At 67.1% G+C, this 114,660-nt stretch carries 103 protein-coding genes and 1 tRNA gene (1 of these 104 running past the window's edge); 53 read left to right on the forward strand and 51 right to left on the reverse strand.

The annotated features are described in order from the left end of the window. Positions 1-333, reverse strand: the 5' portion of a protein-coding gene (locus C4F17_RS26875; protein WP_159053735.1) for a hypothetical protein. 144 nt of this gene lie to the left of the window's left edge; the window shows 333 of its 477 coding nt (coding positions 1-333); its start codon is at positions 331-333; the stop codon falls past the left edge of the window. Between the two features lie 117 nt (positions 334-450). Here C4F17_RS26875 and C4F17_RS26880 point away from each other — a divergent pair, with 117 nt between their 5' ends. From C4F17_RS26880 to C4F17_RS26905, 6 genes are all read left to right on the forward strand, one after another. Continuing rightward, a complete protein-coding gene (locus C4F17_RS26880) occupies positions 451-735 on the forward strand; it encodes a hypothetical protein (protein WP_106937282.1) in 285 nt (94 codons plus the stop codon). 52 nt (positions 736-787) lie between these two features. Next, positions 788-863: transfer RNA gene (locus tag C4F17_RS26885), tRNA-Met, on the forward strand. 128 nt (positions 864-991) lie between these two features. Continuing rightward, positions 992-1,576 carry a hypothetical protein gene (locus C4F17_RS26890; protein WP_106937283.1) on the forward strand — a complete coding sequence of 195 codons (585 nt, stop codon included), beginning with the start codon at positions 992-994 and terminating at the stop codon, positions 1,574-1,576. A 53-nt stretch (positions 1,577-1,629) separates the two neighbouring features. Next, positions 1,630-2,592, forward strand: coding sequence for a terminase small subunit (locus C4F17_RS26895; protein ID WP_106937284.1), 963 nt, complete (start codon positions 1,630-1,632; stop codon positions 2,590-2,592). A 2-nt stretch (positions 2,593-2,594) separates the two neighbouring features. Further along, positions 2,595-4,202, forward strand: coding sequence for a terminase (locus C4F17_RS26900; protein WP_234382418.1), 1,608 nt, complete (start codon positions 2,595-2,597; stop codon positions 4,200-4,202). Positions 4,203-4,215: 13 nt separating this feature from the next. Then, positions 4,216-6,558, forward strand: coding sequence for a portal protein (locus tag C4F17_RS26905; RefSeq protein ID WP_234382420.1), 2,343 nt, complete (start codon positions 4,216-4,218; stop codon positions 6,556-6,558). Here the strand turns inward: C4F17_RS26905 and C4F17_RS26910 are convergent. Continuing rightward, on the reverse strand, positions 6,555-7,385 hold the full coding sequence (locus tag C4F17_RS26910) for a hypothetical protein (protein ID WP_106937285.1): 831 nt from the start codon (positions 7,383-7,385) through the stop codon (positions 6,555-6,557). The genes C4F17_RS26905 and C4F17_RS26910 overlap by 4 nt on opposite strands. A gap of 226 nt (positions 7,386-7,611) precedes the next feature. On the opposite strand from C4F17_RS26910, the gene C4F17_RS26915 reads away from it, so the two are divergent. The 26 genes from C4F17_RS26915 to C4F17_RS27040 all read left to right on the forward strand — a co-directional run bounded on the left by C4F17_RS26915 (position 7,612) and on the right by C4F17_RS27040 (position 39,902). After that, complete coding sequence (locus C4F17_RS26915; RefSeq protein WP_159053736.1) at positions 7,612-8,424, forward strand: DUF2971 domain-containing protein; 813 nt, start codon at positions 7,612-7,614, stop codon at positions 8,422-8,424. A 189-nt stretch (positions 8,425-8,613) separates the two neighbouring features. Next, positions 8,614-9,720: a hypothetical protein gene (locus C4F17_RS26920; RefSeq protein WP_106937287.1), complete on the forward strand. Its 1,107-nt coding sequence runs from the start codon at positions 8,614-8,616 to the stop codon at positions 9,718-9,720. Positions 9,721-9,761: 41 nt separating this feature from the next. Beyond that, entirely contained in the window at positions 9,762-11,051 is a 1,290-nt protein-coding gene (locus C4F17_RS26925) for a phage capsid family protein (RefSeq protein WP_106937288.1), read from the forward strand. A gap of 62 nt (positions 11,052-11,113) precedes the next feature. Further along, the gene (locus C4F17_RS26930) at positions 11,114-11,593 is read left to right on the forward strand and encodes a hypothetical protein (RefSeq protein WP_106937289.1); all 480 of its coding nucleotides are present in this window, start codon (positions 11,114-11,116) and stop codon (positions 11,591-11,593) included. A gap of 58 nt (positions 11,594-11,651) precedes the next feature. Further along, positions 11,652-12,089: a hypothetical protein gene (locus tag C4F17_RS26935; protein WP_106937290.1), complete on the forward strand. Its 438-nt coding sequence runs from the start codon at positions 11,652-11,654 to the stop codon at positions 12,087-12,089. A 3-nt stretch (positions 12,090-12,092) separates the two neighbouring features. Further along, the gene (locus tag C4F17_RS26940; RefSeq protein WP_106937291.1) at positions 12,093-12,770 is read left to right on the forward strand and encodes a phage adaptor protein; all 678 of its coding nucleotides are present in this window, start codon (positions 12,093-12,095) and stop codon (positions 12,768-12,770) included. Beyond that, complete coding sequence (locus C4F17_RS26945; protein WP_106937292.1) at positions 12,767-13,003, forward strand: hypothetical protein; 237 nt, start codon at positions 12,767-12,769, stop codon at positions 13,001-13,003. Before C4F17_RS26940 ends, C4F17_RS26945 begins: the two co-directional genes overlap by 4 nt. Next, complete coding sequence (locus C4F17_RS26950; RefSeq protein WP_093303776.1) at positions 12,984-13,391, forward strand: hypothetical protein; 408 nt, start codon at positions 12,984-12,986, stop codon at positions 13,389-13,391. Before C4F17_RS26945 ends, C4F17_RS26950 begins: the two co-directional genes overlap by 20 nt. 17 nt (positions 13,392-13,408) lie before the next feature. Then, positions 13,409-13,744, forward strand: coding sequence for a hypothetical protein (locus C4F17_RS26955; protein ID WP_106937293.1), 336 nt, complete (start codon positions 13,409-13,411; stop codon positions 13,742-13,744). A 3-nt stretch (positions 13,745-13,747) separates the two neighbouring features. Beyond that, positions 13,748-14,752 (forward strand): hypothetical protein, encoded by a 1,005-nt coding sequence (locus C4F17_RS26960; protein ID WP_159053737.1) that lies wholly within the window; start codon positions 13,748-13,750, stop codon positions 14,750-14,752. Positions 14,753-14,755: 3 nt separating this feature from the next. Then, on the forward strand, positions 14,756-15,094 hold the full coding sequence (locus tag C4F17_RS26965) for a hypothetical protein (RefSeq protein ID WP_106937295.1): 339 nt from the start codon (positions 14,756-14,758) through the stop codon (positions 15,092-15,094). 9 nt (positions 15,095-15,103) lie between these two features. Continuing rightward, positions 15,104-15,763, forward strand: a complete 660-nt coding sequence (locus C4F17_RS26970; RefSeq protein ID WP_106937296.1) for a discoidin domain-containing protein — start codon at positions 15,104-15,106, stop codon at positions 15,761-15,763. 3 nt (positions 15,764-15,766) lie between these two features. Further along, entirely contained in the window at positions 15,767-16,144 is a 378-nt protein-coding gene (locus tag C4F17_RS26975) for a hypothetical protein (RefSeq protein ID WP_159053738.1), read from the forward strand. 11 nt (positions 16,145-16,155) lie between these two features. Beyond that, on the forward strand, positions 16,156-19,065 hold the full coding sequence (locus C4F17_RS26980) for a hypothetical protein (RefSeq protein ID WP_159053739.1): 2,910 nt from the start codon (positions 16,156-16,158) through the stop codon (positions 19,063-19,065). Next, positions 19,065-20,255 (forward strand): hypothetical protein, encoded by a 1,191-nt coding sequence (locus tag C4F17_RS26985; protein ID WP_106937299.1) that lies wholly within the window; start codon positions 19,065-19,067, stop codon positions 20,253-20,255. Before C4F17_RS26980 ends, C4F17_RS26985 begins: the two co-directional genes overlap by 1 nt. Before the next feature lie 72 nt (positions 20,256-20,327). Then, entirely contained in the window at positions 20,328-20,903 is a 576-nt protein-coding gene (locus C4F17_RS26990) for a hypothetical protein (RefSeq protein ID WP_106937300.1), read from the forward strand. Between the two features lie 2 nt (positions 20,904-20,905). After that, positions 20,906-23,506, forward strand: coding sequence for a hypothetical protein (locus C4F17_RS26995; protein WP_106937301.1), 2,601 nt, complete (start codon positions 20,906-20,908; stop codon positions 23,504-23,506). Continuing rightward, entirely contained in the window at positions 23,499-24,650 is a 1,152-nt protein-coding gene (locus C4F17_RS33200) for a hypothetical protein (protein WP_199851902.1), read from the forward strand. Before C4F17_RS26995 ends, C4F17_RS33200 begins: the two co-directional genes overlap by 8 nt. Beyond that, a complete protein-coding gene (locus C4F17_RS27005; RefSeq protein WP_106937729.1) occupies positions 24,650-26,542 on the forward strand; it encodes a hypothetical protein in 1,893 nt (630 codons plus the stop codon). Before C4F17_RS33200 ends, C4F17_RS27005 begins: the two co-directional genes overlap by 1 nt. Before the next feature lie 91 nt (positions 26,543-26,633). Then, positions 26,634-28,172: a hypothetical protein gene (locus C4F17_RS33205; RefSeq protein ID WP_199851903.1), complete on the forward strand. Its 1,539-nt coding sequence runs from the start codon at positions 26,634-26,636 to the stop codon at positions 28,170-28,172. Between the two features lie 9 nt (positions 28,173-28,181). Then, entirely contained in the window at positions 28,182-37,979 is a 9,798-nt protein-coding gene (locus C4F17_RS33210) for a PLxRFG domain-containing protein (protein ID WP_106937302.1), read from the forward strand. A gap of 40 nt (positions 37,980-38,019) precedes the next feature. After that, entirely contained in the window at positions 38,020-38,334 is a 315-nt protein-coding gene (locus C4F17_RS27020; protein WP_234382422.1) for a hypothetical protein, read from the forward strand. After that, positions 38,331-38,867, forward strand: coding sequence for a lysozyme (locus tag C4F17_RS27025; protein WP_106937303.1), 537 nt, complete (start codon positions 38,331-38,333; stop codon positions 38,865-38,867). The genes C4F17_RS27020 and C4F17_RS27025 overlap by 4 nt, the downstream gene beginning before the upstream one ends. Further along, the gene (locus C4F17_RS27030; protein ID WP_106937304.1) at positions 38,864-39,229 is read left to right on the forward strand and encodes a hypothetical protein; all 366 of its coding nucleotides are present in this window, start codon (positions 38,864-38,866) and stop codon (positions 39,227-39,229) included. The genes C4F17_RS27025 and C4F17_RS27030 overlap by 4 nt, the downstream gene beginning before the upstream one ends. Continuing rightward, positions 39,226-39,525, forward strand: coding sequence for a hypothetical protein (locus C4F17_RS27035; protein ID WP_106937305.1), 300 nt, complete (start codon positions 39,226-39,228; stop codon positions 39,523-39,525). Before C4F17_RS27030 ends, C4F17_RS27035 begins: the two co-directional genes overlap by 4 nt. An 8-nt stretch (positions 39,526-39,533) precedes the next feature. Next, a complete protein-coding gene (locus C4F17_RS27040) occupies positions 39,534-39,902 on the forward strand; it encodes a hypothetical protein (protein WP_159053740.1) in 369 nt (122 codons plus the stop codon). Here the strand turns inward: C4F17_RS27040 and C4F17_RS27045 are convergent. The 9 genes from C4F17_RS27045 to C4F17_RS27080 all read right to left on the reverse strand — a co-directional run bounded on the left by C4F17_RS27045 (position 39,899) and on the right by C4F17_RS27080 (position 48,415). Next, positions 39,899-40,624 carry an SOS response-associated peptidase gene (locus C4F17_RS27045; protein WP_159053741.1) on the reverse strand — a complete coding sequence of 242 codons (726 nt, stop codon included), beginning with the start codon at positions 40,622-40,624 and terminating at the stop codon, positions 39,899-39,901. The genes C4F17_RS27040 and C4F17_RS27045 overlap by 4 nt on opposite strands. A gap of 34 nt (positions 40,625-40,658) precedes the next feature. Next, positions 40,659-41,165, reverse strand: a complete 507-nt coding sequence (locus C4F17_RS27050; RefSeq protein ID WP_234382424.1) for a nucleoside 2-deoxyribosyltransferase — start codon at positions 41,163-41,165, stop codon at positions 40,659-40,661. Positions 41,166-41,278: 113 nt separating this feature from the next. After that, the gene (locus tag C4F17_RS27055; protein ID WP_106937309.1) at positions 41,279-42,136 is read right to left on the reverse strand and encodes a DUF3037 domain-containing protein; all 858 of its coding nucleotides are present in this window, start codon (positions 42,134-42,136) and stop codon (positions 41,279-41,281) included. Beyond that, the gene (locus tag C4F17_RS32965; protein WP_159053742.1) at positions 42,133-42,873 is read right to left on the reverse strand and encodes a hypothetical protein; all 741 of its coding nucleotides are present in this window, start codon (positions 42,871-42,873) and stop codon (positions 42,133-42,135) included. Before C4F17_RS32965 ends, C4F17_RS27055 begins: the two co-directional genes overlap by 4 nt. Positions 42,874-43,016: 143 nt before the next feature. Next, positions 43,017-44,258, reverse strand: a complete 1,242-nt coding sequence (locus C4F17_RS27060) for a tyrosine-type recombinase/integrase (protein WP_106937310.1) — start codon at positions 44,256-44,258, stop codon at positions 43,017-43,019. Positions 44,259-44,546: 288 nt separating this feature from the next. Then, positions 44,547-45,713 carry a mandelate racemase/muconate lactonizing enzyme family protein gene (locus C4F17_RS27065; protein ID WP_106937311.1) on the reverse strand — a complete coding sequence of 389 codons (1,167 nt, stop codon included), beginning with the start codon at positions 45,711-45,713 and terminating at the stop codon, positions 44,547-44,549. Positions 45,714-45,748: 35 nt separating this feature from the next. Beyond that, on the reverse strand, positions 45,749-46,456 hold the full coding sequence (locus C4F17_RS27070; protein WP_106937312.1) for an SDR family NAD(P)-dependent oxidoreductase: 708 nt from the start codon (positions 46,454-46,456) through the stop codon (positions 45,749-45,751). After that, a complete protein-coding gene (locus C4F17_RS27075; RefSeq protein ID WP_106937313.1) occupies positions 46,446-47,417 on the reverse strand; it encodes a Bug family tripartite tricarboxylate transporter substrate binding protein in 972 nt (323 codons plus the stop codon). Before C4F17_RS27075 ends, C4F17_RS27070 begins: the two co-directional genes overlap by 11 nt. A gap of 59 nt (positions 47,418-47,476) precedes the next feature. Beyond that, positions 47,477-48,415, reverse strand: coding sequence for a dihydrodipicolinate synthase family protein (locus C4F17_RS27080; RefSeq protein WP_007829002.1), 939 nt, complete (start codon positions 48,413-48,415; stop codon positions 47,477-47,479). A gap of 108 nt (positions 48,416-48,523) precedes the next feature. Here C4F17_RS27080 and C4F17_RS27085 point away from each other — a divergent pair, with 108 nt between their 5' ends. After that, positions 48,524-49,459 (forward strand): LysR family transcriptional regulator, encoded by a 936-nt coding sequence (locus tag C4F17_RS27085; protein WP_081271322.1) that lies wholly within the window; start codon positions 48,524-48,526, stop codon positions 49,457-49,459. 5 nt (positions 49,460-49,464) lie between these two features. Here C4F17_RS27085 and C4F17_RS27090 read toward each other — a convergent pair whose 3' ends face one another. After that, positions 49,465-50,136, reverse strand: a complete 672-nt coding sequence (locus C4F17_RS27090; protein WP_106937314.1) for an RraA family protein — start codon at positions 50,134-50,136, stop codon at positions 49,465-49,467. 30 nt (positions 50,137-50,166) lie between these two features. After that, on the reverse strand, positions 50,167-51,381 hold the full coding sequence (locus C4F17_RS27095) for an aspartate transaminase (protein WP_106937315.1): 1,215 nt from the start codon (positions 51,379-51,381) through the stop codon (positions 50,167-50,169). 143 nt (positions 51,382-51,524) lie between these two features. Here C4F17_RS27095 and nac point away from each other — a divergent pair, with 143 nt between their 5' ends. From nac to C4F17_RS27155, 12 genes are all read left to right on the forward strand, one after another. Next, positions 51,525-52,463: a nitrogen assimilation transcriptional regulator NAC gene (nac, locus tag C4F17_RS27100; protein ID WP_234382427.1), complete on the forward strand. Its 939-nt coding sequence runs from the start codon at positions 51,525-51,527 to the stop codon at positions 52,461-52,463. A gap of 128 nt (positions 52,464-52,591) precedes the next feature. After that, positions 52,592-53,035 (forward strand): acetyl-CoA carboxylase biotin carboxyl carrier protein, encoded by a 444-nt coding sequence (locus C4F17_RS27105; protein ID WP_106937731.1) that lies wholly within the window; start codon positions 52,592-52,594, stop codon positions 53,033-53,035. 13 nt (positions 53,036-53,048) lie between these two features. Continuing rightward, positions 53,049-54,401 carry an acetyl-CoA carboxylase biotin carboxylase subunit gene (accC, locus tag C4F17_RS27110; RefSeq protein WP_106937316.1) on the forward strand — a complete coding sequence of 451 codons (1,353 nt, stop codon included), beginning with the start codon at positions 53,049-53,051 and terminating at the stop codon, positions 54,399-54,401. Further along, positions 54,398-55,069 carry a 5-oxoprolinase subunit PxpB gene (gene pxpB, locus C4F17_RS27115; RefSeq protein WP_106937317.1) on the forward strand — a complete coding sequence of 224 codons (672 nt, stop codon included), beginning with the start codon at positions 54,398-54,400 and terminating at the stop codon, positions 55,067-55,069. The genes accC and pxpB overlap by 4 nt, the downstream gene beginning before the upstream one ends. Continuing rightward, the gene (locus C4F17_RS27120; RefSeq protein ID WP_106937318.1) at positions 55,066-56,049 is read left to right on the forward strand and encodes a biotin-dependent carboxyltransferase family protein; all 984 of its coding nucleotides are present in this window, start codon (positions 55,066-55,068) and stop codon (positions 56,047-56,049) included. The genes pxpB and C4F17_RS27120 overlap by 4 nt, the downstream gene beginning before the upstream one ends. A gap of 295 nt (positions 56,050-56,344) precedes the next feature. Further along, positions 56,345-56,740, forward strand: coding sequence for an acetyl-CoA carboxylase biotin carboxyl carrier protein (locus C4F17_RS27125; protein ID WP_106937319.1), 396 nt, complete (start codon positions 56,345-56,347; stop codon positions 56,738-56,740). 21 nt (positions 56,741-56,761) lie between these two features. Further along, positions 56,762-57,526: a LamB/YcsF family protein gene (locus C4F17_RS27130; protein ID WP_106937320.1), complete on the forward strand. Its 765-nt coding sequence runs from the start codon at positions 56,762-56,764 to the stop codon at positions 57,524-57,526. 166 nt (positions 57,527-57,692) lie between these two features. After that, on the forward strand, positions 57,693-58,445 hold the full coding sequence (locus C4F17_RS27135) for an SDR family oxidoreductase (protein WP_106937321.1): 753 nt from the start codon (positions 57,693-57,695) through the stop codon (positions 58,443-58,445). Positions 58,446-58,485: 40 nt separating this feature from the next. Further along, a complete protein-coding gene (locus C4F17_RS27140; RefSeq protein ID WP_106937322.1) occupies positions 58,486-59,187 on the forward strand; it encodes an amino acid ABC transporter permease in 702 nt (233 codons plus the stop codon). Positions 59,188-59,199: 12 nt separating this feature from the next. Beyond that, positions 59,200-59,958 carry an amino acid ABC transporter permease gene (locus C4F17_RS27145; RefSeq protein WP_106937323.1) on the forward strand — a complete coding sequence of 253 codons (759 nt, stop codon included), beginning with the start codon at positions 59,200-59,202 and terminating at the stop codon, positions 59,956-59,958. 53 nt (positions 59,959-60,011) lie between these two features. After that, entirely contained in the window at positions 60,012-60,746 is a 735-nt protein-coding gene (locus C4F17_RS27150) for an amino acid ABC transporter ATP-binding protein (RefSeq protein WP_106937732.1), read from the forward strand. Between the two features lie 47 nt (positions 60,747-60,793). Continuing rightward, positions 60,794-61,636: an ABC transporter substrate-binding protein gene (locus tag C4F17_RS27155; protein ID WP_106937324.1), complete on the forward strand. Its 843-nt coding sequence runs from the start codon at positions 60,794-60,796 to the stop codon at positions 61,634-61,636. Positions 61,637-62,519: 883 nt separating this feature from the next. On the opposite strand, the gene C4F17_RS27165 is transcribed toward C4F17_RS27155, so the two are convergent. Genes C4F17_RS27165 through C4F17_RS27175 form a run of 3 tightly spaced genes read right to left on the reverse strand, consistent with a single transcriptional unit; the run spans position 62,520 to position 66,411 of the window. Next, positions 62,520-64,913, reverse strand: a complete 2,394-nt coding sequence (locus C4F17_RS27165) for an LPS-assembly protein LptD (RefSeq protein ID WP_106937325.1) — start codon at positions 64,911-64,913, stop codon at positions 62,520-62,522. A gap of 33 nt (positions 64,914-64,946) precedes the next feature. Continuing rightward, positions 64,947-65,636, reverse strand: a complete 690-nt coding sequence (locus C4F17_RS27170; RefSeq protein WP_081271335.1) for a response regulator transcription factor — start codon at positions 65,634-65,636, stop codon at positions 64,947-64,949. A gap of 4 nt (positions 65,637-65,640) precedes the next feature. Continuing rightward, on the reverse strand, positions 65,641-66,411 hold the full coding sequence (locus C4F17_RS27175) for a nuclease-related domain-containing protein (RefSeq protein ID WP_106937326.1): 771 nt from the start codon (positions 66,409-66,411) through the stop codon (positions 65,641-65,643). Positions 66,412-66,676: 265 nt separating this feature from the next. Between C4F17_RS27175 and C4F17_RS27180 the strand changes: the two genes are divergently transcribed. Beyond that, positions 66,677-67,837 carry a porin gene (locus C4F17_RS27180; protein ID WP_106937007.1) on the forward strand — a complete coding sequence of 387 codons (1,161 nt, stop codon included), beginning with the start codon at positions 66,677-66,679 and terminating at the stop codon, positions 67,835-67,837. A 57-nt stretch (positions 67,838-67,894) separates the two neighbouring features. On the opposite strand, the gene C4F17_RS33675 is transcribed toward C4F17_RS27180, so the two are convergent. After that, positions 67,895-70,159 (reverse strand): ATP-binding protein, encoded by a 2,265-nt coding sequence (locus tag C4F17_RS33675; RefSeq protein ID WP_106937327.1) that lies wholly within the window; start codon positions 70,157-70,159, stop codon positions 67,895-67,897. Positions 70,160-70,341: 182 nt separating this feature from the next. Here C4F17_RS33675 and C4F17_RS27190 point away from each other — a divergent pair, with 182 nt between their 5' ends. Continuing rightward, positions 70,342-71,124, forward strand: a complete 783-nt coding sequence (locus C4F17_RS27190; RefSeq protein ID WP_081271723.1) for a response regulator — start codon at positions 70,342-70,344, stop codon at positions 71,122-71,124. Positions 71,125-71,374: 250 nt separating this feature from the next. On the opposite strand, the gene C4F17_RS27195 is transcribed toward C4F17_RS27190, so the two are convergent. From C4F17_RS27195 to tssB, 26 genes are all read right to left on the reverse strand, one after another. Further along, complete coding sequence (locus C4F17_RS27195) at positions 71,375-72,055, reverse strand: response regulator transcription factor (RefSeq protein ID WP_106937328.1); 681 nt, start codon at positions 72,053-72,055, stop codon at positions 71,375-71,377. A gap of 11 nt (positions 72,056-72,066) precedes the next feature. Next, positions 72,067-72,369, reverse strand: coding sequence for a hypothetical protein (locus C4F17_RS27200; protein ID WP_159053744.1), 303 nt, complete (start codon positions 72,367-72,369; stop codon positions 72,067-72,069). Between the two features lie 171 nt (positions 72,370-72,540). Continuing rightward, positions 72,541-72,954: a hypothetical protein gene (locus C4F17_RS27205; RefSeq protein ID WP_159053745.1), complete on the reverse strand. Its 414-nt coding sequence runs from the start codon at positions 72,952-72,954 to the stop codon at positions 72,541-72,543. A 9-nt stretch (positions 72,955-72,963) separates the two neighbouring features. Beyond that, positions 72,964-75,078 (reverse strand): TonB-dependent siderophore receptor, encoded by a 2,115-nt coding sequence (locus C4F17_RS27210; protein ID WP_106937331.1) that lies wholly within the window; start codon positions 75,076-75,078, stop codon positions 72,964-72,966. 153 nt (positions 75,079-75,231) lie between these two features. Beyond that, a complete protein-coding gene (locus tag C4F17_RS27215) occupies positions 75,232-75,504 on the reverse strand; it encodes a hypothetical protein (RefSeq protein WP_081271728.1) in 273 nt (90 codons plus the stop codon). A gap of 80 nt (positions 75,505-75,584) precedes the next feature. Next, positions 75,585-76,967, reverse strand: coding sequence for a hypothetical protein (locus C4F17_RS27220; RefSeq protein ID WP_159053746.1), 1,383 nt, complete (start codon positions 76,965-76,967; stop codon positions 75,585-75,587). 54 nt (positions 76,968-77,021) lie between these two features. Then, entirely contained in the window at positions 77,022-78,260 is a 1,239-nt protein-coding gene (gene tssA, locus C4F17_RS27225; RefSeq protein WP_159053747.1) for a type VI secretion system protein TssA, read from the reverse strand. Beyond that, positions 78,260-82,345 (reverse strand): type VI secretion system protein, encoded by a 4,086-nt coding sequence (locus C4F17_RS27230; protein WP_106937334.1) that lies wholly within the window; start codon positions 82,343-82,345, stop codon positions 78,260-78,262. The genes tssA and C4F17_RS27230 overlap by 1 nt, the downstream gene beginning before the upstream one ends. Before the next feature lie 40 nt (positions 82,346-82,385). Next, entirely contained in the window at positions 82,386-83,147 is a 762-nt protein-coding gene (locus C4F17_RS27235) for a DotU family type IV/VI secretion system protein (protein WP_081271732.1), read from the reverse strand. Positions 83,148-83,152: 5 nt separating this feature from the next. Continuing rightward, positions 83,153-84,481, reverse strand: coding sequence for a type VI secretion system baseplate subunit TssK (gene tssK / locus C4F17_RS27240; RefSeq protein ID WP_267898702.1), 1,329 nt, complete (start codon positions 84,479-84,481; stop codon positions 83,153-83,155). A gap of 20 nt (positions 84,482-84,501) precedes the next feature. After that, positions 84,502-84,975: a hypothetical protein gene (locus C4F17_RS27245; protein WP_081271733.1), complete on the reverse strand. Its 474-nt coding sequence runs from the start codon at positions 84,973-84,975 to the stop codon at positions 84,502-84,504. Next, positions 84,972-86,456 (reverse strand): dicarboxylate/amino acid:cation symporter, encoded by a 1,485-nt coding sequence (locus C4F17_RS27250; protein WP_234382433.1) that lies wholly within the window; start codon positions 86,454-86,456, stop codon positions 84,972-84,974. The genes C4F17_RS27245 and C4F17_RS27250 overlap by 4 nt, the downstream gene beginning before the upstream one ends. Further along, on the reverse strand, positions 86,429-87,163 hold the full coding sequence (locus tag C4F17_RS27255; protein WP_106937335.1) for an aspartate/glutamate racemase family protein: 735 nt from the start codon (positions 87,161-87,163) through the stop codon (positions 86,429-86,431). Before C4F17_RS27255 ends, C4F17_RS27250 begins: the two co-directional genes overlap by 28 nt. Before the next feature lie 13 nt (positions 87,164-87,176). Beyond that, positions 87,177-88,451: a dicarboxylate/amino acid:cation symporter gene (locus tag C4F17_RS27260; protein WP_081271735.1), complete on the reverse strand. Its 1,275-nt coding sequence runs from the start codon at positions 88,449-88,451 to the stop codon at positions 87,177-87,179. A gap of 26 nt (positions 88,452-88,477) precedes the next feature. Continuing rightward, a complete protein-coding gene (locus tag C4F17_RS27265) occupies positions 88,478-89,497 on the reverse strand; it encodes an ABC transporter substrate-binding protein (RefSeq protein ID WP_234382434.1) in 1,020 nt (339 codons plus the stop codon). Further along, positions 89,494-89,694, reverse strand: coding sequence for a hypothetical protein (locus tag C4F17_RS27270; protein WP_234382435.1), 201 nt, complete (start codon positions 89,692-89,694; stop codon positions 89,494-89,496). Before C4F17_RS27270 ends, C4F17_RS27265 begins: the two co-directional genes overlap by 4 nt. Positions 89,695-89,744: 50 nt before the next feature. Next, positions 89,745-90,134 carry a DUF4280 domain-containing protein gene (locus C4F17_RS27275; protein WP_106937336.1) on the reverse strand — a complete coding sequence of 130 codons (390 nt, stop codon included), beginning with the start codon at positions 90,132-90,134 and terminating at the stop codon, positions 89,745-89,747. Positions 90,135-90,137: 3 nt separating this feature from the next. Next, positions 90,138-90,857 carry a toxin-antitoxin system YwqK family antitoxin gene (locus C4F17_RS27280; RefSeq protein ID WP_106937337.1) on the reverse strand — a complete coding sequence of 240 codons (720 nt, stop codon included), beginning with the start codon at positions 90,855-90,857 and terminating at the stop codon, positions 90,138-90,140. A 5-nt stretch (positions 90,858-90,862) separates the two neighbouring features. Next, entirely contained in the window at positions 90,863-92,809 is a 1,947-nt protein-coding gene (locus tag C4F17_RS27285; RefSeq protein WP_325001526.1) for a type VI secretion system Vgr family protein, read from the reverse strand. A 3-nt stretch (positions 92,810-92,812) separates the two neighbouring features. Further along, on the reverse strand, positions 92,813-95,545 hold the full coding sequence (tssH, locus tag C4F17_RS27290; protein WP_106937338.1) for a type VI secretion system ATPase TssH: 2,733 nt from the start codon (positions 95,543-95,545) through the stop codon (positions 92,813-92,815). Between the two features lie 14 nt (positions 95,546-95,559). After that, the gene (gene tssG / locus C4F17_RS27295) at positions 95,560-96,564 is read right to left on the reverse strand and encodes a type VI secretion system baseplate subunit TssG (RefSeq protein WP_234382440.1); all 1,005 of its coding nucleotides are present in this window, start codon (positions 96,562-96,564) and stop codon (positions 95,560-95,562) included. Next, positions 96,561-98,351, reverse strand: coding sequence for a type VI secretion system baseplate subunit TssF (gene tssF, locus C4F17_RS27300; RefSeq protein ID WP_106937736.1), 1,791 nt, complete (start codon positions 98,349-98,351; stop codon positions 96,561-96,563). Before tssF ends, tssG begins: the two co-directional genes overlap by 4 nt. Before the next feature lie 10 nt (positions 98,352-98,361). After that, the gene (gene tssE, locus C4F17_RS27305) at positions 98,362-98,820 is read right to left on the reverse strand and encodes a type VI secretion system baseplate subunit TssE (protein ID WP_106937340.1); all 459 of its coding nucleotides are present in this window, start codon (positions 98,818-98,820) and stop codon (positions 98,362-98,364) included. Between the two features lie 29 nt (positions 98,821-98,849). Then, the gene (locus C4F17_RS27310; RefSeq protein WP_081270798.1) at positions 98,850-99,332 is read right to left on the reverse strand and encodes an Hcp family type VI secretion system effector; all 483 of its coding nucleotides are present in this window, start codon (positions 99,330-99,332) and stop codon (positions 98,850-98,852) included. Positions 99,333-99,381: 49 nt separating this feature from the next. Beyond that, complete coding sequence (gene tssC, locus C4F17_RS27315) at positions 99,382-100,881, reverse strand: type VI secretion system contractile sheath large subunit (RefSeq protein ID WP_106937737.1); 1,500 nt, start codon at positions 100,879-100,881, stop codon at positions 99,382-99,384. 60 nt (positions 100,882-100,941) lie between these two features. After that, a complete protein-coding gene (gene tssB / locus C4F17_RS27320) occupies positions 100,942-101,514 on the reverse strand; it encodes a type VI secretion system contractile sheath small subunit (protein ID WP_081270796.1) in 573 nt (190 codons plus the stop codon). A 516-nt stretch (positions 101,515-102,030) separates the two neighbouring features. Here tssB and gdhA point away from each other — a divergent pair. Continuing rightward, complete coding sequence (gene gdhA, locus C4F17_RS27325) at positions 102,031-103,374, forward strand: NADP-specific glutamate dehydrogenase (RefSeq protein ID WP_106937341.1); 1,344 nt, start codon at positions 102,031-102,033, stop codon at positions 103,372-103,374. A gap of 33 nt (positions 103,375-103,407) precedes the next feature. Here gdhA and C4F17_RS27330 read toward each other — a convergent pair whose 3' ends face one another. The 6 genes from C4F17_RS27330 to C4F17_RS27355 form a co-directional block, all read right to left on the reverse strand. Beyond that, positions 103,408-103,647 carry a hypothetical protein gene (locus tag C4F17_RS27330; protein ID WP_007829428.1) on the reverse strand — a complete coding sequence of 80 codons (240 nt, stop codon included), beginning with the start codon at positions 103,645-103,647 and terminating at the stop codon, positions 103,408-103,410. A 167-nt stretch (positions 103,648-103,814) separates the two neighbouring features. Then, positions 103,815-104,936 carry a phosphatidate phosphatase App1 family protein gene (locus tag C4F17_RS27335; RefSeq protein ID WP_106937342.1) on the reverse strand — a complete coding sequence of 374 codons (1,122 nt, stop codon included), beginning with the start codon at positions 104,934-104,936 and terminating at the stop codon, positions 103,815-103,817. Then, the gene (locus C4F17_RS27340) at positions 104,933-105,454 is read right to left on the reverse strand and encodes a dihydrofolate reductase (RefSeq protein WP_106937738.1); all 522 of its coding nucleotides are present in this window, start codon (positions 105,452-105,454) and stop codon (positions 104,933-104,935) included. Before C4F17_RS27340 ends, C4F17_RS27335 begins: the two co-directional genes overlap by 4 nt. 5 nt (positions 105,455-105,459) lie before the next feature. Then, on the reverse strand, positions 105,460-106,302 hold the full coding sequence (locus tag C4F17_RS27345; protein ID WP_106937343.1) for a thymidylate synthase: 843 nt from the start codon (positions 106,300-106,302) through the stop codon (positions 105,460-105,462). Between the two features lie 66 nt (positions 106,303-106,368). After that, positions 106,369-107,796, reverse strand: coding sequence for an FAD-binding oxidoreductase (locus C4F17_RS27350; protein WP_106937344.1), 1,428 nt, complete (start codon positions 107,794-107,796; stop codon positions 106,369-106,371). Further along, a complete protein-coding gene (locus tag C4F17_RS27355) occupies positions 107,793-108,212 on the reverse strand; it encodes a DUF2069 domain-containing protein (RefSeq protein WP_106937345.1) in 420 nt (139 codons plus the stop codon). The genes C4F17_RS27350 and C4F17_RS27355 overlap by 4 nt, the downstream gene beginning before the upstream one ends. Before the next feature lie 109 nt (positions 108,213-108,321). Here C4F17_RS27355 and C4F17_RS27365 point away from each other — a divergent pair, with 109 nt between their 5' ends. Continuing rightward, positions 108,322-109,533, forward strand: coding sequence for a YihY family inner membrane protein (locus C4F17_RS27365; protein WP_081270258.1), 1,212 nt, complete (start codon positions 108,322-108,324; stop codon positions 109,531-109,533). A gap of 5 nt (positions 109,534-109,538) precedes the next feature. Here the strand turns inward: C4F17_RS27365 and C4F17_RS27370 are convergent, their stop codons facing one another. Further along, positions 109,539-109,877: an Mpo1-like protein gene (locus tag C4F17_RS27370; RefSeq protein WP_081270259.1), complete on the reverse strand. Its 339-nt coding sequence runs from the start codon at positions 109,875-109,877 to the stop codon at positions 109,539-109,541. Positions 109,878-109,990: 113 nt separating this feature from the next. Here C4F17_RS27370 and C4F17_RS27375 point away from each other — a divergent pair, with 113 nt between their 5' ends. Continuing rightward, complete coding sequence (locus tag C4F17_RS27375; protein WP_081270260.1) at positions 109,991-110,374, forward strand: thioredoxin family protein; 384 nt, start codon at positions 109,991-109,993, stop codon at positions 110,372-110,374. A gap of 14 nt (positions 110,375-110,388) precedes the next feature. Beyond that, positions 110,389-111,051, forward strand: a complete 663-nt coding sequence (locus C4F17_RS27380) for an NAD-dependent epimerase/dehydratase family protein (RefSeq protein WP_081270261.1) — start codon at positions 110,389-110,391, stop codon at positions 111,049-111,051. Between the two features lie 6 nt (positions 111,052-111,057). On the opposite strand, the gene C4F17_RS27385 is transcribed toward C4F17_RS27380, so the two are convergent. Continuing rightward, on the reverse strand, positions 111,058-112,008 hold the full coding sequence (locus tag C4F17_RS27385; RefSeq protein WP_106937346.1) for a LysR family transcriptional regulator: 951 nt from the start codon (positions 112,006-112,008) through the stop codon (positions 111,058-111,060). A gap of 116 nt (positions 112,009-112,124) precedes the next feature. Between C4F17_RS27385 and C4F17_RS27390 the strand changes: the two genes are divergently transcribed. Further along, entirely contained in the window at positions 112,125-113,555 is a 1,431-nt protein-coding gene (locus tag C4F17_RS27390; protein WP_106937347.1) for a M20 family metallopeptidase, read from the forward strand. A gap of 8 nt (positions 113,556-113,563) precedes the next feature. Beyond that, positions 113,564-114,553, forward strand: a complete 990-nt coding sequence (locus C4F17_RS27395) for a Bug family tripartite tricarboxylate transporter substrate binding protein (RefSeq protein ID WP_106937348.1) — start codon at positions 113,564-113,566, stop codon at positions 114,551-114,553. Positions 114,554-114,660 lie beyond the last annotated feature (107 nt).

Below are 114,660 nucleotides of genomic sequence, written 5' to 3' on the forward strand. Positions count from 1 at the left end.
TTCCAGGCCTGTCGGCAGGTATTCCAACTCGGGATCTTGCTGCTGCTGAGCAAGTTTGCTCAGCTCTTCGATGACAACGATCTCAGCTTGCTGCTTCGCCTCGTTGATCATGTACTTCTCGTCAATGGACAGCTCATCCTGTACTTCGGCCGGGAAAGTCGTCGGATCGATGTCCACCTGGCCGCAGAAGACATGTTCGTCCGGCCGCCTCGTCAGGATGTAGTACTCGGCGCGCCAGGAAGTCGGGGTCGGGCGCCAGACGGAGACCACTAGGTAGGCGTCGCGAAAAAAGGGCCGAGGCAGGCCGTTGATAGAAAAAATGGAATGGCTCATATGTCTCCGTTCTAAGTTGGTCTTTCCGACAGCAGCGGCTACCCCCTGTAGGGATTGGGATGCGGGCCGGGTACCCAAGAAGATTAGGGCTCCTTCAATCCACTTCAAGGCCCCTCCATGGCAACCATCCGCTCCCGCTTCATCATCCTCGGCCTGGCCGCCGCCGCGCTCGTCAGCAGCACCATCAGCGTCGGCTACGACCGGGTGGCAGCCGCTTGCACTGCCGTCTACTGCTTCGCCCGCGATTTCGTTGCCGGCGTGCCCGCGGTATTCGAACAGCCGCGCCTGGTCGCGCTCCCGCATCCGGCGGAGCTGGTCCAGGCCTGTGCCCACGCCCTGGGCCTCGCGAAGCGCGAGCGCCCGCATGTGCGCAGCCAGTGGCGCATGTGCCCTTCGGTCTGAACCCCCTGTAGGGTTCGTCCACTCACTCGATCCCAGGAATCATCAATCCCATCGCAGGGTAGATCAGGCGGTAGATCACCGGGCCCATAACCCGGTTGTCGGCGGTTCGAATCCGCCCCCTGCAACCAGCAGTTGTCTCCACGTTTGCCTCATTGCGAACGCTTCGCCCGCCGGGTTCGCCCGAGCGGGCTTTTTTCGTTCTCGCCGTAGACTTGATGGATCTCCACCCGATAGCTGGTAGCGAAAGGCAAGCCTGATGAACTTCGACCGAGAGCCCCTGGACCTTCTCAAGACGGACGGCACACGCATCAGCATTCGAGGAACCGTCGGTAGTTCGACCGGCATCTACATCGGAGGAAAGAATCATCGCGTTGACCCTGGGGACCTGATCATCCGAACCATCGCGACGGGCGCGGAGGAAACCTACCAAGTGATCGATCCGGTGTTCTACGACACTGGAATGATCGGACCGCATTACCAGCTGCAGGTCAAGAAGCTGGGCCTTCCGGAGGCGAAAGCTGCAGTGCAGCACATCACGTACAACTTGACCGGCAACAATGCCCGCGTCAACGTCAACTCGGTGGACAACTCGACCAACGTGGTGCACATCCAATCCGATGTTGCGGAGCAGATCGACACGATCATGGCTGCCATCCGCACGGCCGATCTGTCGGAAAACGAGAAGGCAGAAGCGCTTGAGGCGGTCGAAGAGGTGAAGAGCCAGTTCGCGTCGGGTGCGCCAAAGCGGTCGGTGGTTCGCTCGTTGTTGAATGGATTGCCCAAGGCCTTGGAGGTGGCGGCATCCATTGCCACGATCATGGGCGCCATCGCTAGCGCGTAGGCGCCACCCTGTAGGGTTCGACGCAACCCCCCACGCCCGGAACACTGCCGGGCATGGCAAAACCCCCGGCGGGAAAGAAGCCCGCGCCCCGCAAGATCCCATCGAAGCCCGCAGTCAAGAAGAAGACTGTGGGCGTAGTTGCGCCTGCACGCAAGAAGGCACCCGCCAAGGCGAAGGCTCCGGTGAAGCCTGCCCCGCGCAAGCGTGCGTCCAAGCCCGAGGCGCCTGCTGTCGTACCCGTGGTTCCGCTCACCGAGAAGCAGCAGCGCTTCGTGGACGAGTACCTGGTGGACTTGAACGCCACGCAGGCAGCAATCCGGGCCGGGTATAGCGCCGCCACCGCCAACGAGCAGGGCGCGCAGCTCTTAGCAAAACTTAGTATTCAGACGGCCGTGGCCGCTGGCCGGAAGGCGCAGCAGGAGCGAACCCAGATCAGCGCCGACCGCGTGGTCACGGAAGCTTGGAACATCGTGACGGCCGACCCCCGCGAACTGGTCGAGGTGAAAGTCGGTTGCTGCCGGCATTGCTGGGGCGAAGGTCACAAGTACCAGCGCACACTCGCGGAATACAACCGGGAGCGTGAGCTGCATCGCGCCGAAGGCAAGCCCGACGAAGAGTGGGAAGAGAAGGGCGGCATCGGCTTCGACCCGCTGAAGGACCCGCACCCCAGCTGCCCGGACTGCAGCGGCGACGGTCACGCACGCACGACGCTGAAGGACACGCGCTACCTCTCGCCCCAGGCGCTTGCGCTGTACGCCGGCGCCAAGCAGGGCAAGTACGGCATCGAGGTCCTGATGCACGACAAGGGCGTGTTCGCCGAGAAGCTGTTCAAGCACCTGGGCCTGTACGAGAAGGACAACCAGCAGAAGACCGACCCCTTGGCCGCACTGCTGCACGCCATCGCCAAGGGCAGTGGCAATGCCTTCAAGCCGGTGGCCGAGGATCCGGAGCGCACCGCAGCGTCCGCGGCGCCGAGCGCGTTCATGCCGCGCGCCGACGACCCGGAAGAGGACTGATCGTGGCCGGCCGCACGCGGATTGCCCACGACACCCCGCTGCGTCCTCTGCCCACGAACGCGGAGGAACTGCAGCGCTGCCTGGCCGACCCTGAGTGGCGCCTGTTCAGCGGGTGCCTCTACAAGATCATGGTGAAGGGCGACGACGCGGAAGAGGGCGAGCCGGCCGAATCGTTCGTGCTGCCGTTCAAACCCAACGGCGCACAGCGGCGGTTCCTCAAGCGCCTGTGGCATCGGAACCTGATCCTCAAGGCACGCCAGCTCGGCTTCACCACGCTCATCGCCATCCTGTGGCTGGACCACGCGCTGTTCAACGCCGACCAGCGCTGCGGCATCATCGCGCAGGACCGCGAGGCGGCCGAGGCGATCTTCCGCGACAAGGTGAAGTTCGCCTACGACAACCTGCCCGAGGAAATCCGGCAGCGTTTCCCGCTGGCGCGAGACAGCGCGGTGGAGCTGCTGTTCGCGCACAACAACAGCAGCGTGCGCGTCGCAACGTCGATGCGCTCCGGCACCATCCACCGGCTGCACATCAGCGAGTTCGGCAAGATCTGCGCAAAGTACCCGGAGAAGGCGCAGGAGGTTGTCACCGGCTCCATCCCGGCCGTGCCGAAGAACGGCATCTTGGTGATCGAGAGCACCGCCGAAGGCCAGGAAGGCGAGTTTTACGACATTGCCAAGCGCGCCCAGGCGCTGCACTTCGGGCACCGCCGCCTGACGGAGCGGGACTACCGCTTCCACTTCTATGCGTGGTGGCAGGAGCCGAACTACACGATGGACCCGGGCCTGGTGCCCATCACGGTAGAGCAGCACGAATACTTCGAGCGCATCGAAGAAGAGATGGGCTGCAAGATCGACATGGGCCAGCGGGCCTGGTATGTCGCGACGCAGCTGGCGGACTTCCCGGGCAAGGAAGAGCGGATGTGGCAGGAGTACCCCTCCACGCCCGACGAAGCGTTCCAGGTCAGCACCGAGGGCAACTACTACGCGAAGGACATGACGAAGCTGCGCCAGCGTGGCGGCATCACGCTGGTGCCCGTGCTCGACCTGCCCGTCTACACCTTCTGGGACATCGGCAACAGCGATGGCTGCGCGATCTGGTTCATGCAGGAGCTGCGCGGCGAGGCGCGCTTCATCGGCTACTACGAAGAGCACAACGAGGACCTGCGCCACTACGCCACGCACCTGCAGACCACCGGCTACTTGTTCGGCGCGCACTTCCTCCCGCACGACGCCGACCACAAGCGCCTCGGCGACTACAACAAGAGCACCCGCGAGCAGCTGCAGACGTTGCTGCCCGGGCAGACCTTCTTCATCGTGCCGCGCATCACAGAACTGATCGCCGGCATCAACATGACCCGCAAGCACCTGAAGGGCGCCTACTTCGACCAGGACCGCTGTGCCGAGGGAGTGAAGCGGCTCCAGGGCTACAAGAAGAAGTTCAGCCGTTCCGAAAACCGCTACCTGGACCAGCCAGACAAGAGCAACGGATGCAGCGAAGGCGCCGACGCGCTGCGCCAGTGGGCGCAAGCCAAAGAGAACGGCCTGCTTGCCTCGATGACCGAAGCCAACGCATATCAAGAAGCACCCGCGCCGGACTGGCGCGTGTAGGAGCACCGTACCCATGACCCCCAACACCGACACCATCCCTGAAGAGGGCACCGCAGATGACTTCGAAGCCGAGGGCGCGCTTTCGCTGGCGGAGTACCGGCAGTTCCTGTGCGAGATCGAGGAACAGCCCGCCTGGCGCGCGGTGGCCGACAAGGAGCTGGACTATGCCGACGGCAACCAGCTCGACACCGAGCTACTGGCGGCCCAACGCGAACTCGGCATCCCGCCGGCGAAGGAAGACCTGATCGGCCCGGCACTGCTGGCGATCCAGGGCTATGAGGCCACGGTGCGCACGGACTGGCGCGTAACGCCGAACGGGCAGCCGGACGGTCAGGACGTGGCGGATGCCTTGAACTTCCGCCTCAATGAAGCCGAGCGCCACGCGAAGGCGGACCGCGCATGCTCGGATGCGTTCCGGCCCCAGACGGCGGTAGGCCTGGGCTGGGTGGAGGTGTCGCGCGAGTCCGACCCCTTCAAGTATGCGTATCGCTGCAGCGCCGTGCACCGCAATGAGATCCACTGGGACTTCTACGCCACGGAGGACGACCTGAGCGATGCGCGCTTCCTGCGTCGCAAGCGGTGGCTGCACCCCAGCCGGCTCGTGAAGGTGTTTCCGAAGCACAAGGATCTCATCCGCGAATGCGGCAAGCACGGCCAGTCTTGGTGGGTCAACTACTCGCCGGACACGTTCGACGGTGGCACCTCAACAGGCCTCACGTCAGGCGCATGGGACGCCGCGCGCGCCTGGACCGTAGCCGAGCATCACTGGTACGACCCGGTGAGCAAGGACGTGTGCCTGGCCGAGCTGTGGTATCGCCGTTGGGTGAACGTGGTGGTGCTGCGCGCGCCCGACGGCCGCGTGGTGGAGTACGACGAAGCGAACGAGACGCACAACTATGCGCTGGCCCGCGGACTGGTGCGCCCGCAGCGCTCCGTAATCGCTCGCGTGCGTCGCAGCTTCTGGCTCGGCCCGCACTGCCTGCACGACGGACCGAGCCCTTACACGCACCGGCACTTCCCTTATGTGCCCTTCTGGGGATTCCGCGAAGACAACACGCGCGTCCCGTACGGCATCGTGCGTGGCATGATCTTCCAGCAGGACCGACTCAACAGCGGCACCGCCGCGATGACCTGGGGCATGACGGCCTACCGCGTAGAGCGCACAAAGGGTGCGACAGACATGACCGATGAGCAGGTGCGTCGCCAGGTGGGCCGGCGCAATGCCGACATCGTGCTCAACGCCGCTCACATGGCCCAGCCTGGCGCACGCTTCGAAGTGAAGCGCGACGTGCAGCTGACCGACCAGCAGCTGCAGATGCTGGCCGACGCCCGTATGGCGCTGGAGCGCGTGTCGCCGGCGGCCGCTGGCGCTTTCTCCGGTCGGCGCGGCACCGCGACCAGTGGCCTGCAGGAGCAGACGCAGGTGGAGCAGGCGAACCAGAGCCTGGCGCGCCTCATGGACAACTTCAAGGCCGCACGCACGCAGGTCGGCGAGCTGCTGCTGGCGATGATCGTGGAGGACATGGGGCGCGAGCCGCATACCGTGGTGATCGAAGGTGATGCCATCACGCCTGACCGCACGGTGTTCCTCAACAAGCCGGAAACGGATCCGGCGACTGGCACGGCCTACCTCAGCAACGACCTGCAGCGCACCCGCCTGAAGGTTGCGCTCGAAGACGTGCCGAGCACCTCCAGCTATCGCGGCCAGCAGCTGAACGCGATGAGCGAGGCGGTGAAGAGCCTGCCGCCGCAGTACCAGGCCGCGGCGATGCCGTTCCTCGCGAGCCTCATGGACGTGCCGTTCAAGCGCGACCTGGTGGCGGCGCTGCGCGCGGCCGGCCAACAGCCGACGCCGGAAGAGATCGACCAGCGCATCAACGATGCCGTGAAGCAGGCGCTGGCGCAGGCGGGCAACGAGCTGAAGGCGCGCGAGCTGGACATGAAGGAGGCGCGCAACGACGCCGAGATCAAGAAGATCATGGCCCAGGCCGTACAGATCGGAGTGCAGGCCGCGTTCTCCGCGATGCAGGGCGGCGCCCAGGTGGCCACGATGCCGATGATCGCTCCCATCGCGGACCGCATCATGCAGGGCGCGGGCTACAAGCAGCCGAGCCCGGGTGGCGATGATCCGAACTTCCCCGTGCCGGGAGAGACCGCTGCGGTGCAGATGAAGGATCCCTACATCCAGGGCCAGGGCCGGCCAGCACTGGCCGCGGAAGAGGCTGATGGAGCACCGGTGCGGGAGAACACGAGCCCTGGTTTCCCGCCGGTTCCGCAGCAACCCCAACGTGGGATGCACGGAATCGAAACTGCGCGTACCGCGGACAACTTGGAGCGCGCCCCGGCCCAGGTCTAAGGGGTTTTCGGTGCAGCTGTCGGGGTTGTGCCGAACTCGCTGAGTGCGCGTGCGGCATAGAACAGCAGCGAGACGGCGCGGAGGCTGTTGGCCTCCGTGCCATAGTCGAACGACTCGCCGTGGAGCACCATATGGCGATTCAACTTCGAAAAGCCTGGCGCCCTCTGCTTCTCACTGAGCATAACGGCGTGAGGCTCCAGGAACGGCGCCAACATCGCCTGCGAGAGGGCGTTGTCGGCGATCTGATCGACATATGGTGCGACGCCTGTTCTCGTTTCGCCCCGACCCTTCATGAAGAGGTGGTGGGTTGAGATATCCATGCACACGCCGTCGATCTGCGTGAACAGCGTAGGCACTGATACGAAGTACAGCCCCTGACGGTGGGCTTCAAACGCTTGCCTCAGGATCGCAGTGCGAGCCGGGAACTGCTGAATAAGGGCATCCTCAATGCCCGGGAGCCGTGCCCTGAAGTGCGCCAGCAACTGGTTCTCGGCCTCCTGGTGACGACCGTCTGAGTAGGCGCGTGCAATTCTGGCCGGTTCGTCAAACGCCATCTCGTCCGGGTCGAGATACCAGCCTTCGTTCGCAACGACCATCAACGCGTCGCGGTACTCGCCCGGCATCTTGTCCCAAGCCACTATCAGGTCGGCAAGCGACGGCGCCATCTTCACCCACGAGTCGCGGAGATATTCCAACTCAGGACGGAGGGTTTCGAGGGTGTTCCTTACGGCGTTCAGCAGTCCCTGAAGAGCAGCCTTGTTGGCCTGGACGGCGGCGTGGATCCTGTCGGGCACGAGCTTGTCGGGAGGTGGCTGGTTCTGGTCCATGCAGCAATTCTGCGGCATGCGAAGCCACCTAGCGAATCGGCGTGGCAAGCAGAGGCAGGCAGCGCGTACATTCAGGGCCTTCAAAAATCCTGGTGGGCCTATGACAGACCAGCTACCCGCAGCCAATGCTCGCCCCGCGCCTCCGCGGAGCTTGTTCAAGTATTTTTCACCCTCCGGAACTAGATTCTTCGGTAACTGGCATGTTCGGTTCAGCCAACCGGGTGCGATGAATGACCCCTTTGAATTCAGCCCGCACGTTGCCGGTTGGGGAACGGCGGAAGAAGAGGAAGCGCAGGCAGGCAAGGTGTGGGAAGAGAGGATGGTCGAGGCCTACGCCAAGCAACGGCCTGGGTTTCGAGCCCGTGTCAGCCAAGACCAATTTCTCACGAAGCTTCGGCTATCGAAGGCAGCGGACGTCGAACAGGAGTTGAAGGCGATCCGGGGAAAGGCGTATCCCGAGATGGCGAGCGGAGTCACCGACATGGCGAATGCTGGCATCGGAGTGTTCTGCCTGACCGAAGATCCGGCCAATCTCCTGATGTGGTCGCACTACGGCGAGAGCCACACAGGCTTCGTAGTGGAATTCGACACAGCGCACGAGTTTTTTCAGAGCAAGGTCCCGCCCGCCCACGCGAACGCAGACGCGCAGGAGGCCGCGGAATTTGCCGCCGAGTATGGATTCCTTCGTCCGGTGAGCTACTCAGATTCCCGCCCCGCCGTCGTCCTCACGCAAATGAGTTTCGGAATTTTCGAGGTGAAGGGCACTTGCTGGAGCTACGAGCGTGAATGGCGCATGTTCATGCCCCTTAGCTACAGCCAAACTCAATACAGAGGACCTTATCGGTTCCCCCTGCACCTATGGCCAATACCGAAGGCCGCGGTGCGCAGGGTCATTGGTGGCGCCAATGCCACGATGGCTGTTGTCGAGAGCATTCGTCGGCTCGCATCCGACCCAGAGGCGCAGCACATCCAGCTGCAGTCTGCGCAAGTTGATCGAGAGCACTTCAGCATGTCGTTCATCGACCTACCCGCGGCGTAACGCCCCCCTGTAGGGTTTCGTCTTTTAAGCCTGTCTTCCCACACTGCCCCCAAGCAACCGCGCGCGAGTGCAGTTGCGAAGGTCACGACCGAAAGGGCGTGAGTCTCCATAGCAGATGGAGCAGGGCCGTTCAGGTTCTGCACCGGATTGCTGGCCCTTGCGGCCACGGCGATATGTGGCGGGACAGGCATGACGACATCAACCAACGACTTTTTCCAGAACACCGAGATCAACGGCGCACTGACGCCGGAGCAGGCCGCGCAGCTCCTGGAGCTGGGCGAAACGGGCGACACCAGCACCACGCTGGACAACGGTGGCGCGCCCACGACCACCCCCGCATCCGACGCAGCCACCACGACCGTGGTGGACAAGTCCACCGAAGTGACGAACGGCGCAGCAACGACCCCGGCCGTCGCACCCGCTCCAGCACCTGCGCCCGCCGCGGCGCCTGCAGCAGCTCCCGCGACCGAGCACGATGCGTCCAACGCTGTCGTGCTCGCGAAGGATGGAAAGCACACCATCCCCTACGAGAAGCTGGTGCAGGCCCGCGAGGGTGAGCAGCACTGGAAGGCGCAGGCCGAGACCGCGCAGCGCCAGCTCGCTGACCTGCAGGCCCAGGCACAGCAGCGTGCCGATGCCGGCCAGGCGCCCACGAAGACCGACAACCAAGTGGCCGCCGCACAGGCAGCCATCGAACAGGGTGTCGATCCGGGGATCTTCGGAGACTTCTCCGAAGAGGCGCTCGCAAAGGGCATCGGCACGCTGGTGGCCCAGCAGGTGCAGGCCCAGGTGCAAGCGCAAGTCGGAAAGGCGCTTGCGCCGATTCAGCAGCGCCAGCAGCAGACCGCCCAGGAAGCCCACTACTCGGCGATCTACGGCAAGCACCCCGACGCGGACTCCATTGTGGAGAGCGCCGAGCTGCAGGCCTGGATCGGCCAGCACCCCAGCTACATGCAGCCCACGCTGCGTGCCGTACTGGAGAAGGGTTCGACCGAGCAGGTCATCGAGCTGTTCGACAACTTCAAGAAGGGCGGAGCCAGCGCACCCGCACCGGCGCCGGCCCCGGCCTCTGGAAAGAGTCAGACCGCCGCGACCGATCCCAAGGCGGCGGCGCAGGCCGCCATCGCAGCTGCAGCTCCGGCCGTACCCGCATCCCTCTCGGACATTCCGGGCGGTCGTGCGGACGCGCTGTCGCCGCACGAGCGCTTGGCTGCCATGGAAGGCGTCTCGATGGCGGAGGCCATGCAGGGCATGTCGCCCGAGCAGATCGAGGCGTTTCTGAACCGTCAACTGTGAGCCGCGAGGCGCACGAAGAACCACATCACAAGGAGGTCTAGATGACCGCGACCAAAACGCAGATGCAGTATGGCGACCCGAAGGCAATGATCCAGCAAGCCGCTGGTGTCTTCGCCGTCTGCCAGCAGCGCAACACCACGCTCAACCGCCTCACGGGCAAGATGCGCAAGCTCGAAGGCGCCATCGCGACGATCAAGAAGCAGTCGAGCAACCACATGCCCATCGTGCAGGCGCAGGACCTGGGCAAGGGCAAGGGCGACGAGGTGGTCTTCAACCTCATCAACCCCAGCGGCGGCTACCCCATCATGGGCAGCGAGATTGCCCAGGGCAAGGGTGTCGGCGTGAAGCTGTCCGAAGACCGCCTGCGCGTGAACCAGGCCCGCTTCCCCATCGACATGGGCGATGTGATGAGCCAGATCCGCAGCCCTGTGGACCTGCGCCGCGTGGGCCGCCCGCTCGCGCAGCAGAAGATGAACGACTACATCGACCAGTCGATCCTCGTTCACATGGGTGGTGCCCGCGGTTTCCACGACAACATCGAATGGCGGGTTCCGGTTGAGACGCACCCCGGCTTCAAGAAGATCATGGTCAACCGCGTGAAGGCGCCGACCAAGAACCGCCACTTCATGGCAAAGGCCGGCGGCATCGACCAACTCAAGGTCAACGCTGGCGAGGTGGACATCGCTTCGACCGACCTGCTGAAGATGGGAACCGTGGATGCCGTGCGCGCCTACATCGACCAGATCGCGCTGCCGCCGCCCCCGGTGCAGTTCGATGGTGACCAAGCCGCAACCGACAGCCCGCTGCGCGTAATGCTGCTGTCGCCAGCGCAGTACAGCGGCTTCGCGACCGACCCGGCATTCCGCAACTTCCAGGCGGCCGCCAGCGCTCGCGCTCGCCTCGCCAAGGACCACCCGCTGTTCCTCGGCGATGCCGGCCTGTGGCAAGGCATCCTGCTGGTGAAGATGCCGAAGCCAATCCGCTTCTATGCGGGTGACGTTCTGCGCTACTGCGCGGCCTACGACTCGGAAGTGGAGACCGACGCCCTGGTGCCGGCCGCATTTGCCGACAAGTTCGCCATCGACCGAGCCATCCTGCTCGGCGGCCAGGCGCTGGCGCAGGCCTTCGCAGCTTCCGAGCACAGCGGCATGCCGTTCTTCTGGAGCGAAGAGCCCGGTGACCACGGCGACAAGCTGGAACTGCTGATCGGCGCGATCCTGGGCATGTCGAAGATCCGCTTCGCCGTGGACCACGGCGACGAGGTGCAGTTCACCGACCACGGCGTCACGGTGCTCGATACCGCTGTGCCGATCATCAAGCCGCGCGGCTGATGTCCTGGGCCGGGGCAACCCGGCCCGTCTTCCCTCACATCCCAAATTCATAGGAGCCTCACATGGCCACCATCAAACTCAAGGGACTGGGCATCAACCAGTTCGGCGGCATGGCCCCCTACGGCAACGTCACCACGCTGCGCGGCACCCTCGAAACCAACGCTGCCGGCGCTGCCGTGCGCTCGAATTCGGACGCGCCGCTCGGCGTGGGCGACAAGGTGTATCTGCAGACTCTGCCGGCGGGCTTCCGTCTGGAAGATTCGCAGGTCATTGTGTCCACCGCGCTGACTGCGGCCGTCACCGGTTCGCTCGGCTTCGAGTACATCGACGGCGTGGACAGCCCCGAGGTGCCGCAGGACGCAGCGTACTTCGGCGCCGGCCTGGTGCTCAACGCCACGGGCCGCCTCCGCAACGCAGTCGCCAAGGCCCCGGTGACGCTCGCCAAGGAAGCGTTCCTGGTGCTGACCATCGCCGGCGCGGCCAATGCCAAGGCCGGCCGCGTGGACGTGATCGTGCACGGCGAGCGCCTGGGCGCGCAGTAAACCGGATGGGGGAGGGCGGCAACGCCTTCCCCCGATGGCAACCCCCCGAGGACACCACATGACCACTTCGAACCCTGGCGTGCCCGTGAAGTACACCGGCCGCGAAACGCCGTTCATCGACCGCCTGTACGGCTCCAGCTTGCCCTTCAATCCGGGCCAGACCCGTGTGGTCACCGACCTCGAACTGGCCGCCAAGCTGCTGCGCCACGAGGATGTGTTCACGCGCGGCGAGGACAGCGCGCCGGCACCCGAGCCGACGAAGCCCGAGGGCGACGACACCGCCGCTCTTCTGAAGGACGCGGACAAGAACAAGAAGGCGCTGCAGGAGACGGAGAACCGTCGCATGGATCTGGTGGAATCGCTGAACGCGATGGACAAGGACGCCCTGCAGGCGTTCGCGCTGGAGAAGTTCAGCCAGAAGGTGCCCAAGAACCTGAGCGTGGACAACATGCGCGCGAAGGTGGTGGAGCTGCTCGACCAATTCGGCGCGCCCTGATCCATGACGCTTCAGCAGCTCATCCGCCGTTTCCGTGTGCTTGCTCGCGACACCGTTGCGCCCTACCTGTGGGCTGATGAGGACGTGCGCGACTGGTTCAACGATGCGCAGGCCCAGGCCGCGGTGCGCGCGCGGCTGCTGCTCGAAGACTCGCTTCCGGCGGTGTGCCAGATCGTGATGGAGGCTGGCCGCCACACCTACCCGCTGCACGCCAGCCTCTACGAGCTGACGAACCTGCATTTGGTGGACGCGGTGCCAGAGCCTGTGGAGCTGAAGCTGGTGTCGCGTGGCTGGCTAGACCGCGAGGCACCGGGCTGGCGTGTGGGCGAAGGGGTGCCGGCTGGAGAGCTGCGCTACGCCCTGCAAGGCGACACCACGTTGCGACTGGTGAACACGCCGACCGCGGCCGGTACGCTGTTCATCGAGGGTTACCGCCTCCCGCTCGCCACGATGACGGCGAACGACGATGTGCCCGAGATCCACAAGGCGCACCACGAGAAGCTGATTCAGTGGCCGCTGCATCGCGCATTCAGCATCCCGGACTCGCAGGCATTCGACCCCAACCGAGCTGCGATTGCCGAGGGCGAATTCACCGCCTACTTCGGCCCCATGCCTGACGCCGACATGCGGCGCATCACCCGCGAGGACACCGACCAGACGACGGTGGTGTACCCACTATGAACCAGCCCAAGAAGCTGCACATCGAATTGCGCGTGGGGGAGACCTTCACGATCAACGGCGCCACGGTCACGCTCGCCGAAAAGTCCGGCCAGCGCGCTCGCCTTGTGGTGCTGGCCGACGCCAGCGTGGCTATCGACCGACCGGGCCGCAAGGCCCAAACCCAACCCAGCGCGCAGGAGTGCGCTTCTTTGCCCATTGCGAAGGAGCACACCCATGGCAAACACGCTCTATGACGCTGCGCGTCAGCGTTTCCTCGAAGGCCAGTTCAACTGGCTGACCGACACCATCAAGATCATCTTGGTGGACACCGGCGCGTACACGCCGCAGACGGCCATCCACCAGTATCTGTCCGACATCCCGACCTCGGCGCGCATCGCCGGGCCGGTGACGCTGACGGCGAAGACCACTACGGGTGGCGCGGCCGACGGCGCGGACGTGACCTTCACTGCGGTGTCGGGCGCCAGCATCGAGGCCATCGTGATCTATCGCGACACCGGCACCGAGTCCACCTCGCCGCTGATCGCCTACATCGACACGGCCACCGGCCTGCCCATCACGCCCAACGGCGGCGACATCATCGTCACCTGGGACAACGGCACCAACAAGATCTTCAAGGTCTGAAGACCGGGAGCGCAGGAGTGCAAGACACGCAATTTGCCGCGGCCGAGCCGCAGAAGCCGGCGCCGCAGCGCGTCGGCGTGGAGGGCATCGCCCCAAAGCCCATTGAGCTCACGCCGGCGTCGCCCGTCGCTATCGACTGGCGCAAGGTCGGCGCGCTGCCGCCGTTCCAGATGTTCGTGCACGAGCTGGCACCTTGCCCGCCAAACCGCGACACCCAGCAATGGGCCATCGACTACGCGCTGCGCTACGCGGGCCAGCGTGGCAACGATGCGCTTTTGCGTGAGTACACCGACTGGCACACCGCGAAGGGCTACTGGGCCAATGAAACGCCCTTTGGCGAATTGAAGGAATAGAAGATGGGAACCGCTCGAAACAGCGTGCGAGCACGCGATGCGATCTTCGGCTCGCTGGACTCTATTGCGTTGGCGCACAACACGGTGCACAACACCATCGTCGCCTCCGGGATGCAGCAGGTGCCTGCTGCGAGCTTCGCGGGGCAGGCTGGAACCTTCGTCGCTGGCGCACCTGCTGCTGGCGAAACTGCAGTGACCTCCGCGACAGTGAGCGGCTTCAACGCGGATGGCTACAAGCTCTACAAGCACCCGTCACTGGAACTGTACCTTCAAGTTTTCTTCCGGCAGGCCCAAGTGAGTACGTCAAGCCGCCATGCGTACTGGCATTGCCGAATTGGAATGGAGCTGTTGGGTGGGGTTCTTACATCAAACAAGCTGAGCGAGAGCATTCTCAGCGCTACCCAACAGACAACCTACCAGTGGTCGGCAAACATCGTTCCCATCACCGAGACACCGATTTCCGCGAGCTGCGGCGCAGACCATTTTTGGATTCACCATTCAAAGAGCTACCTGACGGCTTTATCCGGAAACCAGGCCACCTACCCGGACAGCGGATCGCTGTTCACCCTTGGCATCTTTCGCAGCGATGTTGCGAACAATGTGTTCTTGGTTGCCACTTCCCCCGAAACGATAGCGAGTTCATCGGTCTATGGGGTTTCGCTGGCGGACACAAGCTTGATTGGTACGAGGTACTGGACTTGCGCTGCTGGTATTTGGGCAACCCAGTTGCAGACCAGCGCGGGGTTTGTCTTCGACCCTCAGGCGAGCACCACCAGCGAAGGCGTTCGCATTGTCCGAGCCTCGAAGATTCTCGATGGGAAGCGGCACCGCTTCAATCTTGGGTTCATGGTGCGCAATGGTGGCGTGGATGACACGCTGATTACGTTCGATCTCGATGGCGGCGGGCAGCGGGTTTTCCGAACCTGTTTCGGCTTAGGTCCATGCAGCCCGTGCTATTACCGGATGCCTGCGGATTCGTATTCCGTGCCGCTGTTGCCGTGGGGTTAAGCCATGCCATACGTGATCGACGCGATGGAAGAAGCCCGCTTCGGGTGGAAGCGCGAATACGTGCCCTTCATGCTGCCGAGCGTGGGCGCGGGCTATCTGGCGGGCGAGGCGCCGGGCGGCACTACGACCGTCGATGGAGTGCCAAAAAGTGCAACCGTTCGCGTGCTGTATAGGCCCGCCGCAGGGACTGATGGCGACGGTGCAGTGGTTGCCGAGGTTGTGTCTGCCGCCGATGGCACTTGGCGCGTGGATGGCCTCAATCCGGGCTTGAAATTCGATGTCGTTGGGCGCAAGAACGGGCACAACGACGTGATCGTTGCGAATGTCTCGCCGAGCACCTAGGAGCCAAGCATGGCGACAGCTTTCAAGTTCTACAGGCTGAAGTTCACGAAGAACTCAAGCGCCGATCTGCGCTACTACTGCGTGGCGGATTGGTCGATGTTCGAGGCAGCTGACGCAACCGGACTGGACGTGATGCGCAGCGGCACCATGTCCTCGAACGGGATCTACCAGTCCTTCGTGCCGGCCAACGCCAATGACGGCAATGCGGCCACCTATTGGGAATCGGACAACCGCGTGGTGGCGGGCACTCCGTCGCTGCTGACCGTGGAGCTGCCTGCTCCCGTGGTCGTGCGGTCCCTGCGTCTCGTTTCGACCGCGCAGCCGTTGGAATATCCGCGCGACTTCGAGTTGCAAGGCTCGAACGACGGGAGTGCGTGGACAACCATAGTCTCGTTCGTGGACTTCATGGTCACAGGCGGCCCGACCACGAAGATGAGCACGATCTGGACGCAAGTGCGTGGCACGTCGCGTCTGGAAGGCGGCGTGGCCGCAACCCGCGTGCTGATTCAGAACTGGGCCACCGGTGCTCTTTTGGCTTCGCTGACTCCGGCGACCAATGGCACCTGGTCGTGGCCGGCGCCGAGCGTTGATCAGGTGCTGGTCACGCATCTGGGGCCCTCCGGGTATCGCCCAATCGCTGACGGCCCGATCACCCCTGTGGAGGTCTGATCCATGGGGTACGGACCACCTACCGGCATGCGCGCCGGGCGACTGCTCACCGCCGGTTATGTGGTGCCGGCGGCGAACCTGGTGAACGCCGACCTGCCGGGCGGCGACGCCTACGTGGCCGGCGCCGGGTATCTGGCCGGCACCTATCCAGCTGGCATCACGAAGATCGAGGGCGTGCCCGGCTCGGCGGAGATCCGTGTGCTGCTTCGGACGGTCACGGGCGCGATGGGCGATGGGATGTTGGTTGCGTCGGTGATGTCCGGCGTTGATGGCACTTGGCGCATCGACGGACTGAGCACGGCCTTGCGATTCGACGTGGTGTGCCGGCATGACGGCTACAACGACATGATCTTGGCCAACGTCTCGCCAAAGGCTATGTGAGCGGGTAGCGCATGCCCTATACCCCGCCAGCGTCGGACGCACTCACGTTCAATTTTGTGGGGCCGGGGTATGTCGCGCCGGATGGTGCGGCGGCCGCGTTCAACTTTGTCGACCGTCCCCCGTATCAGCCTCCGCTGGGCAAGAACGTAGCACTCGATTTCGGGCCGTCGGGCTACGTTCCGCCCGCGGGCAGAGTTGTCGGCCTTGAGTTCGTTCAGGACGAAGGCCCAGGCGGAGATACCCAGTACCTGTTTCCCGCGACCATCGCCGAGGCGCCGGCTGGTGTGCCTGCCGTGCGCAACGGACGTGAGTTCGTTCGGCCGACGGGCTCTGCGTTCCAGGCGTTCGGTGTTGCCACTGCATGGAGGTATCACACCTACGTTGCAGTGGCTGGGTTCAACGCTTCGGCATTCGGCGCGACCAACGCGCAGCTGAAGCACCGTCCGGTGGTGCCGGTCGGCTTCGACGCGATGGCCGGCGGCAACCCGACCATCATCAACCGCAACCGCTACATCGCGGCTGGGAACATCGTGCCGCCAGGATTGGGCACGAACTCGACAGTCTGGCTCTACACGCGCTACCTGCTGCCGACCGGGCTGGTGGCCACCAGCATTTCCAGCACGAACCGCGTCAGTCACGACCGGCAGTACGTGCAACTCGCCGCAGGCATTCCAACACCGGGCTTCGGCACAGCCTGGATCAGCCAGGGCACGCGCGTGCTGGCGCCGGCGGGCGCTTTCCTCGATGCCGTGGCCCGGCCGAACGTGGGTGGCACGCGGTTCCTCTCGCCGCTGGGGTGGGACTCGTTGGCCTTCGGCACGCGCATCGTCCCCGTCTCGCAGACGGTGGCGCCGCAGGGCTTCCGCGAAGTGTGGGGCGCGACGACGATCAAGAACTACCTGACCTTCGTGCAGCCGCCTGGCTTCGAGACGAACGTGCAGGAGCAGTACCGCTGGGGGCGCGCCCAGGCCTACAACCTGCGCCAGTTCGTGCTGCAGGCCTACGACCCGAACGACGGGCTGAACCCGCCCGCGTGGTCGCAGTGGACCGCCATCGAGAACAGGAACAAGACGGTCGCGACCTTCAGCACGGCGCCGCCGCGGCCGGGCGAGCCGCTGATCTACAACAACGCGCGGGTGATCGCGCCGGCGGGCATGACCCCACCTGGTTTCCCGGGCACCACGCCCGCCGGCCTGGTGGCCTACGGCGTGCGGCGCTTCCCGATGGACGGCATCGAGCCGCCGCCGGTGCTCAGCTGGACCGCGGTCTACAACGCCGCGCGGGTGCTCGCGCCCGCTGGTGCTGGTGCGCAGTTGTTCGGCACGGCCGCGCTGGAGAACACGCGGCGCTACTACCAGCGCATCGGTGGCATCGACTCCGCGGCGTTCGGCGTCGCCTTCATCGACTTCGCCATTCGGACGGTGGCACTAGAGCCGCGGTATGCCATCCAGCCGCCCGACGTCCCGCTGCCAGAGGTCAAGCTGTACACACGCTACGTCGATCCGAAGGGCGATGACATGGTGCGCCTTGGCCTGGCCGCGCTGTCCATCCACTTCAACATCGTGGCGCCGAAGTGGGCGCACCAGGACATCTTCGGCGAGCCGCGCGTGCACAACGTGACACCGGAGATGCGCGGCTACGGATGGAACGCAGAGGAGTTCGGGGACGCCTTCGTTCGCCTGCAGTTTCGGCCGGTGGGGCCTGATGGCAACAGCATGCAGCTGTTCGGCCAGGCCAAGATCGCGGACCGGAAGCAGAGCATCGCGGTGCCGGGTAACAATTTCATGCGCATCGGCGACAAGCTGGTGGTGACCCGGACCGGCGCGCCGCCGTACTCGCCGCAGTGGATTATTCAGGATGGCGAACCGGTGGACTCGTTGAGCGCATTCGGCAAGCCGGGGCTCAATCAGTACGTCCTGTACCCCCTCGGCATTGACGCGCTGAAGGTCGGCGACGCCACGGTTCGCAGCAACGGAATCATGGTCGATGCCGGCATCAAGGTGGACGGCTACGGCGTGCCGACCGTCGGCCTGAAGAGGCGGGTGCTCACGGTTCAGGAGTGGCCGGGCGCCGAGGTGTTCGAACCTTCCCCTGCGCGCGTCACGCCGCACACGATCTGGGCCGTGGTGGAGGCGCCGGCTCAAGCCATCCGCAACCACGGCGCAACCAACCTGCACTACGTCGGCCAGACGGTGGAGTACGGGCCGGGCGCGCGCTTCGGGCGGCATTCCGTTCGTACCTACCGTGGAGTCCTGGAACCTTACTCGTTGGGCAACACCGCGCAGGTCGGCTCCGCGTCCGTGCAACTGCACCGCCGCTACCTGGAGCCGGCTGGCATTCAGGCCTATCGCATGGGCTGGGTCATTTTGGGAGACGGCACGCAGTTCGTGAAGCAGTACGGGGCGGCCGACATGCAGGTGCTCGGGCAGCCAAGCGTTGCCCGCGGGCCATATCTCGGCCCCGAGACCGTGAAGCCGGTGGGCTTGGCGCCGCCGGACTTCGGCGTGACGTGGATCTCACTGCTGCACAGGAGCTTCCACCTTGTGGGGTTCAACGCCCTGGGTATGGGCTCTTCGCGCGGCGAACCGCCGTACCAGTGGCAGTCGCTGCACGTCGGACCGCCTATGCCCACCATCCCCGGCGGCTTCGACGCTCAGCGCTTCGGCGTGACGTGGATCTCGCTGCGCATTCGTGGGCTGGAGCCAGGCGGCTTCGACAGCATGTTGAGCGAGTACGACCCAGAGCACTTCGCCGAGCGCATGCGTGTCCGCAATGCCTATGTCCCGCCTGGCCCGGCGCCGCGCACACTGGCGCCTGTAGGTGTGGACCTGCCGGACATGGGCGTGCCCAATGCCAAGCCCGCAGTGCACTACATCCGCCCGGATGGCAACGCGGACCAGTACCGAAAAGGAGCCTTCTGATGGCAGACATTGCCCTGATGCCGCTGGCCGGCATGAACGTGGTGGCGGAGGACGCGGCCCTGCAGCGCGGCGGAGACAGCCCGCGGCTGTTCGTGCGCGATGCGGTGAACGTAAACGTTTCACCTGCCGGCCAGCCCTCGCTGCGAGCGGGCACGCGGCGCGTGACCGCCATCCGCTACCGCGATCTGTGGCAGAGCCCGCTGCACCGTGACACCTTCGGCACGCTCGCCGGCCAGTGGGTGAAGATCGATCCGATGACCTGGATCAGCGAAGCGCTCCTGGCGGTCGGCGATGGCGACGTGTCGCACGCGGTGCTGAACACCCTGGTGTGCGTCGCGGCGCCGGCGGGCATCTTCACGTTCGACGGTGCGCGCGCGGCGCGCTTGACGCTGGACACGCCGGCCGCGCCGCTGGTGGTGGCCGGTGCCGGTTCGATGAGCGCGGGCACCTATGGTGCTGCCGTGGCGTGGCTGCGCGGCGCGTTGGAGTCGGCGCCGTCGGCCATCAGCTTCACCGAACTTGGCGAGGGCGGTGCGTTGGAGATCACGCCGCCGCTCTGCTTGGATCCGAGCGTGACGGGCATGCGGCTGTACCTGACGCGGCCCAACGGGGGCGAGTTGGCGCGCGCCGGAGACCACGCAGTGAGCGGCGCCACCATGTCGGTGCCCCGGCTTCCGGAGCTGGGCCGGCCGCCGCAGTTCCTCAACCTCTCTCCCATGCCGACGGGCAAGTACCTCAAATACTGGCGCGGCCGCCTGCTGACGGCCAGAGCCAACGTTCTGCGCTTCTCCGAGGCGCTTGCCTACCACCTGCACAACGAGCGCCATGGCTTCGTCCAGATGCCGCAGCGCATCACCTTCGTGCAGCCGGTGGACGGCGGCATCTGGGTCGGCCAAGTCGATCATGTTGCCTTCTTGGAGGGCGCGGCGCCCGAGGCCCTGAACATGGTGCGCAAGACCGCCCGGGCGCCGGTGCCGGGGAGCGCCATCCTGGTCGATTCGGACACGGTGGGAAGCGACCTGTCGCAAGGTGGCGGCGGCACTGCGATCTGGCTGGCGGAGAACGGCTATGTGGCCGGCACGCATTCAGGGCAGGTGGTTGAGGTGCAGGCCGGCGTGATGAGCGGCATCGCCGCGCGCGGCGGCACCTCTGTAGTGTTTGATCGGCGGCTGCTGACCGCTGTAGTCTGAGACTTTCCCGCATCTGCGGGCTTTCCAACCGGTGCGCAGGAGTGCGCCATAGGACTTCCACAGGAGCTTCCTATGACTCTGCGCAACGAGCTGGCCGCGGCCATTCACAAAGAACAATTCGATGTCAGCGAAGGCGGCATCTACTTTCCGCGCCAGGGCGTGCTGGCCCGCGGCGAATACTTCGACCGCGTGAACGGCGGCGCGTGGTCGCGCACGCCGAACCTGATCGTCACCGAAGGCCTGGCGCATATCTTGAACGTCGCGCTGGGCAGTACGCCAAAGCCCGCGGGCTACTTCCTGGCGCTGTTCAGCGGCGCGGCCGCGCCGGTCGCGAACTGGACCGCGGCGAACTTCGCAGCTGTCGCGTCGGAGATCGTCAGCCTGACCGAGGGCTACACGAGCCCGACCCGGCCGGCCTGGACCTCTGCCAACACCAACACCGGGTCCATCGACAACATGGCGGCCGTGGCGAGCGTGACCATCGCTACCGCAGCGCAGCTCAACGTTACCGGCGCCGCGATCCTGACGAACAACGCCAAGGGCGGCACCACCGGCGCGCTGGTGTCGGCGACGAAGTACGCTGCCGCGCGCGTTTTCCAGAACGCCGACGTGTACGACATTGGCTACCGCCTGAGCCTGACCGTCTAAGCATGCTGTCGCCGCGCCCATACGGGCGCTTCGCCGAACAGGCCGAGCTGTCCCACGATGATGCCGCCGCCGTAGAGCGGCTGGCCCGGACCGTGACCAACTTCAAACAGCTGTCGAACCTCGACAGCATGAAGCGCGTCATGGACCTGCCCAGCGGCCGCCAGGCGGTGGCCATCGACATGGGCGGCGTGTTCCGCATCCTGGTCCTGGAACGGTACGAGAACCCCGAACACCAGCTCAACGGCTTGGCCGAGACGAACATTCCAATGCTGTTTTCGGGCGTGGTCACGAAGGCCCAGGTGCTTGAAGGGGAGGGCGTGGGCATCAAGCTGACGGAGCAGGCGCGCCGGCGCTTGGCGGCCTATTCGGAGGACGCTGACGCGCTGCCTCCGAAAGATGTGGCGCTGCAGCGCTTTCGGATCGAGTACGCCCCGGCGTTCGAGTATTTCAAGCCGGAGAACACCGGCATCTACACCTTCACGCAGTTCGTGAAGCACCGGCCGACCTGGTACAGCGGTGCTATGTCCGAGGTGATGCAGGTGGTCGGCGGGTATGGCCGGCAGGTGCTCGCCGACCTGCCGGATGACCCCATCGAGCGGGCACGCATGCTGGTTCCTGAGCGCTTCATGCGTGACGTTCGCTCACAGCTTGGCAACGTCCGTCTTCCAGGCTACACGGGCTTTCCCGACAAGAAGGGACAGTTCCTCTGCGACTACAAGGCCTCGAAGTGCAATGCCGTGGCGTTCGATACCGACGGCGCTCCGTGGCTGCTGCAGATCGGTGCGCGTGGCGTCTTCGCCATGCCGCTGCCCGTGGTCCCCGCGACGACGACGGCGGCATTTCGCAAGTACGTCGAACAGAAAGGGGATGGGGAGATCCTGAAATTGTTGGACCGATTCGGCGGCATGCCGACAGGAGAGGCGTTTCCCGAAGTGATGGAGGACTTCGAGGCATGGCGCCGCGCTGGCGTGATCGTGAAGGTGTGCGACTGCGCAGACTTTTACGCCCACAGCGCCTTCTACTCGGCCAGCGGATGGTCGCTGAACAGCCGAGGAAGCGAGGGCTTCAATACGTGCTGGAGCCGGAATGCCGCGGGCCTCCTGCAGGGGCACGCTTACAAGATGAAGCTGCGCCTGGATGCTGCCACGAACCGAGGGATGCTCAAGAACAGTTGGGAGTTCCAAGACCAAGAATCTGCGGATCGAGTCAATGCCTACCTGACAGGCGTCTTCAACGCGTTGACCGGAAGCTCGGCGCGGTCGTTGGCGATCAAGTACAAGGTGCGCCGCGCATCCGCGGCGGCCGTTCTCGCGCGCGCCGCCGCTGCGACCGGTTCCGATCTGGAGTATTGGGACAGGCTCGAAATGCCACCGATTGCCTCGCACGGCGGCAATGTCGCGCGCGTGGGCAGCGGGCCTCTCTACTGGCCGGGCAAGAACCCAAAGTCCATGGGGCGCCTCAAATTTCCTGAGCAAAGCGGAAAGGGGTGCGAATCGTTTGTGATGATCTCCGAGGACTATGCGGGACCGGCCGTGAAGTGCGACACCATCGTGTTCGGCTGCTATGTCGATGACGAACTGCAGGTTGTGAAGTATTTCTATGACGAGCGCAAGTTCCAGGAAAAGGAGCAGACCACCTTCGAGAAGTACATGATCGTCGGGCAGTGGGAGAAGACTGTAACCACCGGGCTCTCCGGCTTGATGGGCTACTTCTACACCTCGGCGTTCGATGACCGGCAGGAGGCGCCACCCGTCACCACCACCACGAACGTCACGGGGACCGACATGGGCTACGGGCAGCCGGCATTTGCCACGCCCCCGATCTTGTACTGCGTTGGCTCGCTCTCCCGCGCTCGCTACTACATGCACCGCACCAAGGTGAAGAGCACGTCGGGCTTCGGCATCGATGTGGCTGCTTGCGTGCCGGTGTTCGAGCGTGACTGCATCCTCTATCCCTACACGGACAGCACTTCGGGCCGGTCCGAGTCCGAGAAGACTGAGCAGTTCGCGATGGCGGACCCGACCTCGTACCAGCTGTGGTGCTACGACAACCTGTTCCACTGGATGGGCCAGACGGACAACCACAACAAGGGGTTTCCGCCATCGAAGGACGGTGTGCCCGTCTACATCGACACGCTGGTGTATTCGCCGACGGAGTTGAGCGACTATGCCGACAGCGGCAATTGGTACAACCTGCCGCCGGGTGGCTTCCTTGATGTGACCGCCATCTGCGGCCCGTACACCTCGCGCTCGTCGGGCACGCAGCATGCCGGGGGTGTCGTCATCGGTGGCGAGGCGCCGGGTTTCGAGCCCTTTTCGAGCCTCAAGGAATACCCCGCGGAGTCTTCTGGGCGCCTGAGCGTGAGCATGAAGGCGGCCGGATCCACCATCGCGCAGCGCGACATTCCCCATTCTTGGTACTTCGGCTTTTCGCCGGAGGACGACACCTACTTCTACCGCGATGCCATCCACATCGCCATCGGTGATGCCAGCTACGCCAGCATCTACGAACAGGACCAGAACAAGCTACGGCGGCGCTGGGGGCACACCTCTCTCGCTGACCACGAGACCGCTCACCATTTCGTAGGAGTCATCAATGAGTAACTATCGCGACGACAGCCAGGACACGGCGGTCGCCAGCGACTCCACCTGGATTCGCTTGACGGCCATCACAGAGGACGCCGCAAAGATCGTCAGCTTGGTGCTATTCGGGCTGCTGGCTATCCATACCGACAGCGCGACGGCGAGCGATGAGGAATCCGGCAGCACGCGCTACATCGCGCATGAGCAGGTGTTCGCCAGCGACGCAGTGTTGGATGGGCTGCGCGCGCGAGATGTTGTCAGCGAGTCGGTAGCGGTGGGCGAGCGGTTGACCGAGCGCCTGCGGGTGCTTCATCTGGACTCGGCCGCTGCCGCGGATTCCGTCATCGACCGGGCGGGCGCGCTTGTCGCCGACACCGCGCGCATCAGCGACGAAGCGCTGGGCCAGCGGCGCGTGCGCACACTGGTCATCGATGCGGCGAAGATCTACGATTTCAGCGGGCAGTTTGCCTCTGTGATGGTGGTGGACCAGGCGGTCGCGTCCGACTGGGCTGGCGGTCGTGTGCACGCGCAATCGCTTGCGGTGGACACCGCAGTGCTCGCCGATGAGACGTTTGACGCGCGCCAAGCTGCTGCGGCCATGGTGATCGAGCGCGTGGGCATCACCTCTGCGGTGCTGGACCACCTGCACGCGCGAGACTTGGTGATCGACGTTGCAGTGGCGGAGGGCGGGCCGATGGGCGAGGGCGCCGGCCAGGCCTGGACGGCGAACACCGAAACCTGGGCCATGAGTCGATATGCGCCGTACACCTTCACCAGCGTAGCGGTGATCGACGGCGTGCTCTACGGCGTCGCCGAAGACGGCGTGCACGCGCTGGACGGCGGCACCGACCCCATCACCGGACGCGTTGCCACCGGCAAGCTGGACATCGGGCAGGGCGTGCTGGTGCACCCGCTCGCAGCCTACCTTGAATACGAGCTGGATGGCACTGCCAAAATGGATGTGACCACCACGCAGAGCGGCACAGCCGAGACGTACGGCTACCCCTTGGCCGAAGAGCCAGCCGGCGAGCTGACCAACGGGCGATTCATCTTCGGCCGCGGACTCCGTGGCCGCCATTTCAGCTTCGTGCTGCGCCTCATCGGGCAGCGCGCCTTGGTCAACGATTTGCGCGTCGAAACGGCGCCCACGAAAAGGAGAGTGTGATGGGTATCGCACCTGACAGCATCCTCGGCCAGGCGGTCGAAATCGTCACAGACAAGATCAACGACCTGGACACGCTGGCGCAGCGCTACAGCTCGCAATTGAGCGCAGCGCTGGCGCAGATCGGTGCCATCGAGGTGGCCGACGTGCCGGCCCCGACGCGCCCCGCCGCGCCCGTTGCCACTCCGCCGCCGGTGCAGCTCGGCGATGCACCGACTTTCTCGCCGCCCGCTTTGCAGCTGCCGAACCTCCCGGACGGAATCAACATCGATGACCTGTTGAGTGATCTGGATGTGGGCGACATGGACGACTTGCCCGCGCCGCCAACCGCGATCCCAATCAACATCCCCGACGCCCCGGCCATGGCCGACATTCCGGCGCCGGCGCGGCCAGCCATCGACACCAATGTGGTAATCCCGGACGCGCCGACCATCACCATGCCGGACATGGAGGCGCTGGAGCAAATCCGGCTGCCGGACTTCGTGTTTCCGGAGCTGCCGAACTTCGACGCCGTGGCGCCGGACGCCAGCGGCATCACCGTGCCGAACGTCTTCATCAACTGGAGCGAGCCGGCTTACGCATCGGAGCTGCTGGACGAGCTGCAGGCCAAGGTGAAGGGGATGATGGCGGGCGGGACCGGGCTGCCTGCGCCCATCGAGGATGCACTGTTCGCGCGCACACGCGAGCGCAACAGCGCCGAGACCCAGCGCGCGGTGCAGGAGGCCGTGGACACCTGGGCAGCGCGCAACTTCTCGATGCCGCCAGGCATGCTGGTAAAGCAGGCGGACGTGATCCGTGAGCAGGGGCGCCTCAAGGCCGCCGAGCTGAACCGAGATGTCCTTGTGCAGGCTGCGCAATGGGAGATCGAGAACATCCGTTTCGCGGTGCAGCAGGGCATGGCGCTGGAGCAGCTGACGGAGAACCTGCACCAGAACATGGCGAAGCGCCTGTTCGAGGTGGCGCGCTTTCAGGCCGAAAGTCAGATCAACGTGTTCAACGCGCAGATCAGCCTCTTCAACGCGCAGAACGCCGCCTTCCAGACGCTCGCGCAGGTCTACCGGACCAAGCTGGACGCGGCTGTCTCCAAGCTCACGGCGTATAAGACCGCCGTGGAGGGGCAGGTGGCCCTGGGACAGATCAACCAGCAGCGCGTGGAGGTGTTCAAGGCCAAACTGGAGGCAGTGCAGTCGAACGTCGAGGTCTACAAGGCCCTGATGCAGGGTGCTTCGGTGCGCGCCGACACCCTCAAGAACCAGTTCGATGCCTATCGCGCGGATGTGCAGGCATACGCCGAGCAGATCGGCGCCGAGAAGGTGAAGTTCGATGCGTACGAGGCGCGCGTGAAGGGTGAGGCGGCCAAGGCCAACGTGCTGGATTCGCAGGCCCGCGCGTACGCATCGACCATTCAAGGCCTGGCGAACAAGGCCGAGATCAAGGTCAAGGGCGCGCAGATCAAGATGGAAGCCGCGCGCACAAAGGTGTCGAAGTTCCTGGCTGACGTGGACGCTTTCAAGGCGACGCTCCAAGCGAGCCTGAGCGCGGTGCAGTATTCGACATCGGCATTCCAGGCGCAGGTGGAAGCCTGGCGCGCGAAGGCAGGCGCCACGGTGGCCGACGCGGAGATGCAGTCGCGCTTCTCGGACATGAACACGCGCACCAACATCGCGTATGCCGAGATGCAGATGAGCGAGTACACCGCGAAGATGCAGAACGCTGTCCAGCAGGCGCAGATTGCGCTGGAGGCCGCCAAGGCACTGGGCCAGTTCACGGCACAGCTCGCGGCCGGCGCGATGTCCGCGGCGCACGTCTCCGCCAGCGTCAGTGGCTCCGGCAGCGCCAGTTCGTCCGACAGCCGTAGCGAAAGCACTTCGACCAGCTACAACTACCAGTATTAAACGCGTGGGGTTGACCCCCTGTGGGGTTGGCTACTTGGCGGCCTGATGCGGAAGATGACCCGTATCAGGCCGTTTTTCCGAGGGCACCCCTATGCATGGATTCAAGAAGGGCGCCAAGCCCAAAGTTCAACGGTTGGCCGACGGTGGCAAGGTCCGCGGACCCGGCACCGGCACGTCCGACGACATCGAGGCTGAAGTGCCTGCCGGCAGCTACATCATGCCGGCCGATTCGACTGCCGAGGTTGGTGAGGACAACCTCGCCGGTCTGGGGGCGCCAGTTCCTGTGAACCTGAGCAATGGCGAATACCAACTGCCTCCGGAGCAGGTGCACGCCATCGGCGTTCGGGCGCTGGATGAGATGAAGGCGGCCACGCATGCTCCCGTCGCCGAGCAGCGCCATGATGACCTGTCCGACCTGTTTTTCGCGAACGGTGGCGTCGTTCCTGACGACGAGACCCGCCGCGACCCGCTTGCCCAGACCCAGGGGGCTGCGTTTGGTGTATTCCGCCGGGAACCCACTGCAGGCTCTCGTGGCGGAATGATGCAGCCCTACGTGGCGACGGGTCCTTCGACGTTCGAGCCTGCGACCGTGCAGCAGGGATCGGGGCGCCTCAATGCGGAGACCGACCCTCGCTCTCTCAGCTACAACCCCAGCGCGGCTGTGCCTGGCATTGCACGCCCATACGCCGGCGTGGGTGAGGGTTGGGGAGCTGGCGCCCGCGCAGCTGCCGCCGCTCCTGCGCCCACGCCGGCTCCCGCTCCGGCCGCGGTGATCCCGACCCCGGTATCCGCCACCGAGGCGCCCGGCGCGCAGCAGGTGATGCCCGGCGTCTACCGGCAAGGGAATAGCTACGCGGATAGCCGCGAAGGTGCGGTCGCAGGGTTCATGCCTCGCAGTGCGCCGACCGCGCAAAACGATGCGGCCGCGCAGTCGCTGTCCGATCGCTATGCCGCCGAGTCCGCGGCACAGGCCGCGGGCGGCGTGCCCGCGGGATTCCGCCCGGGTGGCGGCTTGAGTGTCTTCGCAGACACGTCGCGAGCGGACCGCGAACGCAGCGCCGTGATGAGCGCGGCACTTTCTCCGATGCCGGGCTCCCGCAATGGCCAGTTGACAGCTAACCAGATCCGCACGGCGCAGGGCATGCTGGAAGGTGAGCGCCGCGACGACACCACGCGCTACACATCCGACCAGCAGCGAGAGATTGCGCAGATGCGCGAAGCGGGTGACACGCAGCGTGCTGCAGCGAGCACTGCGATTGCACAGGGCCGCCTCAACCTCGAAGGCACGGCGCAAGGTTTTCAGACCCGCTCGGCGCAGCGCCTAGAGCGCCTACAGCAGCAGTACGAGGCGGCCAAGCCGGCGGAGCGCTCTGCCATCGCACAGCAGATTCGCGACTTCCAGGGCAAGGAGAACCCGAACCGTTTCACGGTGGTGCCCGGCGGACAGGAGTGGGACCAGCAGGCAATGGCCATGCGCAACGTGCCATCGCGCGTCCTCAATAACCAAACCGGCGAGTTCATGCAGGCCCCTGGCGCTGGCGCGCCGCAGGCCGCCCGCGCCGTCGGATCAACCTCCACCGTGAATGGCAAGACCGCCGTGTGGGATGGCAGCAAGTGGGTTCCCCGCTAAAGGCAAAAAATGGCTGAAAAGATCGACTGGGATAAGGGTTCCATCACGCCGCCGGCGGACAGTGCTCCCACGGATTGGGAGCGCGGCCAGATCAAGCCGCCGAACGATGACGGCTCGCTCGCGCGCGGTTTCAAGACCGCGATGCGCCAGATTCCACAGACCATCGGCGGCACCATCGGCTTGGTCGGTGATGCAGTGGGCTCGGATGCCGTGCGCAACTACGGCATGGACATCTACAACCGGCAGACGGAGCAGATCAAGGACCTGTCGAGAGATAGTGATTCGTTCTCCAACGTGCTGAAGGGCGAGGCCGATCCGACTGAGTTCCTCAAGTACGGCGCCGGCTACGTGGGCGGGCAAGCGCTGACCGCGCTGGGCACTGGCGGTGTGGGCGGCTTCGTCGGTAAGAAGATCGCGCAGCGCGGCATCGCGAAGGCGGTGGGCGAGGAAGCGGCGCAACTCGCGGCGCGGCGTGGCGCGCAGATCGGCGCCGGTGCCGCGATGGGCGGCAGCAACGTCGTGCAGGAAGCCGGCTCTATCTACCCCGAGGCGGTCGAGCAGGCGCAGCACGATGGCAGAACCCTGACCGGCGGCGACCTGGCGCGTGTCGCTGGTGCAGCGGTTGGGGCAGCGGCCGTGGACACCGCCGCCGACGCACTCATGTTCAAGGGCTTGGCGCATGGGGGATCGTCCGCTTCGAACATCGCGGCGCGCGCGGTGCGCACTGTGCCTGCCAGCATGGCGCGCGAAGGTCTTACGGAAGGCGTGCAGACTGGTATCGAGCGCTGGGGTGCGCAGCAGGATCTGACGAACGAGGACGCTATCCGTGACTACGTGGACTCGGCGGCGCTGGGCGCCGTGGGTGGTGGGTTGGGTGGCGCTGGCGCTGCGCTCCGCCGCCGGGTAGACGTGCCGGGTGCTGAAGCTCTGCCAGGTGCTCCTGCCGGCCCAGCCGCAGACCCGGTGGCATTGCCTCCGCCGGCCATCATCGTTGGAGAGGACGGCGTGGCACGCACCACGCAGGACCGCAATGCGGAGCTGCAGCGTTCGCGCAATGGGGAGTTCGCCGACATCACGCCAGTGGCGGCCACGCCCGAGTTCGTGCCCGAGGCACCGCGCGCGCTTGCGCCTCCGGTCATCAACGTGGATGGGGCAGGCAACGCCGAAACTGGCGCGGACCGCAATGCTGAAGCGCAGCAGAGCCTCGCTGATCGCATCGCGCGCCGTCAGCGCATCGAAGCCGGCGATGTTGTCGATGTCACCCCGGTCCCGGAGAGCCAGTCGCCCTCGCAGAAGATGGGGTTGGATCCGGCGGCCGGGCCTCTGAGCGCCGCCGCTGCGCACGCCGTGGACAACGGCGCCGCCGATCAGATGACTGCGATGCAAGAGGCTGCCGCGCCGGCGACGGGGAAAACGCAGCCCAAGGGCGGCACGCTCACCCAGGCCGCGCAGGTATCGCAGCCCGCGCAGGCAACGCCGGCCGTGAGTGCGGACGGAGTGATCGACAGCCCCGAAAACACGCCGGGACTCGCTTCCTGGTCGGACGAACAGCTCACTGCGCAGCTCAAGGGCGCGCAGAACCCCGAGGTGAAGCGTCGTGTGCGCGAGGAAATTTCGCTTCGGCGCGAGGCCGCCGACCAGGCCGCGCCGTCGGCAGCTCCAGCGGTCGCAGATCTCGCCGCCGCCGGTGAGCGCTGGACGCGCATGCCCGAGGCCGAGCGCCGGGCCTTGGCCTCTCAGACCGATCTGAAGCTCGTGCTGCGCAAAAACGTGCCGCGGGCGCAATGGGAGAACCTCAACGTCGATGTGCAGCGCAAGCTCACTCAGGCCATGCAGCCGGCTCGGCAGGGCGAGGTGCGCGGCAAGATGGCTTCCGGCGAGGTCGTGCGCACCGCGTCGGGCCGCGATACCACCCCATTCCCCAAGGTGGCAGTGGACACCGACCGCAAGGCTGGCACAACACTGAAGGCAGTAGATCGCTGGCTGGTGCAGAACGCCATGGACGAGGCACGGGCGCGCGGCGACGAGTTCAATGCACGGCAGTTCGAGGCAGCTCTCGCGTGGCCACAGCAGGCCGACAAGGACAGTGCCGAGGAATACCTGTTCGGCGAACAGCCGGCCGTCCCGCGCCAGTTGCTGAAGCCGCTCAATGGCGGTACTGCGGCCACCGGCGAATCCACGGACCTGGACGCGGCGGCGCATGCGGCAGCCACGAGCCCGCAGAACGATCTGCCCGCGCCCACGCAGGCGCAGAAGGAGGCCGGCAACTACGTCAAGGGCCACGTTCGGGTGCAAGGTCTGGACATCACAGTGGAGAACCCGCGCGGCTCGGACCGTACCGGCACGCGCCCCGATGGAACGGAGTGGCGTCACAGCATGAGCGACCACTATGGCTACATCCGTCGCACGGAGGGGGCCGACGGCGAGCAGGTGGATGCGTACATCGGTCCGAACCCAGACGCCCAGCGGGTATTTGTGGTGGACCAACTTGATCAGCAGTCCGGTGGGTTCGATGAGCACAAGGTGATGCTCGGCTTCGATAGCCAGGCAGCGGCCGAACAGGCGTATCGCTCGAACTTCGATGCCGGCTGGAAGGTCGGGCCTGTGCGCGCGATGGACATGGCCGAGTTCAAGACGTGGCTGAAGGAAGGGAACACACTTCAGCCTGTCGCCGACGCACCGGCAGCACCGGCAGCACCGGCAGCACCGGCAGCACCGGCAGCACCGGCGGGTCCACCTGCGACCGCGAAGAAGCAGCCGCGCGGTGTGCTTGCGAAGATGGCAGCGGCCAAGGATCCGAAGCCCAAGCGCGAACTGAAGGCCGACCGCATCGCCCGCGAGGCGGAGGAAGCCAGGGTTTCCTACTTCACGCCCGGCAACGTGGTACGCAGCTACGGCGAAGGCTTCGATCAGGTCATCAGATACAAGCCCGCCGACCAGGAGGGCAACTGGTCAGTCACGGTGCGCGCCGCGCGCAAGGTCGGTCCGGCAAAGTTCGAGGCTATCCCAGGCGAGCGGGAGCGTACGCACAGCACGCAGCCCAGCGAGCGTGAACTGAAGGTCGGTCCAGCGGCACGCATCGCCGCGCTTCCGCGAGTTGCAGCCGCGGGCGAGCGTGCGCCGGCCGCCCAGGCGGAGCCGCAGGAGGCGAAGGCACCGGCTACGGCACCCGCACCCGCCTCCGCAGTGGCCGCGCCGGACAGCGGCAAGATCGTGGACTTCGGCGAGAAGATCGGCGGCGCTCGTAAGGATCGCGCGGAGAAGACCGGCGCGCGTTCCGCGGCCGCGCCGAAAGATGACCGTCCGGCATGGGCTCGCCGTTTCGAGGTATCGCAGATTGCGAAGAGCCGCAATGCCGGCGAAGACGGGCGCTGGGTCATCCGCGATACGCGCTCGCTCGACTTTATGAAGCAGCCTCGGCAGGTCGGTCGCGATACCTACGCGACCCGCGAGGACGCGGAGGCCGCGATTCCGTTGGCAGCCGTCACTCTGAAGCACCGCGTGACGTACACCCGAGACGGTAAGTTCGAGATCTGGCGTGACGTGACCGACCGCAAGCGCGTGAAGGTGGTTGAACAGTCCTTCGACACGCGCGAGGATGCTCTGCGATACATGTCCGAGAACGCTCCAGCGATCATCGAGACCAACACCACGTTCGGAGAAGCGGACCTGCCGCGCCCCGCAAGCGAGCAGCGTGTCGGAGCAGAGCGCCGCACGGGCGACGTGAAGGATGGCGACTTCGGCGACACCTTCGGCTTCCGCGGCGTGGAGTTCGGCAACTGGAACAACCAGGCCGACCGCCAGCAGTTGCTGAACGATGCATACGACGGCCTGCTGGACCTGGCCGATGTCATGGGCATCCCACCTCGGGCCATCAGCCTCGACGGTGAACTTGCCTTGGCGTTCGGCGCCCGAGGCAGTGGCTTGAGCGGCGCGCGCGCCCACTACGAACCTGAAAAGGCCGTCATCAACCTGACGAAGATGAACGGCGCTGGCTCCCTGGCACACGAATGGTTCCATGCCATGGACCACTACTTCGGGCGACAGGATGGCAAGGCGCCCACCGAGTGGGTGACGGGCAAGGATGGCACACGCTCGCTCGAGGTGAACAGTGACTTCGAGCGCAATGCGGCCAGCGGTGGCACGCGCGGGGAGCGCTCGGGCATGCGCGCAGAGGTCCAGGATGCCTACCGCGACCTGATGAACACCATCACGCGGAAGGCCGAGCAGTACACCGAAGACACGGCCAGGGCGGACAAGTTCGTCGCGACGTCGCGCAACGAGGTCGAGGACCGGCTGGCGAGCATTCGGAAAAACCTCTCGGAGAAGCTGCCCGACTACTTCAAGCGCAACAACAAGCCGGCCACGGCCGAGCAGTTGGCAGAGTTCGACACGCTGGCCCAACAGATCGTCAACGGCGAGGCGCTGGAACTGCGAGTGCAGTCGAAGAACCCCAAGGCCGCCGCGCGTTTGTCCGGCTTCCGCTGGACCAATGACGTGCTGGAGAAGATGAGCGGCATCCTGAAGGCTGTGCGCGGCCAGGCTGGGTTCAGCGCAGATCAGAAAGGCACACTGGATGCTCTGCGCGGCGACATGCAGCGCTACAGCCAGCGCCTGAAGATGCTGGCCGACGCGCAGGAGAGCACCGAGAAGACACGCGCTGTGCCAACCAGTTTCGCCATGGATGCGCGCGAGCTGGACCAGGGCCGCGGGCAGGACTACTGGACCACGCCGCACGAGATGGCCGCGCGAGCCTTCCAGGGCTACGTGGAGGACAAGATCGCGGAGCGTGGTGGCACAAGTCCGTTCCTGAACTACGGTCCGGAGAACGCCGGCATCTTGACGCCCTGGGGGGTCAAGCGCCCCTTTCCGCACGGCGCCGAGCGCGTGGCGATCAACCAGGCGCTCGACAAGCTCGTGGGCATCATCCAGACGCGAGAGGGCGACGACGGAAACGTGGCGCTGTTCAGCCGCTCGAACAACACGCGCGGCGCATTCGAAGCGCGCATCGATGCGCTGTTTGCCGGCGGCCACGCTGCCACGGGCACGCGCATCCTCGATTCCTCGGACGTGATGGGCCTGCTGGGCTACCCGAAGGTGCCGATGATGCTCAACGAGTCGCACCTGCGCGAGAGCATGACCACGCACCCCGAGATGACGGCGGCGGCGTGGAAGAAGGTGCCGGATTGGCTGGAGAGCCCAGCTGCTGTGTATCGCGATGGCGGCAAATCGGATCGCCTGATCGTGATCGCGCCCGAGACCATCGCTGGCTACCCGGTAATGCTGGTGGTGGAGCCGAACCCGACACCTGCACGCCGCGGTCACTCCGAGCCGTTCCAGCTGTTGGTGACGGCCTATGCAAAGACCACCGGCGGCCTGCCGTCGCCGGGCTACCTGGCGACCAGCGGGCAGCTTCTGTACGTGGATACGAAAAACGCCCCCGAAGTTTGGCAGCGCGCCGGGGGCCAATTCCCCGGACAGGCTGCGCTTCGAGGGCGCCAAAAGATTTTAACGGAGAAGCAGCTGGGTGGCTACCGCCGCGCGAATAACCCAGCCTTCAGCAACGGCGGCGGCGCGGGCATGTCGGTTGCCGACGCGAAGCGCACTACCGACGCCATCCGCAGCGCCTGGGCGAACGGCCCCGAGGTGGTCGTGGTGCAGAGCATGCAGGACCCAGCCGTGCCGCAGCGCGTGCGCGAGCACGACGCCGAGCAAAAGTCACAGGGCGCCGAGGGTGAGCCCGAGGGCTTCTTCTTCGGCGGCAAAGCCTACGTCGTCGCCGGCCAGCTGTCGTCGCAGGAGGACGTGGCGCGTGTGCTGCTGCACGAGTCCCTGGGCCACTACGGTCTGCGGGGTGTCTTCGGCAAGGCGCTGGATCCGGTGCTGCAGCAGGTGGCGACTTTGCGCGAGGCCGACGTACGCGCCAAGGCCGAGCAGTACGGCCTCGACTTTGACAATGTCGCGCAGCGCCTCAATGCGGCCGAGGAAGTGCTGGCGGAGATGGCACAGACGGAGCCGACGCTGGGTTTGGTGGAGCGCGCCATCGCAGCCATCCGGAACTGGTTGCGCGTCAATGTGCCTGGCTTCGGCCAGCTTGCACTGACGGATGCGGACATCGTGCAGGGCTACCTGCTGCCGGCCCGCCAGTTCGTGCAGGGGCGTGAAGCGCGACAGGCAGCGCCCGAGCCGATGCCAGCGTACAGCCGCCCGAAGTCTCGCACCAGCTCGGCATTCAGCCCGGCCGCGCGCATGCAGGCGGTGCAGTCGGTGGAGCGCACCACGGATGCGATCCGCAATGCCTGGGCCAATGGCCCTGAGGTGGTGGTGGCGTTCGACATGGGCGATCCGGTCATTCCGGAGGCCGCGCGGCGCGCCGACCTGAAGCAGCGTAGCGGCGGCGCCCGCGGCGCGCCGGAGGGCTTCTACTACCGCGGGAAGGTCTACCTGATGGCATCGCGCCTAGCGACGCCGGCGGACGCTGCCCGGGTGCTCTTCCACGAGGCGCTCGGCCATCACGGTCTGCGCGGAGTGTTTGGGAAGGACTTGAACGGCATCCTGAACCAGGTCGCCACAATGCGCCGCGCCGACGTTGACGCGAAGGTCAAGGAATACGGGTTGCGCGGCGTCAACAAGCTGGACCGCCGAGCGGCCGCAGAAGAAGTGCTGGCCGAGATGGCGCAGGACACGCCCGAAGTGCACTTTGTGCGCCGCGCCGTCGCAGCGATCCGCACCTGGTTGCGCGAGAAAGTGCCCGGTTTCCGCAACCTGCGGCTGTCCGACGACGAGATCATCCGGAACTACATCCTGCCGGCACGGCGCTTCGTGGAGCAGGGCGGTCCGAACGGCGGCGGTGGCGTGCGCGGCGCGGCATTCAGTCGCGACGTGGCGGAGGCCTCCGAGCCCGAAGCCATGTTCAGCCGCTCGAAGATGTCGGAATATGCGCGGACTGCCACCGCCGAGCTGAACAAAACGTTCTCGGCGCCGGGCAAGATTTCCTGGTGGCACAAGACCATTGGCACGATGTACAACCTCGCCGAGCGCGCGCCGGCGTTCAAGCCGGTGTTCGAGGCGGCCCAGGGCTTTGTGGACGACGTGAGCCACTTCGCCACCGATGCGTCTGAGCTGGCGCCGCGGCTGCTTCCGAAGTTGGAGGCGTGGCGCGACATCACGAAGTCGCCCATCACCGCGGCCGACAACAAGGCGCTGGCGCGCCCGGTGTTCGAGGGCACGCTGTCTTGGGCGCGCGACGAGTCGGGCAAGGCCGTGCCGGTGCAGAGCCTGGTCGATGCAGCAGCCGCGATGACGGTGGACCAGAAGGCGCAGCGCCTCCTGCGCAACAACCAGATCGATGCCAACATGCTCAAGGCGTGGAAGGGCATGCCCCTGGAGTCCTACGAAAAGGAGATCACGTCGCGCTACGAGTCGCGAATGCTGCAACCCGGCGTGGTGTGGTCGGACAGCGAGCTGCAGAGCATGTTCGGCCTAACGGATCAGCAGATCGGGCTCTACAAGGAGTTCCGTGCCGCGACCGACCGCAGCCTGGACACGATGGCCCGAGCCGACATGCTGCGCTTCGGCGGCGACGACGTGAAGGCGATCAAGGATCAGGTGATGGACGCGGCGGATGCGCAGGCTGCCGCTGTCATGATCCGTGACCACCTGATCGACCTGTCAAACGAGCAGCCCGACCGCGCCACGCAACTGCTCAACGCGGCAAACGGCATCATCGACCGCGCCGACAAGGTGGCGGAGCTGCAGGGTCGCGGGTATGCGCCGCTGTCGCGCTTCGGGCAGTACACCGTGGATGTGGTGGCTGATGGCGAGCGTCAGTATTTCGGCCTGTTTGAGACGGCGCGCGAGGCCAACGTGATGGCGGCCAAGATGCGCACCGAGTTCGGCGATGCCGCGGTGAGCCAGGGCACGCTGTCGAACGAGGCTTTCAAGCTCTTCGCCGGCGTGACGCCGGAGAGCCTGGAGGTGTTCGGCAACATGCTGGGCCTCGACTCGACGGGCGACAGCGCGCAGGACCACGCCTTCCAGGAGTACCTGCGCCTGACCAAGACCAACCGCAGCGCCATGCGGCGCCTGATCCATCGGCAGGGCATCGCTGGCTTCAGCGAGGACGTGGGCCGCGTGCTGGCGTCGTTCATCTACTCCAACTCGCGCCAGACCGCCGCGGGCCTGCACATGGGCGATCTTGGCGATGCGGTCAACAACATCCCGAAGGAGCAGGGCGAGCTGAAGGACGTGGCGGTGCGCCTTGCCGAGTACGTGAAGAACCCACAAGAGGAAGCGCAGGCCGTGCGCGGGCTGCTGTTCGCGCAGTATCTGGGTGGCTCCATCGCTTCGGCGTTCGTGAACATGACGCAGCCGGCCGCCGTGACCTTTCCGTGGCTCAGTCAGTTCGGCGGCGCCCGCAAGGCTGCCGGCGCGCTGGCCACCGCCGCGAAGCAGATGGCGACGAAGGGCTTCAGCTACGAAGCCGACTTGGCAATGGCGCTGAAGGATGCGGAAGACGATGGCACGGTCAGCCCGCAAGAGGTGCACCAGCTGATGGCGCAGGCGCGCGGCTCTGGCTCGCTGCGGTCGGGCGATGGTACGCGGCTCGGCGATGCACGCGCCGTCGGCCAGAACGCGCTGTCGCGCCTGTCGCTGGCGTGGGGCAAGGTCTTCGGCGCGGCCGAGCAGGTCAATCGGCGCATCACCTTCATCGCCGCGTACCGCATGGCGCGCGAGCGCGGCGCGGAAGATCCGGCGGGCTTCGCGAAGCAGGCCGTGACCGAAACCCAGTTCCTCTACAGCAAGGCCAACAAGATGAGCTGGGCGCGCGGCGCGGTCGGCGGCACGCTGATGACGTTCAAGACGTACAGCGTGGCCTATCTGGAGCTGCTGCACCGCATGTACACGCAGGGCGGCCCCGAGGGCAAGAAAGCTGCGCTGCTGGCTCTGGGCATGCTCATGGTGATGGGCGGCGCCGGCGGACTGCCGTTCGCGGAAGACCTGGACGATGTGGCCGATGCGCTGGCACAGATGCTCGGCTACAACTTCTCGGCGAAGAAGGCGCGGCAGGAGGTGCTGGAGGCAATGCTGCCCAAGGGCATCGCCGACTTCTTGGACAAGGGCATCAGCGGCTTGCCCGGAGCACCGCTCGATGTGTCCGGCCGCCTGGGCATGGGCAACCTGATCCCCGGCACCGGCCTGCTGCAGGAGAAGACCAGCCACACGCGCGACGTGCTGGAGATCGCGGGGCCTGCCGGCGACTTCGCGAGCCGAATCCTGTCCGGTGGACGCAACGTGCTTACGGGAGACATCGGTGCCGGCTTGCTGGAGATGTCGCCCGCCGCGGTGCGCAACGCCGCCAAGGGCGCTGACATGGCTGCGACCGGCATGTACCGCGACGCGAAGGGCTACAAGGTGCTGGACACCAGCCACATGGAAGCGGCGCTGAAGGCCATTGGCTTCCAGCCGCAGAGCGTGGCGACAATCCAGGAGGCGAACAGCTTGAACCAGCGCGCGAAGGGCTTCTACAACCTGCGGGCGCAGGAGATCCGCGCGCAGTGGGCGGCCGGCATCTTCGAGAAGGACGACGACAAGGTGCAGGCGGCCAGGGCCGCCATCGCGGACTGGAACGCGAAGAATCCCGATCAACTGATGGTCGTCCGGGTGCCGGACATCATGAAGCGCGTCCGCGAAATGTCGAAGTCCAAGGACCAACGCATCGCCGACACGGCGCCGAAGGCCATGCGCTCGCAGATGCGTGAGGACCTGGCGCGCACCCGTGCAGAACTGGCCGTGAACCCCTTGTAGGGTTTCGCAAAGTTACGTAGGCCGCTCAGAGTAGCGGTCCATGTCAACAGGCAACCAACCCGATTCGCCGGCCGCGCCCGGTACGCACAGCGAGGAAATCGCTGCGATCCACGCGCGGCTGGATGCCGGCGACGCCCGCATGGCGCGCATCGAGCAGAGTCTGAAGGCCAACACCGAAGCCACCGAACGCGTGGAATCGAACACGCGCGAGGTCATCAGCCTGTTCGCGCTCGCCGCCAATGGCTTTAAGGCACTGGAAGGCTTGGGCAAGCTCGCCAAGCCGGTCGCGGCGATTCTGGGCTTGGGCGCCGCCGCATTGAGCTTGTGGGCGGCATTCAAGGGCGTGTTCAAGTGAACGCGACGCTGCGAAATCGCTTGATCCTGGCCGGCGGCGCAGGCGCGCTCGCCATCGCCGGAGTGCTGCGAGACTGGTACGAGGGCGATGGCCCGACAGTGGTGCGCGATGGCGTCACGTACCACCGTGTCTACAAGGACACCGGAGGCGTGCCCACCGTCTGCCGCGGTGTCACCGGCGCCGAGGTCGTGTCCGGCAAGCTGTACACGCGGGCCGAGTGCGATGTGTTGGAGCGCAAGCACCTTGCCATCGCCGAGGCGGCCGCGCGGCGCTACATCAACAACTTCGACCGGCTCAACAAGTGGCAGCAGGCCGCACTCATCGATTGGTTCTACAACCTGGGCGCCAACGAGAAGACGCTGAATTCCACGCTGCGTGCGAAGTTCAACCGCGGAGACATCGCGGGCGGCTGCGACGAGCTTTCCCGCTGGGTGAGCGGCCGCGTCAAGGGCCAGTTGGTCCAGCTGCCAGGCCTGTTAGACCGTCGCGGCACCACCGAAGAACTGTGCCTGAACTGGGGCGCGCAGCCGTGAACCCGGTGCTGATCGCCCTTGTCGTCAGCCTGGCCTGCAACGGCCTGCTGGGGTGGCTGTACCTCGGCCAGCGTGACGACACAGTGGCCGCGGTTGCGAATGCCGGTCAGGCAACAGAACAACGCGACGGCGCGCGCGCGGCCGCGAGCGCCTGCAGCGATGCGCTCGATGACCTGCGCACCTTGGCCGACCAGCGAGGCCGCGAGGCGTCGGCTGCGCGCACGGCAGCGGCCGGTCGCTCCGACCAGCACAAGCAGCGCGCCGACCAGATCCTGAGCGCGCCGCCGGCGGTACCGGGCAACGTTTGCGCGAGCGCACAGGCGCGTATCGACGGCTGGTTGAAGGCGAGGGCAACGCCATGAAGCGCCTATGCCTTCTTGCGGCCGTCGTGTTTGTAGCCGGCTGCACCGCGCCGCGGGCGCGTGTGGAGCTGCAGCAGGTGAATGTCGCCGTTCCAGTGGAGTGCAAGGAACCGGTGCCGGCGCGGCCGGCTATGCCAACCGAAGCGCTGCGTCTCGGCGTCACCGTGGACGACTTCGTACGCGCGGCACTAGCCGAGCTGGAGCGGCGCGAGGGCTATGAGGGCGAGCTGCTCACAGCCCTGGAGAACTGCCGCACGCCCATCAAACCGCGCCGGCCGGACGCCGGCATGCAGTGAAAGTCTTCATGTCCCAACCCCTCATCAATCCCACCGTGGGTCGCGTCGTCTGGTTCTTTCCTTCACTGCTGACAGGTGAGGCTGGCTTCGCGTCCCCTAAGTGTGACGCGCCTCTCGCGGCCATCATTGCTCACGTCTGGAGCGAAACCATGGTGAACCTTGCCGTGTTCGACGCCAATGGCGCAAGCCATAGCCGAACAAGCGTGCGACTCGTGCACGAAGAGCTGACCGGCGACCGCCCGGCGGAGGCGTTCTGCACCTGGATGCCCTTCCAGAAGGGGCAGGCCGCCAAGCAGGACGCGGTAGCCGCCTCCCCCCTCATCGGATTGCCGGTCCGTGCTCTGTCGGACGTTCCTACCGCCGGCCTTCGCAGCTAGAACAGCTCGGGTTTTTCAGGTCCGTCAGGTGGCTCGACTGCCAGCGGGGGAGAAGGCGTCGTTGCCTTTTTCGCGCGAGGCGGCAACGGTGCTGGGAACGTCTCCATCTGGCCCATCCACCGCCGGAAGAACTTGGGCGCTTGCTGCACAGGGCAGGTGAGCCACTCGTCTTGCTGGTCGTGGTCGAGGATGATGACCATGCGCTTTTCTTCCCCCCATTTGTGAAAGCGCGACATCACCGGGTGCCCATCAGCGTTCACCGTCAGCATCGCGAAGCTGAACACATCTTCGCCAGTCTCAGTATCCACCCACTTCTCCCAGATGCCGGCGATGGCAAACGGCACCTCGCCAGGCTGCTGGATTCGCCAGCGGACCGGCTTCGCATCAGCTGTCTCGTAGTAGGGTTCGAAGATGCCTTCGGCGGGCACGATGCAACGCTGCCCACGGCGCCAGGCATTGCGAAAGCTCGGCAGCTTCGAGACGGTTTCCGACTTCGCGTTGTAGGTCCGGCGTCCGTACGCCAGCTCCTTCGCGAACGCTGGCACCAGACCGAAAGCACCATCGTCCACGCGTCGATTGCCCGAGCCATCTTCCGCCAGCCTGATGAACGGCGCCATGCCGGTCGGCCATGCGATCACAGGCTTTTCGTCGCCCTCGCGCACTACGCCGAAGAAGGACAGCAGCCTGTCGGCGCGAGTCACGGCTTCGTAGTTGCTGCACATGTCCTGAAGGATATGGGCAGGCGGACCTGATTGGCTAGCTTCGCTGGTCCAGCAGCGCGGCCATTTCTTTGATGGCGTCATCTGCCGACGCTGCAATTCGAACGGAGCAGGAAATCATCAGGTTCAGGGGCAGGCCTAGGTCTTCCACGATGCACCCCTCCGGGTCGCGCAGCGTGCCATCTTCAGCGCGTGTGAGTTCAAGAGCGTCGCCGACGCGATCCGCATAGGCTCCAGCCGGCACTCCGTACGCAATCACCGGCAGACCCATCGCCACGGCGACACCCACTTCGAAGACAGTCCCCGAATCGGGTTCCAGGCCGCGAAATGGCGCCAAGTTTGCGATGACCCCTCGCGACTGCCGGATCAGCTCCATGTTTTCCTTGCAAATGCCCCGCGCGATTTCATCGAGAGTGAACCAAGCAGGCATGAGCCCATCCGAGGGAGTCAGCGCCTGCAGCCCTAGCCTGTCGCAGGCTTCGGTGAGCAGCGCGAAGCGTGCGGCGGCATCACGTCGGAACACGTCGGGTCCTGCAAGGTACACGCGCGGGGCACCTGGAGCCATATCGATCCTCTCCGAAAATTCACGCCAACTTTAAGCACTGTAGCGCTCCAGTCCGGGAGGGAGCGAAGCGGTGTCAAAGCGTGGTTCGTGCTCTATGTATGCGGTGGCAGATCCAGCGCCAACCCCTTTGGTGGCGGAGCACCAAGTTCATAAAATCGCAGCATTTGTTGCTGATCGTTGAAGTCAAAGACTTCAAATCCCTGTGATAACAATAAATCTACGTGATTATCCGCAGCATCGCGAAATTCATCCGGGATATCGAGAACAGCCAATCGAAGCGTGTCGTCGCCGTACGATTTAAGTGCAAGCTCTGCGGCAGTGCTTTTGACGCACGCTTCCGAAAGTTTATTGTGCAATGAATCCGGCGCAACTCGATAATCAATAGTTTGGGTTACTCGATAGACCCCATTCTTGTACAAAAAATCAGTCTTTAATTCTGGGTAATCTGGAACGGGAACGTTTGCAACTACTAGGTGCTCCGCGATATCGTCTACAGCGTCGCCAAGAACCTGCATCTTCTTGAATTGGTCACGAAGGGCGGTTTGTAATCGAGTTTTCTTTTCTCTCTTTTGGCGATCAGTGCTAGTTTTGTTTGAAACGTATGTTATTTTGATTTCAGCAACTTTTTGCGTTACTTCCGTCGCTGAATCGGCTGTAAACATGCCGATTGCTTTTGGGTCGCAAAAGCCAAAACTTCCGAGCGAATTCACTGCTTGCTGCGGATTGATTTCGGTGCGTAATATCGTTTCAATATTCTTTGCCCATTTACGCAGACGCTCTGCATCCCAAGTCGCATCGACGGCGCGCAATTTATTAAGTGCCGCCATCATAATGACGCTCGGAACTTTCCGTTTGTCCATCGGGAACAAAACGATGCCAACATTTAACGCCTCTCCGCGGAGAAAATCCGGTGCGAGGCGAAGAACGACGTAGTGATAGACCTCGGTCATTGCCAATCTCCATCAGTTTCAAGAGCATTAATCACATCAATCAGATGCGCCTGCCACTTGGAATTCCACCAGTCTATGATTTGCTGCTGGTCAGAGTGTGTAAGCCAAATGCCAACAAGTGGGGTAAGAACACCCGCTATCCATGCGGAGTCAAGAGACGAGATTTTCGCACAAATCGAGCGAAAATGCTCGTGATCAAACGTAATTCCCAGGATGCTCCAAAGTCGGACAAATCTCCACGTATTCGGCGCCGGGTGTTTGCGGGGATGGTGCGGGGGTATGCAAACCGGCCACGAATTCGAAAAATCCATCGCAAGCATTTCGTGTTGAAATGAATCTTTTGATGGTGCCCTCACAAGCCAATTGTCTTGATGGCGGTCATCATTGCCGAGCGATAAGTCAACAGCGAGCACTTTGGTAAAGAACGGGCTTCTCGGCATCATTGCCAAAACTGTTTGCCATTCCGCGATATCCCGCATGTTGAAGTTGAGCAAACTTGGTTCGAGCACTGAGCCAAATACATGCACTTTGGCTCCATCCAAATTGGTCATTGTCACAACTTTAGGCTGGCAGTGCTCTATTCCCACTGCTTCACAAAGAGCAGCCCCGACAAACTCCGCAATGCAAACTTGCGCGCCCGCCTTTAACAAATATTCTTGATTTTGGGTATCTTTGCCAAATCCAAGATTATTGACGCCGCCATTCGCTGGTCGCAGCGAAACGATGTGCGGGTACATGCTTGGGATGTAAGTGGAGTTCAATTTTTTGCGGCAGTGCGAGAAGAACGGCGGGCTGGCGGTGCAGGGGGCAACGAACCAGTGTTGGAACATTCTCTTACAGGGATGCACAACCCATTGGGAGGATTTCCCCTGTGCCGTAGCTACTGCGGCGCGCCATTCTTCCCTGCTTCGCATGCAACGACGAAATCGGCCCAGAGGGCGAGAGCAGCTCGTCGCTCAGGTATTTCCTCTCGAACGTCGTAGATGGCCTCCATGCCTTTCAGGGTGTGGTTGAGCGCGATCTCTGAAATTTCTCGCGACACGCCAAGATTGCGCAGATGCCCCTTCGCCGTGCTTCGGGTGTCATGGGGGGTAAAGCGTCGGATGTCGATGTCGCCTCGCACAAAGGCGCGATTGAAGGCGGCCCAGAGTGTGGTGCGCCCCACCGGCACATCGCCGAGCCGGCGCACCCGATCGATCCGGCGCGCAGGCACGACCCATTGCGAGTCGCCTGATAGTGCCATCAACTCCCGGAACCAATCCCCGACCACAGTTGGCAGCGGCACTAGGAACCCGCTGCGCGTTTTCACGGACTCGTCGGGCACCCACCAGGTGCCAGCTTCGAGATCCACGTCCACTTTTTTGGCCTTCACCAGCTCAACGCCGCGCACGCATGTGACCAGCAGGATGCGAAACGCCAGAGCGTTCTCGCGCCCGATGAAGTCGATACCGGACAGCAGGGTCACCAGTTCATCGCGCTGGAGCATCACGCGCTTGCGCGCCGACGGGCGCGGCCCCTTGAGCGCATTCAGCTTGATGCCGGTGCATGGGTTCGCCGGAATGATCGTGAGGCCGCAGGCGTGATCGAAGAGCTTTGACGCGGTGGTGAGCACCCTTTTGGTCATGGTCCAGGTGCGCTTGCTGTCCTTGAGCAGCTGCACGATGTCGATGCTCGTGACCTTATCCACCCGGCGAGCGCGCAGCTTCGGGAGGACGACCTGATCGATGTCCGCGTTTCGATACATGATGGTGCCGTCGGCATAAACGCTGGGGAGCAGCACCTTCTCACGGTAATCCGCCACCAGGTCGGCAATGGTCCAGGCCGAGGCCGCGCGGCTCTTGCGCTCCTGCTTTTCGGTGGCGGGGTCGGCGCCCTGATCGATAGCTGCGCGCAAGGCGCGGGCCTTCTCGCGCGCAGCGGCCAGTGCCACGTCGGGATAGTTCCCGATGCTCAGCTCCTTGCGCCGGCCCCCTTCTTCCCTATATCGGAGCACCCAGGCGGCGGTGCCTGCTTTTGAAAGCGTGAAGGTCAGCCCGTCACCGTCGGACTTGGCGACCGGCTCGCCCTTGGCAATCCAGCGTTTGATTTGAAGGTCGGAAAGGAGGTGGCTGACTTTTGCCATCGAGGCGTCCAGTTGGGTAGCTAGAGCGCTGGCTACCCGCCTAGCTACCCAGCATTCATGCGCCAGTGTGACACATTAGGGAGTAACTGGAATCACAACTTCCTGAAAAATCAACTACTTAGGCGAGGCAGTGAAGCAGCCTGACACATTGAGAATCACCAATTGAAATTCCAGGTGGCTATCTTCATGGGGCTTGCAACTTGTTGCTTTCGAAACAGGTCCTTGGGTTTTTGCGGTGCATCCCTCACAGCATATCGCGCAAACCCGGCGCCCTCGCGCCCGCGGGGCCTATGCGGCCAGCGCCCGCATTTCCGCGATCAGGTCGGCCTTGCCCTCGAAACCGATGCCCGGCAGCGGCGGCAGCGTGACGTAGCCGTTGTCGACCTTCACGCCATCGGGGAAGCCGCCGTAGGGCTGAAACAGGTCGGGGTAGCTCTCGTTGCCGCCCAGGCCCAGGCCCGCCGCGATGGCCAGCGACATCTGGTGGCCGCCGTGCGGAATGCAGCGCGATGCCGACCAGCCGTTCTCCTTCAGCATGTCGAGCGTGCGCAGGTACTCCACCAGGCCGTAGCTGAGCGCGCAGTCGAACTGCAGCCAGTCGCGGTCGGGCCGCATGCCGCCGTGGCGGATCAGGTTGCGCGCGTCCTGCATCGAGAACAGGTTCTCGCCCGTGGCCATCGGGCCGGCATACACCTCGCCGAGCTTGGCCTGCAGCTCGTAGTCGAGCGGGTCGCCGGCTTCCTCGTACCAGAACAGCGGGTACTGCGACAGCGCGCGGCCGTAGTCGACGGCGGTCTTCAGGTCGAAGCGGCCGTTGGCGTCCACCGCCAGTTGCTGGCCGGGGCCGAGGATCTTCAGCACCGACTCGATGCGCTCGCAGTCTTCGGCCAGCGTGGCGCCGCCGATCTTCATCTTCACCACCGAGTAGCCGCGCTCCAGGTAGCTGGTCATCTCGCGCTGCAGGCCTTCCACGCCCTTGCCGGGGTAGTAGTAGCCGCCCGCCGCGTAGACGAACACGCGCGGGTCCGGCTTGCCGGTGCCGTAGCGCTCGGCCAGCAGCTGGTAGAGCGGCTTGCCCGCGATCTTGGCGGTGGCGTCCCACACGGCCATGTCGATGGTGCCCACCGCCACCGAGCGCTCGCCGTGGCCGCCGGGCTTCTCGTTGATCATCATGCGGGCCCAGATCTTGTGCGGATCGAGGTTCTCGCCCGTCTCGTCGAGCAGCGACGCGGGCTCGGCCTCGAGCAGGCGCGGCAGGAAGCGCTCGCGGATCAGCCCGCCCTGGCCGTAGCGGCCGTTCGAATTGAAGCCATAGCCGATGACCGGCTTGCCGTCGCGGATCACGTCGGTGACCACGGCCACCAGGCTCAGGGTCATCTTCGAGAAGTCGATGTAGGCGTTGCGGATGTCCGACTTGATGGGACGCGTGGACTCGAGGATGTTGACGATTTTCATGATCGGTCTGGGTGGATGGAAAAAGGAAAGGAGATTCAGCGGTGCAGCGACGAACCGCCGCAGATGGCGACGTCCTGCCCCGTGATGGCCGCCGCCGGCGGCGAAAGAAGAAAGCCCACGAGCGCCGCGATTTCCTCCGGCTGGATCAGCCGGCCGATGGGCGGCATGCGCGGCGCGCTGCCCGCGCGTGCCGGGTCCTGCAGCATCGAGGTCTGCGTCGCGCCGGGCGACACCACGTTGACGGTCACGCCCTGCGCAGCGACCTCCGCCGCCCAGCTGCGCGCCAGCGCGATCAGCGCGGCCTTGGTCGCCGCGTACTGGCCGCGGCCGGGCAGCCCCTGCGCGACGCGGCTGCCGACGAACACGACGCGGCCCTTGCCGCGCGCTGCCATCGCGGGCACCAGCGCATCGGCCAGCCGCGTGGCCGCATCCACGTGCAGCCGCCACATCAGTTCGCCGCCCGCGTGGTCGAGCGCGCCCAGCTCTCCGACACGCAGCACGCCGGCCGCATGCACCAGCGCATCGGCGTCCTGGAGCGCAGAGGCCGCACGCGCGATGGCATCGGCATCGCTCAGGTCGACGGCCACGTGCGCGAAGCGCCCGTGAGACAGCGTCGGCCCGGCGAGGTCGAGCCCGCTCACGCGCCAGCCCGCCTCCAGCAGATGCGACGCGATGGCCCGGCCGATGCCGCCGCTGCTGCCCGTCACCACCGCATGCGGCGCTGTCGCGGCTTCATTCGACATGGATGTTGCCCTCGACGATGATCTTCTTCGAGCGCGCCATGTCCTCGGCCTGGAACTTCGCGAACTCCTCGACGCTGCCCGGCGTCAGCAGCAGGCCCTGCGCACCCAGCGTCTCGCGCATGTCGGTGCCCAGTGCCTTGTTGACCTCGGCGTTCAGCCGCTGCGTGATGGCCGCGGGCAGCTTCGCCGGCCCCCACAGGCCGTACCAGCTGTAGAACTCGTAGCCCGGAATGCTCTCGCCCACCGTGGGCACGTTCGGCAGGCTGGTGGCGCGCGTGGCCGAGGTCACGGCAATCACCTTCACCATGCCGCTCTTGTGGTACTGCAGCGAACCGAGGATGGGGTCGATGAAACCGTCGATCTGCCCGCCGATCAGGTCCTGGAAGGCGGGCGCCGTGCCCTTGTACGGCACGATCAGGTAGTCGAGCCCGCCGCCCGCGCGCTTGAGCAGCTCGGTCGACAGGTGGCCGGCCGATCCGATGGAGCCCACCGCGAAGGTCATCTTGCCGGGGTGCGCCTTGGCGTACGCGATGAGCGACTTCACGTCCGTCACCGGCAGGTTCTTGTTGACCGCCACCGACAGCGGCGCCTTGGCCACCAGCGCCACCGGCGTGAAGTCGCGCGTCACCTCGTAGGGCACGGCCTTCATCGTCATCGGCGCGGTGGTGAAGGTCGATGCGTTGAACAGCAGCGTGTAGCCGTCGGCCGGTGCCTTCGACACCACGTCGGCGCCGATGATGCCGTTGCCGCCGGCGCGGTTCTCCACGATGAAGGTCTGGCCCGTCTGCTCGCCGAGCTTCTGCGCCAGCAGGCGGCCGATGGTGTCCAGCGTGCCGCCCGGCGGGAACGGAATCACCACGCGCACCGGGCGGCTCGGCCAGGTCTGGGCGAGGCCGGCGGTGGACGCCGCGGCCAGCGCGAGGGCGGCCAGCGTGGCCCGCAGGAAATGGTTGCGTTGCATGTCTCTTGTCTCCTTGTGGTTCTTCGTCGGGGCATCGCGGATGCCGCGGCGCCGTGGGCTCAGCGCTTCGACAGCCCGGCCTGCTCGACGGCCGCGCGCAGCGCATCCATCTCGCGCGCGTTCGGCGCTTCGGTCGGCGGGCGCACGGTGGCGTTGTCGAGCACGCCCGCCAGGAACATGCCGCCCTTCATGCGCGCATGCGCCTCGCCGGTCGGTTCGCCGCCGCCGTACACCGCGTCTTTAAGCGGCGTGATGAGCGCCTGCACCGCCATCGCCTTCTTCAGGTCGCCGGCCTTCACCGCGTTCCACAGGTCGATGATCAATTGCGGAATGAAGGTCGCGAAGCCGACCAGCGCGCCGTCCACGCCCTGCACCATCGATGCGAGCAGGTATTCGTCGTGGCAGGTCAGGATGGCCTTCGAAGCATCGGCTTCGCGGATCGCCTGGATGTCGCGGGCGTACTTGTTCATGTCGCGCTGGCCCACCTTGAAGGCCTGCAGGTAGGGCAGGCGGGCCAGTTCGGCCAGCAGCTGCGACGAGTAAGAGGCGCGCGTCCATGCCGGATACACGTGGCAGACCAGGTCCAGCTCCGGCGCGGCGCGGTGGATGGCCTCGAAGTACTGCAGCGCATGCCCGGGCGTGAAGCCGAAGCGCAGCCAGTGGTGCGGCGGCATCACGTCCAGCGCCACCGCGCCGGCGGCCTGCGCGGCGCGGGCGTGCTCGGCGGCCTCGGCCAGGCCTTCGCACACGATCGACGAGATCACCGGCATGCGGCCGCGCAGTTCGTCGGCCACGATGCGCGTGACCTCGGCGCGCTCCGAAGGCGTGAGCGAGAACACCTCGCCGGTGTGGCCGTTGGTCATGATCGCCACCACGCCGTCATGGCCGGCGAGCCACGAGGCCAGCTTGCGCAGCGCCGGTTCGTCGATGCGGTGGTCGGCCGTGAAGGGGCAGGAAATGGCGGGGATGATCCCGCGATAATTCGCGATGGAAGGCATGCAGTGTCTCCGTTGTGGTTCAAGGTGCAGGAATGGGTGCATCTTTTGCCGGCGGAGGGCGGGCCGTCCAATACTCGAATCGCATACAACTATTCAACCGCGCTGCGCATGGGCCCTGGCAACCGACCGCTCGACCTGGAATGGCTGGAAGATTTCCTGGCCCTGGCCGAGTCCGGCAATTTCTCGCGTGCCGCGCAGGCGCGCTCCATCGCGCAGCCGGCGTTCAGCCGCCACATCCGTTCACTGGAAGAGTGGGTGGGCGTCGACCTGTTCGACCGCAGCGCGCACCCCACGGCGCTCACGGCGGCGGGCAAGCGCTTCCAGCCGCTGCTGCGGGAGGTGCTGGCCGATCTGGAGGCCGCCCGCATCAAGGCCCGCGCCGCGCACGACCTGGACGCGGCCAGCCTGAGCTTTGCCGCCACGCACGTGCTGTCGCTCACCTTCTTTCCGCGCTGGCTCGCCGGCGTGGAGTCGCGCCTGAGCATGGGGCCCATCCAGACCATCTCCGACAGCTCGTATGCCTGCGAAGACCTGATGCTGCAGCGCCGCGTGCAGTTCGTGCTGTGCCATGGGCACGCGGGCGCGCCGGGGCGGCTCGACGATACCGGCTACCCGGTTCAACGACTGAGCGAAGACGTGCTGTTGCCCGTGAGCGCGCCCGGTGCGAACGGCGCGCCGCTGCACGCGCTGGGCGCAGGCCAGTCGCCTTCGGTGCTGGCCTACAGCGATGCTTCGGGGCTGGGCCGGATCATGCGGGCCATGCAGGACAGCGAGTTCGGCAAGGACTTCGCCGCGTCGCTGTCGATCGTCTTCACGGCCCACCATGCCGCGCTGCTGCGCACCATGGCGCTCGAAGGCCGCGGCCTCGCGTGGCTGCCGATGAGCCTGGTGGCCGACGACCTGCGCAGCGGCACGCTGGCCGATGCCGGCGCGGGCAGCTGGCGCGTGCCGGTGGACATCCGGCTGTACCGCCAGCAGGCACACATGGCGCCGGTGGCCGAGGCGCTGTGGGCGCTGGTCAGCGAAGGCGCATCAGGCGCCTGACCGCTTCAGTTGGCGCAGCGAGCTTCCAGCGCATCGAGGAAGGAGCGGTCCCAGCGGCCTTCCTTCATCGCCTGGATCGTGCGCGCTTCCGTCTCCAGGTGCGCGCGGGCCTTCTCGATCAGCAGTTCGGCCTCGTCGGGCGAGAAGGCCAGCAGGCCGTCCTGGTCGCCCACCACGATGTCGCCCGGGTTCACGACCATGCCGCCGACCGACACCGGCACGTTGATCTCGCCGGGGCCGTCTTTGTAAGGGCCACGATGGTTCACGCCGCGCGCGTACACCGGGTAGTCGCGCTCGCGGATCTCGGCCACGTCGCGGATGGCGCCGTCGAGCACCAGGCCCGCGGTGCCGATGGTCGCGGTATAGAACGACAGGATGCCGCCGATGACTGCGTTGGTGATGTCGCCGCCCGCGTCGATCACCAGCACGTCGCCGGGCCGGCAGAACTCGAAGGCGCGCATCGGCGTGAGGTTGTCGCCGCCGCGCGTCTTCACGGTCACGGCCGTGCCCGCCATGGTCTTGTGGCCGGGGCGGTGGTACGGCTGCAGGCCGACGCTGCCGATGTTGCGGTGCAGGTTGTCGCTGAGCGCGGCCACCGGAATCTCTTGCAGCGCGGCCAGGATGGCCGGCGCCACTTGCGGGGCCGACGGGTTCTTGCGGATGGCTTTGTAGGGCATGACTGGTCCTCGTGAGTTCTTCGGCACGCTTCAGCGCAGCGCGGCCACGGCACGCGCGATGCGCTTGCAGCCTTCTTCCAGCGTCTCTATCGACGTGGCAATGGAAAGACGGAAGTAGGGCGACAGGCCGTACGCGGTGCCCGCGACCACGGCAACGCCTTCGCTTTCGAGCAGGTAAATCACCACGTCGCCGTCTTCGTCCAGGCGCTTGCCTTCGGGCGTGGTCTTGCCGATGAGGCCGCCGCAGTTGATGTACAGGTAGAAGGCGCCGGGCGGCGTGGCGCAGCCGAGGCCGGGAATGTCGTTGACGAGCGCCAGCGTGCGGTCGCGCCGCTGCCTGTACACGGCCACGCTCTCGGCCACGAAGCCCTGGTCGCCGTTGAGCGCGGCGGCGGCCGCGGCCTGGCTTACCGAGCAGCAATTGCCGGTGGACTGCGACAGCAGCGTGTCCAGCGCCTTGATCAGGTCCACGGGCCCGGCCGCATAGCCGATGCGCCAGCCGGTCATCGCATAGGTCTTGGAGACGCCGTTCACGATCAGCGTGCGATCGCGCAGCGCCGGTGCCACCCCGAGGATGTGCGGCAGCGGCTCGCCGCCGAAGCGGATGTGCTCGTAGATCTCGTCGGTCATCACCATCACGTGCGGATGGCGTTCCAGCACTTCGGCAAGTGCGCTGTATTCGGCGGCGGTGTAGCTCGCGCCGGTCGGGTTGCTCGGCGAATTGATCAGCAGCCAGCGCGTGCGCGGCGTGATGGCCGCCTCGAGCTGCGCCGGCGTCAGCTTGAAGCCGTTCGCCTCGGGGCATGCCACGGTGACGGGCGTGCCCTCGCAGGCCAGCACCATGTCGGGGTAGGACACCCAGTAGGGCGCGGGAATGATCACCTCGTCGCCCGGCTCCAGCGTGATCGCGAAGGCGTTGTAGATGGCGCTCTTGGCGCCGCTGGTGGCGATGATCTCGGTCATCGCGTAGCGCAGGCCGTTCTCGCGCTCCAGCTTGGCGACGATGGCTTCGCGCAGCTCCACCGTGCCCGCCATCAGCGTGTAGCGCGTGGCGCCGCGCTCGATGGCCGCGGCCGCGGCCTGGCGGATGTGCGCCGGCGTGTCGAAGTCGGGCTCGCCCACCACGAGGTTGACGATCGACTTGCCCTGCCTGCGCAGTTCGTTGGCGCGGTCGGCGGCCGAGGTGCTGGGCGAGGGCTTGATGCGCCGCACGCGGGCGGCAATGCGGGAAATAGTGGCTTGCATGGACCGAACGGTACGCACATCGACCCCGCGAGGCCAAGACGAGATTGCACTGGTCGTATAGGCGCAGCTTATGACTCATGGTGAGCCCCGATATCCGCCGCGCGACCGCGATGCTAGGCTTGGCTTTTGCTTGGGGACAAGGCGTGAACCTGCGACGCCTCAAATATTTCGTGAAGATCGTGGACATCGGCAGCCTGACACAGGCGGCCGAGGTCCTTTTCATCGCCCAGCCCGCGCTGAGCCAGCAACTGGCCACGCTCGAAGGCGAGGTGCGCCAGCAGTTGCTCGTGCGCACCAAGCGCGGGGTGACGCCCACCGAGGCCGGCAAGGTGCTGTACCGCCACGCGCAGATCATCCTGCGCCAGTGCGAGCAGGCCCGCGTCGACATGGAGGCCGCGGGCGAAGGGCTCTCCGGCCAGGTTTCCGTGGGGCTCGCGCCCGGCACCGCCGCTTCGGCGCTCTCGCTGCCGCTGTTGCGCACGGTGCGCGCGCGGCACCCGGGCATCCTGCTCTACCTGAACGAGAACTACGGCACCACGCTCAGCGAACTCATCATGAACGGCCGCATGGACCTGGCCGTGCTGTATGGTGACAAGGCCATCCACGGGCTCACCTTCCTGCCGCTGCTCAAGGAGCCGCTGTTCCTGGTCGGCCCGGCATCCATGCCCGCGCCCTCGCAGCCGGTGAAGCTGGCCGACCTGCGCGACATCGAGCTCTTCCTGCCGCGCCCCTACAACGTGGTGCGCAAGCTGGTGGATGCGGCCTTTGTGCGCGCGGGCATGGTGCCGCGCGTGGTGGCGGAGATCGAATCCGCCTTCACCCTCACGGCGGCCATTGCCGACGGGCTGGGCGCGACCATCCTGCCGGCGTCGATGGCGCGCGAGGTGGTCGCGAGCTGCGGCGCCTGGCAATTCCCCATCGTCGACCCTGTCATCGAGGCGCCGCTGGCGCTGTGCCAGTCCGACCACCTGCCGCTGTCGGAGCCCGCGCAGGCGGTGAAGGACATCCTGCTCGAACTCGTGGCCGACCTGGCCAACACCGTCGCGTCGACGCCCGAACCCGGGATCGCCGCGCTGTCCTGAGCCGGGCGTCATAAGGCGCCCTTATCCCGGCACAGCCATTCCGTCTTTGGCTTCAGGCGCGCGGACCGTTACCTTTCATGCATGCCGTCACGCGTTCGCGGAACGCGTCGGCCACCACAGCCATCGGCATGAAGCAGGAACAGATCAAGACGCTCATCGACGCTTTGGCCGCATCGGACCTGGCGGAACTGGAGTACAGCGAGAACGGCAGCACGCTGCGGCTGGTGAAGCTGGCCGCGCTGGGGGCTGCATCCGCCGCGCCCGCTGCACGAAGCCCCTCCGGCGTACGAAAGGCACCGCGCCAGGCGCCGCAAGAAACCACTGCTCCGGCTGTTGCCAGTGCCGAGTGCCTCGCGCCGCTGTTCGGCGTTGTGCACCTTCAGCCCGCGCCCGGCGAGCCGCCTTTCGTGCAGCCTTCCCAGGCCGTGGAAGCCGGCCAGCTTCTGTGCGTGATCGAGGCGATGAAGATGTTCAACGAGGTACGCTCCGACCGCACGGGCACCGTGCGGCAGGTGCTCGTGCAATCGGGCCAGGAAGTGGAAGCAGGACAGCCCCTGTTCCGCTTCGACTGAGGAGGCCCGCGCCATGTTCGACACCGTGCTCATTGCCAACCGGGGCGAGATCGCCCTGCGCATCCAGCGTGCCTGCCGCGGCCTGGGCCTGCGCACGGTGGCCGTGCATTCCGAGGCGGACCGCGACGCCATGTACGTCGCGCAGGCCGACCAGGCGCTGTGCATCGGGCCTGCCGCGCCGGGCCTGAGCTACCTGAACCAGTCCGCCATTTTGTTCGCCGCCGAGGTGAGCGGCGCGCAGGCGATCCATCCCGGCTACGGCTTTCTCTCGGAGAACGCGGGCTTCGCGGATCGTGTGGCGCAGGCCGGCCTCGTGTTCGTCGGGCCCAGCGCCGCGTGCATTCGCACCATGGGCGACAAGGTCTCGGCCAAGCGCGCGATGCGCAAGGCCGGCGTGCCCTGCGTGCCCGGCCCCGACGAGCCGCTGCCGGACGACCCGGCCGCCGTGCTGGCCCTGGCGCGCGACATCGGCTATCCGGTGATCGTGAAGGCGGCAGGCGGTGGCGGCGGGCGCGGCATGCGCGTGGTGCACGAAGAAGCCGCGCTGCTCGATGCCATGGCCCTCACGCGCGAGGAAGCGCGCCAGGCCTTCGGCAATCCCGAGGTCTACATCGAGAAATTCCTGCTGCATCCGCGCCATGTCGAGATCCAGGTGCTGGCCGACAGCCACGGCAACGCGGTGTGGCTGGGCAGCCGCGACTGCTCGCTGCAGCGGCGCCACCAGAAGGTGATCGAAGAGGCGCCCGCGCCCGGCATCGACGACGCGCTGATGGCCGAGGTGGGCGAGCGCTGCGCGGCCGCGTGCCGGCAGATCGGCTACTGCGGCGTGGGCACCTTCGAGTTCCTGTACGAAAAGGGCGCCTTCTATTTCATCGAGATGAACACACGCCTGCAGGTGGAGCACCCGGTGACCGAGATGACCACCGGCATCGACATCGTGCAGCAGCAGTTGCGCATGGCGCTCGGCGAGCGCCTGTCGCTGACGCAGGCCGACGTGCGCTGCCAGGGCCACGCCATCGAGTGCCGCATCAACGCCGAGAACCCCGACACCTTCGCGCCCGCGCCGGGCCGCATCACCGGCTGGCAGGTGCCCGGCGGCTTCGGTGTGCGCGTCGATTCGCACGCGGGCGCCGGCTACCGCGTGCCGCCGTACTACGACTCCATGATTGCCAAGCTCATCGTGCACGGACATACCCGCGCCGACGCGCTCGACCGCATGCGCCTGGCGCTGGCCGAGACGCGCGTGGAAGGCATCGCCACCAACGTGCCGTTGCACCGCGCGCTCGTGCAGGACGACGGCTTTGCCGCGGGCGGCGTGGACATCCATCACCTCGAACGCTGGCTGAAGCGAAGGAGCGCGGCGTGAGCCCACAGGCATCCCGTACCGAACCGTCCATCAGCCTCCTGGGCACCACGGCGCTGCTGTTCGAAGCGCCCGGCGACATGGACCTGCCTTCGCAGCAGCGCATCTGGGCGCTGGCGCACGAAGCCGACAGCTGGCCCGAAGTGCGCGAGGCCGTACCCGGCATGAACAACCTGATGCTCACCTTCACGCGCGCGCCGCGCCATCTCGATGCGCTGTGCGAGCGCCTGTGCGACGCCTGGCGCGCGGCCACCGCCGTGCCGCGCGAAGGTCGCGTGGTGGAGCTCCCCGTGGTCTACGGCGGCGAGGGCGGCCCGCACATGGCCGACGTGGTCGCGCACACCGGCCTGAGCATCGAGGCCATCGTCGAGCTGCACAGCGCGCCGCTCTATCCGGTGTACGCGCTCGGCAGCCATCCCGGCTACTGCTACCTGGGCGGCATGGACCCGCGCATCGCCACGCCGCGGCGCAAGGTGCCGGTGCTGAGCATCCCGGGCGGCGCGGTGTCGATCGGCGGCGCGCAGACGGGCGTGTCGGCATCGGCCGGCCCCAGCGGGTGGAACACCATCGGCAGCACGTCGATGGTGTTCTTCGACCCCGCGCAAGACCCGCCCGCCATGCTGCAGCCGGGCGACATGATCCGCTTCCGCGTGGAGGGCATCGTCCGATGATCGAAATCCTTTCCTCCGCCGCGCTCGCCACCGTGCAGGACCTGGGCCGCACCGGCAGCCTGCGCTGGGGCGTGGGCACTTCCGGCGCCATGGACAACCTGGCGCTGGCCGCCGGCAACCTGCTGCTGGGCAATGCGCTGGGCGCGGCAGCCGTCGAGGTGCCGGTGTTTCCGTTCAAGGTGCGTTTCGGCGAGGACTGCGCCTTCGCGCTCACCGGCGCCGACTGCGCCGCCAGGCTCGACGACCAGCCCCTGTTGCCCTGGTGGGTGCACCAGGCACGCGCCGGCCAGGTGCTGACGCTCGGCCTGCCGCAAGGCGGCGCGCAACGCGGCAGCCGCGCCATGCTGTGCGTGGCCGGCGGCATCGACGTGCCGGAGGTGCTGGGTTCGCGCAGCACCCAGCTGCGCGGCGCATTCGGCGGCCATGAAGGGCGCGCATTGCAGCGCGGCGACATGCTCCGCGCCGCCGGAGCCGGTACTGCCAGCCGCACCGGCTTCGGCCTCGTGCCGCCCGCGCTCGCGCTGCCATTGGCGCGCGACGGCGTGGCCGCCGTGCGCGTGCTGCCCGCAGCCGAATACATGGCCTTCGAGCCCGCTTCGCGCGACGCCTTCTGGTCCGGCGAATGGAAGATCACGCCGCAGAGCGACCGCTACGGCTACAGGCTCGACGGCGAGCCGCTGCGCCCCATCGCCCCCATGGAGCTGCGCTCCCACGGCATCGTGCCCGGCGTCATCCAGGTGCCCCACAGCGGCCAGCCCATCATCCAGATGCGCGACGCCCAACCCTCCGGCGGCTACCCCAAGTTCGGCACCGTGATCGAGGCCGACATGTGGCGTCTCGGCCAGGCACCCATCGGCAGCCGCATGCGCTTCATCGAAACCACCTGGGACGAGGCGCTGGCCGCGCTCGACGAAGTGCGTGCGTGGCTCGACAAGGTGGCGCGTGTGGTGGCTCTTCATCGGGGGGCGGCTCGTGTCTGAGTCCTTTTCTTCGGGGCCCGATCACGCCGACGGGGTACCTTGCTCCGCGAATGTCCCCCGCCCTTCGGGCTCCTCCTTTATTTCGCTGCGCAAGGCACCCCATCGTCGTGATCGTTGGACAGAGCGCCGGTTGATCGGCCGAGCACCAGCAGCGTGCCCACTACACAGGGCGTCGGGTGCTCCCCGCAGCGAAATAAAGGAGGAGGCCGCAGGCCGGGGGACATTCGCGGAGGGGAGTACCCGGCGGCTTGTGCACCACCCCGAACAAGAGAACCAAAAAGCGAAAGCCTGAAAAATGCAGGACACAGCACTGCGCTCCCCCCAGCTGGCCGCCTGGTTGGCCAACACTGACATCGGCCTGCTCGAACTGCGCACGCCAAACGGCACCTTGCGCCTTGGCCGGCAGGGCGACGAAATCATCGAACTGCCCGCTGAAGAAGCCGAGCCCGAACGGCTGCCGATCCGTGCCCCTTCGCTCGGCGTATTCCTGCAAAGCCATCCACTGGCTGCCGTACCGCTGGTCCGCATCGGCCAGCGTGTCGAAGCCGGCCAGACCATCGGCCTGCTGAAGATCGGCCCGCTGCTGCTGCCCGTCACCGCACCGCAAGCCGGCATCGTCGACGGCATCCTCGCGGCCGACGGCCTCGCAGTCGGCTATGGCGCCCAACTGTTCGACCTGCACCCCCTCTGACGATCGAGACAAGGATTCACGATGGACATCGACCTGAACGCAGACGTCGGCGAAGGCTTCGGCCCCTGGCGCATGGGCGAGGACGAAGCCCTGCTCGAGATCGTCTCTTCCGCCAACATCGCCTGCGGCTTCCACGCGGGCGATCCCGTCATCATGGACCGCACCGTGCGCATGGCGCTGCAGCGCGGTGTCGACGTCGGCGCGCACGTGGGCTTTCCAGACCTCATGGGCTTCGGCCGCCGGCAGATGCAGATCGAGACCAGGGAACTGGTGGCGTACGTGCTCTACCAGCTCAGCGCGCTCGACGGCATGGCGCGCACGGCGGGCCACCGCATGACGCACATGAGCTTTCACGGCGCGCTCGGCAACATGGCCGCGGCCGACGCCGCGCTGGCCGAACCGCTGGTGCGCGCCGTGGCTGATTTCGATCCCTCGCTCACCGTCAGCACCTCCGCCAGCCGCGCCATCGAAGACGCGGCCGAACGCTGCGGCCTGCGCGTGCGCACCACCTTCCTGGCCGACCGCGCCTGCGGCGACGACGGCCTGCTCGTGCCGCGCAAGCTGCCCGGCGCGGTCATCCACGAGCGCGACGCGGTGCTGGCGCGCGTGCGGCAGCTGCTGGAAGAAGGCACCGTCACCAGCAGCAGCGGCAAGAAGATTCCCATGCGCGTGCATTCCATCCTGCTGCACGGCGACACGCCCGGTGCCGTCGACCTGGCCCGCGCCGTGCGTGGCGTGGTGGAGCAGGCGGGGCGCGTGGTGCCCATCTCCCGGCAAACCAGCTGATGCACCGGGGCACGAACATGGTGCTAACCCTTAGTCATATGCACGGATCGCGGGCGACATAAGGGGGGCTTATCGCTCCACAGCCAATCCGTCTTGGCGCCGCCCGCGGGCGCTGGCTACAGTGAATTCCAAGGCAGCCATCTGCCACTCAACGAAAGAACCCGACATGCCTTTTTCCGACTACAAGACCGCGCTGGTGACGGGAGCCTCATCTGGCATCGGCGCCGCCGTCGTCGAGCGCCTCAGCAAGGAAGGCCTGAAGGTCCATGCGCTGGCGCGCAGCGCCGACAAGCTGGCCGACCTGGCCGCGCGCACCGGCTGCATTCCGCACGCCATCGACGTGAGCGACCTCGCCGGCATCACCCGGCTCGCGAAGGAAGTGGAATTCGACGTGCTGGTCAACAACGCCGGCGTGGACCGTCCCGGTTCCATTCTCAAGGCCGACGCCGAAGGCATCGACCTGCTGGTGGACGTGAACCTGCGCGCCGTGCTGCACCTGTGCCGGCTCGTGGTGCCCGGCATGGCGGCGCGCGACCGCGGCCATGTGGTCAACATCAGCTCCATTGCGGCGGCCTACAACTTCGGCGGCAACAGCACCTACCACGCGACCAAGGCCGCGGTGAGCATGCTGTCGCGCCAGCTGCGCATCGACTGCTTCGGCAAGCGCGTGCGCGTCACCGAAATCTGCCCGGGGCGCGTGGCCACCGACATCTTCGCGCACGTGCACGGCGACTCCGAAGACACCTACAAGCGCTTCGTCGAGGGCTTCGAACTGCCGCAGGCCGAAGACATCGCCAATGCCATCGCCTTTGCGATTGCCGCGCCCATCGCGGTGAACGTGGGCCACATGGAAATCACGCCCACGCTGCAGGTGCCGGGCGGCCTGTCGACCACGCGGCCGGAAACCCCGCGCGACTGAGCCGCCGGCCGATGCACGCCACGCAACAAGGGAACAGCGCATGAAGGACTTCGACCTGCTGGCGATCCTGCTGAAGCCGGAGTTCGGCGCCATGCTGCTGCACGGCCTGCTGGAGACGCTGAAGATCGCGGCCGGCTCCTGGCTGCTGGCCATGGCCATGGCCGTGGTGCTGCTGGTGGTGAGGCTCACGCCCAGCCGCATCGCCGAGCGCGTGGTGGCCGGCTACGTCTCCTACCACCGCAACGTGCCCACGCTGGTGCAGCTCATGTTCTGGTACTTCGGTATCTTCAGCCTGCTGCCCGATGCGCTGCAGGGCTGGCTGTCGGTCAACAACGCCGAGAGGTGGCTGTCCATCGTCGCGCTCGGGCTGTGCCAGGCCGCCTACTTCAGCGAGGACATGCGCTCGGGCCTGCGCGCCATTCCGGCCGGACAGGCCGAGGCCGCGCGTGCGCTGGGCCACGGCTACATCGGCTCCATGCGCTTCGTGATGCTGCCGCAGGCCATCCGCAACGCGGTGCCGGCGCTGGTGAACCACAGCGTGTCGCTCTTCAAGAACAGCAGCCTGGCCATGGCCATCGGCGTGGCCGAACTCACGCACGCGGTGAAGGAAATCGAGAGCCAGAGCTTTCGCACCTTCGAGGCCTACAGCGTGGCCACCGTGCTGTACCTGGTGTGCTCGCTGCTCATCATGGCCGTGGGCGGCTGGCTGTCGCGGCGCTACCGCATCGTCGGTGCAAGGTAAGCGAGGCAAGCGATGTACAGCGTCTACGAAATCCTTCGCGACAACTGGCTGCTGCTGCTGGTGGGCCAGTACCCCAGCGGCCCGCTCGGCGGCATCGTCGCCACCCTGATTCTTTCGGTGCTGGGCATCGTGCTGGCCTTTCCGCTGTCGGTGCTGCTGGCGTTGGCGCGGCTGTCGCCCTGGCGGCTGCTGCGCTGGCCCGCCACCGTGCTGGTGTACGTGGTGCGCGGCGTGCCGCTGCTCATGGTGATCCTGTGGGTGTACTTTCTGGTGCCGATCCTCATCGGGCGCGAGGTGTCGGGCTTCACCACCATGCTGTGCACGCTGGTGATCTACGAGGGCGCCTACCTGTCGGAGGTGGTGCGCGCCGGCATCCTCTCGCTGCCCAAGGGGCAGAGCGAGGCGGCGCGCGCGCTCGGCCACAGCCACCTGGGCACCATGTGGTTCGTGATCCTGCCGCAGGCGCTCTACAACATGCTGCCCAGCATGCTGAGCCAGTTCATCTCCACCATCAAGGAGACCACGCTGGGCTACGTGATCAACGTGCAGGAACTCACCTTCGCGGCCAACCAGATCAACAACCAGCTGCTGACCAAGCCGTTCCAGGTGTTCTTCATCCTGGCGCTGACGTATTACGTGGTGTGCTTCAGCCTCACGCAACTGGCGCAATGGCTGGAGCGGCGCATCGCGCACAAGCGGCTCGGCGCCGTGCCTGTGAAGACCGCCGAAGGCGAGGTGCCGCTTCCGGCCCCCGTGGCGACGCAACCATGACCGCGCCCGTTTCACACCCCGCAGGGCGGCCCGCGGCCGCCAAGGACGACACCATGATCCTGTTCTCCGAAATCAACAAGTGGTACGGCGACTACCAGGCGCTGGCCGACATCAATGCCGAGGTGAAGAAGGGCGAGGTCGTGGTGGTCTGCGGACCGTCCGGTTCCGGCAAGTCCACGCTGATCCGCACGGTGAACCGGCTGGAAGAAGTGAAGTCGGGGCAGTTGCTGTTCGACGGCCAGGACATCCACGCGGCCATGCGCAGCGCGGCGCTGAACAGGCTGCGCAGCCGCATCGGCTTCGTGTTCCAGAGCTTCAACCTGTTCCCGCACCTGTCGGTGCTCGAGAACATCATGCTCTCGCCGATGCGGGTGCTCGGCGTGAAGCGTGCCGATGCGAAGACCAAGGCCGGGCAGCTGCTGGAGCGCGTCGGGCTGTCGAGCAAGGCGGGCGCTTACCCGGCGCAGCTGTCTGGCGGCCAGCAGCAGCGCGTGGCCATTGCCCGCGCGCTGGCGATGGAGCCGCCGGCCATGCTGTTCGACGAGCCCACCAGCGCGCTCGACCCCGAGATGGTCGGCGAGGTGCTGTCGGTGATGCGCGGGCTTGCCAATGACGGCATGACCATGATGTGCGTCACCCACGAGATGAATTTCGCCCGCGAGGTGGCCGACCGCATCTGGTTCATGGACGCGGGCCGCATCCTGGAGAAGGCCGACCCCGAGACCTTCTTTCGCAGTCCGCAGCATCCGCGCGCGCAGCGCTTCCTGTCGGATTTGCGCGCGCACTGAGTCCAGCACCCGTCGTTCCCTTTTTCGCAATCTCCCAGGAGCCCACCATGTCGAACAAGACCGTCTTCCGCCTCGCCGTTCTCGGCACCTGTCTCAGCGCGGCCTCGCTGCTCGCGCACGCCGACCAGTGGAGCGACATCAGCCAGCGCAAGGAGCTCAAGTGCGGCACCTTCGCAGACGTGCCCCCGTTCGCGGCACCGGACCCCAAGACGCGCGAGATGGTGGGCCACGACGTCGACCTGTGCAATGCCCTGGCCAAGGAACTGGGCCTCACCGCCAAGGTCACGCCGCTGTCGGTGGAAGCGCGCGTGCCCGAAGTCAAGCTCGGCCGCGTCGACGTGACCATTGCCAACCTGGCCTACACCAAGAGCCGCGGCGAGCAGATCCAGTTCAGCGACCCCTACTACGTGGCCAAGGAGATGCTGGCCGTGAAGGCCACCGACCCCGGCACGACCAAGGCCGACTTCAAGGGCAAGCGCCTGAGCTCGACCAAGGGCTCCACTTCGGAGATGTCGATCAAGATGAACGGCTCCGACCCGGTCACCTTCCAGGACACGGGCTCTGCCTTCATGGCGGTGCAGCAGAACAAGTCGGTCGGCATGGTGGCCAACACCATGACCATCACCAAGCTGGTCAACCAGTCGAAGACCGAGGGCGTGGCGCTGAAGATGATCAAGGACCCGATGGTTTTGCAGCCCATCGGCATCGGCATGAAGAAGGACGAGCCGGTGCTGCTGGCCAAGGTGAATGGCGCGCTCTATGCGCTGGAGAAGTCGGGCGAGCTCGACCGCATCTGGGCCAAGTGGCTCGGGCCGAACATCGAATACAAGATGGTGCGCGAAGAAAAGGTCACGCCGCTTGCTGACCTGAAGTTCGAACTGCTGCCTTGATCTTTTGAGGGGTCGTGTTGTTCTGGGCGCGGTCGTTTGGCTTGGCTGTTGATCGGCCGGCGCGAGAGGGGCGGCCGGTGTGCACAGGGCACCGGGTACTCCCCTCCGCGAATGTCCCCCGGCCTGCGGCCTCCTCCTTTATTTCGCTGCGGGGAGCACCCGGCGCCCTGTGCACGATGACTGCGGCTGTGGGGTTCGCGAGGCGGTTGGCGCCCCGCGTCGCGTTTTCTCGCTCAGCTGGAACAGCTCTCCAGCCTTGCGGGAAAGGTCAGCCGCAAGCCATAGCAGGTTGTCCAACCGCCCAGGCCCATCTCCGCTGCACCAGTCGATGTCTTCGCCGTGGCACACCCACAGGAGAGCTTCGAGTTGAGAGAGGGTGTTTTCAAGAAGATCCGCCGGGTCTTGGGCGCTGTCTTCGGAAGCTACCGGCGTAGTTGGCCGGGCTATAGTCTTGGTAGCCATTTTTGTGCGGTTCCTGATAGGTTGTTGCACGGACTTGGTTAGACGGTCGGGGTGCTCGAACACCCCGGCCGTCGCCTTTGATACCTCGCATCTGCATCGCTGCTTTCGCACCGACGACCTGCCGCGAGGCAAGCAGCCTTCAAACATCTGGGTGGTGGGTGTGTTGCTTCCCTTGTGGGGCATGGAGTGACAGGGGCATTCACTCTAGAGAAGAACTCCGCGAATCAGCCGACACGCGCGGCACGAAGTCCCCCAGAGCGCCAACAAATCGACCAAAACAGCGACGGCGCTCGTTGTGCACAGGGCGTCGGGTGCTCCCCGCAGCGAAATAAAGGAGGAGGCCGCAGGCCGGGGGACATTCGCGGAGGGGAGTACCCGGCGGCCTGTGCACGTGCCCTGAACAAGACCCTGAACAAGACCCTCAGTCGTAGTTCGTAAACCGGCTAGGCTGCTGCGTAGACTGGTTCAGCGGCTGATACCCCTGGATGTTCTGCAGCAGCGTGCTCGTCGGATTCGAGCCGATGTTGCCGAAGCCGTTGAACTGGATCTGGAACATCAGCCGCGTATCGGGCGTCGTGCGCCCCGTCACCAGCCGCTCGAGCACGATGCGCCCCACCCAACAGCAGGCGTTGTACTCCGCGCCCACCAGGCTGTCCGACAACGCACGGTCGTGCAGGCTGTAGCTCAGCCGGCCCACCGCATACCAGCGCCCCGGGTCCGTTGCCGACTTGCCCCCCATCAGCCCGCCCGTCAGGTCGCTCAGCGGCCATTGCCAGTTGAAGTCGACCGTCTTCGTGCCGTCGTTCGCCGTCGCAGTGCTGTCCGCCTGGTAGCGGAAGGCCGCCGTGAGCGTGTGGTACTGCGCCGGCGTGTAGCGCAGCGTGAGCGCGTCGCGCGTCGACTTGCCCGTGTCCATGTTGTATTGCGCCAGGCCGTCGATGCTCCACTTCGGGTTCCAGTGCACCTGCCCGCCGAAGATGAAGTCGCCCGAATGATCGGTCACGGCCGTGCCGCCCGGCAGCGTGACGTTCTGGTCGCTGAAGCGAAAGCGCTGCGCAATGCCGAAGCGTGCCGACTCCGCGCCGCTGACAGGGTCGATCAGCCGCGTGGTCACGCCGGTGGTGAGCGTGTTGGTGTCCGACACGCGGTCGTTGCCCGAGAACGCGTTCTCGGTATAGAGCGTGGCAAAGCTGATGTCGTTGGCGGCCGTGTCGTACACCGGCAGCTGGCTCTGGTCTCGGTACGGGGTGTGCACGTAGAACGCGCGGGGCTCGAGCGTCTGGCGCCAGGCGCTGCCGAAGAGGCTGGCGTCGCGCTCGAACACCAGGCCGCTGTCCAGGCTCACCGTCGGCACCACGCTGGCGATGCTGGTGCGGCCATCGGCCAGCGGCGATGCGAGCTGGTAGGAGGCCGTGTGCAGCAGCAGCTTCGGGATCACGTAGCCGCCAGGCGTGACCCATGGCCGGCTGATCTGCAGGTTGCCCACCACGCGCTCGCCGTCGGGCTGCTTGATGCCGTTGAGCGTGGGCGCATAGGCCGAGTCGACCTGGAAGCGCGTGTAGTCCAGCGTGCCCGACACATCCAGTCCGTGCCAGTCGTACTTGGTGTAGTTGGCCGTGACCTGCGGCACCCGGTTGTATGAAGGCGTGATGGGCGAGGCCGCGTACTGCAGCGTCTGGTAGGAGAGGGTGCGCGCCTGCCCGCTCCAGTCGCCCTTGGTCCAGTTGAGGTCGGCCTCGTTCGTGAGCTGGCGCGAGGTCAGCGTGGGCGTGTGCGAGAAGTCGCGCCAGTAGTCGTCGTCGCTCACGCGGTTGATGTTGAACGAGGTGCTGAGCGAATCGAGTCCGAAGGGCTTGGGGTCCAGCTTCTGGTTGTGGCTTGCCCACAGGCCCCACCGGTTGCGGTCGCGCAGGCTGTCGGAGGGCATCTCGTCGATGCGGATTTGGCCGCTGTAGTTCTTCTCCAGATAGCGGAACTCGGTGCCCAGGTTCACGCCGCGGTTGCTCATGATCTCGGGGTAGAGCGTGAGGTCGCGGTTGGGCGCGATGTTCCAGTAGTAGGGCTGCAGGTACTCGAAGCCGTTGGTGGTGTCGAAGCCGATCACCGGCGGCAGCAGGCCGCTCTGGCGTGCGTTGTTCAGCGGAAAGCTCACCGAAGGCAGCGAAGGCGTGGTCAGGCCCAGGAAGCTGATCTGCGCGTCGGTGGCAGTGGCCAGGTTGGTCTGGTTGTCGGTGGTCAGCGTCACTGCGCTCAGCATCCACGCGGGCACCCAGCCGGCATAGTTCTCGCGCAGGCAGGTGGTGTAGGTGGCATGCCGCGCCACCGACACGTTCGCATCCACGAAGTCGATGCGCTCGGCATCGCCGTGCGCGCCGGTTCCCAGTAGCGTGTAGCGCACATGCGCGAAGAAGCCCTCGAAGCTCTCGACCTTCAGCTGCAGCTGCGGGCCTTCGTACACGCTGCCGGCCTGGTTCAGGCGCACGTTGCCGGTGGCCGTGGCCAGGTCGCCGGGCGGCTGGTAGGTGAGCCGGTCGGCGGTGATGCGGGTTTCGCCGCGCCGCAGCGATGCGTCGCCTTCCACCACCACCTCGAGGTCGGGCCGGCCGGAGAGGCGGTCGCCGTCGACCAGGCTGGGGCGCATGCCGCGCTCGGCCGGGGGGATGGTTTCTGCCAGTTGCGGCGTGCGCCGCAGCGTCATGGGGGCGTCGATCCAGCTTTGCTGCGTTTCCTGCGCGATGGCGCTGCGGGCGTGCAGCAGGAGCATGAGCGAAAGCGCCATCGACGGCAGCGGCCAGCCGCGCCAGCGTGATTTCATGAGCAAAGGAACGTTCCAGGAGGACGGTGGGGTTCAGGCGTCCTGCCGGGTGCGGGATTCCCATGCGAAGCCGACGCCGTAGACCGAGCGGATCCAGTCGTGCGCCGCCGAGACGGTGGCGAGCTTCTTGCGCAGGTTCTTGATGTGCGTGTCGACCACGCGCTCGTTCACGTCCAGTGCCTCGGGGAAGGCTGCTTCCAGCAGCTTCGAGCGCGTGAGCACGCGCCCCGGCTCCTGCGACAGCGCCCGCAGCAGCAGCGATTCGCGCCGCGTCAGCGGCAGGTAGTGCCCGTCGAGGATCGCGCAGCCGCGCACCGCGCCGAAGGTGATCGGCACCACCGGGCGCGCCACGCGCTGGCGCTGCGCATAGCGGCGCAGCACCACGTGGATGCGCACCGCCACCTCGCGCGGCGAAAAGGGCTTGCACACGTAGTCGTCCGCGCCCAGCTCGAAGCCGCGCAGCCGGTCGGCCTCCTCGCCGCGCGCCGTGAGCATGATGATGGGGTGGTCGCTGCGCGCGCGGACCTTCTCCAGGATCTGCAGCCCGCTCACGTGCGGCAGCGCCACGTCGAGCAGCGTGAGTGCGGGAGGCTCGGTCAGGATGCGATGCAGCGCCACGGCGCCGTCATCGATGTGCTCGATCTCGTGGCCGGCATGGTGCAGCTCTTCGTGCAGCACCGACGCGGCGTCGCGCCCTTCCTCCACCAACAGGATCCGGCTCATCGTGTCATTGCAGATTCAGCGCGCCGGGATGCGCGGGGCGCACGTGCACGCGCGCGCTTTTCTCGCGGCTGTTCTCGCGGCTGTTGCGCATGTGGTCGTCGAGCGTCAGGTCGCCCTGCAGGCCGTCCAGCAGCCGCAGCGTGCGGTCGATCGCGGCATCGTCGAGCAGCGGATAGCCGTGGTCGTTGTGCCCGTTGTTGCGCGCCACGCGGGCGATGTACGGCAGGTCCTGCGGCGTGATCACCGCGGTGGGCATCACACCCTGGAGCTCGACGCCCTCGCACGGCAGCAGCACGAAGTACTGCACCCGCAGGTCGGGCGGCAGCAGGTTGCGCAGGTGCGTGGTCTTGCGGCCGCACTGCCAGGCGGGGTCCTTCACCTCGCGTGCCAGCGCGTGGTCGTGCTGGCGCAGGAACCAGCGCGGCAGCGCACGCGCCGATGTCTTGCGGTAGACCACCGCGTTGCGCCAGCCCTTCACCTCGAACAGGTAAATGCCGGCCTCGCACACCAGGGTCACGTCGAAGCGGGCGGTGGGCACGGCGCTGCCTTCGTACATGGGAATGACCAGGTCCTGCCGCACGTGCAAGCGGCCGAACGCGGGCCCGAATGCACTGGTGAGCTGCTGCACGGCCAGCATGGTCGCCGTGTTGTTCGCCTGCGCGTCGTCGATGGAAAACGAGCGGCGTGCGTGCGCGTCGGATCCCGGCTGGGCATGCCCGTGGCCGGCCAGCGTGAGCAAGGGACGGGAGGGGGCTTTGTGCAAGGCAGTGGTCATGTGAGGCTCCTTCGAACTTCAAGGATTGCGCGACTCGCGGGAGTCGCGGCTTCGGCATGCGCACATCTTTTCAAACGAATTGGGAGAAATTTGAAGGACCCATGCAAAGACTTCGCTCATTGCGTCGGCGCATGTCTGACGTGCGCGCACAACACTCGGTGCGACGGAAAACGGATCTACCAATTTCCTCCGGATTTGAACGAAACCATGCGTACAGCCGGTCGATACCGAGCGGCCGCATCACACCTGAAACCGGAGAACCTGAATGAAGAAATCCCTCACGGCATTCGCTGCCCTGGCCGTCTGCGGCCTGGCCTCTGCCCAATCGTCCGTCACGCTGTTCGGTGTCGTCGACGCCGGCGTGACCTACCAGTCGAACACCGCGCGCGACACCGTCACGGGCCTGTCGAACAAGCAAAGCAAGTGGAGCCTGGGCAACTCCGGCTACAACTCCAGCCGCATCGGCTTTCGCGGCACCGAAGACCTCGGCGGCGGCCTGGCCGCGAGCTTCTGGCTCGAAGCGCCCATCACCAACGACGACGGCGCCACCGGCGTTTCCACCTTCAACCGCCGCTCCACCGTGAGCCTGTCGGGTGGCTTCGGCGAGCTGCGCCTGGGCCGCGACTACACGCCCACCTTCTGGAACGACACCGTCTTCGATCCGTTCGGCACCAACGGCTCGGGCACCAACGTGATCAGCACCGTCAGCGGCAACACCACCATCAACAACGCCAACTACGTGCGCGCCAGCAACTCGGTGGGCTACTTCCTGCCGCCGAACCTGGGCGGCTTCTACGGCCAGCTGCAGTACAGCTTTGCCGAGAACACCAGCACCAGCGCCACCAGCACCACGGCCGCGACCAGCAGCAGCGCCGGGCGCTACGTGGGCGGACGATTCGGCTATGCCAACGGCCCGCTGGACATCGCGCTGGGCGTGGGCCGCAGCACCGCCGTGGACACCGCCGCGCTGGAGCGCAGCGTGCAGACCATCAACCTGGGCGCTTCGTACGACTTCGGTCCGGTCAAGCTGTTCGGCGAGCTGTCGAACGTGAAGAACAAGTTCGACTACTCGGCCGCGGCCGACACGCACGACAGCTACAACGGCTACCTGATCGGCGCGACCGTTCCTGTGGGCGCCGGCCTGATCCGCGTGGCGTATTCGCAGGTTCGCTACAACGAAGGCGCCGCGGGCGTCACGGGCGAAGACCCGCTGGCACGCAAGCTCGCGGTCGGCTACGTACACAACCTGTCCAAGCGCACGGCGCTGTATGCGACGGTGGCGCGCGTGAACAACCGCAACGACGTGAACTACACCGGCAGCCTGGTGTCGGCCAGCACCACGGGCTACGGCAGCACCGGCGTGGGCTTCTCGGGCCTGCCGCGTTCGTCGACCGGCTACGACTTCGGCATTCGCCACGCGTTCTGAGGACTGGTCCGCACGAAGACAAAGAAGGGAGCGCCGCTCCCTTTTTTTTGTGCCGAATCAGCAGGAGGAGGCGCTGTGCTCCAGGGGCGGCACCTCGCGGCGCGGTGCATCCAGCGCCAGCGGCACACGCACATGCGCCAGCAGCCCGTGCGAGCCCGGCTTCAGCACCACGTCGCCGCCGTGCGCGCGCGCGATCGACCGGCATACGGCCAGCCCCAGGCCGCTGCCCGCGGCGCGTGAGGAGCGGGCCTGCGGCGTGCGATAGAAGGGCTTGAACACGCGCTCCAGCTCATCGGGCGGCAGGCCCGGTCCGCGGTCGCTGATCTCCACCACCGCGTCGGGACCGTCGATGAACAGGCGCACACGCGCCTGGTTGCCATACTTGACGGCGTTCTCGATGAGGTTGTCGAGCACGCGGCGCATTCCGATCACGTCGACCTCCACCTGCGCGTGCTCGGTGCGCTGCAGCAGCAGCACGTCCTTGCCGACGAACACGGCCTGCTCGACCACGTCCTCGACCAGGCTCGCGAAGTCCATGCGCTCGCGCGCGCTGACCACCGACGCATCGCGGATGAAGCTGAGCACCGAGCCGATCATCAGCTCCATTTCCTCGACGTCTTCCAGCATGCCGGCGCGCACTTCGTCGGGCACGTCCTCGATGCGAAAGCGCAGCCGCGTGAGCGGCGTGCGCAGGTCGTGGCTGATGGCGCCGATCATCACCGTGCGGTCGTCGACGAAGCTGCGCAGCCGCGCCTGCATGCGGTTGAAGGCCTGGGCGGCGCGGCCGATCTCGGCGGGGCCTTCGAGGGCCAGCACGGGGGCGGCCGGGTCGCGGCCCAGCTGGTCGGCGGCGCGCGCAAAGCCGGCAATCGGCCGCACCAGCCGGCGCGAGAACAGCCAGCCCGCCGGCGCGACGATGGCGGAGGCGATCAGGAACCACAGCAGCACGCGGCGTTGCCATGCGTTCGGAAAAGACTCGGGCACCGACTGCACCACCACCCAGCTGCCTTCGCGCGTGTGGACGGCGGCGATGAAGTCGCCTTCGACGAAGGGCGCGGGCGCGAGGCCGAAGAGGCCGCGCGTGGCGGGGCGTTCGACGTCGGCGGTGGTCTCGGCGGAGGGCTTTGCCTGCGGCGCGCTGGCGGCCGGCGGCGCGCGTTCCGATTCCGTGGCGGCGCGCGGCGGTGCCGCCGCGGCGGTTGGGGACGGTTCGGATGCCGGCGTGCGCACGGCGGGCTTCGACGGCGTCGCGGGTGCGCGATCGGCCGCAGCGGCGGTGGCTTCGGTTGTGGTCGTTGGCGCAGCCTTGCGTGCCGGTGCGCTTTCGACGGAGAACGGAATGGTGGGCACCGCAGGCGCCGAATGAATGACGGGCGGGGCGGGCTGGAGCGGTGCGGTGGAGGGCGAGAGCCGGGGCCCGGCGGTCAGGCCGGGGACGTTGGCCATGGCGGGCGAGGGCGCAGGCGACGAGGGCGGCGCCGCGTCGGGCGCGGTGGTGGTGGCAATGCGCGCAGATGCTTGCGCATTCGGTGCGCCCGAAGTGGAGGGTGCCAGTGCGCCGGGCGATGGCACAACGGCGAAGTCCCCCGGAGATATGGCGGGCGTGGGCGCCTGCAGCCGCTGGCTGGCCGTGCCGTTGTCCGGAACCGTGGCATTGGTGCCGCCAATCGCATTGCCCGGTAGCTGCTGCTGCTGCTGCTGCGGGAGCCCGCCCTGGTTGGTGGCCGGGTCCCGGCTGGTGCCGAGGCTTCCGTTCCAGCCGCCGATGCCTCCGGGGCTTGCCGGGCTTCCGGGGCTTCCGGGGAATGCCGTTCCTCCCGCCGGACCCGAAGGCATCCTGGACATGCCCCCGCCCGGCCCGCCCATCTGTACCCGAAGGAAGCCACCTCCGGTGGGCACGGACGATGCCTGGCGGATGCCGTACCCCGACGCCTTGCCCGCGTCGGCCACCGGCCCTGTCGTGCCGGCAAAGGGCAGCGGCGTGAAGAAGTAGAGCCGCACCTCGCTCTCGTCGCGTTCCAGCAGTTGCGCGAGGTCGCGGCGCGAGCGTTCGGAGGTGAGCCAGCCCTGGCCCTTGGGCTCGGGCGCGCCTGCCTGCAGCGAGCGCTGCAGCAGGCTCGCATTGCGGCCTTCGGCGGCACGGCCCGAGAGCACGCGTGCGATGTCGCCCAGCTCCCACTGGCGCTGCGGCTCGGGCGGCAGCAGCACGGTGAGTGCCAGCGTCACGATCTGCGCCACCACCAGGCCCGCGAGTAACAGGCCGGTGATCTGCAGGGCCAGCGGGGGACCCGGCCAGCGGCGCGCGGTACCTTGGGAGTTCATGGGGCGATGCTGGCACGGACGGCAAGCGCTGTCACGCCGGTGCGGCTCGGTCTGTGCTTGTCCATCGTTTGCTCCCGGCTGTCAGCGGGCTGAGTCTGGGCAGCGCATGTTGCGGCCGGATTTCAGCGTATTTCAATTCATTTCAACGTACGAGGGCTTCGGACCGCGGTGGCGCCCGGCCTATGATCCGCTACCCGATCCGCCGCAACGTGAACCTGTCCACCCGCATCCTCATCGTCGACGACGACGCCGGCATCCGCAGCCTGGTGGCGTCCTTCCTGGAAAAGCATGGCTTCCAGGTCGACGGGGCCGGCCATCCGGCGGAGATGCGCGAACGCCTTGCACAGGCCGACTACGCGCTCATCGTGCTCGACGTGATGATGCCCGGCGAAGACGGCCTGAGCGCGCTGCGCGAGCTGCAGCGCATCGGCGGGCCGCCGGTCATCATGCTGTCGGCCGTGGGCACCGACATTGACCGCATCGTGGGCCTGGAGATCGGCGCCGAAGACTACCTGGCCAAGCCGTGCAACCCGCGCGAGCTGCTGGCGCGCATCCGCACCGTGCTGCGGCGCGCGGCCAAGCCTTCTGCCGCCCAGGCCGCGCCGGCCGTGCGGCAAGCGGCGGGCGATGCGCCTGCCACGCTGCTGTACTTCGCGGGCTGGCGCATCGACCTCGAAACCCGCCTGCTGCACGACCCGAAGGACCAGCCCGTGGACCTGTCCGACGGCGAGTTCCGCCTGCTTCGCGCGCTGGTGGAGCATCCGCGCCGCGTGCTTACGCGCGACCAGCTGGTGCAGTACGCGCTCGGCGCGGAAAGCGATTCGTACGACCGCGCGATCGATGTGCAGATCAGCCGCCTGCGCCGCAAGCTGGCCTCCGGCGAAGCGCGTGCCGACCTGATCCGCACGGTGCGCAACGAGGGCTACATGTTCGTGCCCGCAGTTACGCGCACGCCCGAGGCCTGACCCAACGCCGTCCGGCCGGTGCGGCAAAGAAGCCGCAACACGCTGAAATCCGTGGGCAATGCGCCGGCCGCAAGCTGGAGGCCTCGCATTCATCACACCTATCGATCCATGACCTTCCTCGACTGGCTTCTGGACTGGCGCACCCTTGTCGCGCTGGCCGTGGGAGATGCGGCGCTGATGGCGATGTTCCTGTTGTGGGACGCCAGGCACCTTGCGTCCCTCACATTCACGGTGCTGGAGCAACAGCGCCTCAGCCCAGAAGACCGTGGCGCGACGCTTCGAGGATTGCCTGGGTCCGGGACTTGACCTCCAGCTTGCGATACGCGTTGCGTGCGTGGAACTCCACGGTGTGGATCGAAAGCTCCAGCGCGTCGGCGATCTGCCTGTTGCTCAGTCCGTCGGCAATCAGGCGCAGGAGCTGCAGCTCGCGCGGCCTCAGCCGGCGCGGAGGTTCCGCCGCATCGGGGCGGGCACCGGCACCACGCCGCATCGACACGGCCAGCATGTCCAGCACGCGGCGCGCCACGCGCGGGTCCAGCGCCACGCCACCGCTTTCCAGCGCGCGCAGCGCACAAGCGATCTCCGCGTCTTGCGCATCGCTCAGCAGATAGCCCGTCGCGCCCGCGGCGAAGGCTCGGCGCACCAGGTCGCGGTTGTCCATGTCCGACATCGCGACCACCTGCGCGCGAGGTTGTGCCGCACGTATGCGCGCGATCAGCCGTGCGCCCTCGCCCTGGGGATGAAGCTGCATGTCGACGAACACCAGCTCGAACGAGAAGGCTGCCAGCAGGTAGTTGGCTTCCTCCGGCGTGGACACGTGCGGCGCATGCCGGCCTGGCGCGATCGCGCCGAGGATGCGCAGCATGCGCCGGGCGACCGCGGGGTCGGCTTCCACGAGCAACGCACTGAAGAAGGGCACCGGCCGGAGCATGCGCGAGATGCTCAGAGCGCCGGCTTCGGATGCGCGAGGTGGCCCGCCTTGCGCGCGTGCCTGCAGGTGCCGGCATGCTTGCGCGCGGACGCCGTGCTTGTCCCCGATTCCATGATGGGCGCGAGGGTCGACCGGGCGTAGTTGCCCGCCTCGTCGGTCTCTTGCGCGGTGCAGGTTTCGCTGCCGGCCACCAGCATGCCGGCGACGAGCGCGCCGAACGCCAGCAGGCCCGCCAGCCGCGGCATCCATGCGCTGCGGCGCCAGCCCTGCCGGGCCGTGCGCGCGGCAGGCGCCCTGTTCCATCGCGCTTGCATCGAGCGCCTCTGTGCCTGGCCGGTCGCGACTGCGGTGGGCAGCGGGCCGCTGAATCGGAGCGCTTGCGAAGCGCCGTGTGTGTCGCGATGCCAGGGGCTGTTCATGGCTGCCATGTTGGGCTTCAAAACGGGAGAAAAATTGGACGGCCGGCGCATCGGTTGTGCGCTGCTTCAGCGGTTGAAGCGGCGCGGCCCATGCGGCCAGTCGCCGTTCAGCAGCAGGCCCAGGCCGGTGGCGCGCAACGCCGCGGCCAGGGGGTCAATGAAGAAGCCGCCGACATAGTTTGCCGACTCGGGAAACGCCTCGGCGCGCGCGACTGTCGGCGCCGGTGCCTGCGCGACAGGTTCCGCATCGCGCTTCGGATCACGCTCCGGCTGAGCCACGCTGATCCACGCGCCCGGCGGGTCCGCCGTGACCGTCATGTACTCGGCTCCCTCGAACTCGTAGACCAGTGCGTACTTGCCGCCGGGCAGCCAGGTGCTGGATACCACGCGTGCCTGAGATGCCGCGTGCGCCGCGCCGCAGGCCATGCCGATGCAAAGCGCGCCGGCTGCCAGAGCCATTCGCTGGAGGAGAGTGTTCATGTGCGGGTCCTAGAAATCGAGCTTCGCGCTCAGGCTGAAGGTGCGCGGGTCGCCGGGCTTGATGTAGTTGTCGTACTGGAACTCCCAGTAGCGCCGGTTCGTCACGTTGTTGATCGCCGCGCGGAAGGTGGTGTTGCGCCTGCCGATGCGCGTGGTGTAGCTCGCGCCGATGTTGGCGACGGTGTAGCCCGGCAGGCTGAGCTGGTTCGACGCGTCGAGCATGGTGCCGCCCGTGTACTTCATGTCGGCCGACAGCTTGAGGCCAGGCACCTGCGCCACGTCGTACCCCACCTGCGCGGCGGCGATCATCTTCGGCGCGCCCGCGACGCGGTTGCCGGTGTAGCTGCTGCCGCGCCGGTAGGAGGCGTCGAGCAGCATCAGGCTGCCGCCGAGCTGCCACTGCGAGCCCAGCCGCGTGGAGGCACCGAACTCCGCGCCCTGGTAGACCGACAGGCCGTCCTGCACCAGCACGTTGGCGCTGTTGGCGTACTCCGCGCCGCGCTCGATGCGGAACAGCGCGGCGGTGGCGCTCCAGCGCTCGCGCTCGGTCTTCAGGCCCAGCTCGTACTGGCGGCTCTTCAGCGGGTTGAGCAACTGGCCGTCGTTGGCGTAGAGGTTGCTCACCGTGCTGCCGGGCTCCAGCGACTCGACATAGCTGCCGTAGAGCGTGGTGCCGGGCGCGGGCTTGAACATGAGCGCCAGCGTGGGCGTGACGACGTCGCTCTTGCGGTAGGTGGCGGTCTGCGTGCCCGTGGTGTCGTAGCCGTTCTGCTCGTAGGTGGTGCTGCGCAGGCCGGCCAGCACCGACCACCTGTCGGACAGCTTCAGCGTGTCGCTCGCGAACAGCGCACGCTGCGTGATGTCGCTGTTGCGGTAGGGCGTGAAGCCGGTGACGCTGGTGTAGCCGTTGGTGTCCTGGCGGAAGATGCTGCCGGTGCCGATCAGCTGGTAGACGGCGTTGCTGCTGTAGTAGTTGACCTGCTTCTGCCACGAAGCGCCCAGCGTCACCTGGTGTTCGAAGCCGCCTGTACGCAGCCTGCCGGTGGCCATGGCCTGCCACTGGTTGAAGCGATGGCCCTCGGCGCTGTCGGAGCGGTAGTCGTCGTAGCTGCCGCTCGCGTCCTGCAGGTAGGCGATGCCTTCGTTGCGGCTGCGCGTGGCGCTGCTGTGGCTGTAGCTGGTGCTCAAGGTCCAGTCGGGCGACAGCTGGTACTGCAGGCCGGTCGAGTAGAGGGTGAAGTCGGTGGACAGGTGCTGCCCCGCGCCCACTAGGCTGGCGTTGTTCGCGCCGATGGTCGCGGGCAGGCTCGTGCCTGTGTAGCTGCCCAGGTAGATCGACGGTGTCTGGCCGGTGGTCAGGCGCTTCTGGTGGAGCGAGTCGAAGGTCCAGGTGAGCTTGTCGGTGAGCCTCGCGTCGAGGCCGAGCGACACCGAATTGCGGCGCACGTTGCCGTCGTTGTAGGTCTTGCCTTCCTCGTGCGTGGCGTTGAGCCGGTAGCCGAAGCGATCGCCGGTGCCGAAGCGCCCGCCCAGGTCGACATGCTCGCTCCAGACGCCGGCGGTCTTGTAGCCGACCTCGATGCTGCGCACCGGCTGGTCGGTCGGCTTCTTCGTCACGTAGTTGACGATGCCGCCCGGCGAGCCGAAGCCGTACATGAAGCCCGACGAGCCCTTGAGCAGCTCGATCTGTTCGAACTGCTCGTAGGGCAGGGTGATGGCATAGCTGAGAAAAGGCTGGCCGTTGATGCGGTAGCCGTTCTGCCAGTCCAGCGGCAGGCCGCGCACCGAGATGTAGGTGGCCCAACTGCTGTAGGCCCCGCTGTTGTCGGAGACCGAGGCGTCGAGCGCGAACACGTCGCCTAGCTTGGACACCTGGCGCTCGGCGATGTCTTCGCTGCGGACCACGGTGGTCGAGAAGGGTGTCTCCAGTTGCGATCGGGTGCCCAGAGCACCGGCACCAGCCTTGGCGCTCAGGTGCTGCGGTGTGTCGTCCTGCGCGTCGGCGGTGACGGTCACCGTCGGCAGCGCTGCGCTTTCGCCGGATTGGGTGGCCTGCGCGTCCTGCGCGTGGGCCCTGCTGCCTTGTGCGGCGGCCCACAGCACCAGCAGGGCGGCTCGCCGCAAGGAAGTGAGTGAAGGGGTGGCGTCGGCGGCGTTCTGGCGTCTCGGGTTCAACGGTGACTCGCTGTGTAGATAAGAATGCCTCTCATCTTCGCGGCCTATCTCGGAGAAATTTGGGACGCCGGCCCAAGGCCCGCCGCAGCGCTCTTTGTCGCGTCAATGCCCGTTGCCGGGCGCCGGGACGAGCTCGCGCTGCTTCAGGAAGTCGTAGAGGCTGACGGCCAGCACCTGCGCGATGGGGATCGGCAGCGTGAGCCGCAGCACCGCGGCGCGGTTGACGGAGCAACGGTCGGAACTGTGGTCGACGCGGCTGGCATCCAGAGTGATGTGGACGCAGCCCGCATTGACCCAGTAGCCCGAGACTTCGTCCGCGAACACCTGCGGTGCATGCAGGTCGTCGAAGTAGGTGGCTTTGGGAGGCTGGGACATGGTGGGGCCGGAAATTGGAAGCCCCGATGATCGGCAGGGATCTGGTAGAAAAATGGGCTGTTGCCCGAGCGGTGCCGTGACTAGAGGTCTTCCGGCGGTTTGGGCTCCGGCCTTCTGATCACCGTGCCGAGGACCGATCCATGCACATTCGTGGTCGCCCCGGTGGGCATGGGAGTGCCCTTGGCCCAGGTCACGATCTTGTCGAACTCCGTCTTGGCGAGTTGGAAGTTCGCGGCGTCGACGGGGGCGGGCAAGCGCCTGTTCGCCAGAAAAGTCTTCTGAGGATGAAGGAACGGCTCTCCCGACTTGCGCAGGGGCTGTTTCAGGACGGGGGCGGGCGTGAATTTTGGCTGTGCCCTGAACGGTCTGCCCAGCCGGAAGCCCTGCACCATGCCGGCCAAATGAGCGCCGTTGTTTACTGCATGAGTGGACACATCGCTGGGTTGGTAGCTCTTGGTACTTTCGTTGAGCCAATAGAGTTGCTGCTTGATGCCGGCCGGCCTCTCGACGACTTGGCGCTCGAATCCGGGCACCTTGCCGATCCACTTGGCCATGCGTTCCGCTTGCTGGTTGTGCTTTTCCTCGAGGTAGAGCGTACGAATGCCGAGCAATGCAGGGACTTCGATCATCCCGCTGCGCATGCCGATGATCGAGAGGCCTCCATGTTCCTCGGCCAACAGGCACCACAGGCCAAGTTGCGCGGAGCGCGGATCGATCTTCACATCGGTCCATATATCGGTCCAGTCGGAATCCTTCCAGAATTCGGCCAGCGTGGGTTGGGTACGCAGTCCGATCTTGTCGCCTGCGGCGACGGGAATCACGGAGGATGAGCGCCCGATTTCTTCGTGCAGCAGGCGCCAGGTAAGGATCGAGGTGAAGTGATGTGCCTTCTCGGCGGTTCTTGGCCCTTCTTTTGCGAACAGAAATACATAGGCACGCTTCTGCAGAAAGCCTCGTCCCACCAGGAAATTTCGCAAGGCTGGCCGCTTGTCGACGACGCCAGTGCCTACCTTCTTGGGCACCTTGTCCAGCCGCCACAGGGCACGCGTGCTTTTTTGCGTGCCCTGCTCGTCGTTTTCGAAAGCATCTGCAATGACTCCCGTGCCGAAGGTCGCGGAGCGCATGAAGATCGGCCGCGGAATCATTGTCTTCATGAACAGCGGGAGATTTGCGCAGTCTCTTTTGCTGACTTGCCGATAGACGCCCTTCATGCTTTTTTCGCCAGCCTCGTCGGATGAGTCGGACGGATTGATGATGCTGATCAGATTCACCCGGTTCGGGCCCACGATGGATTCGTAGAACTTTTGGAGTTCCGTGCCCTGCGTGCCCAACGAGGGGCACGAGAGGATCAATACCCCGAGCCTCGGCTTCAGCCTGAGAGCCGTCGCGATGGAGTTGCGGTCCCCGCTCATGTGGGCCCCCTGCACCATGACTTCGTCGACGTGGGTCTTGCTGAATGGCATGTCGTACCTTTCGTGTGAACTGTGTCAGGAGGGTGGGACGGTGGACCTGTCTCTTCAGCCTTCCGGCCTCACGCCGATGATCGAAAAATAGCGGTTCAAGTCCCCGTCCTCGCGCAGCACTTCCTGCATCAACTGCGGCAGCGGCATGCGCCCCCACGCCACCGCGCGATTCACGAGATATGGCGTCGGGCTGTGTGGCTCCTCGCGCATCAGATAGGCGGCGGCAAGCTCAAGCAGCCGGTAGGCCTCGGCGCGGCTGCCGATCTGGCCGCTTGCCGCGGCCTGCGGCAGAAGCCCGATGGCGGCAAGGGGAGGGGTGAAAGAGGCTTCGCTCATGTGGTTGTCGTCCATCGATGTGGCGGAAATGGCAGATGCGTCCGCTGCCCAGTCGGCGTGCAGCAATTCCGCTGCTTCGGCAGCCGGTTCGGGTTCTTCTTCGTCGCGCGGGTCGCGCCCCTGCAGCATGCTGCGCACTGCCTGTCGCAACTGCGCCAGCATGTCGGTCACCTTTGAAAGGCTGGGCGCACTGGCGCCCAGGCGTTCGTCGAGCAGCGCCGCCAGGCCATCCCAGGCCTCCCAGGCCAGTGCGAGGCGGTCGTCGAGGTACGCGAGCGCGTACACGTCGTAGCCGGCCCGGTCGAGGATGTCCTGGCGCGACGCGACTGCACCTGCCGTGCCGTCGTCCTGCTTCGTTGCCTTCGCTGCCTTCGCGCGGGCAGACGCCGTGCCGAATTCGGTCGTGATGGCGCGCTGCCATTCGCAGAGGTTGATGAAGGGCGGATTCAACTCGGGCCACGGCACCAGCGGCACGCGCATCAACAGCACCTGCGCCAACGTATCGTTCGCCCACACGAACGCCGCCGCCCGCATGTCCGCGTCGCCGTCGTCCCCGATGCGCGGATGCACGCCTTCCCAGAATTCCCGCACCAGCCCTTCGAGCAGCCGCGCGCCGGCGATCAGCCCGTCGATCCCGTGCCGATGCAGCCAGGCCTCGGTGAGCCATGCGGCCACCTGCAGGTCCTTGCTGCGGCGTTGCAGCAGTTCGGTGCACAGCATCTCGGCCGCGCGCCAGTCGGCCTTCTTGAGCGGGCGGGTCCATTCGCCCATCGGCAGGCTGGCGTCTTCTTCTGTGCGTGCCTCGCGGATGCGGGCGTAAACGGGGTCGTAGCGCAGCGACGGCCCGGCGGGGCCTTCGGCGGTGTCGATGGCCATCGGCGCAAGAAATGCCGCGATGTCCGGCGCGAAGCCGTCGGCGGCGGCTTCGGTGTTCAGGGGAGAGAGCAGGGCGGCCATCAGGGGGTGTTCCATTCGGGCGCGCGTGCCGGGAAGGCGGCGGGCCATATCAGGGCGTTCTTCTTGCCGGCGGGGCTGGCCGCGACGCGCAGGAACACGCGCGCGCGTCCGCCGGCCGGTGTCTGGGCGGCGTCGCCGGCCGACTGGGCCACCAGCGGGAACTCGAACTTCAGCAATTGCGAGCGGCCGTCGGGGCGCTGCAGCGAATCGCCTTCGCGCTGCCGCTGTGCCAGCGTGAGCAGCGCCCACGGGTCGGCAAAGCGGAAGCTCACGCTCTGGCCGTCGGTCAGCAGCGCGGGCTGTTGCGGATCGGCGCGCGCGACCACGGGCGAGTCCTTCGCGATGCGCAGCACCAGCGCCACCGGCATGCCGTATTCCCAGCGCAGCGTGCGCGGCGGGTCGCGCTGCCTGAGCACCTGGTCGCCGACCTCGAAGGACCAGTCGATGATTTTGTTGCCCTCGATCTCGGCCATGGTGTTGACCCGGAAGTCCACGCTCAGGTCGTAGCCCGGCGCGCCGCCTTCGTCGGTCGGGAACAGCGGCAGCAGGAAGTCGCGCGCACGGCTGAACTGGTCGGCGAAGCGGCGCGCCGCCGCGCCCGGCATGGCGGCGGTGCGCACGGCGCCGTCCACGCGGCTTTCCTTCAGCGCGCGCGCCAGCGGATCGAAGGCGCGCGACAGGTCGTTCACGTCCGTCGGGTCGGCCAGGTCGAAGGCGCGCGCGGTGGTGGACGCGCCGAACGGATGCCGCCCCGCCAGCGAGCGGTTGAAGCGCGTGGAGAACTGCGTCCACAGTTCCTGCTGGTCGCCGTACTGCAGCTCGTAGCAGCGCGCGAGCAGGGCGCTGTAGATCTGCTGGTGGCGGTCGACAAAGTAGTCGCCGATGCGCGCCGCCGGCGCCTTGCCGGCCAGCTTGGCGGCGCAGGTCTCGCGGTCGATCTCGGCGCCGGTGGTGCCCAGGAACTGCTCGAGCAGCAGCAGGCTGCTGTTCGGGTTCTTCAGCCGGTAGCGCTCCAGGTCGCGGTTGATGGCCTGCCAGCGCTGCGCCAGCACCGAGCCCGCTCCCGCGCCGTCGAGCGCCGCGATGTAGCCGTCGGCCAGCTTGCCCAGCGTTTCGGTGCGGTTGAACTGCTGGCCCAGGTAGGCCGCGAGCGAGCCGGTGTCCGATACGCCGAAGGCCACCAGCATCGGCCCGCGCTCTCCGCGCCAGCCCTGGAAGTCGCGCCCGCGCATGGCGTACAGCTCCGACTGGTTGAAGGCCTCGTCCACGGCTTCGAGGCGCTGCAGCGCGTCGCGCGACACCAGCGCGCGCAGGTCTTCGGCGCGCGGGCCGGCGCCCAGTTCGTACAGCAGCGCCTGGATCTTGGCGAGCCGCTGGCGCGAGGCTTCGTAAGCGAGCGCCTGCGTGTCGGTGGCCATCAGCGTTGACGAAACCGGGCGCATGCCGTCGTTCGCGCCGGTCGCGGCCTCGGCCACCTGGTCGACCACCAGTTGCGCGAAGTGCGCGTTCAGCGCGCTCTCCACGGCCGGGCGCACCGTCGGCGGGAAGGCCGTCATGCCCTCGGCCATGTAGCGCTTGCGGATGTCGCCGATCGCCAGGGCCTGGTCGAGCCGCGGCAGGTCCCATGCGGCCGTTGCGCGCAGGCCCGCGCCGGGCAGCTCGCGGTCGCGCGCGGCGGCCATGAAGGGCTGCGCCAGCAGCGCGGTGAGCGCGTCGCGCAGCGCGATGCGTTCGGGCGCCAGCACGAAGCGGCCGTCCTTGTCCTGCCACAGCAGGCCGGGCTGCGCGCCGCCGAAGCGAAGGTTGAACTCGGCGCGGAATTTCTGGAAGGCGTCTTGCGCGTGGCCGCGCACGGCATCGGCCGACTCCTGCCCCAGCAGCCGGTTCTGCTCGATGCGCGCGATGGTGCGGTCGTAGGAGGCACCCAGCACCAGCACCGGCTGGCGCATCCAGCCGCCCTTGCCCGAGGCCACCAGGTCTTCCTGGTCCTTGATGGCGCCGATCACGTCGCGGTAGCTGGCCGTGGTGCGCGCGAAGGTGCCGTTGCCGGCCAGCGAGGGCATCAGCCGCGCCAGTGTTTGCTCCGACACCAGCAGTTCGTTGTTCGCGAACAGCCGTGCATCGAGCTGCGCCGTGCCCTTGTCGAGCGCGCAGCGCAGCGCCGACTGCACCGGCACCAGCGGAATCGACAGCGCATTGCTCTCGGCCGCCTGGCGGAAGTAGCGCAGGTTGCGGCTCAGGTCGGCGGGCAGTTCGGCGCCCAGCGCGTAGCGCACGGCCACGCGCAGGTCTTCGGCGTTGCCGGTCGATGGCTGGCGCAGGCGCTCCACCGCCTGCAGCGCGGCGTCGAGCTGCTCGGCCGAACCCAGGTAGCGCTGCAGCGCGCCGAACTCCGGCTGGTCTTCCACCAGCAGGCCGTTCTTGCGCGGCGCGTCGCCGATGGTCCTGAAGCTCGGGGGCAGTCCGCAGCTGGCGCCGACGATGAATTCGCCGGTCGCCTCGTCCTGCTCCACGCCGCTCAACTGGCTCACACGTGCCATCAGCTCGCGCCGCAGCGTGCTCACCGCGATGTCGCCGAACTCGCGCTCGATGCGCTCGATCACCCGTTCGTTCAGGTCGTCGAAGGGCCGCCATGAGCCCGGCATGAAGAACGAGTAGGTGCCGTCGGTGCGCAGCCGCTCGTTCATGGCCAGCAGCGACAGCGCCTTGTTGCGGTACCACGCGGTGGGAATGGCCTCGCCGCGCTGCTGCGCGCGCATGCGGTATTGCGCGTCGTGCTGCAGCTGCGAGAGCGCCGACACCAGCGTGCCGTTGTGCCGGTGCAGCTGCCAGGTGGCCACCACCAGGCCGATGCCCCAGCCGCCGAGGAAGATCACCGCCGTCCAGCGCAGCGCCCGGTGCAGCACCGGGCGCGCCAGCGTCTGCGTGCGCGACGGCCGGGTGAGGCCGTATTCGAGAAAGATCTTCTTCTCGAACAGGTCGCGCAGGAACGCCGGCTGGCGCATCAGCTGCGCGATCAGGTCGCCGCCGATGGGCTCCAGGTCCTTGCGGCCGTAGGCGTCGTGCTCGGCGTCGATGGCGGCCACGGCCTGCGCCGATTCGCCGGCGTCGCCGGTCAGGTAGATGCCGCGGAAGAAGAAGGGCTCGTGATAGGCGCTCGGGCGCATCAGCTCGTCGACGTACAGCTGCAACTGGCCGCGCAGCGCCTCGATGCGCGAGGGCAGCAGCAGCTGCGGGCCGGCGCCCTGCGGCGCGGTGTCGGTGGCGAACAGTTCGGCCGACACGTCGGACACCGAGCGCACCACCGTGCCCACGGCCTCGTCGACCCAGCCCGGCTGGTAGGTGGTCGACAGGTCGTAGGGCGACGACCAGCCCAGCATGCTCGCGCGCAGCGGCTCGGGCAGCGCGCGCGCGAAGGCGCTGAAGCCTTCGAGCTGTTCGGCGCCGGTGATGAGCACATAGACCGCGAAGCGCATCGCGAAGCGGTTCTGCGCGAGCCACAGGCGGCGGTGCGCGAGCTTGGCGCGCTTGGAGAGTTCGAGCCGCCCGTCGGTGCTGTCGTCCATCAGCAGCGCGGCGGGAATGGTGATGACCACCGAGTCGAACGGCCGCTGTGGCCGGTAGGCGCGGCACATGCCGAGGAACTCGTCCCACGGCTTCTCGGAGGCATCGTCGTCGTCGGGCGAGCCGAGGTAGGCGCCCTGGATGTCGATGACCACGCCGCGGTCGAAGAAGTGCCACGAGATGCCCTGCGTGGCCGCGGCCGAGGCCGACTCGGTGCTCAGCGCGCTGGCCACGCCCGACTGCTCGATGGGCAGTTGGCGGTGGTCGTCGCCTTCGTTGAGCAGCATGATCCATGGAATGCCGTAGCGGTCGGCGCGCGAGGCGATGTTGCCTTCGATCAGCTCCACCGCCTGGCGGAACGAGCTGCGCAGCGAGTCGAAGCGGATGCGCGCGACCTTCGGGTCGCTCGAAGGCTTGGCGTGCGAACGCCGCGCGGCAAAGTACAGCACCATGCCGAGCACGAGCAGCACCACCAGCGTCAGCACCGCGATGGAAATGAGAAAGAGCTGGTCGGTCAGCATGGCGACGACCTCCTGGGGCTCGTTGAATGGCGCATGTCGTTCATCGCTGGTACGCCCCCGATGCATCGACCGCGCCCGGCTGCAGCACCTGCCGCACCGGCCACGACTGCCACAGCCACAGCAGTTCCGACACCGCCAGCAGCGTGGCGGCGCTCAGCAGGAACAGCACCGTCCAGCGGCTGAGCGTGGGCAGCTTGCGCGGCGCGATGTGCGAGAGCGTGCTGGCATAGGCCCGCTCCGACACCACGCGGTCGCGGCCCGAGAAATCGGCCGGCCGCTGGTAGACGAACTGGAACAGCTCCTCGCGGTAGCCGAGCAGCCGCGCTTCCTCGCCGCCGCCGCGGTATTTGCCCTGAAAGCCCAGGGCCAGCGCAAAGAGATACAGCCGCGCGATGTCCCGCTTGGAGGGCTCGCGGCCCGACAGCAGTTCTTCGATGCGGCTGAACACAAGGTCGCCCGCGATGTTGGTGCGGAACAGCGAAGACTCCAGCAGGTGCGCGGTCCAGCGCTCGCGGCCGATCCACGGCGTGTGCAGCAGGATCTCGTCGGCCAGCGCGGCCTTCAGGTAGCGCGCGTCGGCCACGTTCTCCAGCTCGAAGCGGGTGCTGTCGCGGCGCGATTCGAGCGACTGGAGCTCCAGCAGGTTTTCCAGGTGGCGGGCCAGCGACTGCGCCACCAAGTCGGGGTCGGTCTCGCGCGAATCGGCGGTGCGGTCGCGGGCCTTCACGATCTCGTCGTAGAAGGCGCGGAACTGCTTGGTGATGTGGTCATCGACCGCGAGGTCGGGAAGGGTGCGTGCCATGGGGGTCAGTCCTTGATGAACAGCACGATTTCCTGCGGAGGCTGCGCGGTGGCGCCTTCGTTGGCGTTGGCTATCACCAGCAGTTCGCCAGGCACGGTGAGCGCGGCGCTGGTCTGGATGGCGTAGAGCAGGTAGCCCGAGCCGGGGCGCAGGCCCAGTTCGTCGGCCGACTCGATGGGGCGGCGCACCGCGCCCAGCACGCGGCGTTCGCGCAGCGACGGGTAGGCCGACTGCGACCCGACGATGGCGCTGTCCATCCAGGCCAGCAGGTCCTTGTCGGACTGGCCGCGCAGGCCGATCACGATGCGCGCGCCCGACAGCCATTGTGGCTGCAGCGTGGTCTCGAAGGCGCCGTGGCGGAACTCGAACTTGTGCTCGCGGTACTCCTGGCTCACTTCGGACACCGCGTCGCGCAGCGCCAGCAGCAGCGGCTGGAACACGAGCGAAGGGTTCGCATGGTCGTAGTCCATCGGCACCGGCGGCAGGCCGCCGGGCCGCAGCAGGCTCAGCGAGGCCAGCAGCGCGCACAGCGACCAGTACATCGGCAGCGGATGCAGGTGCGGCGTGCGCAGCACGGCCTCGGCATGCGGCAGGCCCGACAGCAGGCTGCGCAGCCGGTCTTTCAGCTCCAGGTGCGCGAGCCGGTCGTCCACGCGCGAAGACGGAACCGCCGTCTGCTTGGCGACGAAGGCGGCCTTGCCGCGCAACTGGCCCAGCAGGCCGGCGGCGGCCGTCCACAGCGGGTTGTCGCGCGCCACTTCCAGCAGCGGCGGCTGCGCGTCGCCGAGCTTCACCACTTCGTTGTCCTTGAAGACCTGGCCCAGCCGCAGGTGAACGTGCGTGCCGGGCGGCACCGCGCCCGCGCTCAGCGCCAGGCGCGGCAGCATGCGCGGAATGTTGGCGGGCTCGGCATCAGACACCGCGTCTTCCACCGGCGCGCCGGCCACCGAGCGAAAGCGCACGGTCGCGGAGCGGTGCCGTGCTGGCGCGTTCACGGGCAGCGTGAGGTAGATGTCGAGCGGCTCGTTGGCCAGCTGTTCCTGGTGCGGCGCTAGCGACAGCTCCAGCGCGCCGTGGGCCGCCTCGGCGGCCGAGTACTGCACGGCGGTGCCGTCCGGCAGGATGGCTTCGAGCGCCAGCACGCGCAGCATGCCGGCCGGCAGCAGGCCCTGGTCGAAGACCAGGCGGCGCACGCCCCAGCTGAAGGGAGCGGCGGCCAGCGTCTGCCAGGCCACGAGGGAGTCCATGCGCGCCGAGAACTGCTGGAAGTGCTGCGGCGACAGCAGCATGCCTTCATGCCACTCGACGCGGTCGGTGATGGGAGCGGTGTTCACTGTTGAAAGGTCCGGGTTGCTCAACGCGTGGTCGACACGTCGAAGCTTTGGATGTCGAAGCGGGCGATGACGGCGCCCTTGAGGTCTTCCACCCGCACGCGATTGGCGCCGGGCGTGGTGTAGTTCGCGAAGACGAGCACGGCCGCCACGCGCGGCGAGCCGATGGCGCTGGCGGGCACGCGGATCGTCTGGCCCGGCACCAGCTCCCAGGAGAGGTACGACAGGCTTTGCGGGAAGGTCTTCTGCAGGTCGGCGCGCGCGCCGAACCACTTGGCGGCGGTGAGTTCGGTGACGCGGGCGAGCATGGCCTCGTCGAGCACCATCACCACGTCGACCGCCACCGGGCTGTTCTGGTTGGCGTTGGACGCGGCCGACAGCGTGAGCTCGCTCCAGTCCACGCGCGTGCCCTTGGGAAAGAGGCTGCCGCATGCGGCCAGTTGCGCGAGCAGCAGCGCGGCGGCGATCCATCTGAAGAAAGTCGAAGTCCGGTTCATCGCGATATTCCAGGGTTCGCCGCGGCGGAAGTCGCGTAGGCGGCGGGGGGCTGCACGGCCTGCCGCGCACCCACGGCAATGCCCATCAGCATGATCAGCAGGGAAGCCAGCACGCTGCAGCCCGCCAGCAGATAGACGTTGCCGCGCGTGAGCACGAAGCGCAGCGGCTGCACGGGCGCCGCATGGGCGGCGGGCGCGGCCACGCGCTCCGACGGCAGGCCGGCCGACACGATGGCGATGAGCGCGCAGCTGGCCAGCAGCGTGAGCAGGTTGCGCGGGCCTTCGCAGATCAGGTCGATGGCCAGGAACAGCGCCAGTGCCGCTTCTATGGGCAACTGCAGCAGCGACAGCACGATGCCCGCGTAGCCCACGTTGGTCAGGCTGTTGTTGCCGGCCGAGGCGAAGGCCGCGACCGTGGCGCCGGTGCCGATCATTCCGATGTCGGCCGCGCTGAGCGTGCGGTCGTACAGGTTGGCCACGAACAGCGCGAGCAGCACGTAGTAGAGCGCCGAGCCCGCGCGCAGGAACACCGAGGCCGTGGGCACCACCAGCTCCACGATGCCGCGGCTGAAGCCCAGGCGCGCGCTCATCGCCTCGATGGTGTGCGGAATGCTGGCGGTGGTGCTCGACGACACCAGGCTCACCAGCATCGGCGTCTTCAGGTGCTGCAGCACCTCGACCATCGGCTGGTTGCCGCGCCGGTGGATCACCCAGATGGCCGCCATGCCCAGCAGCGCCACCAGCACCACGAAGTGCAGCAAAAAGCCGCTCATTGCGCGGATGGTCACCGCGTCGGTCTGCGAGAACACATGCGCCGACATGCCGAAGGCCACCACCGGCAGCAGGATGTTGGCGCGCGCGATGATGAGTTCGAGCGTGCGGTAGATGCCCTCGAACATGTGGTTGAGCGCGTTGTGCTGCGTGCGCGCCAGCGCCGCGAAGGCCAGCCCGAACAGCAGCGCGCAAGAAAGTATTCCCAGCGAGCGCCCCTCCACCAGCACGCGGAAGAAGTTGTCGGGCAGCAGCGTGGCGCGCGGGCGCTCCACCGGCGTGGCCTGCACGCCGCCGTCGTACAGCCGCATTTCCATGTCGCCGCCGTCGCCGGCCTTCTGCACCAGCTCGCCGAGGTGCTCGCGCAGGTCGGCGTCGAGGTGCGCGCCCGGCGAGTTTACCCAGCCCAGCGCCAGGCCCGTGCCTGCGCAGCTCGCCACCAGCAGCAGCGCCAGGCCCGCGATCATCGCGATGCGCCGCGCGGGAAAGGGCAGCCCCATGGTCTGGCGCAGGCCGAAGAAGGTGGCCACCACCAGCAGCGGAATGGCCGCCATGCTCACGATCGACAGGTACACCTGCGCCGCTGTGTAGGCCACGTCGCCCAGCGCGGGCGCGAAGATGCCCGCGACGCCGCCTGCCGCCATGCACATCAGCAGGGCGAGCAGGCTGTGGGACATGCGCGTCAGGAAACCCATGTCGGCTTGTTCCATCCCTTGTCGAGCGCGAAGGCCACGGTGGCGCGGGCCAGCTCCAGCGAGCTGTCGATCAGCGTGAGGGCGCTGTGCTCGGTGGCGTGCGCGGCGTGGGCTGCGATGGGAAGTTCGGTGCAGCCCATGATCACGGCGGTGGCGCCGGTGGCGGCCAGTGCTTGCAGCGCAAGCTCGAAGGCGGCCGCGCCGGCCCGCACGTCGCCGGCCTTCACCGCGCGGATGCAGGCGTCCACATGGTCCTGGCCGGTGGCGGCATCGGGCACGAGGAAGTCGATGCCGCGCTCGCGCAGCGCTTCCTGGTAGAAGCCCGAGGCCAGCGCGCCGCGCGTGGCGAGCACCGCCACCCGCGCCGCCCGGCCCGCCGGCGCGGTGGCGATGGCGGCCACGCACGACTGCGCGATGTGGATCACCGGCGCGCGGCTGTGCGCGACCATCTGCGCGTACCAGTGGTGCGACGAGTTGCAGGGAATCGCCACCACGCCCACGCCGATGCTGTTGAGCACGTCGATGCCGGCCAGCAGCGCGGCCAGCGGATCGGGCCCATTGCCCAGGATGGCGCTGGAGCGGTCGGGCACGTGCGGCAGGTTGGCCACGATCACCGGCAGGTGCTCCTGGTCGCGCGTGGCGGGCGTGAGCTGGATGATCTTCTCCATGAAGTCCACCGTGGCCGATGGACCCATGCCGCCGAGAACGCCGATGCGTGACATGAGCGCGTGTTCCCTAGATCTTCAACGGCCGCGGGCACACGACGGCCACGGCCGCGGTGTTGCCGATGACCAGCACCAGCGTGCGCAGCATGTCGCACACCGGGTCCACCGCCAGGAACAGGATGAACGCCGCCTCGAAGGGCAGGCCCAGGTAGGTGCAGGTCATGCCGATCAGCGACACGGTCACCAGCCCCGTCATGCCCGCCGATGCAAAACCCGCGAGCACCGACGACGTGAGCACGATGCCGATTTCTACCGGCGACAGCGAGCGCCCGTAGATCTGCGCGATGAAGAGCGTGGCGCACACGTAGTACACGACCGGCCCGATGCGCAGCAGCGACACCGTGAGCGGCACCAGCAGCTCGACGCGCGAGCGCGCGAAGCCCAGCCGCGTGACCAGGCTCTCGATCATGATCGGCATGCAGGTGGCGCTGCTGCGCGTGGCCAGTGCCAGCGCGAAGGGGCCGCGCAGCGCGTTGAGCGTCTGCCCCAGCGTGCCGTTGGAGCGCTTCCAGATGATCACCGCGGCCACCACCAGCAGCAGCACCGACACCACCAGGAAGGCCACCACGAAGGCGCCCATCGCCCGCAGCGGCTCAATGCCCGTCTTGCCCAGTTGCGCCGCGCTCATGCAGAACAGCACCACCGGCAGCGGAAAGCTCAGCCAGCGCATCAGCGTCTGGCAGGCGTGGTAGACCGTCTCCAGCGCCTGCGTCAGGCCGTCGGAGATGCGCGTGGGCACATGCCCCACCGCCAGGCCGAACAGCAGCGCGAACACCAGCGTCTTCAGCGTGTCGCCGTTGGCCAGCGCCGAGAAGATGTTGGCCGGCACCAGGCTCACCAGCAGGTCGGCGAAGCTGGCGGTCTTCTTGACTTCGTCCACGCCGCGCAGGTTCATGGCCGTGTCGCTGGCGCTCAGGTCTCCGCCGACGATCTGGCCGAAGGTCTGCATGGTGGTGCTGGGCAGGTTCTCGCCGGGGCGAAGAATCAGCAGCGTGGCCGCGCCGGCAATGGCCACGAAGGCCGAGAACGCCAGGAACACCAGCGCCACGCGGCCCAGCAGGCTGGCCGTGCCGCCGTCGCGGAACAGCCGCTGCAGGCTGAAGATCACGGCCGAGACCATGAACGGCAGGGTGATCATCTTCAGCAGGTCGACGTAGATGTCGCCCACGAAGCCCAGCGTGGTTGCCAGCGCGGGCGCGAGCATGCCGAAGGCGACGCCGGCGCCCAGGCTGATGATCACGACCCAGGGGTTGAGGACGAAGGCGTAGAACTTGGAGGAATTCATGATGGGTGCGAGTGCGTTGCGGCGGCTCAGCGGTCGAGCGCCTGCAGCACTTTCTGGATGTCCAGCTTTTCGGTGCGCTGGGCGAGGAACTGGTTGACGTAGGCCAGCAGCGTGGTGTCGGTCACGGCCACGCCGATGCCCAGCGTGTCCTCCAGGTCTTTCAGCGTCACGGTGCGCAGCACCAGCGACACGGTGGGGTCGGCCTTGAGCACGCGCTTGACCTCGAACTCGTCGCGGTAGGCGCTCACGATCTCGCCCTTGTAAAGGGCCGCGAGCACCTCGTTCCAGGTCGCGAATTCCTGCACCTTGGCGTGCGGGAAGTTGGTGCGCGCGTAGTCCGCGAACGACGACTTCGCGATCACGCCGATGCTGCCGTCGAAGTTGCGGATGACCTCCGGAAGCGGCCGCCCGCGCGAGAGCTGCGCGAACTTCACGCGGTTCAGGATCAGCGAGTGGTTCAGCGTGAGGTAAGCGTCGCTGAAGGCGATGGTCTGCGTGCGCGCCAGCGTGCGCGACAGCTTGCTGATGGCCAGGTCGGCCTGGCCGTTGGCCAGCAGGTCGACCACGGCGTTGAAGGTGCCGGCGTCGCGGTTGATGCGCAGCTTGACGCCCAGCTCCTTGGCCAGCGACTGCGCCAGGCCCACTTCGAGCCCGGTCCACTGGCCGCTGTCGTCGAAGAAGAAGAACGGCGGCGTGTCGACCTTGAGCATGGCGACCACCAGCTCGCCGCGCATCACGATGCGCGCGATGTCGGGCGCCAGCAGCCGGCCGTCGGGCACGCGCACGAGGCCGTTGGTGAGCACCGGCGCGGGGGGCGCGGCTGGCGCGTCGGCCGCGGGCGCCGCAGGCGCCGCCACCGGCGCTGCAACTGCCGGAGTGGTGAGCACGCCCTGCGCCACGGGGCGTTCGCCCGCGGCGCCGGCGGCGCTGCTGGCGCACAGCCCGGCGAACGCCAGCAAGGCGGGAAGGGCAAGGCGGCGCAGCGCGACGTGCATGCCCGTGAGTTGTCGTGCGTTGTTCGACATGCTTGGAATCACTTTGGTCATTGGGTGGGGGCGGCGGGAGCCGGCGCGGGCGAAGGCAACGGCGAAGAAGAAGGCATCGGCGCGGGCGCCGCGACGGCGGCGGCGGCAGGGGCGGGCGTGGGCGCCAGCAGCTTGCCGATCTCGATGCCCATCAGGAACAGGAGGACGCACAGCAGCACCAGGCAGACCGCCGTGATGGCGACCATGCGGGAGCTCATCGTGAAAACGTATTGCGACATGGGGTGGGCGGAAACAAGCGGTGACCGGTTCAGGGAACCATGGAAGTGAATTGGCCCGGCACCACGACCTGGATCACACCGCCCCAGTTGCAGGCGAGCTTGGAGCTGTCCTGCAGGGCGGGCATGTTGCCGAGCAGCACGGTGGGCGAGCCCGGCGCCCACGGCGCTGCGGTCACCGGAATGCAGGGCATGGGCGTGAAGGCGCCGAGCGCGGCGGCGGTGGCGGCCGCCACCATCGGGTTCGCCATGCTGTTGCAGGTGCCGAAGGGCAGGATGTTGACGAAAGGCTTGTTGTCCATGATCGTGGCCGCCGGCACGCTGCTGGTGACCACGCCGGCCACGGGCAGCACGCCGAGGGTGGAAGGCGCGGCGCCGAAGCTGCACTGCAGCGTGGCGCCCATGCACACATGCATTCCCATGGCTCAGCTCCCCCTCACGAGTTTTTCCAGGCTCTTCATGAAGCCCGGTGGCGCGGTGGCGGCCACGATCTCGCGGCCGGCGTCGTCGAAGCGGCGCGGGCTGCCCCAGGGCTTGCCCTGGCGGTAGGCGATTTCTTCCATCAGCTGGCCGTTGGGCCAGAAGCGCCGCAGCGGCCCGTGCAGCACGTTGGCCACGTAGGTGGACGACTGCGCCACGCCGCCGCCCGGCAGGTAGTCGAGCACCTCGCCGTCGAGCAGGCCGGCGCGGTAGTTTTCGCGCCGCACCATGCGGCCTTCGTGGAAGTAGGCGGCCTCGCCGTCGAGCCGGCCGGCCACGTAGCGCAGCCGCGCGCTGACGTCGCCCGACTCGGCATAGGAAACGGCCTCGCCGTGCAGCGCGCCGCGCACATGCGTCTGCGTCTGCATCAGCTTGCCGCTGGGGTGGTAGCTGCGCGTGACGCCTTCGGCCACGCCGCCCACGCGCTGGGTTTCCTGCAGCAGCTGGCCGCGCTCGTCGAACAGGCGCATGGCGCCGTGCGGCAGGCCGGCCTGGTAGGCCGCGTCCATCGCCGGCTTGCCCGGGGCCGAAAACACCTGCATCGGACCGTGCGGCACGTCGCCCAGGAAAGATGCGCGCACCACCGTGCGGCCCGCATCGTCCACGGCCTCGCGCACCTCCGCGCCGGGCGCGGATGGAAGAGGCGGGGAAGAAGGAAGAGCCATGGCGTTCAATTGATCTTCACCAGCCCGCCCTTGAGCGTGACCATGCCGCCGCCTTCGACGGCGTTCATGCCCGATGCCTTGCTGCTGATCGACGGCGCCTCGTTCGACAGCGAGGCACCGCCCTTGGCCGACAGCGCCACCCCGGCCTCGGCCTTGAAGTTGACGCCGGCATTGGCGCCCAGGTCGGTGCCAGCCTTCAGGTCCAGCGTCTGGGCCGACTTGATGAGCAGCGTGCCCGTCACGTCGATCACCAGGTTGCCCGTGACCTTGAGCTCGTAGTTGCCGGTGACGGTCTGCGTGAAGTTGGCCTTGTTGTCGTGCGTCTCGTTGCCGGTGACTTCCAGTGCGCGCGTGCCCTTGACCGAGTGGGTCTCGTTGCCCGTGTCGACCTTGACGGTGCGATTGCCCTTGGTGACGGTGTGGAGCTCGTTGCCGGCCAGCACCGTGGTGGTCAGGTCGTTCTCGATTTCCGCCAGCATGTCTTTCTGCGCATGCAGGTAGAACTGCTCGGCGTCCTTCTTGTCCTCGAAGCGCATCTCGTTGCCGGCTTCGCCGTTCTTGGTGGAGCGCGAGCGGAGGGTGCTTTGCGTCGACATGCCCGGCAGGCTCACCGGCGTGGGGTTGGTGCCGTTGTAGACGCTGCCCGAGACCAGCGGCCGGTCGGGATCGCCGTCGACATAGCTCACCACCACCTCCTGCCCTATGCGCGGCAGAAAGAGCGCGCCCCAGCCCTTGCCGGCCCACATCTGCGAGACGCGGATCCAGCACGAGCTCTTGTCGTCCTTCTTGCCCTGCTGGTCCCAGGGAAACTGCACCTTGATGCGCCCGTGCGCGTCGGTCCAGATTTCCTCGCCGGCCGGGCCCACCACCTGCGCGGTGTGGTTGCCCGCCACCACCGGCCGTGGCGTGAGGCGCTGCGGGCGAAACGGCAGGTCGGGCGGCAGGGTCTCGAAGCTGTTGCTGTAGTGCTCGCGATCGGCATGGTGCTGCACGCTGTACACCACGTGCTCCACGTTGAGGTCCTCGCGCGGATGCTCCTGCAGCGTGAAGGTGGTGCCCGGCGTCAGGTAGTGGCAGCGGCTGTCGCCGCGGCCCGACTGGCTGCCGGCCTGGCGCGCTTCCAGGCGGATGCGCGCACGCGCCGCGCCGGCGGCGGCTGCCACGCGCGACGGGTATTCGTAGTCCAGGCCCTGGCCGGCCTTGCCGTCCTGCTGCTCCCGCAGGCTGGTGTCGGGCGTGAGGAAGTCGTAGTCGTCCACCGCCTGCGACTTGGTGACCAGCCGGGCGTCGGACTCGAAGCGGGTCACCGTGTGGGTATGGGCCAGGCCTTCCGCGCCGCCGCGCAGCAGCAGCGTGTCGGCGTGGGGGCAGGGCGCGTAGGCCACCTTGCTGTCGGCCAGCACGAGCTTGTGCTCGCCGTCCGCGAAGGTGAAGAAATAGAAGATGCCTTCCTCTTCCATCAGCCGGGAGACGAAGTCGAAGGCCGTTTCGTCGTAGCGCACGCAGTACTCGCGCTTTGCATAGGTGCCGCCGAGCTGCGAGTCGAAGGCCACGTTGAATTCGGTGAACACCTTCTCCAGGATCTCCACCGTGCTCAGGTTCTGGTAGATCACGCGGTCGCGGCCCAGCGTGAGCAGCCACATGCGCGGCACGAGCTCGAGCGAATAGGTCGCGAAGTCGCCGTGGCTGCCCAGGTAGGAGAAGCGCGAGACGATGCCGTTGAAGAAGCGGGTTTCCTTGTCGGGCCGCTGCATGGCCACGGTGGCCGAGGTGCCGATCAGGTCGGCGCCCTGCAGCGTGCTCAAGGGCGAACGCATGGTGAGCGTGCAGGCGAACAGCCGCGACATCCCCTCCGTGGCCTGGAAGGTGTCGAGCAGCAGGTCGTCCGGCCCGAGCACGGTCTTCACCGTCAGGAAGGCGGCGTGCTGGGTGAAGCCTTCGCGCATGTTCATGCGTCAGCTCAGCGTTGCCGGCTCGAAGCCGAAGGCGAAGGCGCCGCCGCCGTCCACGCCCATGTGCACGGCGGTGAACGCGGCGGCCATCGAGATGCGTTCCAGCACCTGGCGCGACAGCTCGGGCAGCACCGCATGGGCCAGGATGTGGTCGATGTTGCGCGCGCCGCTGTCCACCTCGGTGCAACGCGCGGTGATGGCGTCTTCCACCTGCGCGTCCCAGGTGAAGGCGGCGTGGTGGTTCAGCGCGAAGCGCCGCGCCAGCTTGCCGAGCTTGAGGTTCACGATCGAGCGGATCTGCTCGTCGCCCAGGTGGTGGTACGGCACCAGCGCCAGCCGGCCCAGGAAGGCAGGGCTGAACTGCTTGAGCAGCTCGGGGCGCAGCCGCTCCACCAGTTCCTCGGGGTCGGGCCTGCGCCCGCCCTGCGAGGCCTGCGTGATCACGTCCTGCGCCGCATTGGAGGTCAGCAGGATCAGCGTGTTCTTGAAGTCGATCTGCACGCCTTCGCCGTCTTCCATGGTGCCCTTGTCGAACACCTGGAAGAACAGCTCCAGCACGTCGGGGTGGGCCTTCTCCATTTCGTCGAGCAGCACCACGCTGTAGGGGCGCCGGCGCACCGCCTCGGTCAGCACGCCGCCGCGCCCGTAGCCCACGTAGCCGGGCGGCGCGCCCTTCAGGCTGGAGACGGTGTGCGCCTCCTGGAACTCCGACATGTTCACGGTGATGACGTTGCGCTCGCCGCCGTACAGCAGGTCGGCCAGCGCGAACGCCGTCTCGGTCTTGCCCACGCCGCTGGGGCCCACCAGCATGAACACGCCCACGGGCTTGCCGGGGTCGTCGAGGTCGGCGCGGAAGGTGCGCACGCGCCGCGCGATGGCGTCGAGCGCATCGTCCTGGCCGACCACGCGCTCGGCCAGCTTCTCCTTCAGGTTGAGCACCGTGTGCAGCTCGTCGGTCATCATCTTGCCGACCGGAATGCCGGTCCAGCCGGAGATGACTTCGGCCACCATCACGCCGTCGACGCACACGGGCACCATGGGCTCGTCGCTCTGCAGCGCTTCCAGGCCCTTCTCGAGGCGGCGCAGCGCGGCGGTGAGCAGCGCGGGGTCGTTCTCCTCGTCGGGCGGCGGCGCGCCGTCGCGCAGGCTGTCGGCGATCTTGCGGCGCAGCGCGACGATTTCCATCACCGCGTGCTTTTCTTCATCGACCTTGTCGGACAGGCGCTTGTGCTTCTGGCGCAGCGTGTCGAGCCGCGCGGTGAGCGTGGCGATGGCGTCCTGATGGTCTCCACCGGTGGCGGCTTCGTGGCGCAGCACGCGCAGTTCGCTTTCGCCCGTGGCGATGTCGCGCGCGGCGGACTCCAGCTCGGCCGGCAGCCCGTTCTGCCCGATGGCCACGCGCGCGCAGGCTGTGTCGAGCACGCTGATGGCCTTGTCGGGCAGCTGGCGGCCGGTGATGTAGCGGTGCGAGAGCTTCACGGCTTCGCGCACCGCGTCGTCGATGATCTCCACGCCATGGTGCTTCTCCAGCGTCTCGACCATGCCGCGCAGCATGTCGATGGCCACTTCCTCGCTCGGCTCCTCGACCTTCACCACCTGGAAGCGCCGTGCCAGCGCCGGGTCGCGCTCCACGTATTTCTTGTACTCGGCCCAGGTGGTGGCGGCAATGGTGCGCAGCTCGCCGCGCGCCAGTGCGGGCTTGAGCAGGTTGGCTGCGTCGCCCTGGCCTTCGGCGCCGCCCGCGCCGATGAGCTGGTGCGCCTCGTCGATGAAAAGAATCACCGGCGTGGGCGAGGCCTTGACCTCGGCGATGACCGACTTCAGCCGGTTCTCGAATTCGCCTTTCACCCCCGCGCCGGCCTGCAGCAGCGCCAGGTCGAGCGAGCGCACCGACACCTGGCGCAGCGCGGGCGGCACGTCGCCCTGCACCACGCGCTGCGCGAAGCCTTCGACCACGGCCGTCTTGCCGACGCCGGCCTCGCCGGTGAGGATGGGGTTGTTCTGGCGGCGGCGCAGCAGCACGTCGATGATCTGGCGGATCTCTGCGTCGCGACCGCGGATGGGGTCGATCGCGCCGTCGCGCGCGAGCTGCGTCATGTCGACCGTGTACTGGTCGAGCGAGGGCGTGGCCGAATTGCCGCGGCGCGCGGTGGGCATCTGCAGCGGCGCCGCGCCTGCATCCGCGAGCGACGGTGCGGCCGACTGGCTCGGGGCGGGCGCCGAAGACGCTGGCGCGGCGTTCAACGCCGAGGCTGCCGCGTCTTCCGGCGAGGACTGCAACAGGCCCGCGAGCTCGTCGCGCAGCGCGCCGCGCGGAATCTGCAGCAGCGCGGGCGCGGCATCGACGAGGCGCCCGCGCAGGCGGTCCACCTCCAGCAGCGCCAGCATCAGCGTGCCCGAACGGATGTGCTGCTGGCCCAGCAGCATCGAGCTCATGAGCCAGGCTTCCTGGAACAGCGGCGCGAAGTCGGGCGCCAGGCTGGGCGTGCGGCCGTTGCCGCGCTTGAAGGTGTCGAGCGACTTCTGCAGCTGGGCCTGCACGGTCTCGGGCCGGATGCCGAAGCGGCCGAACACCAGCCGCAGGTCGGGCGCGTCGTTGTCCACCAGCTTCAGCAGCAGGTGTTCGAGGTCGACGTTGTAGTGCGTCTGCTGCACGCACAGCTCGGCCGCCTGTTCCATGGCGCGCTTGCATTCCGGGTTGAGCCGGCCGAGCAGGGTGCGGATGTCGATGTCCATGAGGAATGTGAGGCTCAGGCGCCGGCCGTGTCGCCGGCGTCGCTGGTGAGGGTGTGTTGAACGGGGGGCAGTGCGCCCCGGAAGGAAGGGCCGGCGACCCAGGAGGTCCAGCCCAGGCGCATCGGGTTCGCGGCGCCGAGCACGCTGCTGCGCGATTCGGCGGGCGCGAGTTGCAGCTCCATCTCGACCTTCAGGTCTTGCGGGATGAAGCGGCGCACCAGCCATTTGGCGAGCGCATGGTCAGCGCCCCGGGGCAGCAGGTCGCGCAGGCGCTGCTGGCTCAGGTTGCTGAATGTGAGGCGGATGCCGGCGCCCTGGTCCCACACGCGCTTGCCGAGCACGGCGCCGCCGCCCAGCGGGGTGCGCATGTCCAGCCGCGCCGATGCGTCGGGCTCCAGCGCCAGCCAGCGGCCGCGGAACTGCGTGCCCTGCACCTGCACGCCGAGGCGGTCGCGCAGCAGCGCCAGCAGGGCGGTCATGCCGCGCGGCGCGCCGCCCAGCAGGCCGGCATGGCGCAGCCACAGGGCCGAGCCGTCGGGCGCGCGCACGCCGGAGCGCAGGCCCAGCGCGCTGGCGGCATCCAGCGTGGACGCCAGCGTCGAGCCGGCGGGCGACTCCGGGTTGAGCGCCACGTGGTGCTTGCGTCGGCTGCGGTACAGGAAGGCCAGGAAGCGGTGGTTGAAGATGTCGAGAAAGTCGGCCGTCGCATGGTCGCGCCGCTGCCGGCGCTCCAGCAGCATCTCGGTGACGGGCATCGGCAGCGGGCCGCCGCTGCCGCCCAGCGAGAGCGCGGGCGTGGTGAGCGAGAAGGGCTCGCCGGTCGGCGCGTCGGTGTCGACCTCGCGCACGTCGCTGGCCTCGAAGGCCAGTGTGACGAAGGCATGCAGCCGCACCGCCTCGCGTTCGCGCGGGCCCTGCGAGCGGCCCACGGGCACCGCGTCGGGCGCGGCGCGCTCGAGCAGGCTGATGGCCTGGAACAGGTTGAAGTCCTGCGGGCGGGCGCGGAGTTCTTCGATCACAGCACGACCTGCCGGCCCGTCATGGGCGCCCATTGCTTGCGCACCTCGTCGCCGTCGCGCACCACCAGGCGCACGAAGGAGTTCACCGACGTGTACATGGCGAAGAACCGCGCAAGCACGGCCGACATCATGAGAGGGGAGCCGCCGACGAAGGCGTCGTCCTCGAATTCGAGCGTGACCTGCGTGCCGCGGCAGTAGCCGCGCCAGGCCTCGGTGCCCACGTGGGCGGTGACGCCGCGCGCCGAGAGCCCGGCGATGCCGAGTATCTGGGCGTGGTCGCGCCGGCTGTCGGAGGCGAACAGCGAAAGCATTTCGCGCAGCTGCTTGCGGCCGGTGGAGCCGTCCACCAGCGACTGGTGGTTGAGCGTGAGCAGCGACACCAGCCGCCACAGCGTTTCGCTGCCCAGCGGCGGGTCGCGCTGCGCGGTGGGCTCGTACAGGCAGCGCACGCTGGTGGGCTGCGACGGGCCTTCGGCCACCAGCCGCGCGCCCACCGGCACCTGCTCGGCCAGCCGGCGGTTGGTGCACAGCAGGTGCGCGTACACCACCGGCTGCGCGGGCCGGCTGTGCGTCTTGCCCTGGTCGACGAAAGACAGGAAGACGTCGGTGCCGGGAATGTTCTGGCGCAGGCAGGGCTCGCGCCGCGCGGCCCAGAACACGTCGCCCTGCGCGCCGTCGACATGGCCGAGCGCGGCGAAGCCCGGCACGTTCACCGGCTTGTCGGCGTCCGGGTCGGAGGCGATCACCGAGACGATGGAATGCACCTCGGTGGTCGCGTCGCGCTGGCGGTCGGGCACCAGCATGTATTCGTAGTGGCGCTGGTCCATCACCAGCGGTTCGCTCACGCGCGGGAACAGGTTGACGATGGGCGTGCAGCCGAGCTGGAAGTTCCCGGCGTCCAGGTGCCGCAGCGCGCGCGTGGGGCGGTCCAGCTCGAACACCAGGTCGCAGCGCTGCCCGCGGCCCAGGCGCGAGCGCAGGTGGTGCAGGTCGAAGAAGTGGAACTTGCGCGGAAACGCGAAGTACTCCTGCAGCAGCCCGTAGGCTGGCTGTGCGTTGGCGGGCTGCAGCAGCACCTCTTCGCCTTCGGCGAAACCGACTTCGCGCCAGGCGTCGGCCGGCAGCATCCGCAGCGCGCCGCCCTCGGGCATGACGCCGACCGACTTCACGCCCGACACCAGCGCGTCGTACAGCGGCATGGTGAGCATCCAGTCGCCCTGCAGGTGGATGCGCAGGCTGTCGATCTCGAGCTCGGAGAAGTCGGTGCCGGCCTCGCATTCGAGCGTGAGGCGCAGCACCGCGTCGGTGTCGATGGCGGCGTGCACGATGCGCAGGGGCCACAGCACGGTGTCCCAGGCGGTGCGGAAGCGGCATTCGCGCGACTGGGGTGCCTGGCCCGGCGCCGACGAAGGTTGCGCGTGCGCGGTGCGCGCATGCAGCATGGTGTGGCGCGGCACGGGAAAACCGGAGGTCACCTTGCCCTGTGCCGGGTCGAGCGCGAACTGCGCCACCGACATCGAGGGCAGCGGCTGCACCAGCGACGGGCAGAGGTTGTCGAGCAGCGCGTAGGCGACGTCGGGAAATTCCTGGTCGAGGTCGCGATGCACGCGCGCGGAAAGAAAGGCGACCGATTCGATCAGCCGCTCGGTATGCGGGTCCAGCGATTCGCCGCCGTGCAGCGACAGCCGGGAGGCGACCTTGGGGTAGCGCTGGGCGAAGTCCGCCCCCTGTCCCCGCAGATAGGACAGTTCGCGCTTGTAGTACTGCAGCAGGTCGCTGTGCTGGATGTCGGACACGTCAGGCGACTTTCATCAGGCTGTCCGGCGTGCCGAGCAGCATCTCGAAGTCGACGCGGCGCAGCGCCAGGCCGGCGCGCGCCTGCGCACCGATGCGCACCCGCGCGACTTCATGCCGGTTGGGCGTGGCGCTCACCTGCACGCTCACGTCGCACAGGCGCGGCTCGTAGCGCTGCACCGCCTGGCGCAGCACGGCGGCCAGCTGCTGCAGGTCGGTGGCGTTCTGCGCGCTGAGCGAGGAGAAATCGGGAATGCCGTACTCCAGCACCGTGCCGCTGCCCTGCGCGTAGTCGGCCACCGACAGCGGCGAGCGCGTGTTGAACAGCTGGCGCAGCTCACGGCCGATGGAGTCCTGCACGGACTCCATCGTCTCCAGGTGAACCCCATGGGCGTGCTCGGACAGCGCCGACGCCAGCCGGTCGAACAGGGGCAGGACGCCCCCTTTGACAAGTTCGGACACGGTGGGCGCCGGACGTCAGCGTCGGGCCGTCACGCGACCGCGGTGTTCTTCGACAGATCCCAGCCGAACGGTGCGACGCCTTCCTGGCCGCCTTCTTCCTTCTGCTTGGTGTATTCGACCTTGATGGCCGCGTAGTTCAGCGAGATGCTCTCCTGCGGCAGGTCGCCGCCGCTGGACACCGAGAAGCCGCTGAGGATCACGTCGGTCAGGGTCACGACCATCAGTGGCAGCAGGCCGCTCTTGTCTTCGCGCGGGAAGGTGATGATGGTGTCGCCCGCGAACACCTCGCCGCCGGCGAGCTTCTGCATCAGCTGGGGCGTGGCGGAGTCGGTGGTGCGGGTCACCGTGATTTCGGAGAAGCTGGGCTTGCCCGCGGTGCGCTCCTGGTTGGAGGTGCCCGAGGTCACGGCGAGGCCGGCGCCGAACTGGAAGCTCTGGACTTCCATTTCGTCCTTGTGGCCCTCGATCTGGGTCTGTCCGGTAACGCCGGGCATCTTGAGGTAGATAGGCATGTGAAAGCTCTTTCAGTCTGTCTGTAGGTAGACGTGGATGTCGGGGTGGTCAGGCGGCCGCGGCCGGCAGGTCGGCCACCAGGCGGATCGAGGCCGAGAGTTCCTCGAGCTGGAAGTGCGGCTTCAGGAAGGCGATGGCGCGGTACGAGCCCGGCTTGCCCGGCACTTCGGTCACGTCAACGCGGGCCTGGCTCAGCGGGTACTTGGCCTTCATGGCCTGCGGCGCCGAGGGGCTCACCAGCACGTAGTTGGCCACCCAGTTGTTCAGGTGCTTCTGCATGTCGGCCTGCGTCTGGAAGCTGCCGATCTTGTCGCGCACGATCACCTTCAGGTAATGCGCGAAACGCGAGGCGGCCAGGATGTAGGGCAGGCGCGCCGAGACGGCCGCGTTGGCGTTGGCCGCGTCCTTGTCGTACACCTTGGGCTTGTTCACGGTCTGGCCGCCGAAGAAGGCGGCGGTGTTCGAACCCTTGGAATTGACGATCGCGATGAAGCCCAGGTCGCTCAGTTCCTTTTCGCGGCGGTCGGTGATGGTCACTTCCGTCGGCGGCTTCAGTGCGATGTCGCCTTCGTCCGTCTTGTAGGCATGGGCCACCAGGCCGTCGACCTTGCCGCCGCCCTCGACGCCGCGGATGGCCGTGGTCCAGCCGTACAGCGAGTGCGCCTGGGTGATGCGAAGGCCCAACTGGTAGGCCGCGTTGGCCCACAGGTACTTGCCGTGGTCGGAGCCGTCCACGTCTTCTTCGTAGTTGAAGTTCTCGACGGGGTTGGTCTTGGCGCCGTAGGGCAGGCGGGCGGCGTAGCTGGGCAGCACCAGCGACACGTAGCGCGAGTCTTCCGATTCGCGGAAGCTGCGCCACGAGGCGAGCTCGGCGCTCTCGAAGGTCTTGGACAGGTCGCGCGGAATGCCGAGTTCGGTGAACGACTTGAAGTCGAACAGCGCCGGTGCGGCGGCGGCGATGAAGGGGGCGTGCGCGGCTGCGGCCACGCGGGAGACGCGCTCCAGCAGGGCGATGTCCTGCGGGTGGCGGCCGAAGTAGTAGTCGCCGATCAGCAGCGAGTAGGGGTGGCCGCCGTAGGTGCCGTATTCCTCTTCGTAGATCTTCTTGAAGAGCACGCTGGTGTCGTGGTCGACGGCGGTCTCCAGGTCCTTGAGCAGGTCCTTCTTGCTCACGTTGAGCAGGCGCAGCTTCAGGTTGCTGCCGGTCTCGGTGCCGAACACCATGTCGCGCAGGCCGCGCCAGGAGCCTTCGAGGGCCTGGAACTCGGGGGCGTGCAGGATCGCGTTGAGCTGGTCGGTCAGCAGGCGGTCGATTTCGGCGACGCGCTCGTTGATCAGGGTGACCACGCCCTTGTCGGGGCTGGTCTTCATGCCTTCGTCGAGGATCTGCGAGGCGAGCTGACCGATCAGCTTCTTCGCGTAGGCGCCCTGCGAAGGCTCGGTCGTCATCTTGCCTTCGTAGACGATCTTGTCGAGCAGGCTCATGTCACTGGTCGTGACGGTGGTACCTGCGCTGCCGGCTTCTGCGGCTTTGGATTTGTTGGCCATCTCTATCACCATTCAGGATTTGCCGGTTCGCGCCCGTGGGGCCGCGGCCGGCGTGGTTGATCACGCAGCCGGTGCTTCGGCTTCGGGGGACGTCTGGGTTTCCGCGGCGGCTGCCTGCGGGGCTGCGGCGGCGGGAGCGGCTTCGGCCTTGGCCTGGCTCTGGACGGCCTTGAGGTCTTCGGTGTTCTTCAGCACGTTCTCGAGCAGGTCGTCGAGTTCGTCGTTGCCGTCGAGCTTGGCCAGCAGGTCGCGCAGTTGCTGGCGGGCTTCGAGCAGCTTGGCCAGGCGGGGCACCTGGCTCACGATGGCTTCGGGGTGGAAGTCGCCGAATTCCTTGAAGTTCAGTTCGATCTTCAGGTTGCCGTCGCCCTTCATGGTGTCGGGCACCGACAGGTCGAGGCGGGGCGAGATGTTGCCGAGCACTTCGTCGAAGTTGTCGCGGTCGACCTCGACGAAGCGGCGCTCCTTGAGCTTGGGCAGCGGCTGCACCGGCTGGCCCGACAGGTCGGCCAGCAGGCCCACGACCAGCGGCAGCTCCTTCTTTTCGACGGCGTCGCCGATCTCGACGTCATAGGTGATCTGGACGCGCGGCGGGCGATTGCGGCCGACCCATTTTTGCAAGCTATTCGACATTTTTCGCTCTCAGAAAAGGTTGAATTGACAGGAACACACGTTGAAGTTTTCGGCGCCCTTCGCCCCGTTCGGCGGCGCGCTGCCCGTTGCCGTTACCGTCCCGGCATGCATCAAAGACGAACGGAAGATACAAATCGAGATATTTACTAACAATCCCCAGAATTGGGGAGGAGGCCTGTTTTCGAGAGAGAAAACTCAATCAAAACAAAGATGTAGCCCGGAAAAAGTTACATATATGAGAGCTTTGTCACAGAAATTGGTGACCAAATGCTAGGCCGATGGGGCGTGCGGCGCATCGGACCAAAGTCCAATGACAAGGGGCCGGGCGCGGCGCTATCGCGCGCGTGAGGAAAAAAGCCCGAGACCGGCTGTTGACCTCCTTTGGGGCATAAATCGGCTTCGACGCCATTTCGCGTGCACCTGAAAGGGGTTTGCGCCTCCAATTGGTTCATGAATCATGCAAAATGCAAGATTCGCATAAGGTTATGCACCAATTTGGAAAAGAGAAGGACTGGAATGAAGCACGCATCCGTCGGGGGTTTCCTGGCACATGTCGCCCAACGCAACCCCGGACAGCCCGAGTACCTGCAAGCCGTGACCGAGGTCATGGAAAGCCTCTGGCCCTACATCGAGCAGCACCCGAAGTACACCGCCCACAGCCTGCTGGAGCGGCTGGTCGAACCCGAGCGGGTGGTGATGTTCCGCGTGTCCTGGGTCGACGACCACGGCGAGGTGCAGGTCAACCGGGGCTTCCGCATCCAGCACAGCCTGGCCATCGGCCCGTACAAGGGCGGGCTGCGCTTCCACCCGTCGGTGAACCTGTCGATCCTCAAGTTCCTGGCCTTCGAGCAGACCCTGAAGAACGCGCTGACCACGCTGCCCATGGGCGGCGGCAAGGGCGGCGCCGACTTCGACCCCAAGGGCAAGAGCCAGGGCGAGGTGATGCGCTTCTGCCAGGCTTTCGTGAGCGAACTGTTCCGCCACATCGGCTCCGACACCGACGTGCCCGCGGGCGACGTGGGCGTGGGCGGGCGCGAGGTCGGCTTCATGGCCGGCATGGTCAAGAAGCTCACCAACCGCGCCGACTGCGTCTTCACCGGCAAGGGCCTGAGCTTCGGCGGCTCGCTGATCCGCCCCGAGGCCACCGGCTACGGCAACGTCTACTTCGCGCAGGAGATGCTCAAGCGCAAGGGCCGGGGCTTCGAAGGCATGCGGGTGAGCGTCTCGGGCGCCGGCAACGTCGCGCAGTACACCATCGAGAAGGCGATGGCGCTGGGCGCCAGGGTGGTGACGGTGTCGGATTCGAGCGGCACCGTGGTCGACGAGGACGGCTTCACGCCCGAGAAGCTCGCGGTGCTGATGGACGTCAAGAACCACCTCTACGGCCGCGTCAGCGACTATGCGCAGCGCACCGGCGCGCGCTTCGTGGCCGGCGCCACGCCGTGGCACGTGCCGGTCGACGTCGCGCTGCCGAGCGCCACGCAGAACGAACTCGACGAGGAAGACGCGCGCATGCTCGTGAAGAACGGCGTGGTCTGCGTGGCCGAAGGCGCCAACATGCCCTCGACGATGGACGCGGTGAAGGTGTTCGAAGGCCACGGCGTGCTGTACGCGCCGGGCAAGGCGAGCAACGCCGGCGGCGTGGCAACCTCGGGGCTGGAGATGAGCCAGAACGCCGCGCGCCTGTCATGGACGCGCGACGAGGTCGATGCCCGCCTGCTGCAGATCATGCAGGGCATCCACGAGTCGTGCCTGCACTACGGCGCGCGCAAGGACGGCAGCGTGAGCTACGTCGACGGCGCGAACATCGCCGGCTTCGTGCGCGTGGCCGACGCGATGCTGGCGCAAGGCGTGGTCTGACGGGACACTGCGGCCCGACGCGACGCGACGCGCTCAGAGCTCGATGAATGCCGACGTGGCTTTGTTGAGTGCCAGCTTGCCCTTGGCGGTGATCGATTCCACCTGGGCCAGCTGACGGATGGCGCGCGCATCGGGTGCGCGGTCCGACGGGGGGATGAAGGCAGTTACCAGTTCGGCCGCACGCAGCACGCGCAACCTGTCGATGTCCGCGGGCGTGTGGATGACGTATGGCAATTTCTGCTCGGCGATGACCCGAAGAAATTCCATGGACATGAGCCGTCTCCTTTTGGGTTGAGGCGTTGACGGCACATTTTGCGCACAAACAATTAGCGTTGTCTAAACCCTGCGGCGCGCATGCCTTTCATCGCGTGTACCGAAGTGTTCCTTTGTTTGGTGGTGTGCGACGAAGGTGCCAGTTTGTTTGAGGGCGCAACCGCTCGTCAGTTCAGCGCCTGCGCGGGCCACGCCGTGGTGTCGGGCATCACGAGATGCCAGCGCACCGGCTCGATGCCGTCGAAGGTCGCGCGATAGCGATCGCTGGTGCGACCTTCGCCGGTCACGTCGCGGATCACGATGCTGTCGATGCGTGCCTGGTGCGCGCGAAAGACATGCGCATAGATTTCCGGATCGGCTTCGCCCGAGTCGCCCACCAGCACGAAGCGGCGCTGCGGAAACTCGGCCAGCAGCCGCTCGATCGTGCCGAGCTTGTGCGCGCGCGAATCCTCGTCGCCGGGAATCAGCGTGCGCCATGTCGTGCTCTCGCGCAGATGCATGCTGCCCGCGGGAAAGCCGGCGCTGCGGATGAAGTCCGAGAGCGCCGGGTAGAGCTGTATCGGGCTCGACGAGAGATAGTGGAAGCGCGCGCCGGGCGCCTGCGCCAGCGCGCGATACCAGTCGGCCATGCGCGGCGCGGCCTCGAAGCGGCGCGCGAAGGTGTTGAGCAGCATCTCGCGCCGGTCGCGCACCTGCGTGCGCTTGATGGTGTCGTCGATGTCCGAGATGACCGACACGCCTTCCTCAGGCACCACCAGCGCCTCGCCCCTGAATCGATGCAGCAGCTCGCCCGGCCCCGTCACGCCGTGGTAGCGCACCCACTCGCGCGTATCGTGCGGCGCGTCGATCACGATGCGAAGGTTGCTGCGCCCGTCCTTGCCCGAGGCCGGCATGGTGATGCGCGTGGGGCTGCCGTCGAAGACGACGTCGATGACCTTGTCTTCTTCCGACTCCGCGTGGAACAGCGCGGTGCGCTGGCTGAAGCGCAGCCTTGCCGCCGGCGATAGCTTTCGCAGGCTCAGGCCGAGGTAGCGGGCGAGCGCGCTGTCCAGGCCCCAGCGGTGTTCGCGCTCGAAGATCCAGGCGTGGACGTCGACCTCGAGCCGGCCATCGGCGGTGAGACGCGCCGTGCCGTTCATGAAGAGCGCTTCTTCGTCCGGCTCCAGCGGCTCGGCGGCCCGCAGGCCCTGCAGCGGCGCGAGGCCCGCAAGCAGCGCCGCACCCGCCACCAACGACCGGCGCCGCAGGTCCGGCGTGGTCGTCGTCGGATGCGGGGCGCCTTCGCTCATGTATGGCTGGTGGTGGCGCGTTCGTAGGTGACGAAGTCGAAGGCGATGCCTTCCTTGGCGGAGACGTGCGATTCGCGTCGTGTCTCGCGCCATGCGGCGGCATCGAGCACGGGCGCGTGCGCGTCGCCTTCGTATTCGCGCGCAAGCTCGGTGACGACCGCGCGCTGTGCCAGCGGCTCGGCCTCGGCGTAGATCTGCGCGCCGCCGATGACCCACACCTCGGCGGGCGAAGACGCCTCGCAGAGCGCGAACGCATCGTTCAGGCTGCCCGCCTGCAGGGCGCCGTCGGCGCGCCAGTCGGCCTGCCGCGTCACCACGATGTTCTGCCGGCCCGGCAGCGGCCGGAAGCGCGGCGGCAGCGAGTCCCAGGTCTTGCGGCCCATGATCACCGGCGCGCCCGCTGTCTGCTGCTTGAAGTGCGCCATGTCCTCGGGCAGGTGCCAGGGTATGGTGTTGTTCGCGCCGATCACGCCGTTGGCGGCGCGCGCGAAGATGAGGTTGATGCGCGGCTTGCCCATGCCGTTCACACCGCCACCGGTGCCTTGATGGCCGCGTGATGCTGGTAGTCCAGCACCTCGAAGTCTTCGTACTGGTAGTCGAAGATCGAATCGGGCTTGCGCTTGATGTGCAGCGTCGGGTACGGGTAGGGCGTGCGGCTCAGCTGCTGCGCCACCTGCTCGGCATGGTTGCTGTAGATGTGGCAGTCGCCGCCGGTCCAGATGAAGTCGCCCACGTCGAGGTCGCACTGCTGCGCCACCATGTGCGTGAGCAGCGCATAGCTCGCGATGTTGAACGGCACGCCCAGGAAGATGTCGGCGCTGCGCTGGTAGAGCTGGCAGCTGAGCCTGCCGCGTTCGCCCTCGGCCTGCGGCGGCGCCACGTAGAACTGGAAGAAGGCATGGCAGGGCATGAGCGCCATCTTCGACAGCTCGGCCACGTTCCATGCGCTCACGATGATGCGGCGCGAATCGGGGTTGGTCTTCAGCGTCTTGATGACGTCGGCGATCTGGTCGATGTGGCCGCCGTCGGGCGTGGGCCAGCTGCGCCATTGCACGCCGTACACCGGGCCCAGGTCGCCGTCTTCGCGCGCCCATTCGTCCCAGATGGTCACGCCGCGCTCCTTGAGCCAGTTGTTGTTGCTCGAGCCGGTCAGGAACCACAGCAGCTCCTGGATGATGGACTTCAGGTGCACCTTCTTCGTGGTGACCAGCGGGAAGCCCTCGTTCAGGTCGAAGCGCATCTGGTGGCCGAACACGCTTTTGGTGCCGGTGCCCGTGCGGTCGCTCTTGAACACGCCGTGGGTGTCCACGTGGCGCATGAAATCTTCGTACTGGGAGCGGACGGGGCGGGTGGGCGTGGAGGTCATTGGGGCAGCGCTTCGGGCGGGAGACTTTGAATTTTAAATGTCCGAGGGTGGGCGGTATGCCCGGACCTAGACCCGGATCACGCGGCCGGGATTGAGCGTGTTCTTCGGATCGAGCCCGCGCTTGATCGCCCGCATCATCTCCAGCGCCACCGGCGACTTGTGCTTCTCCAGCTTGTCGACCTTCAGCGAGCCCACGCCGTGCTCGGCCGAGAACGAGCCGCCGAACTTCTCCACCGCGTCGTACACCAGCGTGTTGATGCGCTCTTCCTCGTTCTTCAGGAACGCCTTGGTGTCGATGTTCTCCGGCGCCTGCACGTTGTAGTGCAGGTTGCCGTCGCCCAGGTGTCCGAAGTTCACGAGGCGCACGCCCTCGATCTCCCGCTTGAGCAAGGCGTCGGTCTCTTCCACGAACGCCGGAATGCGCGACACCGGGATCGAGATGTCGTGCTTGATGTTGAGCCCTTCCTCGGCCTGCGCCAGCGGAATGCTCTCGCGGATGTGCCACAGCTGGTGCGCCTGCGCGAGGTTCTCGGCCACCACCGCGTCGGTGACGCAGCCGTCTTCGAACGCGGTTTCCAGCAGGGCCTCGAAGCGGGCGCGGGCGTGGTCCTCGGATTCGCTGTCGGAGTTCTCCAGCAGCACGCAGTACGGCACCGCCTCTTCGTTGATGAAGGGCACGCGCAGTTGCGGCATGTGCTTGTCGACCAGGCTCAGCGCGAACTTGCCCATCACCTCGAAGCCGGTGAGGCCCGGGCCCAGGTGCTTGTGCGCCAGGCCCAGCAGCGTGACCGCATGGTCGAGCGAAGGCACCGCCGCCCAGGCCGTGAGCTGGGCCGCCGGCAGCGGATACAGCTTCATGGTGGCGGCGGTGATGATGCCCAGCGTGCCCTCGCTGCCCACGAACAGGTCGCGCAGGTCGTAGCCGGTGTTGTCCTTGCGCAGGCCGCTGGTGCCTTCCCAGATCTCGCCTTGTGGCGTGACCACTTCCAGCCCCAGGCACAGCTCGCGGGTGTTGCCGTAGCGGACCACCTGGGTGCCGCCGGCATTGGTGGCCAGGTTGCCGCCGATCGTGCAGCTGCCTTCTGCGGCCAGGCTCAGCGGGAACAGGAAGCCGGCCTTCTCGGCCGTTTCCTGCAGTGTTTGAAGAATGCAGCCGGCCTCCACCGTCATGGTGAGGTTGGCGGCGTCGATGGTGCGGATGGCGTTCAGGCGCTGCAGGCTTAGCACCACCTGGGTGCCGCTGTCGTCGGGGATGGAGCCGACCGCCAGGCCGGTGTTGCCGCCCTGCGGCACGATGGCCGCGCCTGCGGCGGAACAGGCCTTGACCACGTCGGCCACCTGTTGCGTGTTGGCCGGGCGCACCACGGCCAGCGACTTGCCGCGCGCGCGCTTGCGCCAGTCCTGTTCGTAGGCGGTGAGGTCGCCTTCGTTGAGCACGTGCTGGGCGCCGACGATGGCGCGCAATTGGTCGATCAGGTCGGAAGAAGAAGTCATTGGGTGGAAGCCTCCAGTGGGCGCGCGGTGGCGGCAAGGGCCTTGACGTGGCGCAGGCGCAGCCGCACGTGCCATGCGCAGGCCGCGAAGAGCACGAGGCACAGCAGCACCTCGACCAGCGCGAGCACCTGGCCCACGCCGTTGGTGTCGCTCCATGCGCGCACCACGCCCTCGGTGAAATAGAGCCAGATCATCAGGCTGACCCAGCGGTAGGTGTACATGCGGTTCTTCCACAGGCCCGCGAGCGGAATGACCAGCGGCAGCACCTTCAGCGCCAGCAGCGAGCCGCCCGGGCGCAACGGCGCCAGCCACAGCTCCCAGGCCAGGCCCAGCACGATGAGGCCGACGAGGCTGCCCACGGCGGCCCAGCGGGTCGCGCGAACGGAGGAGGGCGGGAGCGGCAAGTTGGCATTCATTGGCGGGATACCGCGGAACCGGCTTTGCCGGGCCGCTGGTATCGCCCCCGGTGAGGGGGTTGGCGCAGCGACACGAAGTGCGCGGAGACTGGGGGAGAGTTCAACTCCTATGATATCCGCCATGAATCGTCGGCAGCTTTGGAGGGATCTTTCGCGTTTTCCGTGGCGCAACACCGCGGCGGTACTGGGCGAGCGTTTCCGCGAAGACAAGCTCGGCCTCACGGCCAGCAGCCTGACCTTCACCACCACCATCGCGATGGTGCCGTTCTTCACGGTGGCGCTGGCGCTGTTCACCGTGTTCCCCATGTTCGCCAAGATGCAGGGCCGCCTGCAGCGCTGGCTGATCGAGAGCCTGATCCCGGACAACATCGCGCGGCAGGTGCTCGGCTACCTGAACCAGTTCGCGAGCAAGGCCAGCGGGCTGGGCATCGCGGGCCTGATCGTGCTGCTGATCACCGCCATTGCGCTGATCCTCACCATCGACAAGACGCTCAACAACATCTGGCGCGTGCGCTCGCCGCGGCCACTGGCGCAGCGGGTGCTCATCTACTGGGCCACCATCACGCTGGGGCCGCTGATCCTGGCGGTGAGCCTGTCAACCACGTCCTATGTGTTCTCGGCCTCGCGCGACGTGGTGGGCGGCACCATGGTCAAGCTGGCCTTCGACAGCCTCGAGTTCATGCTGCTCGCGGCCGGCATGGCCTCGCTCTACCACTACGTGCCCAACACCAACGTGCGCTGGTCGCATGCGTGGGCCGGCGGCATCTTCGTGGCGGCGGCCATCGAGATCGCCAAGCGCGTGCTGGGCTACTACCTGAGCCTGGTGCCGACCTATTCGGTGCTGTACGGCGCCTTCGCCACCTTCCCGATCCTGCTGGTGTGGATCTACGTGGCCTGGGTGATCGTGCTGCTCGGCGCGGTCATAGCAGCCTATCTGCCGAGCCTGCTGACGGGCGTTGCGCGGCGCGGCGGCACCGCCGGCTGGCCGCTGCAGCTGGCCATGGAATCGCTGCAGCACCTGGCCCGCGCGCGCGCCACGCCGGCCAAGGGCATGGGCGCGGCCGAGCTGGTGACGCGCATGCGGGTCGATTCGCTGCAGCTCGCGCCGGTGCTCGAGACGCTGGTGGCGCTCGACTGGATCGCACCGCTGGCGGAAGAGCCCGCCAACGAAGATCCGCGCTACGTGCTTCTGGCCGACCCCTCGACCCCCATCGAGCCGCTGCTGAAGGAACTGCTGATGCCCCGGGCCGAGCCGCTCGAAGACCTCTGGCAGAAGGGCCCGCTGCGCTCCCTGAGGCTGGGCGACGTGCTTCTGATCTAGCAGAGCTAGATCTTCACCCGCCCCAGCCAGATGTCGCGGTACATCGCCCAGTCGCCCATGAACGAATAGAGCGGCCGCTTGAACGAGGCCGGCTTGTTCTTCTCGAAGCCGAAGTGCCCGACCCATGCGAAGCCGTAGCCCGCCACCAGCCCGGCCAGCAGCCACAGCGGGTTGAGCGTGACCACCAGCGCCACCAGGCACAGCAGCGAGATCGTCGAGCCCGCGAAGTGCAGCCGGCGGCAGGTGAGGTTGGCGTGCTCGGTCAGGTAGAAGGGATAGAACTGCGCGAAGCTCTTGAATTGGCGCGGATCGACGGCAGATCCCGTGGCAGTCGTGGTGTTCATCGTGCGAGTCTCCTGTGCCCCCGGAACCCGTTGGCGGAGGGCTTTGTCCATAATAGCCACGACCTTGCGACCGCACCATCCGGTCTTCCGATCACACCTTTGACGCATCAGCCTTGAGCGCACTTCCAAGCACCCCAGAATCCGCCGAGCCCGCCAGCGATGCGCCGTGGGTCGTGTGCCTGTGCGCCGAATGGTGCGGCACCTGCCGCGACTACCGGCCGCTGCTGCAGCAGGTGGCGAGCGCGCACCCGGAGTTCCGCTTCGCCTGGGTCGACATCGAAGACCACGCCGACATCGCCGATGCCTTCGACGTCGAGACCTTCCCGACCCTGCTGGTGGCCGGTGCGGATGGCACGCGCTTCCTCGGCCCGCTGCTGCCGCATGCGGAGACGCTCTCGCGCATGCTCTCGGCGCTGCAGCCGCCCAAGCCTTCGAGCCTGGACGTCGACCTGCTGCTCGCGGTGCTGAACAAAAAGCCCGCCGTCTTCACGGTCTGACCGGAACCCTGCCCATGAAAATCCTGATCTTCGGCGCCACCGGCATGGTGGGGCAGGGCGTGCTGCGCGAGTGCCTGCTCGCGCCCGACGTCGAAAGCGTGGTGGCCGTGGGCCGCAGCGCCACCGGCCAGCAGCACCCGAAGCTGCGCGACCTGGTGCACAAGGACATGTACGACTACGGCGCCATCGAGCCGCAGCTCCAGGGCTTCGACGCCTGCTTCTTCTGCCTGGGCGTGTCTTCGGTCGGCATGAAGGAGCCGGAGTACAAGCGCATCACCTACGACCTGACGCTGGCCGCCGCCACCGTGCTCGCCAGGCTGAACCCCGGCATGACCTTCACCTATGTGACCGGCGCGGGCACCGACAGCAGCGAGCGCGGCACCAGCATGTGGGCCCGCGTGAAGGGCGCGACCGAAAACGCCTTGCTGCGCCTGCCGTTCAAGGCGGCCTACATGTTCCGCCCCGGCATGATCCAGCCGATGCACGGCGTGCGCTCGAAGACGCCGCTCTACGACGCCGCCATCCGCGTGCTCGGCCCGTTGCTCGGCCTGGCCTACCGGCTCTGGCCGAACCGGGTGACGACCACCGAGAAGGTCGGCCGCGCGATGCTGGCCGTGGCGCGCAACGGCGCGCCCAAGGTCGTGCTCGACCCGGCCGACATCAACGCGCTGGGCTGAGCCTTCTCAGGCAGGGGCGGCGGCGCCCGCGCGTGCCCGCCCGAGCTTGCGCCGGCCCGCGCTGGCGATCGCAGCCACCAGGTGCCCGACGAATTCCTGCGCCAGCGGCGGCAAGGTGCGGCCTTCGAGCGCCAGCACCTGCAACTGCCGCTGCTGGAGCGGCGCTTCGGCGAACGGCCGCGCCACCACCGTGCCCGCGTCGATCAGGTGCATCACCGTGAGATGGCCCGACAGCATGACGTCGGGCGTGCGCAGCAGCGGCAGCAGCACCGACGAGAAATTGCTCACGAAGATCGCCTGGTAGCGCAGGCCCTGCAGGCTGCAGGCCTGGTCGAACAGCTGGCGCGCGGTGACGCCCTTGTCGCCCACCGCCAGCGGGTAGCGCACCGCGTCGGCCACCGACACCACGCGCTGGCGCGCCAGCGGATGGTCGGGCCGCAGCACGGCGTATACCGGCGCGGTGGCGGTGTGTGCGATCGCCAGGCCGGGTTCCGGCGCCACCACGTACTTGAGGCCGATGTCGGTCTCGCCGCGCGCCAGCAGCGCGCTCACGCCGTCGGGCGAGCCCACGTGCAGCTCGAGCTGGCAACCGGGGTGCGCCTGCTCGAAGCTGCGCATCACCAGCGGCATGAAATGCCCCGCGAAGCCCTCGGTGCAAGCCATGCGGATGCGCCGCGCTCCCTGGCCGCCGAGGTCGCGCACCTGCTCGACCACCTGTTCGATGTCGAGCTGCGCATTGCGCAGGTGCGCCGCCAGCCGCTCGCCCGCCGCAGTGAGCGCCATGCCGCGCGCATGCCGCTCGAACAGCGGCGTGCCCAGGCTGTCCTCGAGCTTGGCGATCTGCCGGCTCACCGCCGACGACGCGACGTAGAGCCGCGCCGCCGCCTGGTTGACCGAGCCGCTGCGCGCCACTTCGAGGAAGTGCCGCATCGGGATGCTGAGAAGCGGAAGGGTCATGTGCGCCGGATGGGTGTTGCCTTGAAGGCAATGGTAGCTTGCCAAAACGATGCTGGAAGCATCGGCCTTCAGGCCTTGTACTTGCTCCACCCCACGCAAGGACAAGGACACACTTCATGCAACGCACCGACAGCCTGGCCGCCGCCACGGCCTATTTCGACGGCGGCGGCTTCTTCGCCGACCTCCAGCGCCGCGTCGCCTTTCGCACCGAAAGCGACACCGGCGCCGCCACGCCCGCGCTCGAGGCCTACCTGCGCGAAGAGATGATTCCGCCCCTCTCGGCGCTCGGCTTCGCCTGCGAGGTCATCGCCAATCCGGTGCCCGGCGGCGGGCCCTTCCTCATCGCGCGCCGCATCGAGGACCCGTCGCTGCCCACGGTCATGACCTACGGCCACGGCGACGTGGTCAGCGGGCAGGACGCGAATTGGGAAGAGGGCCTCGCGCCGTGGGCGCTCACGGTGCGCGGCGAGCGCTGGTACGGCCGCGGCACGGCCGACAACAAGGGCCAGCACAGCATCAACCTGGGCGGCCTCGCCGCTGCGCTGCAGGCGCGCGGCGGGCGCCTGGGCTACAACGTGACCTGGCTCGTCGAGATGGGCGAGGAGGCCGCTTCGCCCGGCCTGCACGCGGTGTGCGCGCAGGAGCGCGACAAGCTGCGCGCCGACCTCTTCATTGCCAGCGACGGCCCGCGCGTGAGCGCCCTGCGGCCCACGCTGTTCCTGGGTTCGCGCGGTGCGGTCAACTTCAGCCTGCGGCTGCGCGCCCGGCCGCGCGGCTACCACTCGGGCAACTGGGGCGGCGTGCTGGTCAACCCGGGCACGGTGCTCAGCCATGCGGTGGCTTCGCTGGTGGATGCGCGCGGCCGCATCCTGGTCGAGGCCCTGCGCCCGCCGCCGGTCTCGCAGGCGGTGCGCGACGCGCTCGCCGACATCGCCATCGGCGGCGGCACGGACGACCCCGCCGTCGACGAAGGCTGGGGCGAGCCCGGCCTGAGCCCGGCCGAGCGGCTGGTGGCCTGGAACACCATCGAGGTGCTGGCGCTCGGCGCCGGCTCCGCCGTGCGGCCGGTCAATGCGATTCCCTCGGAGGCCGTGGCGCATTGCCAGTTGCGCTTCGTGGTCGGCACGCCCTGGCAGGACCTGCGGCAGATCGTGCGCGCGCATCTCGATGCGCATGGTTTCGAGCAGGTCGAGGTGGCGATCACGCTGACCGGCGCGGCCACGCGGCTCGACGTTGAAAACCCGTGGGTCGGCTGGGCCCGGCAGTCCATCGAGCGCAGCAGCGGGCATCGCCTGGACCTGCTGCCCAATCTCGCGGGCTCGCTGCCCAACGATGTGTTCGCCGACCTGCTGGGCCTGCCGACGCTGTGGGTGCCGCATTCGTACCCCGCCTGCGCGCAGCACGCACCCAACGAGCACCTGCTCGCGCCGCTGGCCCGCGAAGGCCTGCAGATCATGGCCGGCCTGTACTGGGACCTGGGCGAGCCGGGGCTCGAGCCGTGGGCCGCCGGGCGGCTGCCGGCATCCGTTTCTTCTTCCTTCTCCTGACTCGCACCATGAACCTCGCCATTTCACGCCGCCGCTTCGGCCTGCTGCTTTCCGCTTCCGCCGTGCTGGGCACCCATGCGCCCGCGTTCGCCCAGGACGCCTGGCCCGAGCGCCCCATCAAGCTCGTCGTGCCCTTCCCGCCGGGCGGCGGCACCGACCTCGTGGCGCGCGCGATGGGGCAGACCCTGTCGGAGCGGCTCGGGCAGCCCATCGTCGTCGACAACCGGCCCGGTGCCTCGACCATCATCGGCACCGACGCCGTCGCCAAGGCCGCGCCCGACGGCTACACGCTGCTGCTCTCGGGCTCGACCAGCTACAGCGTGAACCCGGCGCTGCGCGCCAAGCTGCCGTACGACCCGGTGCGCGACCTGGCGCCCGTCGCCATCGTGGCGCGCACGCCGCTGGTGCTGGTGGTGGGCAAGGGCACGCCGTGGCATTCGGTGCAGGAGCTCATCGCGGCCGCCAAGGCCAGGCCGAAGAGCATCCGCTATGCCACCTTCGGCTCGGGCTCGGGCCCGCACCTGGCGGGCGAGCTGTTCGCGCTGGCGGCCGGCATCCAGCTGCAGGACATTCCGTACAAGGGCAGCAGCCAGAGTTCGATGGCCGTGATCGGCGGCGAAATAGAAGTGGGCATCGACACCGTGGCGGCGGTGGCACCGCATGTGCGCTCGGGCAAGCTGCGTGCGCTGGGCATCGTGGGGGCCACGCGCTCCAGCATGCTGCCCGAGGTGCGCACGCTCGCCGAGCAGGGCCTGCCCGATGCCACCTTCGACGCCTGGTACGGCTTTGCCGCGCCGGCGCGCACCCCGGCCCCGGTGATCGACAAGCTGGCCCGCGCGGTCACGGCCACCATGGCCAATGCGTCGCTGCAGGCGCAACTGCGCGCGCAGGGCATGGAGCCGGTGGCCATCAGCTCGGCCGCCTTCCGCGCGCAGATGGAGGGCGAGATTTCGCGCTACCGCGCGCTGGCGCACCGCGCGGGCATCGCCGCCGAGTAGATGCCGGGCAGGTAGGACAGGTACGCGAATTCGGCCCCTCGGGCTGCACGGATGGATCGCATGGGGCAAACTGGAAATCTGTTCGTTGCCCGTGCGGCAACCGGCCG

Origin of the sequence: Variovorax sp. PMC12, assembly GCF_003019815.1 — a bacterium.
In the GTDB taxonomy this organism is placed as follows: Bacteria; Pseudomonadota; Gammaproteobacteria; order Burkholderiales; family Burkholderiaceae_C; genus Variovorax.

Bases quoted from the DNA above. Each gene is read 5' to 3' on its own strand.
- C4F17_RS26880 (WP_106937282.1), top strand. From the start codon at position 451: ATGGCAACCATCCGCTCCCGCTTCATCATCCTCGGCCTGGCCGCCGCC.
- C4F17_RS26890 (WP_106937283.1), top strand. From the start codon at position 992: ATGAACTTCGACCGAGAGCCCCTGGACCTTCTCAAGACGGACGGCACA.
- C4F17_RS26895 (WP_106937284.1), top strand. From the start codon at position 1,630: ATGGCAAAACCCCCGGCGGGAAAGAAGCCCGCGCCCCGCAAGATCCCA.
- C4F17_RS26905 (WP_234382420.1), top strand. From the start codon at position 4,216: ATGACCCCCAACACCGACACCATCCCTGAAGAGGGCACCGCAGATGAC.
- C4F17_RS26910 (WP_106937285.1), bottom strand. From the start codon at position 7,385: ATGGACCAGAACCAGCCACCTCCCGACAAGCTCGTGCCCGACAGGATC.
- C4F17_RS26915 (WP_159053736.1), top strand. From the start codon at position 7,612: ATGAATGACCCCTTTGAATTCAGCCCGCACGTTGCCGGTTGGGGAACG.
- C4F17_RS26920 (WP_106937287.1), top strand. From the start codon at position 8,614: ATGACGACATCAACCAACGACTTTTTCCAGAACACCGAGATCAACGGC.
- C4F17_RS26925 (WP_106937288.1), top strand. From the start codon at position 9,762: ATGACCGCGACCAAAACGCAGATGCAGTATGGCGACCCGAAGGCAATG.
- C4F17_RS26930 (WP_106937289.1), top strand. From the start codon at position 11,114: ATGGCCACCATCAAACTCAAGGGACTGGGCATCAACCAGTTCGGCGGC.
- C4F17_RS26935 (WP_106937290.1), top strand. From the start codon at position 11,652: ATGACCACTTCGAACCCTGGCGTGCCCGTGAAGTACACCGGCCGCGAA.
- C4F17_RS26940 (WP_106937291.1), top strand. From the start codon at position 12,093: ATGACGCTTCAGCAGCTCATCCGCCGTTTCCGTGTGCTTGCTCGCGAC.
- C4F17_RS26945 (WP_106937292.1), top strand. From the start codon at position 12,767: ATGAACCAGCCCAAGAAGCTGCACATCGAATTGCGCGTGGGGGAGACC.
- C4F17_RS26950 (WP_093303776.1), top strand. From the start codon at position 12,984: ATGGCAAACACGCTCTATGACGCTGCGCGTCAGCGTTTCCTCGAAGGC.
- C4F17_RS26960 (WP_159053737.1), top strand. From the start codon at position 13,748: ATGGGAACCGCTCGAAACAGCGTGCGAGCACGCGATGCGATCTTCGGC.
- C4F17_RS26965 (WP_106937295.1), top strand. From the start codon at position 14,756: ATGCCATACGTGATCGACGCGATGGAAGAAGCCCGCTTCGGGTGGAAG.
- C4F17_RS26970 (WP_106937296.1), top strand. From the start codon at position 15,104: ATGGCGACAGCTTTCAAGTTCTACAGGCTGAAGTTCACGAAGAACTCA.
- C4F17_RS26975 (WP_159053738.1), top strand. From the start codon at position 15,767: ATGGGGTACGGACCACCTACCGGCATGCGCGCCGGGCGACTGCTCACC.
- C4F17_RS26980 (WP_159053739.1), top strand. From the start codon at position 16,156: ATGCCCTATACCCCGCCAGCGTCGGACGCACTCACGTTCAATTTTGTG.
- C4F17_RS26985 (WP_106937299.1), top strand. From the start codon at position 19,065: ATGGCAGACATTGCCCTGATGCCGCTGGCCGGCATGAACGTGGTGGCG.
- C4F17_RS26990 (WP_106937300.1), top strand. From the start codon at position 20,328: ATGACTCTGCGCAACGAGCTGGCCGCGGCCATTCACAAAGAACAATTC.
- C4F17_RS26995 (WP_106937301.1), top strand. From the start codon at position 20,906: ATGCTGTCGCCGCGCCCATACGGGCGCTTCGCCGAACAGGCCGAGCTG.
- C4F17_RS33200 (WP_199851902.1), top strand. From the start codon at position 23,499: ATGAGTAACTATCGCGACGACAGCCAGGACACGGCGGTCGCCAGCGAC.
- C4F17_RS27005 (WP_106937729.1), top strand. From the start codon at position 24,650: ATGGGTATCGCACCTGACAGCATCCTCGGCCAGGCGGTCGAAATCGTC.
- C4F17_RS33205 (WP_199851903.1), top strand. From the start codon at position 26,634: ATGCATGGATTCAAGAAGGGCGCCAAGCCCAAAGTTCAACGGTTGGCC.
- C4F17_RS33210 (WP_106937302.1), top strand. From the start codon at position 28,182: ATGGCTGAAAAGATCGACTGGGATAAGGGTTCCATCACGCCGCCGGCG.
- C4F17_RS27020 (WP_234382422.1), top strand. From the start codon at position 38,020: ATGTCAACAGGCAACCAACCCGATTCGCCGGCCGCGCCCGGTACGCAC.
- C4F17_RS27035 (WP_106937305.1), top strand. From the start codon at position 39,226: ATGAAGCGCCTATGCCTTCTTGCGGCCGTCGTGTTTGTAGCCGGCTGC.
- C4F17_RS27040 (WP_159053740.1), top strand. From the start codon at position 39,534: ATGTCCCAACCCCTCATCAATCCCACCGTGGGTCGCGTCGTCTGGTTC.
- C4F17_RS27045 (WP_159053741.1), bottom strand. From the start codon at position 40,624: ATGTGCAGCAACTACGAAGCCGTGACTCGCGCCGACAGGCTGCTGTCC.
- C4F17_RS27055 (WP_106937309.1), bottom strand. From the start codon at position 42,136: ATGACCGAGGTCTATCACTACGTCGTTCTTCGCCTCGCACCGGATTTT.
- C4F17_RS32965 (WP_159053742.1), bottom strand. From the start codon at position 42,873: ATGTACCCGCACATCGTTTCGCTGCGACCAGCGAATGGCGGCGTCAAT.
- C4F17_RS27060 (WP_106937310.1), bottom strand. From the start codon at position 44,258: ATGGCAAAAGTCAGCCACCTCCTTTCCGACCTTCAAATCAAACGCTGG.
- C4F17_RS27065 (WP_106937311.1), bottom strand. From the start codon at position 45,713: ATGAAAATCGTCAACATCCTCGAGTCCACGCGTCCCATCAAGTCGGAC.
- C4F17_RS27070 (WP_106937312.1), bottom strand. From the start codon at position 46,456: ATGTCGAATGAAGCCGCGACAGCGCCGCATGCGGTGGTGACGGGCAGC.
- C4F17_RS27075 (WP_106937313.1), bottom strand. From the start codon at position 47,417: ATGCAACGCAACCATTTCCTGCGGGCCACGCTGGCCGCCCTCGCGCTG.
- C4F17_RS27080 (WP_007829002.1), bottom strand. From the start codon at position 48,415: ATGCCTTCCATCGCGAATTATCGCGGGATCATCCCCGCCATTTCCTGC.
- C4F17_RS27085 (WP_081271322.1), top strand. From the start codon at position 48,524: ATGGGCCCTGGCAACCGACCGCTCGACCTGGAATGGCTGGAAGATTTC.
- C4F17_RS27090 (WP_106937314.1), bottom strand. From the start codon at position 50,136: ATGCCCTACAAAGCCATCCGCAAGAACCCGTCGGCCCCGCAAGTGGCG.
- C4F17_RS27095 (WP_106937315.1), bottom strand. From the start codon at position 51,381: ATGCAAGCCACTATTTCCCGCATTGCCGCCCGCGTGCGGCGCATCAAG.
- C4F17_RS27105 (WP_106937731.1), top strand. From the start codon at position 52,592: ATGAAGCAGGAACAGATCAAGACGCTCATCGACGCTTTGGCCGCATCG.
- accC (WP_106937316.1), top strand. From the start codon at position 53,049: ATGTTCGACACCGTGCTCATTGCCAACCGGGGCGAGATCGCCCTGCGC.
- C4F17_RS27120 (WP_106937318.1), top strand. From the start codon at position 55,066: ATGATCGAAATCCTTTCCTCCGCCGCGCTCGCCACCGTGCAGGACCTG.
- C4F17_RS27125 (WP_106937319.1), top strand. From the start codon at position 56,345: ATGCAGGACACAGCACTGCGCTCCCCCCAGCTGGCCGCCTGGTTGGCC.
- C4F17_RS27130 (WP_106937320.1), top strand. From the start codon at position 56,762: ATGGACATCGACCTGAACGCAGACGTCGGCGAAGGCTTCGGCCCCTGG.
- C4F17_RS27135 (WP_106937321.1), top strand. From the start codon at position 57,693: ATGCCTTTTTCCGACTACAAGACCGCGCTGGTGACGGGAGCCTCATCT.
- C4F17_RS27140 (WP_106937322.1), top strand. From the start codon at position 58,486: ATGAAGGACTTCGACCTGCTGGCGATCCTGCTGAAGCCGGAGTTCGGC.
- C4F17_RS27145 (WP_106937323.1), top strand. From the start codon at position 59,200: ATGTACAGCGTCTACGAAATCCTTCGCGACAACTGGCTGCTGCTGCTG.
- C4F17_RS27150 (WP_106937732.1), top strand. From the start codon at position 60,012: ATGATCCTGTTCTCCGAAATCAACAAGTGGTACGGCGACTACCAGGCG.
- C4F17_RS27155 (WP_106937324.1), top strand. From the start codon at position 60,794: ATGTCGAACAAGACCGTCTTCCGCCTCGCCGTTCTCGGCACCTGTCTC.
- C4F17_RS27165 (WP_106937325.1), bottom strand. From the start codon at position 64,913: ATGAAATCACGCTGGCGCGGCTGGCCGCTGCCGTCGATGGCGCTTTCG.
- C4F17_RS27170 (WP_081271335.1), bottom strand. From the start codon at position 65,636: ATGAGCCGGATCCTGTTGGTGGAGGAAGGGCGCGACGCCGCGTCGGTG.
- C4F17_RS27175 (WP_106937326.1), bottom strand. From the start codon at position 66,411: ATGACCACTGCCTTGCACAAAGCCCCCTCCCGTCCCTTGCTCACGCTG.
- C4F17_RS27180 (WP_106937007.1), top strand. From the start codon at position 66,677: ATGAAGAAATCCCTCACGGCATTCGCTGCCCTGGCCGTCTGCGGCCTG.
- C4F17_RS33675 (WP_106937327.1), bottom strand. From the start codon at position 70,159: ATGAACTCCCAAGGTACCGCGCGCCGCTGGCCGGGTCCCCCGCTGGCC.
- C4F17_RS27190 (WP_081271723.1), top strand. From the start codon at position 70,342: ATGATCCGCTACCCGATCCGCCGCAACGTGAACCTGTCCACCCGCATC.
- C4F17_RS27195 (WP_106937328.1), bottom strand. From the start codon at position 72,055: ATGCTCCGGCCGGTGCCCTTCTTCAGTGCGTTGCTCGTGGAAGCCGAC.
- C4F17_RS27200 (WP_159053744.1), bottom strand. From the start codon at position 72,369: ATGCAAGCGCGATGGAACAGGGCGCCTGCCGCGCGCACGGCCCGGCAG.
- C4F17_RS27205 (WP_159053745.1), bottom strand. From the start codon at position 72,954: ATGAACACTCTCCTCCAGCGAATGGCTCTGGCAGCCGGCGCGCTTTGC.
- C4F17_RS27215 (WP_081271728.1), bottom strand. From the start codon at position 75,504: ATGTCCCAGCCTCCCAAAGCCACCTACTTCGACGACCTGCATGCACCG.
- C4F17_RS27220 (WP_159053746.1), bottom strand. From the start codon at position 76,967: ATGCCATTCAGCAAGACCCACGTCGACGAAGTCATGGTGCAGGGGGCC.
- tssA (WP_159053747.1), bottom strand. From the start codon at position 78,260: ATGGCCGCCCTGCTCTCTCCCCTGAACACCGAAGCCGCCGCCGACGGC.
- C4F17_RS27230 (WP_106937334.1), bottom strand. From the start codon at position 82,345: ATGCTGACCGACCAGCTCTTTCTCATTTCCATCGCGGTGCTGACGCTG.
- C4F17_RS27235 (WP_081271732.1), bottom strand. From the start codon at position 83,147: ATGGCACGCACCCTTCCCGACCTCGCGGTCGATGACCACATCACCAAG.
- C4F17_RS27245 (WP_081271733.1), bottom strand. From the start codon at position 84,975: ATGAACCGGACTTCGACTTTCTTCAGATGGATCGCCGCCGCGCTGCTG.
- C4F17_RS27250 (WP_234382433.1), bottom strand. From the start codon at position 86,456: ATGGAACAAGCCGACATGGGTTTCCTGACGCGCATGTCCCACAGCCTG.
- C4F17_RS27255 (WP_106937335.1), bottom strand. From the start codon at position 87,163: ATGTCACGCATCGGCGTTCTCGGCGGCATGGGTCCATCGGCCACGGTG.
- C4F17_RS27260 (WP_081271735.1), bottom strand. From the start codon at position 88,451: ATGAATTCCTCCAAGTTCTACGCCTTCGTCCTCAACCCCTGGGTCGTG.
- C4F17_RS27265 (WP_234382434.1), bottom strand. From the start codon at position 89,497: ATGACCAAAGTGATTCCAAGCATGTCGAACAACGCACGACAACTCACG.
- C4F17_RS27270 (WP_234382435.1), bottom strand. From the start codon at position 89,694: ATGAGCTCCCGCATGGTCGCCATCACGGCGGTCTGCCTGGTGCTGCTG.
- C4F17_RS27275 (WP_106937336.1), bottom strand. From the start codon at position 90,134: ATGGGAATGCATGTGTGCATGGGCGCCACGCTGCAGTGCAGCTTCGGC.
- C4F17_RS27280 (WP_106937337.1), bottom strand. From the start codon at position 90,857: ATGGCTCTTCCTTCTTCCCCGCCTCTTCCATCCGCGCCCGGCGCGGAG.
- C4F17_RS27285 (WP_325001526.1), bottom strand. From the start codon at position 92,809: ATGAACATGCGCGAAGGCTTCACCCAGCACGCCGCCTTCCTGACGGTG.
- tssH (WP_106937338.1), bottom strand. From the start codon at position 95,545: ATGGACATCGACATCCGCACCCTGCTCGGCCGGCTCAACCCGGAATGC.
- C4F17_RS27310 (WP_081270798.1), bottom strand. From the start codon at position 99,332: ATGCCTATCTACCTCAAGATGCCCGGCGTTACCGGACAGACCCAGATC.
- tssC (WP_106937737.1), bottom strand. From the start codon at position 100,881: ATGGCCAACAAATCCAAAGCCGCAGAAGCCGGCAGCGCAGGTACCACC.
- tssB (WP_081270796.1), bottom strand. From the start codon at position 101,514: ATGTCGAATAGCTTGCAAAAATGGGTCGGCCGCAATCGCCCGCCGCGC.
- gdhA (WP_106937341.1), top strand. From the start codon at position 102,031: ATGAAGCACGCATCCGTCGGGGGTTTCCTGGCACATGTCGCCCAACGC.
- C4F17_RS27330 (WP_007829428.1), bottom strand. From the start codon at position 103,647: ATGTCCATGGAATTTCTTCGGGTCATCGCCGAGCAGAAATTGCCATAC.
- C4F17_RS27335 (WP_106937342.1), bottom strand. From the start codon at position 104,936: ATGAGCGAAGGCGCCCCGCATCCGACGACGACCACGCCGGACCTGCGG.
- C4F17_RS27340 (WP_106937738.1), bottom strand. From the start codon at position 105,454: ATGGGCAAGCCGCGCATCAACCTCATCTTCGCGCGCGCCGCCAACGGC.
- C4F17_RS27345 (WP_106937343.1), bottom strand. From the start codon at position 106,302: ATGACCTCCACGCCCACCCGCCCCGTCCGCTCCCAGTACGAAGATTTC.
- C4F17_RS27350 (WP_106937344.1), bottom strand. From the start codon at position 107,796: ATGACTTCTTCTTCCGACCTGATCGACCAATTGCGCGCCATCGTCGGC.
- C4F17_RS27355 (WP_106937345.1), bottom strand. From the start codon at position 108,212: ATGAATGCCAACTTGCCGCTCCCGCCCTCCTCCGTTCGCGCGACCCGC.
- C4F17_RS27365 (WP_081270258.1), top strand. From the start codon at position 108,322: ATGATATCCGCCATGAATCGTCGGCAGCTTTGGAGGGATCTTTCGCGT.
- C4F17_RS27370 (WP_081270259.1), bottom strand. From the start codon at position 109,877: ATGAACACCACGACTGCCACGGGATCTGCCGTCGATCCGCGCCAATTC.
- C4F17_RS27380 (WP_081270261.1), top strand. From the start codon at position 110,389: ATGAAAATCCTGATCTTCGGCGCCACCGGCATGGTGGGGCAGGGCGTG.
- C4F17_RS27385 (WP_106937346.1), bottom strand. From the start codon at position 112,008: ATGACCCTTCCGCTTCTCAGCATCCCGATGCGGCACTTCCTCGAAGTG.
- C4F17_RS27390 (WP_106937347.1), top strand. From the start codon at position 112,125: ATGCAACGCACCGACAGCCTGGCCGCCGCCACGGCCTATTTCGACGGC.
- C4F17_RS27395 (WP_106937348.1), top strand. From the start codon at position 113,564: ATGAACCTCGCCATTTCACGCCGCCGCTTCGGCCTGCTGCTTTCCGCT.